Raw genomic sequence first — 110,135 nt, 5'->3', positions numbered from 1 at the left:
AGTACGACTTCGCCGACAAGGACGTCGCGTGGGCGTTGCGTCTGTCACCGCACTACTACAACACCGAGGAGGAGGTGGACCAGGTCGCCGCCGTCGTCGCCGACCTCGTGACTCACCCGCCGTCGCGCAGGTAGGCGAGCAGCGAGGGGCGGGTGGGGCTCCAGCCGAGGACGTGCCGGGTCCGGTCGGAGGAGACGTCCTGGTCCCGGGTGACCACGGCGTGCGTCACGCCGGCGGCCGAGGCCAGCTCCGCCAGCTCGGCCGCCTCGGCGGGGTCCACGGTGAGCGGCCACTCGGACAGCACGTGCTTGCCCGCCTCCAGGGCGGCTCTGATCACCTTCGCGTGCTCGGGCGCCTTCACCGACACCACGACGAGGTCCACCTCGTCGTGGGCGACGAGCGGCCCCGCGCCGGCGAACGCCAGCGGCACGCCGTGGTCCGCCGCGACCCGGTCCGCGCTCTCCTGGCGCGTCGTCGCGACCGCGGTCACCTCGTAGCCGGCCAGCCCGGCCAGCGCGGGCAGATGCGAGCCGGCGGCCCAGCCGCCGGCTCCGACCACTCCGGTCCTGATCACCTCATCGACCCCCCTTAGTTATGTATCGATTGGTATGAAATTAAGGCTGCCGGAATCGGGGCGCAAGAGGTAACGTACCGATAGGTAAGAAATTCTGAGGAGGTACGGCATGCCGGGAGGCCGCCCCCGAGCCTTCGACCCCGACGTCGCACTCGACCGCGCCCTGGAGGTGTTCTGGCGGCAGGGGTACGAGGGCACCTCGCTGTCGGACCTGACCGCGGCGATGGGCATCAACCGGCCGAGCCTGTACGCGGCCTTCGGCAACAAGGAGGAGCTGTTCGCCAAGGTCGTGGACCGCTACGTCAGCGGCCCCGGGGCGTTCGCCGACGAGGCCCTGGCGGCCCCGACCGTCCGCGAGGTCGTGGAGCGGCTGGTCCGCGGCGCCGTCGAGCTGACCGCCGGCGCGGACACGCCGCACGGCTGCCTGAACGTGAACACCGTCCACGCCTGCGGCCCCGACGCCGCCCCGGCCCGCCGGACGTCCCTGGCCTGCCGCATGGCCGGCGAGACGGCCCTGCGCCGGCGCTTCGAACAGGCCCCCGATCTCCCGGCCGGCCACGACCCGGCCACCCTGGCCCGCCTCGTCCACACCATCACGGACGGCATCGCCGTCCAGGCGGCCGGCGGCCGCACCCGCGAGGACCTCCACCAGATCGCCGACCTCGCCCTACGCGCCCTCCTGCCGGGCTGACAGACAGGAGCACGCGGCCGAAGCAGGCACGCCGCCCTCCGCGCACGCCGTCAGGAAGCTCGCGGACATCTCCGCCAGGCGGCGAGACACGAGCCGACGTGTACCGCGACCGTAGGAGTTGACGAGTCCACCCCGGCCGTGACATGCTGAAGGCGGCAGCGAGGTTGACACTCATAGTAAGTGTGGACATTCGTTTGCAGTTTGCGTTATGCTGCCCTCCTCGCGCTGCCTTGCGACGCCCCGGATTCCGCCGGGGCGTTTGGCGTGCGCGCAGTTCGATTCCATCCGTGCCCTTCCGGAAGGACATCTGTTGGCAGCCTCGCGCAACGCCTCCGCCGTACCCGCCGGTCCCCGTCGCGTCTCGTTCGCGCGCGTCCAGGAGCCCCTCGAAGTTCCTGACCTTCTCGCCCTGCAGACCGAGTCCTTCGACTGGCTGCTCGGCAACGAGAAGTGGAAGGCCCGGGTCGAGGCGGCTCGTCAGGCCGGGCGCAAGGACGTCCCGACCCAGTCGGGCCTCGAAGAGATCTTCGAAGAGATCAGTCCGATCGAGGACTTCTCGGGGACCATGTCCTTGTCGTTCCGCGACCACCGGTTCGAGCCGCCCAAGTACTCAGTAGACGAGTGCAAGGACAAGGACATGACCTTCTCCGCCCCGATGTTCGTCACGGCGGAGTTCATCAACAACACCACCGGTGAGATCAAGAGCCAGACGGTGTTCATGGGCGACTTCCCGCTCATGACGCCGAAGGGCACCTTCGTCGTCAACGGCACCGAGCGTGTCGTGGTCTCGCAACTGGCACGGTCCCCGGGCGTGTACTTCGAGCGCAGCGTCGACAAGACGTCCGACAAGGACCTCTACGGCTGCAGGGTCATCCCGTCGCGGGGTGCCTGGCTCGAGTTCGAGATCGACAAGCGCGACAGCGTCGGTGTGCGCATCGACCGCAAGCGCAAGCAGGCCGTCACCGTGCTTCTCAAGGCGCTGGGATGGACCACCGAGCAGATCCTCGAGCGTTTCGGCCAGTACGAGTCGATGCGGGCCACCCTGGAGAAGGACCACACGGCCGGCCAGGACGACGCGCTGCTCGACATCTACCGCAAGCTGCGGCCGGGTGAGCCGCCGACCAAGGAGTCGGCGCAGACCCTGCTGGAGAACCTGTACTTCAACCCCAAGCGCTACGACCTCGCCAAGGTGGGCCGCTACAAGATCAACAAGAAGCTCGGTGTCGCTTCGGAGATCACGCAGGGCACGCTGACCGAGGACGACATCGTCGCCACGATCGAGTACATCGTCCGGCTGCACGCCGGCGAGGAGTCGATGCCGGGTGCCAACGCTGAGGTGATCGTCGAGGTGGACGACATCGACCACTTCGGCAACCGCCGCGTGCGCAGTGTCGGCGAGCTGATCCAGAACCAGGTCCGCCTGGGCCTGGCCCGCATGGAGCGCGTCGTGCGCGAGCGGATGACCACGCAGGACGTCGAGGCGATCACGCCGCAGACCCTGATCAACATCCGTCCGGTCGTGGCGTCGATGAAGGAGTTCTTCGGCACCTCGCAGCTTTCGCAGTTCATGGACCACATCAATCCGCTGACCGGGCTGACGCACAAGCGGCGTCTGAACGCGCTGGGCCCCGGTGGTCTGTCCCGCGAGCGCGCCGGCTTCGAGGTCCGTGACGTGCACCCGTCCCACTACGGCCGGATGTGCCCGATCGAGACCCCCGAGGGTCCGAACATCGGCCTGATCGGCTCGCTGGCCTCCTACGGCCGGCTCAACGCCTTCGGCTTCGTCGAGACCCCTTACCGCAAGGTCGTCGACGGCAAGGTGACCGAGCAGATCGACTACCTGACCGCCGACGAGGAAGACCGTTTCGTCAAAGCGCAGGCCAACACGGTACTGAACCCTGACGGCTCGTTCGCCGAGTCCCGGGTTCTGGTCCGCACCAAGGGGGGCGAGACCGAGCTGGCGCGCGCCGAGGAGGTCGACTACATCGACGTGTCGCCCCGGCAGATGGTGTCGGTGGCGACGTCGATGATCCCCTTCCTGGAGCACGACGACGCCAACCGGGCGTTGATGGGCGCGAACATGATGCGCCAGTCTGTGCCGTTGCTCAAGAGCGAGGCGCCGCTGGTCGGCACCGGCATGGAATACCGGGCCGCGACCGACACGGGTGACATGGTCAGCGCCGAGAAGGCCGGCGTGGTCGAGGAGGTCTCCGCCGACTACGTCACCGTCATGAACGACGACGGCAGCCGGACGACCTACCGGGTGGCGAAGTTCAGGCGCTCCAACCAGGGCACGAGCTTCAACCAGAAGCCCATCGTGGCCGAGGGTGACCGCATCGAGGTCAACCAGGTCATCGCCGACGGTCCCTGCACCGACAACGGCGAGATGGCGCTGGGCAAGAACCTGCTCGTGGCGTTCATGCCGTGGGAGGGCCACAACTACGAAGACGCGATCATCATCTCGCAACGGCTGGTGCAGGACGACGTCCTGTCCTCGATCCACATCGAGGAGCACGAGGTCGACGCCCGTGACACCAAGCTGGGCCCGGAGGAGATCACCCGCGACATCCCCAACGTCTCCGAAGAGGTCCTGGCAGACCTCGACGAGCGCGGCATCATCCGCATCGGCGCCGAGGTCGTCCCCGGTGACATCCTCGTCGGCAAGGTCACCCCGAAGGGTGAGACCGAGCTGACGCCGGAGGAGCGGCTGCTGCGTGCGATCTTCGGTGAGAAGGCCCGCGAGGTCCGTGACACCTCGCTGAAGGTGCCGCACGGCGAGCAGGGCAAGGTCATCGGCGTCCGCGTGTTCAGCCGCGAGGAGGGCGACGAGCTCCCGCCGGGTGTCAACGAGCTGGTCCGCGTCTACGTGGCCCAGAAGCGTAAGATCACCGACGGTGACAAGCTCGCCGGCCGCCACGGCAACAAGGGTGTCATCTCCAAGATCCTGCCCATCGAGGACATGCCGTTCCTGGAGGACGGCACCCCGGTCGACATCATCCTCAACCCCCTCGGCGTGCCCGGCCGGATGAACGTCGGCCAGGTGCTGGAAATGCACCTGGGATGGATCGCCGCCAACGGCTGGGACATCTTCGGCATCGAGGAGGCCTGGGCCGAGCGGCTGCGCGACAAGGGCCTGGACAGGGTCGAGCCGCGCACCAACATGGCCACGCCGGTCTTCGACGGCGCCCACGAAGAGGAGATCGTCGGGCTGCTGGACAGCACCCTCCCCAACCATGACGGGGATCGGCTGGTGCGGCGCAGCGGTAAGGCCCGGCTGTTCGACGGCCGCAGTGGTGAGCCGTTCCCGTATCCGATCGCGGTCGGCTACGTCTACATCCTCAAGCTGCTCCACCTGGTCGACGACAAGATCCACGCCCGTTCGACGGGCCCGTACTCCATGATCACCCAGCAGCCGCTCGGCGGTAAGGCCCAGTTCGGCGGCCAGCGCTTCGGTGAGATGGAGGTGTGGGCCCTGGAGGCCTACGGCGCCGCCTACGCCCTCCAGGAGCTCCTGACCATCAAGTCCGACGACGTCCTCGGCCGCGTGAAGGTCTACGAGGCCATCGTCAAGGGCGAGAACATTCCCGAGCCGGGCATCCCGGAGTCCTTCAAGGTCCTCATCAAGGAGATGCAGTCGCTCTGCCTCAACGTCGAGGTGCTCTCCAGCGACGGCATGTCCATCGAGATGCGCGACACCGACGAGGACGTCTTCCGCGCCGCGGAGGAGCTCGGCATCGACCTGTCCCGGCGTGAGCCGAGCAGCGTCGAAGAAGTCTGACGGTCGCCCTGCGCGACCTGCGGGTGCCGGCCCGCGGCGGAGGGAAGGTGGTCCTCCTCCGGCGCGGGTCGACACGCCGCGGTGGAGTGCGGGCGACCCGCGCCGGCAGGCTCGTGGGCAGCGGGCACGGCGCCGAGGTGCGGGCCCTGCCCGGGGGGGCTGAGCCGTACCGGTCAGGCGGCCGCGAAAGAGGCGGCCACGGCCGCGCGGACCTCGTCCATCGTCGTCTCGCCCACCTCTCGCCGCAGCGACGTCATGTCGACGTCGGGCATCCCGCAGGCGACCGCCCACTGCCACGGGGAGAGGTCGCCGTCGACGTTGAGGGCGAAGCCGTGGCTGGTGACGCCGCGGCTCTGGCGCATGCCGATCGAGACGATCTTGCGCCCGGTCTCCTTCGTCCAGACGCCGGTCAGCAGCTCCGAGCCGGGGGGCGTGTCGCGCCGCTCGGCGGGCAGGCCCATCCGGTCGAGCGCGTCGACCAGCCGGAGCTCCACCTCGCGGACGTAGTCGACGATGCCCTCGTCCTCGGCGAGCTTGACGATGAGGTAGCCGACGAGCTGGCCGGGGCCGTGGTAGGTCAGCTGCCCCCCGCGGCCGGTCTCGACCACGGGGATGCCCCGCGAGGGGTCGGGCAGGTGGGCCGCCGGGGTGCGACGGCCGACGGTGTAGACCGAGGGATGGCTGAGCAGCCAGAGGGTGTCCGGCCGCTCGTCTCGCTGGCGCTCGCCGACGAGGTCGGTCATGCGCTCCATCGCCTTGTCGTAGTCGACCAGGTCATCCTGGATGAGTGTCAGCGGCCTCGCCTTCATGCTCACAGGATAGGACGCCCCGGCACGTCCCTGTCCTCGGGGCGGCTCAGTACTTCTTCGGCTCCTCGGGGATGAGGACCCACATGAGGACGTAGGCGACCCACATCGGGCCCGGGAGGAGCGACAGCAGCAGCCAGACGATGCGGACGAGCGTCGGGGGCAGGCCCCACTTGTCGGCCAGGCCGCCGCAGACGCCGGCCAGGATCCTGTGCTCTCGTGAGCGGTACATCAGTTCCTCCGTGTGGTTGTGCCTACTAGGAGAACGGACAACCAGACGGTCCAGATCCCCTCACGGACCCTGAGAAAACCCCGACAGGGTCAGCCATCTGCGGGCCATGGCCAGATGTTGCCTGGTCAGGCCGCCCACCGGGTCCACGCAGACGAGCAGGAAGCGGTCGAGACCCTGACGCTCCCTGAGGTAGCGCTCGTCCTCGTCGCGCACCTGGTCGTCGAACCAGACGAACGGCCTGTCCTCAACGTACGCGGCCACATGGGGCGTCTTGAACATCTCGCCCAGCTCGCTGTCGCGAGCCGGTCCCATGGGCACGACCGGCAGCTCGGGCAGGCCGATGCGGGGCGCGATCCAGTGGTTGGCGTGGTGCTCCCACGTGGTGGCCCAGGCCAGCTCGGCGCCCGTGGCCAGGGCCAGTTCGAGGAGCCGGGTGCCGTGCCTGGCGTCCAGGTGCACGGTGTAGGCCTCGGGACCGATCGTGCAGTGGTAGCGCCGGAAGCCGGGCTCCGGCCGGCCGAACGGGTTGAGCACCCCGTCGACGTCGACCAGCAGCAGCGGTCTCACCGGCCGGCTCCCACCCGGTGCTCCTGCGGGCTGATGCCGCGTACGCGCTTGAAGGCGGCGCTGAGCGCGAACGAGCTGCCGTAGCCGACCTTCCTGGCGACCGAGCCGATCGTGGCGTCGGGCTCGCGCAGCAGGTCGGCCGCCAGCGCCAGCCGCCAGTCGGTGAGGAACGCCATCGGCGGCTCCCCCACCAGCTCGGTGAAGCGCCTGGCCAGCGACGCCCGAGAGACGCCGACCTGCGCGGCCAGCGTGGCGACCGTCCACGGGTGGGCGGGATTGTTGTGCAGCATCCGCATCGCCTTTCCCACCACCGGATCGCTCTGCGCGCGGTACCAGGCCGGAGCCTCGTGGGTGGCGAGATACGACCGTAGCGTGGCGATCAGCAGCAGGTCGAGCAGCCGGTCCAGCACGGCGTCCTGACCTGGTTCGTCCTTGACCACCTCGGCACCGAGCAGGGAGATCATCGGGCCGCCCGGCCGGACCAGCATCCCGGGCAGCGCCTCCAGCAGCCGCCGGCTGACCTCGCCCTCCATCTGGTAGGTGCCGGTGATCATCACGGTGCCGCCGTCGGGGTCGTTCCCCCAGCTCCGGACGCCGAGGTCCATCTCCTGGTAGAGGTCCTCGCCGTCCAGCGTGGTGCAGCGCTGGCCGGGGTGGATCACGATCTGCGGCGGCGTGGCCGGGTCGTCGGCCACCACGTACGGCTCGGGCCCGCGCATGACCGCCACGTCGCCGGGCGCGACGCGCACCGGCGCACCGCGGTCCGGCGTCACCCACGCCTCGCCCCGGACCATCGCCACCAGGGTCAGCGGCGCCTCGTCCTGGATGCGCAGCGACCACGGCGGGTTGAGCAGCGAGCGGAGCAGGAACGCGCCACGAGCGCGAGGTCCGTCGAGGAGGGCGGCGAGCTGATCCATGATTTAGACGATCGCATATGGAAGTGCGCTTCTCAACCATGGAGAGTCCAACGATCTTCGGGCTTACTTGAGGCATGACAACTTTGGTGCTGGGCGGAACCGGCAAGACCGGCCGCCGTGTGATCGACAGGCTCACCGCTCTCGGCCGTCCCGTCAGGTCCGGCTCACGCTCCGCCGTACCGTCCTTCGACTGGGCGGACCGCGGCGGCTGGGCCGACGTCCTGGAGGGCGTCGAGTCGGTGTACGTGACCTACTACCCCGACCTGGCCGTCCCCGGCTCGGTCGACGACATCGAGGCGTTCACCGCGCTCGCCGTCCAGAGCGGCGTCCGGCGGATCGTCCTCCTCTCCGGCCGCAACGAGCCGCAGGCCGAGGCGAGCGAGCGGGTCGTGCAGGGTTCCGGGCTGGAGTGGACGGTCGTCCGCTGCGCCTGGTTCATGCAGAACTTCAGCGAGGGCTACCTGCGCGACGCGGTGCTCGACGGGGTGATCGCGCTGCCCGCCGGCGACGTGGCCGAACCGTTCGTGGACGTGGACGACATCGCCGACGTGGTGGTGGCCGCGCTCACCCAGGACGGCCACGCGGGCCGGCTGTACGAGCTGTCCGGGCCGCGGCTGCTCACCTTCGCCGACGCGGCCGCCGACCTGGCGGCGGCGCTCGGCCGGCCGGTGACCTACCTGCCGGTCACGGCGGCGGAGTTCGCCGCGGGGGCCATCGAGCAGGGTGTGCCCGAGGACGAGGTGGCGATGCTGAACGGCCTGTTCGCCGAGGTCCTCGACGGGCGCAACGCGTACGTGAGCGACGGGGTTCGCGAGGCTCTGGGCCGGCAGGCCCGGGACTTCACCCCCTTCGCCATGGAATGGGGCAAAACCCTGCCCTCCGCGTGACCCCCGCCGCGTGCGATGCCCCCGGCAGCCGGCCCCCGGCCCCCGGCTGCCGGCGCACGACGCAACGCGGCGGTCTTCTCCCGAAGGTGTCCCCGGCCGTGGCTCGCCGGTGGGTCACGGTCGCAGCTTCTGATCTTTCATCTTCGCCGCGGCGTCGCGCAGCAGCCCAGGTGCCAGCCGGCGATGGACGGCGGACAACGGATGCCACACGCTGCGGCCCAGGCGCCGGTCATAGCGCACGAAGGTCCCCAGCGACACCCGCCCATCGGTCGCCTCTACGAGAAGGTTGCCGGTCAGGAACCAGGAAGCGGCCTCCAGCCGGATCCACCCTTCGCCACGTTCGGCGATCCGCCATCCGGCCACGGTGCCCGGCGATCGTCCTCGGCTGAGTCGGATACCGAGGAGGCCGCGCCAGATGAACCGCTCCGCGACGCTGGGGACGTCGCCGAACATCGCCCGGGCCCACTGCTCCGGTGTCGCGTTCGCGTCCGTGGCGAGGGTGAAGCGGTCGGCGTAGTCGATACGGGACAACGAGCTGTGAGCGAGGACGGACTCGGGGATGTTGTCCGTTCCCACGGCGTCGTCCACGGTGGCCGCACTGCTGCCGCGCGGACCTGGGCGGCCACGCTCCCGCCAGGCGCTTTCCAGTTGCCGGGTGAACGCCGGGAAGACGATGAGGCGTCGGAACGGCCTGATGGCGGCCATGTACAGCCGTCCGGGCAGGCCGTTGGGGTTCGCGAGGACCGCCATCCGTAGCTCGTACCCGCCGCTCGGGGCAGGCGCCCACGACAGGTGCATGACCGAGTGGACGGTCTTGCTCGCCAGTTCGAGGGCGCACTCGTCATCCCACTCGTACACCGCGGTGAACGGCGCGAATCCGGCGTGCGAGCCCTGTGCGGCCTCGCGAAGGTCGCTCGGCAGGCGGTCGCGGAGTGACTGGACCCGCGCCCCGATGCCCGCCTTGGGCTCGTCCCAGCCGAAGAGGGCCCCGAGCTTCCAGCGCACCGCGAACAGGAACCGGAGTGGCAGGGCCTCCCTCGCGGGATCGCCGGGTGCCTGTATCGCAGCGAGCATCGCGGGGAAGTCGTCCGGCCCGGCGCCAGGCATGCTGAACGCCCACACGTCCTCGACCCGGAAGTCACCGGCGATTTCATGGATCCGCCAGGGGCGGCTGGTGTACGCAGTGCGCGGGAGTCTCATGGCAACACCACCTTCTTTACCGCGACGGGAGGGGGAGATCCGGCGTGGCTTTCGCCGGCGCTCGGCGCTCGGGCCGCGGGCGGAAGGCGACAGAACCGCCGGTCATCTCACTTTCCCCGTTCATGTATACGCAACCGTATAAACTTGAGGTTAGCTCTTTTATACGATGGCGTATACAAGTGGAGAGGTGAGGTGAGACACATCGTGGGCGCAACTCGCACGCCGCGTGAGAGGTGGATCGAAGAGGGGTTGCGGGCGCTGGCCGTCGGCGGGCCGGACGCCGTCCGCGTCGAGGCACTGGCGAAGAAGCTCGGCGTCACGAAAGGCGGGTTCTACGGCCACTTCGCCGACCGCGACGCGCTGCTGAAGGCGATGCTGGACGTCTGGGAGCGGGAGAGCACCGACGAGGTGATCGACCGCATCGAGCGCGAGGGCGGCGATCCGAAGGCCAAGATCCAGCTCGCGGGCGTGCTCACCTTCTCCAGCGACCGCCTGCTGCCCATCGACCTCGCGATCCGGAACTGGGCCCGGCGCGACGAGGCGGTCGCCGAGCGCCTGCGACGGGTGGACAACCGGCGCATGGCGCTGCTGCGCGAGATGATCGGCACGTTCTGTTCCGATGCCGAGGAGGTCGAGGCCCGCAGCCTGCTCGCCTTCTGCTTGGCGATCGGCGAGCACTTCCTCGCCGCCGACCACGGCGGCCACACCCGGGACGAGGTCCTGGCCCACGCCGCAGACCTGCTGCTCAACCGCCCCCACAACGACCACAGCCACTGACCACCCCGGCCGGCCGCCGCCGCGCGGCTCGCGAGAAACCAGGTCGGGCAGGCGTCGCCGTACCGCCGGAAGGCGTCGCGTCACGACCCCACAGCCCTCACCGCCTCGCCCCGTCCCAGCGGGTGACGTGGGCCGGGTCCCAGCCGGGATGGGGGACGGAGTCCAGCAGGGACCTCGTGTACGGGTGACGGGGGTCGGCGAGGACCTGCTCGACCGGCCCGTGCTCCACCACCACGCCCCGGTGCAGCACCAGCGCCTCGTCGCACAGGTGCCGCACCACCGCGAGGTCGTGGCTGACGAACAGCAACGCCACGCCCGACTCCCGCCGCACGCGGGCGAGCAGCTCCAGGATCTGCGCCTGGATCGACACGTCGAGCGCCGCCACGGCCTCGTCGAGGATGAGCACGGCCGGCTCGACCGCGAGCGCCCTGGCGATCGCCAGGCGCTGGCGCTGGCCGCCGCTGAGCTGATGGGGGCGGGCGGCCGCCTCACGGCTGCCCAGGCCGACCTGGTCGAGCAACTCGGCGGCACGCGAACGCTCCCTGCCGTGCAGGGCGAGCGCGGTGTGCAGGCACTGGGTGGCGGTCAGGCGCGGGTCGAGCGAGACGTAGGGGTCCTGGAAGACGATCTGGATCTCGCGGGCCCGGCGCAGCCTGGCCTCCCGGCCGCGCTCCTTGGCGCCGCGGGCCCGGCCGCCGATCGTGATCGTGCCGGAGTCGGGGGTGACGAGCCCGACGAGCATGCGGGCGATCGTGGTCTTGCCCGATCCGGACTCGCCCACCAGGCCGAGCGAGCCGCCGGCGGCCAGCGGGAACGACACGTCGTCGGCGGCGACCGTGCCGCCGAACGACTTGCGCAGCTTGTCGACGGCGAGCATCAGACCTCCAGCAGGTGGCAGGCGGCGGTGCCGCCGTCGACGGGCAGCGGCTCGGGCCGCCGGTCGGCGCACGGGTCGGTGGCGTGCGGGCAGCGTGGCGTGAACGGGCAGCCGGTGAAGGCGTCGTCGAGCGAGGGCGGCCGCCCGGGGATCGGCCGGATGGGGCGCGGGTCGCCGAGCTGGGGTGTGCAGGCGAGCAGCCCGGCGGTGTAGGGGTGGCGCGGGTCGGCGAACAGCTCCTTGGCCGGGCGCGACTCCACCACCGTGCCCGCGTAGAGGACGTGCACGCGGTCGCAGAAGGCGGCGGCCAGATGCAGGTCGTGGGTGATGAACAGCATGCCGAGGCCACGTTCGGCCTGCACCCTGCGCAGCAGCGCGAGCGTCTCGGCCTGCGTGGTCACGTCGAGCGCGCTGGTGGCCTCGTCGGCCAGCAGCAGCGACGGCCCGGCGGCGAGTGCCGCCGCGATGACCACGCGCTGGAGCATGCCGCCGGACAGCTCGTGGGGATACTGGCGCAGGCGCAGCTCCGGGTCGCGCAGGCCGACCGCGGTCAGCAGCTCCAGGGCGGTGGCCCTGGCCGCGCCCTTCGGGCGGCCCAGCGTGTGGACCAGGCGTTCGGTGAGGAAGTCGCCGATCCGGCGGACCGGGTTGAGGGACGAGCGCGGATCCTGGTAGATCATCGCCACTCTGGAGGCCCGCAGGCCGCGAAGTTGTCTCGCGCTCATCGTGAGCACGTCGTCGCCCTCGACCAGCACCCGGCCCGACGCCCGCGCCCGCTGCGGCAGCAGACGCAGCACCGAGCGGGCGATCGTGGACTTGCCCGAGCCGGACTCGCCCACCAGGCCGACGATCTCACCGGCGCCGACGGCCAGTGACACGTCGTGCAGGATCGGCCGCCGCCCACCGGCGTCGATCGTGAGCCCTTCGACGGACAGCAGCATCATGCCCCCCTCACGCCCATGCGGTCGGCGAGCCGGACGCCGATCACGTTGAACGACACGACCACGAGCGCGATGGCGGCCCCCGGCACCAGCACCGGCAGGAAGGCGCCCTGGACGATGGCCGGCTGCCCCTCCTTGACCATGAGCCCCCAGTCGGAGGACGGCGACTGCGCGCCGAACCCCAGGAAACTCAGCGTGGCCAGGCTCATCAACCCCTCGCCGAACAGCACGACGAGGTAGCCGACGACGGGGCGCGCCATGTTGGGGACCAGGTGGCGCGTGCAGATGGCCAAGCCGCCCATGCCCTGCACCTTGTAGGCGTCGATGTACGGCTTCGCGCACTCGGTGATCGCGATGCTCCGGGTGAACTTGGCGATCGTCGGCGCGTAGGCCAGGCCCAGCGCGAGGACGGCCGTGGTCATGCCGTTGCCGAAAACGGCCACGATCAGCACCACGAACAGCAGCCCGGGGAAGGCGTACATCACGTCGGTCAGCCGCCCGACGACGGCGTCGACCCACCCTCGGTGCCAGGCGGCGAGGGTGCCGAGGGCCACGCCCAGCACGGAGGCGATGGCCAGCAGCGCGAGCGGTCCGACGAGTGAGGTGCGCGCGCCGTGCAGGACCCGCGACAGCAGGTCGCGGCCCGACTGGTCGGCGCCGAGCAGGTGGTCGGGCGACATCGGCGCGAGCGTGGCGGCGAAGTCGACGGCGTCCGGCTCGTACGGCGCGACCAGCGGCGCCAGGAGCGCGCCGAGCACGACCACGGCGAGGAAGGCGACGGCGAGCCGGTAGCCGACCGGCCTGGCCGGACGCGGCACGCCCGGAATCGGGATCACGGCCATCAGGCGGCCCTCCTCGTGCGGGGGTCGATCAGGGGTTGGAGGAGCTCGACGAGCGTGGTCACCGTGATGTAGGCGGCGACCATGAGCAGCAGCACCGCCTGCGTCACCGGGAAGTCGTGGGTGTTGATGGCGTGGACCAGCAACGAGCCGACGCCGCTGATGCCGAACGCGGTCTCCACGACCACGGTGCCGGCGAGCATGCCCGCGGTGACCAGCCCGCACATGGTGACGATGGGCCCGAGGGCGCCGCGCAGCACGTGCCTGACCACGATCAGCCGCTCGGACAGCCCCGAGGCGCGGGCCACGGTCACGTGGTCGAGCTCCCGCTGCTCGATCATCGCCTGCCGCGTCACCCGGCTGATGATGGCCAGCGCGCCGGTCGCGAGCGTCACGGCGGGCAGCGTCAGGTGCCACAGCGACCCGCCGCCCAGAACGGGGAACCACCCGAGCTGCACCCCGAACAGCGAGATCAGCGCGGTCGCCACCACGAACGGCGGCACGGACGTGGCGAACGTCGTGCCCGCCACCACCGCGGCGTCGACGCGCCCGCCCCGCACCGCGGCCAGCACGCCCAGCCCCACGCCGAACACCACGAACAGCACGGTGCTGTAGGCGACCAGGCCGAGCGTGCTGGGCAGCCGCGCCGCCAGCAGGTCGCCGACCTGGTCGTTGTACTGCAGCGAGCGGCCGAGGTCGCCGGTCACCGCGTCGCCCAGCCACCGTCCGTACTGGACGACGAACGGGTCGTCCAGGTGGTACTGGGCGCGGACGGCGGCGATGTGCTCGGGTGACAGATTGTCCTTGCCGCCCGCCAGGAACGTCACCGGGTCGCCGGGCGCCGCGTAGGCGGCCCCGAAGATGACGAACGAGGTGGCCAGCAGCGTCGCCGGCAGGCCCGCCAGCTTACGGATCACAGGCTCAGCCCTTGCGCCCGAGGTCGGCCGCCCACGGGTAGCCCAGGTGGACCTGGGACGCCGGCGGCCCGGTGACCTTGCCGCCGAGCACGACGGCGTTGGGCACCTCGGCCAGCGAGATCCACACCATGTCGGCGGTGAAGAGCCGCTGCAGCTCGATGACGTCCTTGGCCCGCCTGGCCGGGTCGGTGGCGGCCAGCGCGGACGCCACGAGCTTGTCGTAGGCGGGCGAGCTGTAGCCGACCCAGTTGTTGGACGAGCCGGTCAGGCCGTTGTCGTAGAAGCCGATGGGGTCGGCCTTGGTGATGTACCAGTCGTCGGGGACGAGGTCGACCTGGGCGCGCAGCGCCTTGTCGGTGTAGAAGGAGCCGTATTCGGCGGCCGGCACCGTCTTGATCTGCGCGGTCAGCCCGATCTTCTTCGCGGCGTCGACGACGGCGTTGGCGATGACGTTGCGGGTCTGCTCGCCGTTGGTGGCCACGACGATCGGCGTGGCCGGCGCGCCTGCCTCCTGGACGAGTTTCCTGGCCTCCTCGACCTGCGGCGTGTCGGGGGCGCCGGCCAGGCCGTCGTAGGCCGCCTGGAACGCCTGCTTCTCGTAGGACCAGGCACCCGCGCCCACCGGCACCTTCCACGGCCGGGCCAGGCCCGCGAACCCGGATCTGACGATGCCCGCCCGGTCGACGGCCAGCGACAGGGCCCGGCGGATCCGCGGGTCCTTGAGCGCGCCGCGGTCGGTCGGCAGCAGCACGAACACCCGCGTGGTCGGCCCGAAGGCCACGGTGACCGCCTGGTTGCCCTGCAGGGCCACGGCGGGGCCGGTGTCGGACAGGTAGGCGCCGTCGGCCGCGCCGGTGGCCAGGCTGTTGACCATGGCGGTCTCGTCGGCCCACGTGAACGTCACGGTCTTGGTGAGCGGCTTGACGTCTTTGTTCCAGTAGGCGTCGTGGCGCTCGATCGTGAGGTGGCTGCCGGACTTCCACTCCTTGAGCCGGTAGGGCCCGCTGCAGGCGTCGGGGCTCTCGGGGCTGCCGAACTCCTTGCCGTGCTTCTCGACCACCTCCCGGTCGAACACGATGCCCGCCCCGCCCGCGATGGCCTGCTCGAACAACGCGTTGGGCTTCTTGAACGCGATGGTCACCCGCCGCTCGCCGGACTTGGCGACGGACTCGACGTCCTCGAACTCGTCGGACTCGTCCATGCCGTCGCCCGCGTGACGCTTGAGGCTCCACACCACGTCGTCGGCGGTGACGGGCGAGCCGTCGTGGAAGGTGGCGTCGGCGCGCAGATGAAGCACCATGGTGCGCGGGTCGGGCCGCTCGACCTTCTCGGCCAGCCACGGTTTGACGGTCATGTCGGGCTGGGTCTGCAGGAGCCGCTCGCACACGTTGGCGAGGACCGTGCGGTTGGGGGTGCCGCCGTCGACGTCGAGGTCGAGGGTGCCCGGCTCCTCGTCGAGCAGCCAGGTGGCCGAGTCGAGCGGGCCGGCCGCCGTGGCCGTGCGGTCGACGAGCGTGAGCTTGGCGGGGTCGGGTGCCCTGCCGCTCGCGGCGGGCCCGCCGCAGGCGGCGACCAGCCCCATCAGCCCCGCGAGGGCGAGTGTCTTCTTCACGATGTTTCTCCGTGCGGTCCGTCGTAGAGGTTGTGGGGTACGCGCTCGTACTCGTGGTCGCAGGGCGTACCGGCAGCGATCAAGTAGTCGCCCGTGGTGAGGTCGACGCAGCTCGACAGCAGGGTGGCCCACCGGCGCACGGCCGGCTGGGTCTCGTCGGGATGGGTGCACAGCGACTCGGGATGACCGAGATGGTCGGACATGGCCTGTCTGATCCGCTTGCGTGCCTCGTCGGTGCCGGACGACTGCCGGACGGCGCGCAGCCCGCTCTCGGCACGCGGCACCCGGAACAGCGAGTCGGCGGCGCCGGGCCGGTAGGTCGCGGCGAGCTGGGGCGGCACGAACGCCTGGTAGTGGTTGCCGTGCACGAGCAGGCCGTCGGTGGGATACATCCAGCCGACGGCGCCCGGCGTGGTCTCCAGGTCGATGGCGAAGCCCGCCCGATGGGTGATCAGGGCGTTGCTGGCGATGTGGGCGCGGGACTTGGTCAGCGCCTCCAGCGCGGCGTTGAGGTTGGGGCTGTCGAGGACGCGACGGCGGATCAGCGTCTGGGGCACGCCGATCCGCTCGTCGAAGCGCCCGCCGAGGCCGTTGGCGTTGAGCGCGATGCCCGCCGAGTTGGCCCCCTGCCGCCCGACCTGCCCCGCCTCGACATGCATGATCACCGTGGGCGCGCCGGGCTGGACCACTCTCAGCACCATGACGGTGTCGGCCACGCCGCTGCGCCAGTCCCAGTTTTGGCCGGCGTAGACGTGGCCGTCGCCGGACGCCTCCTCCAGCAGCGCGAAGGAGGTGCAGCCGTCGGGCTCGATCGAGGCGAACGTCGTGTCGTAGAGGATCTCGCCCCGCGCGTTGAGCGCGACGACGTCGAGGAACCCGACGCCCGCGCCCTCGGCGACGCCCTCCATCTCCGCCACCAGCTCGGGCGCGAACGCCCGGCTCGGCTCCACCCAGCGCGTGGCCCGCCGGGTGACCTGCTCCCACGTCAGGCCGCTGGAGTGGCCGAACGCCTCGCCGTAGTAGGCCAGCGCTCGGTGGACCAGCTCGCGCGCCTGCTCTCCGTACTGGCGGCCACGCTCGCGGGGCGCGCCGGAGATCTCGACGAGGGGCAGAGATGTGAGGCTCAAAGCTGCTCCTTGGATCACCCGGATCCTGTAACGTTCACTACGGAGGCGGGCGTTTTTGTAGCGGTCGTTTCCCAGAGACTGTAACGCTCGCTACGGACAAGTCAAGGGGTGTAATGGAGAATTCGCAGAGTCCGATCGAGCAGCTCAGAGCCTCGGTCCGGCAGCTGTGGGAGGAGTTGTCCCCCGCGGAGCGCGCGGTGTGCCAGTTCCTGATCTCGGCCTCGCCCGACCAGATCCTGTTCTCCAGCGCGCAGGAGCTGGGCACCGCGACGGGCACGAGCAACGCCACGGTCGTGCGCACCATGCAGCGCCTCGGCTTCGGCGGCCTGCCGGGGCTCAAGCGGGCGCTCGCGGCCGAGTTCAGCTCCACGGTGGCCCCCGACGTACGACTCCAGCAGCGCATCAGCCACGTCGGGCACGACCTGTCGGAGATCTGGGCCAGGGTGTTCGACGAGGCGCGCGAGCGCATCGACCACTGTCAGCGGCTGTGGGACCCGCAGGCGTTCCAGCGCGCCGTCGAGGTGCTGGCCGGCGCGAGCGCGGTGCTGACCTACGGCATCGGCGCCTCCGAGCCCGCCGCCCGGCACCTGGCGCTCAAGCTGGGCCGGCGCGGCCACCGGGCCCGCACCGGATCCGCCACCGGCTTCTCGCTGGCCGACGACCTGCTCGCGCTGGGCCACGGCGAGGCGGTCGTCGTCTTCCAGCCGGGGCGCAAGCTGCCCGAGATCGACATCCTGGTCGACCGGGCCCACGCGGTCGGCGCCCGTGTCGTGCTGGTCTCCGACGAGCTCGGCGGCACGTTCGCCGACCGGGTGGACGCCGTGCTGGCCGCCCCCCACACCCCGACGGGCATCACCGCCGAGCCGCTCTGCGGCATCGTCGTCGCCGACGCGCTGCTGCTGGCGCTCGACTCGCTCGACGAGACCCGTGCGGTCGAGCACTCCCACCAGCTCACAGCCCTCCGCGAGCAGTTGCTCGGTTCCCGGATCCGCTAGCCTCGGCAGGTCACGGCGTTCGGGAAAGGTACGGTAGTGATCGGCTGGTTCGAAGCGGTGGTGCTGGGGCTCCTCCAGGGGCTCACGGAGTTTCTGCCCATCTCCTCCAGCGCCCACATCCGGGTGGTCTCGGCCTTCTTCGGCTGGCCGGACCCGGGGGCGGCGTTCACCGCGGTCATCCAGCTCGGCACGGAGACCGCGGTGCTGATCTACTTCAGACGCGAGATCTGGGAGATCGTCTCCATCTGGACGCGCTCCCTGTGGACGCCCGCCCTGCGCTCCCACCACGCGGCCCGCATGGGCTGGTACGTCATCGTCGGCACCATCCCCATCGCCGTCCTCGGCCTGGTGCTCAAGACCCAGATCGAGACGGTCTTCCGTGACCTGCGCCTGGTGGGCACCACGCTGATCGTCTTCGCGCTGATCCTGTGGTTCGCCGACCACACGGCGCGCAACAAGCTCACGCTGCAGAAGCACCTCAGCTTCCCGCACGCCATCGTGTACGGGTTCGCGCAGGCGCTGGCCCTCATCCCCGGTGTGTCACGCTCCGGCGGCACCATCACGGCCGGTCTGCTGCTCGACTACCGGCGCGAGGACGCGGCCCGCTACTCGTTCCTGCTGGCGATCCCCGCCGTCCTGGCGTCGGGGTTCCTGGAGCTGGCCGAGATCGGCGAAGGGCAGGCTCCGGAGTGGGGGCCGACGATCCTGGCCACGGTCATCTCGTTCTTCGTCGGCTACGCGGCCGTGGCGTGGTTCCTGCGCTACATCAGCAGCCACCGGTTCACCGGCTTCGTGATCTACCGGATAGCGCTGGGACTCTTCGTCATCCTGGCGGTCACGCTGGGCTGGATCCCGGCCCAGGGCTGAGGCCGAAGGCGGTGCGCGGCCACCGGCTGGCGACCGCGAAGATCACCGCGAAGAGGGCCCAGCCGGTCACGTACGCCACCGGATGGGCCCAGGCGTCGCCGATCACGTCGGCCAGCGCCTGGCGCCCCTCCACGTACATCGTCAGCCCGGCAACCGCCCCGGGCACGGCGCCCCACCACCTGCGCCACCAGACCTCGTGCGTGACCACCTCCCACACCACCAGCGTGATCGGCCCCAGCAGGAGCAGCTTCAGGTTGGCCGGCCAGGACAGCAGGCTCACGGCGGCCATGATCGCCACGGCGGAGCCGGTGGTCAGCAGCACCACGGCGCCGAACGGCGCGGGCTCGTCGCGGGGGTCCGCGGCCGGCACGGCCTCCCCACCGGGGTGGCCGTCGTCACGGGGGGCGTCGTCGTGGAGATCGGGCACCACGCCAGTCTGGCCCATCGCCGGGCGCACGCAGAACGAACTTTCGTCTACACCTGCGCGACCTCCGCGCGAACCTCGGGGCGGTAGGTCGCCAGCGTGAACAGCAGCGTCACCAGGCCGAGCCCGGCGGAGAGCACCACCACGCCCGTCCGGCCGTACCAGTCGAGGGCGACGCCACCGGCGATGCCCGCCGCGAACAGGCCGACGTACTGCGCCGACGACAGCAGCCCGAGCCCGATCGGCACGTTGTCGGGCACCGCCGCCACCGTCCGGTACTGCTGGGCGGGGCCGATCAGCCAGCCGAGCGCCCCCCACAGGAACGCCCAGACCAGGGCCACGGGCAGCGCGAGGTTCGCGACGGGGATGAGCGCCATGAAGCCGGTGGAGGCGGCCAGCGCGATCAGCACCATGCGGCGCGGGCCGTACTGGTCGGTGAGCCGCCCGCCGATCTGGTTGCCGACCACGCCGCCCAGGCCCCACGCCCACAGGACCGCCGTCAGCGGCAGGTCGAACAGCGAGCCGATGTAGGTGTAGGCGGTGAACGCGGCGGCGAACATGAGCAACTGCGTGGCCAGGACCACCAGCACCCGACGGTCACGCAGCGGGGCGAACCGCCCCCTGAGCCCGGCCGTCGTGGCGAGCCTGACGTCGGGCACCACCGCCGCCACCGCGGCGAACCCGACCACGCCCAGCCCCACCACCATCCAGAGCGTGGCGCGCCAGCTCGACGCCCCGCCCAGCCAGGTGCCGAGTGGCACGCCGATCGCGGACGAGACGGTCATCCCGCCCATCACCAGCGCCAGCGCGCGGCCCCGGCGCGCGGGGTCGGTCAGCGCGCTGGCCACGCCCGACGCCGTCGGCGTGAACATCGCGGCTCCGGCCGCCGCGACCACCCGCGTCGCCAGCACCAGCGGGTACGTGGGCGCGAGAGCGGTCAGCGTGTTGCCCAGCACGAAGACGGCCAGCGCGATCAGCAGCACCCTCTTGCGCGACAGGCGCGCGGTCAGCGCCGCCAGGAGCGGCGACAGCACGGCGTAGGCCAGCGCGAACACGGTCATCACCTGACCGGCCGCCGACCGCGAGACATCGAGGTCGGCGGCGATCGGCGGCAGCAGCCCGGCGGTCACGAACATGCCGGTGCCGATCGCGAAGTTCCCGAGCGCGAGGGGAGAGAGGGGGCGTTTCACTGGACCTCCGAGCCTAAAAGTTGGACAGGCATCAAACTGACGGAAAGTTAGATTGTTGTCAAACAATCGGACCGGGTATCGTCGGGCCATGCGCGTGCTCCCCCATCCGGCCACGGAGGACATCCAGCTCACCGAGGTCCTGCGGGCGCTGTCCGATCCCGTCCGCCTGGCGATCGTGCACAAGCTGGCCGAGCAGGCGGAGATGACCTGCAGCGCCGCCGGGTGGGACCTGGGCGTGCACAAGTCGACCGTCTCGCACCACTACCGCACGCTGCGCGAGGCCGGCGTGATCCTGTCCAAGCAGGACGGCCGCAAGATCTACCTGAGCCTGCGGTGGGACGACCTCGAAACGCGCTTCCCCGGAGTGCTCGGCTCGGTGCTGTCCGCCGCCCGCGCCTCGGTGCCGTCCGTCTCCGCCGAAGCGCCGGACCCGCGTCATCACAGCCACCCGACCAGCCGCCCATGACCCTGCCCGAGCTGCCCATCCACGCCGTCCTGCCCGAGCTGCTCGACGTGCTGACCCGGCGCCACGCGGCCGTGCTGACCGCGCCGCCGGGCACCGGCAAGACGACGGTCGTGCCGCTCGCGCTGGCCGAGGCGGGCATGCGCGTGCTCGTCGCGGAGCCGAGACGGCTGGCCGTACGGGCCGCGGCCAGGCGGATGGGCGTCAGCTACACGATCAGGGGCGAGCGGCACGTCGGCGCGAACCCCCGGGTCGAGGTCGTCACCACCGGCGTGCTGCTCCAGCGCCTGCAGCGCGACCAGGAGCTGGCCGGCGTGGACGCCGTCATGCTGGACGAGTGCCACGAACGCCACCTGGACGCCGACACCGCGCTCGCGTTCCTGCTGGACGTGCGCGACACGCTCCGGCCCGACCTGCGCCTGCTCGCCACCTCGGCGACAGCGGACGCCGCCCCGTGGGCGCGGCTGCTCGGCGGTGGGCAGCCGGCGCCGATCGTGGCCGCCGCGGGCACGACACACCCGGTCGAGACCGTGTGGGCGCCGCCGCCCCGCCCGGTCGCGCCGCCGCACGGCCTGCGCGTCGATCCGGCCCTGCTGTCGCACGTGGCCCACGTCGTACGGCAGGCGCTCGCCGAACGCGACGGCGACGTCCTGTGCTTCCTGCCCGGGGTCGGGGAGATCTCGCGGGTGGCCGGGATGCTGGCCGGCGCCGGGCTCCCCGGCGACGGCGTCGAGGTGCTCAGGGTGCACGGTCAGGCCCCGGCCCGCGTGCAGGACGCGGTGCTGTCGCCGGGCACGACCCGCCGGGTGGTGCTGGCCACGTCGGTCGCCGAGTCGAGCCTGACCGTGCCGGGGGTGCGGGTGGTGGTCGACGCGGGACTGGCGCGCGAGCCGCGCACCGACCACGCGCGCGGCCTGGGCTCGCTGACCACGGTCCGGGTGTCCAGGGCGTCGGCCGACCAGCGCGCGGGCCGGGCCGGTCGGGAGGCGCCCGGGGCGGTGTACCGCTGCTGGTCCGCGGCGGAGCACGAACGGCTCGCCGACCACGCCCGACCGGAGATCGCGGTGGCCGACCTGACGGGGTTCGCGCTGCAGGCGGCCTGCTGGGGCGTCCCGGACGCGCGGGGGCTCGCCCTGCTCGACCCGCCCCCACCGGCCGCCCTGTCCGCTGCCGTCCGCACCCTGCACGCCCTCGGCGCCCTGGAACCCGCCGCCGGTTCGGGGCCCGGCCCCGTGGCGGCGGCGGGTACCACCGAAGAGGCGCCGGCGCTCGGGCGAGTGACCGGGCGGGGGCGGCGGATGGCGCTGGCCGGGGTGCATCCGCGGCTGGCCCGGGCGCTGATCGACGTCGGGCCGCGCGCCGCCGAGGTCGTGGCGTTGCTGTCCGAGCAGCTCCCGAGCCAGGGCTCGGACGACCTGGTCGAGGTGTGGCGCTCGGCCCGCCGGGGCGACGACGGCTTCGCCGCGCGCTGGCGGCAGGAGGTCAGGCGGCTGAGCCGGACCGCGACCGCACCCGCCGGCGCGGCGCCGCCGGCGCACACGACTGCCGGGCGGCCGGACGAGGCGGTGGCCGGGCTGGTGGTGGCACTGGCGTTCCCCGAGCGGGTGGCGCGCAGGCGGGGCGGCGGCTTCCTCATGGCCTCCGGCACGGAGGCGCGCCTCGCGGAGGGCTCCAGGCTCGCCTCGGCGGCGTGGCTGGCCGTGGCGGTCGCCGACCGGCCCACGGGTTCGGCGGCGGCCCGGGTCCGGGAGGCCGTCGAGATCGACGAGGACATCGCCTGGCTGGCCGTACCCGTCACCACCGAGGAGGAGGTCGGCTGGCGGGTGCCGCCCGGCACGCGGCGCGGCGACGTCTCCTCGCGCCTGGTGGAGCGGCTGGGCGCGATCGAGGTGTCGTCCACCCCGCTGGAGGACGCCGACGTGCGCCCGGCGCTGCTGGACGGCCTGCGCGCCGAGGGCGTGCTGACCTGGACGATGGCGGCGCTGGCCGTGCGGGACCGGCTGGCGTTCTGCCACCGCGCCGCCGGCGACCCGTGGCCGCGGGTCGCCGAGTGGCGCGACCTGCTGGACCTGGCCGACCAGTGGCTGGAGCCGGAGCTGTCGAGGGCCCGGCGCCGCGCCGACCTGGAGCGCATCGACGTCGCCGGAGCCCTGCGCCGGCTCGTCCCGTGGAGCGAACGCCTGGACAGCGTGGCGCCCGAGCGGGTGGAGGTGCCGAGCGGCTCGCGGGTGCGCGTCGACTACTCGGGCGAGCAGCCGGTGCTCGCGGTGAAGCTGCAGGAGCTGTTCGGCTGGGAGGAGACGCCCCGGATCGCCGGGGTGCCGCTGCTGGTCCACCTGCTGTCGCCGGCGGGCCGGCCGGTGGCGGTGACCGGCGACCTGGCGTCGTTCTGGCGTGACGGCTACCGGTCCGTACGCGCCGAGCTGCGCGGCCGCTACCCGAAACACCCCTGGCCGGAGGACCCACGCACGGCCGCCCCCACCCGGCACACCAACAGGAGAACCTGACCGTGCTCACCGAAGCGGCCCGCAACAACGCCGGCTGGTGCGACGCCGTGTGCCGCGCCCACGGGATCTCCGGCGTCTTCGCCGAGCACGCCTGGACGGCCCCCGCCAGGACCCCGCCGTTCTACCCGGACGCCGTCACCCTGACGCCGGCCGCGACGGCACGCGACGTGCTGGACTCCGTCGACCGGGGGCCGGGCGCGTCGGTGAAGGACTCCTTCGCCACCCTGGACCTGCGCCCGGCGGGGTTCGAGGTGCTGTTCGAGGCCCAGTGGATCAGCCGGCCCGCCCCCGAGGCCGGCGACGACGCCCGCACGCACGACCGCGCGGACGACGGCACGCCCGACGGCGCGGACGACGGCACGGACGACGGGGTGACGTGGGAGGTCGTCCGGGACGCCGCCACGCTCGCCGGTTGGGAGCGCGCCTGCCTCGGCGGGGAGGGGGCCGGCGTGTTCCGCCCCGGCCTGCTCCACACCCCCGGCATCGCCGTCCTGGGCGGGCGGCGCGGGGACGCGATCGGGTACGGGTTCGTGCTGAACGCCACCGGCCGGGTCGCCGGGGTGTCGAACGTGTTCGCCCGCGACGGCGACGAGGACACCGCCTGGGCGGCCACCCTGTCCTGGGCGGCCGTGCTGTTCCCCGGCCGCCCCCTGGTGGGCTACGAGGGGGACGTGGCACCGGCCCGGCGGCACGGGTTCGCGCCCATCGGCCGGCTGCGGGTGTGGCTCGGACCGGCCTGGAGACCCGGCGATGCCGCCCAGCGTGATCGAGGACGGGCACGCGCCTGACGAGGTCGGCGCGGTCCGCAGGTTCGTCAACCCGGACGGCTCGGTCGTGCGGGAGCGGCTGACGGCCTTCTCGACGACGACCGCCTCTACTCCTACGTCTCCATGGAGAGCGCGCTTCCCGTGACGGGTCGTCAGGCCGGCCGTCGCGGTCTTTCCGTCATGACGGCGGGTGGAGACCTGTTTCGGCGGCCAGCGCGGCCAGGCCGTCGAGCAGGGTGCGCAGGCCCAGCTCGAACAGCCGGTCGAGGTCGAGGTCGTAGCCGTCGCGCTCCAACCCGGCCATGACGCGGGCGAACGCCGGGTAGCGGCCGGTGGCGGCGATGGAGCCCAGGGCGGGCCCCTGTTGCTCCATCCACTGCTCCTCCGACAGGCCGGTGGCGGCCTCGGCGAGGACCTCCCGTTCGAGGTGGGCGGCCAGGCCCTGGATGTGGCTGTAGATGACCACCTGGAGGTCCATCATGGCCGTCACGTCGAAGCCGAGATCCTCCAGGGTGGCGAGCAGTTGCTCGCCGTGGGCCAGCAGGTTGGGCAGCGGCAGCGGCCTGAAGAGGGAGTTGAGCTGGGCGAGCCACGGGTGGCGGCGGTGCACGGCCCACAGGGTGCGCGCGGCGCGCTCGGCGCGGGCCCGCCAGCCCGCCGGCGGCTCCTCCGGGTAGCCCAGCTCGCCGAACGCGGCATCGGCCATGAGCAGGACCAGCTCGTCCTTGCTGGCGACGTAGCGGTAGGTCGTCATGGTGGCCACGCCGAGCCGGGCGGCGACCCCGCGCATGGACAGCGCGTCCAGCCCTTCGGCGTCGGCCAGCTCGATCGCGGCGCGCACGACACGGTCGCGGCTCATCTCCGCGTCGGGCTGCCCGGCGGGCCGCTGCGGCCCGCCGGCCGACGTGACAGACGGAGTGGCAGACGGGATGACAGCCGGGGTGGCAGACGTGGCAGACGGGGTGACAGGCGCGGCGGACGCCGGAGGGGCGACGACCGTGCCGACGCGGGGCCTCGCCTCCACCAGCCCTTCCTGGCGCAGCCGGGTGAGCACCTTGGTCGCGGTGGCGAGCGCCACGCCCCACTCCTGCGCGATCCGGCGGGTGGAGGGCACCCGGTCGCCCGGCTTGAGCCGGCCGTCGGCGATGCGCCGGCGGATCTCCGCGGCGATGCGCAGGTAGGGCGGCTCCCCGGTTCCGGCCATGACGTGCACCTTCTCTCTTCTGTACTAGTACAGAAACTAGCACACCACATCCTGTCCTAGTACATTATCCCAGGTCAGCGGCTTGCATGCTCTGTATGTACGCTGTACATTCAGATCCGCATACATCGTACGAACCAAGGAGCGGACATGACCACCGTCCTCATCTCCGGCGCCAGCGTCGCCGGCCCCGCCCTCGCCTACTGGCTGCGCCGCCACGGCCTGACCCCCACCGTCGTCGAGCGGGCGCCCGCGCCGCGCACCGGCGGCCAGGCGATCGACATCCGCGGCACGGCCCTCGACGTGGTCGACCGCATGGACCTGCTGGCCCCGCTGCGCGAGGTCCGCACCCGCATGCGCGGCATGTCCATGCTCGACGGCGACGGCAACGAGATCATGCGGTCCACCGAGCACGCCATGAGCAGCGGCCGCCTCGACAGCGACGACATCGAGGTGCTGCGCGAGGACCTGACCGCCCTGCTGTACGAGCGCACGAGGCAGGACGTCGAGTACGTCTTCGGCGACTCGATCACCACCGTCGAGCAGGACGAGCACGGCGTGCGCGTGACCTTCGAGCGGGCCGAGCCGCGGACGTTCGACCTGGTCGTGGGCGCCGACGGGCTGCACTCCACGGTGCGGCGGCTGGCGTTCGGGCCGGAGGCGGAGTTCGTCCACCACCTCGGCACCTACCTGTCCGTCTTCACCGCCGACAACTTCCTCGGCCTGGACGACTGGCAGGTCTGGGTGCACGAGGGCCGCGCCGGCGGCGGCATCTACCCGGTGCGCGGCAACACTGAGGTGCGGGTCAACCTCGGCTTCGAGGCCGAGCCGATCCCCTACGACTACCGCGACCTCGACCAGCAGCGCCGGCTGATCGCCGAGCACTGCGGCGGGCTGCGCTGGGAGGTGCCGCGGCTGCTCGACGCCATGTGGAAGGCGCCCGACTTCTACTTCGACGCCATGGCACAGGTGCGGATGGACTCCTGGTCGCGCGGTCGGGTGACGCTGCTCGGCGACGCCGGTTACTGCGCCTCGCCGCTGTCGGGCCAGGGCACGAGCCTCGCCCTCGTCGGCGCGTACGTGCTGGCGGCGGAGCTGGCCGCGGGTGACCTCGCGCCGGCGCTCGCCCGCTACGAGGCCCGCATGCGGCCGTTCGTGGCGCTCAACCAGGCCCTGGCCACCGAGAACCCCGGCGGGCCCGCGTCGGAGGAGTCGGTCGAGCGCGCCAAGAACGCCATCACCCTGTGAGCTCCGCCGCCGGCTCCAGGTCGGGCAGCGCGCGGCGGGCATACTCGATCAGCGCCCGTGCCGCCGGCCCGACCTGCCCCTCGACGCGCCAGACGAGCGCCATCCGCCCGATCAGCCGCGGCCGGGTGATCTCGATGACGTGCAGTCGGTCCCGCGCGATCGAGACGGCAGACTCGGGAAGCACGGCCACCCCGAGCCCCTTGGCCGCGAGCTGGGCGAGCACCTGCGGCTCACTCGCCTCGAACGCCACCCTGGGCACGAAGCCCGCCGCCGCGCAGCCCGCCTCCAGGCTGGAACGCACCCCGGTCTCCAGCGGCAGGCAGAGCATGACCAGCCCGTCGAGCTCGGCCAGGGTGATGCCGGTCCGGCCGGCGAGCGGGTGGTCGCGGCTGACGGCGGCGACCAGCGGCTGGCGCACCACGATCTGCCGGGCCAGCCCCGGCGGGACGGCCGGGCCGACACCGAGCAGCCCGAGGTCCATCCGCCCGGCCAGCACCTCGTCGACCACCGCGCGGGGCGCCGCCTCCTTCAGCGTGATCTCCACGGCCGGGTGCAGCTCGTGGAAGCCGGCGAGCAACCCCGGCAGGTTGAGCACGGACGGCGCCGAGACCCCGCCCATCACGACGTGCCCGCGCAGGAGCCCCGTCAGCTCGTCGACCACCTGCCTGGCCCCGGCCACCGCGCGCAGCGCCGCCCGCGCGTACGGCAGCACGGCCTCGCCCACGGCGGTCAGCCGGACCGTGCGCCCGGATCGGTCGAACAGCGGCTGGCCGAGCTCCCGCTCAAGCTGCCGGATCTGGGCGCTCACCCCCGGCTGGGCGACGTGCAGCGTCTCCGCCGCCCGGGTGAACCCGCCCTCCTCGGCCACGGCCACGAAATAGGCGAGCTGACGTAGCTCCATAACGAATCATGCTAGCAACCATCAGAACCATCTCTTGGACTTCTGGATAGCGGCTCAGCACGATGGAACCATGAGCATCGACGAGGTGAGGGGCCCGGTGCTGCGACCGGGCGACGACGGATACGACGAGGAACGCTCCGGGTTCCAGGCGCTCGCAGCCCACCGCCCCGACATCGTGGTCGGCGCGCTGGACGCCGCCGACGTCCGGGCGGCCGTCGCCCACGCCGTGGCCCACGGGTTGCCGGTCGCGGTGCAGGCCACCGGCCACGGCCTGCCGGTCGCGGCCGAGGGCGGGCTGCTCATCAGCACCCGCCGGATGAGCGGCGTGCGGATCGACCCCGCCGCCGGGACCGCGCGGATCGAGGCGGGCGTGCGCTGGTCGGCGGTCATCGAGGCGGCCGCGGCCCACGGCCTGGCCCCGCTGTCCGGCTCGGCGCCGTCGGTCGGCGCCGTCTCGTACACGCTGGGCGGCGGCATCGGGCTGCTGGCACGCCGCTACGGCTACGCGGCCGACCAGGTGCGGGCCGTCGAGGTCGTCACCGCCGACGCCCGGCTCAGGCACGTGACGGCCGACGGCGAGCCGGACCTGTTCTGGGCGCTCGTCGGCGGGCGCGGCAACTTCGGGGTCGTCACCGCCCTGGAGATCGGCCTGGTGCCGGTGGCCCGGCTGTACGGGGGCGCGCTCCACTTCGACGCCGGCGTGGTGGACGGCGTACCGGCCGCCTGGCGGGAGTGGGCGGCCTCGGTGCCGGAGGAGATGACGTCGTCGGTCGCGCTCATCCCGTTCCCCGACGCGCCGCAGGTGCCCGCCGAACTGCGCGGCCGCACGGTCACGCACGTGCGCATCGCGTACGCGGGCGACCCGGAGCGGGGCGAACGGCTGGTGGCGCCACTGCGCGCCCTGGGCCCGCGGCTGAAGGACACGGTGCGCGACCTGCCGTACACGGAGTCGTACACCGTCCACAACGACCCCCAGGGCCCGGTGGCGACCTACTCCACGCACACGCTGCTGCGCGAGCTGCCGCCGCGGGCGATGGCCACGCTGACGGACCTGTTCGCCGCCGAGCGCCCGGTCATCGAGGTACGGCACCTCGGCGGCGCGCTCGCCAAGCCGCAGGGCGCCCCGAACGCGGTGGGCGGCCGGGACGCGGAGTGGTTGGTGGGCGTGATGTCACGGCTGACGCCCGGCGCCGACCCTGCGCCCGTCCGCCCGCTGCACCGGCGCGTGCGGGACGCCCTCGCGCCCTGGTCGACCGGTGGCCACGCCCTCACCTTCCTCTACGGCGAGAACGCCACGGCCGACCAGGTCCGCACGGCCTACGACGCGGACGACCACCGCCGACTCAGCGAGCTGAAGGCGGTGTGGGACCCGGCCAACGTGTTCAGGCTGAACCACAACATCCCGCCGGCCGGGGTCTGACCTCACACGCCCAGCGGATGCCAGACGGTCTTGGTCTCCAGGAAGGCGGTCATCCGGCGGGTGCCCGGATCGGCGGTCCAGTCCTCGGGCGCGGGCCGCAGGACCCGCTTGAGGTTGGCAGCCGCCGCCCGCTCGCACTCCAGGGCCAGCTCGGCGTCGTCCACGCCCGTCAGGTCGAGGGCGTTGACGTCCATGTGCGCGGCCAGCCAGGGGGCCAGCTCCGGCTGGTGGCCGGTGAGCACGTTGACGACGCCGCCGGGCAGGTCGGAGGTGGCCAGCACCTCCGCCAGCGTGATCGCCGCCAGGGGGGAGCGCTGCGAGGCGATCACGACGCACGTGTTGCCCGTGACGACGGCGGGCGCCACGACCGACACGAGGCCGAGCAGCGGGTCGGCGGGGGCCGCGATGGCGACCACGCCGGTGGGCTCCGGTGACGACAGGTTGAAGTAGGGGCCCGCCACGGGGTTGGCCGTGCCCCGGACCGCCGTGATCTTGTCGGACCAGCCCGCGTACCAGACGAGCCGGTCGACGGTCGCGTCCACCGCCTCCAGCGCGGCCTTCTTGCCGGTGCCGAGCTCCTCGGCGAACTGGGCGCGGCGGCCCTCCAGCATCTCGGCGATCCGGTAGAGGATCTGGCCCCGGTTGTAGGCGGTGGCGCCGGACCAGCCGGGGAACGCCTTGCGCGCCGCCACGACGGCGTCGCGGGCGTCCTTGCGGGAGGCGCGGGCGGCGTTGGCCACGAACGCGCCCTTGGCGTCGGTCACGACGTAGGACCTCCCACTCTCCGAGCGGGGGAAGGCTCCGCCGATGAACAGCTTGTAGGTCTTGCGAACGGCCAGCCTACTCATCGCCGCGCCCCCTCCACGTGATCTCCTGCGACATCTCGACCGGCACGAACACCTGGCCGCACCGGCTCACCCCGCACCGGTGGGCGTACCAGCCGGTGCGTACGGGCCGGCCGGCGCGGGCGAAGGCGTGGCCGCGGGTGGCCTGGGCGCGGCGCGCCCGGCGGCGCCCGCGGCGATGGTCACACGTCAAGGTAGGCCTCCAGTCCGGCGATGCCGCCCTCGCGGCCGTAGCCGGATTCCTTGTAGCCGCCGAAGGGCGCGGTGGGGTCGAACCGGTTGAAGGTGTTGGCCCAGACCACACCGGCGCGGAGCCGGTCGGCCATCATGAGGATGCGCGAGCCCTTCTCGGTCCAGATCCCGGCCGACAGCCCGTACGGGGTGTTGTTGGCCTTCTCGATCGCCTCGGCCTCGGTGCGGAAGGTCAGCACCGACAGCACCGGCCCGAAGATCTCCTCCCGGGCGATCCGGTGCGACTGGGCCACCCGCGTGAACACCGTCGGCGGGAACCAGTAGCCCTGCTCGGGCAGCTCGCAGGCCGGCGACCACCGCTCGGCGCCCTCCTGCTCGCCCGCCTCGGTCAGCGACCGGATCCTGGCCAGTTGCTCGGCCGAGTTGATCGCCCCGATGTCGGTGTTCTTGTCCAGGGGATCGCCCAGCCGGAGCGTGCCGAGCCGCCGCTTGAGCGCGGCCAGCAGCTCCTCCTCGACCGACTCCTGCACGAGCAGCCGCGACCCGGCGCAGCAGACGTGTCCCTGGTTGAAGAAGATCCCGTTGACGATCCCCTCCACCGCCTGGTCCAGCGCCGCGTCGTCGAAGACGATGTTGGCCGCCTTGCCGCCCAGCTCCAGGGTGAGCTTCTTGCCGGTGCCCGCGACGGTGCGGGCGATCTGGCGGCCCACCTCGGTGGAGCCGGTGAAGGCCACCTTGCCCACCTCGGGGTGGGCGACCACGGCCGCGCCGGTCGCTCCGGCGCCGGTGACGATGTTGACCACTCCGGCGGGCAGGCCCGCCTGCACGCAGATCTCCGCGAAGGCCAGCGCGGTCAGCGGCGTGGTCTCGGCCGGCTTGAGCACCACGGTGTTGCCGCACGCCAGCGCCGGGGCGATCTTCCAGGCCAGCATCAGCAGCGGGAAGTTCCACGGGATCACCTGGCCGGCCACGCCGACCGGCCGCGGGTCGGCGCCGAACCCGGCGTGGCCGAGCTTGTCGGCCCAGCCCGCGTAGTAGAAGAAGTGCGCCGCCACCAGCGGCAGGTCCACGTCACGCGACTCGCGGATCGGCTTGCCGTTGTCCAGCGTCTCCAGCACCGCCAGCTCGCGCGAGCGCTCCTGGATCAGCCGCGCGATCCGGAACAGGTACTTGGCCCGTTCGGCCCCCGGCAGCGCGCTCCACGGGCCGAACGCCTTGCTCGCCGCGCGCACCGCCCGGTCCACGTCCTGGTCGGCCGCGCAGGCGACCTCCGCCAGCGTCTCCTCCGTCGCCGGGTTGACCGTCTTGAAGGACGGCCCCGCCCCGTCGACGAACTCCCCGTCGATGAACAGCCCGTAGGACGGCCGGATGTCGACCACATCGCGCGACTCGGGCGCGGGCGCGTACTCGAACACAGCCATCATCAGTCCAGGGTGAAGTAGTCGGGGCCCGCGTAACGGCCGGTGGCGAGCTTCTGGCGCTGCATCAGCAGGTCGTTCAGCAGGGAGGAGGCGCCCAGCCGGAACCACTCGGGCGACAGCCAGTCCTCCCCGCACGTCTCGTTGACCAGCACCAGGTGCTTGACGGCGTCCTTGGTGGTGCGGATCCCGCCCGCGGGCTTGACCCCCACCTGCCGGCCGGTGCGCTCCCGGAAGTCGCGCACCGCCTCCAGCATGATCAACGTCACCGGCAGCGTCGCCGCCGGCGAGACCTTGCCGGTCGAGGTCTTGATGAAGTCGGCCCCGGCCAGCATCGCCAGCCAGGAGGCCCGCCGTACGTTGTCGTAGGAGGCCAGCTCGCCGGTCTCCAGGATCACCTTGAGGTGGGCGTCGCCGCAGGCCGCCTTCACCGCGACGATCTCCTCATAGACCTTCATGAGGTCACCGGCCAGGAACGCCCCCCGGTCGATCACCATGTCGATCTCGTCGGCGCCCGCCGCCACCGCGAGCGCGGTGTCGGTCACCTTCACCTCCAGCGACGAGCGGCCGCTGGGGAACGCGGTGGCCACCGAGGCCACCTTCACCCCGGATCCGGCCACGGCCCGTGCGGCCACCGCCACCAGGTCGGGGTAGACGCACACCGCCGCCACCCGGGGCGCGTCCTCACCAGGACGCACTGCCTTGGCGCACATCGCCCGGATCTTGCCCGGGGTGTCCGCTCCTTCCAGCGTCGTCAGATCGACCATCGAAATGGCAAGATCGATCGCTTGTGCCTTGGCCGTCGTCTTGATCGAACGGGTGCTCAGCATCGCCGCCCGCTGGTCCGCGCCCACCCGATCGACTCCGGGGAGGCCGTGCAGGAATGCTCTCAGCGTCGCGTCGGAGGAGGCCACGTCCGCGAGCGAGGTAGTCATGGTTGACACCTCCACAGCATCGCCGACCAGGTGGGCTACTTCCAAACCGGATCTTCCGCCTGAGGCGCCTAAGACCCCCCTCCCCCGGTCCTAGGTATCCCTCGGCCCTCCGGCCGCCAGAGATAAGGCATCCGCCCGATGTGGCGGGGTGGGCCTTAGCCCGAAAGTTAAGGGTGTCAGCAAGAAGCACCACATGTCAGGAGACATCGTGAACGCCGAGATCGAGTACGAACTCATGAAGAGCAACGCGAACGAGCTTCGCGCGGCCGCCGCCCGCCACCGGCGCGTACGCGAGGCGGAGAAGGCCAACAAGTCCGAGCGCCGCTCGGTCTTCGGCAAGCGCCGCACTTCATGAACACGCCACGAGAGCCCGGCCGCACCCTCCCTCGCGGCCGGGCCTCTGTCCCTCCTTGACCCTTTTGGGCAGATTCGACCACTCCCTCAAAATCCGTCGATAGCTCTCATCAGGGCGTGCCATGCTGGAACACATGCTGGGCCGATCGGTGAGTCCCGTCTTCGTGGGACGTGAAGAGGAGCTCGCCACACTCTCCGAGGCGTTCACCCAGGCCCGCGAAGGCAACGTGACGGCCGTGCTCCTCGGCGGCGAGGCGGGCGTCGGCAAGACCAGGCTCGTCCAGGGCTTCGCCGAGCAGGTGACCCGCGACAGCGACGCGCTCGTCCTGTACGGCGGCTGCGTCGAGCTGTCCACGGAGGGCCTGGCCTACGCGCCGTTCACCGCGGCGCTGAGGCAGCTCGTCAGAGAGCAGGGCACCGCCAGGGTCGCGTCGCTGCTGCCCCAGGGCGCGGAGCGCGACCTGGCCCGCCTGCTGCCCGAGTTCGGCGAGCCCAGCGGCGACGGCGAGACCGAGTCCGGCCGGGCCAGGCTGTTCGAGCAGTTCCTCACCCTGATCGAGCGGCTGGCCGACAGCCGCCCGACGATCCTCCTCATCGAGGACATCCACTGGGCCGACCGGTCCAGCCGCGATCTCATCGCCTTCCTCAGCCGCAACCTGCGGGCGCCGCAGGTGCTGATCCTCATGACCTACCGCTCCGACGACCTGCACCGCCAGCATCCGCTCCGGCCGGTCCTGGCCGAGCTGAGCCGGGTCAACGGCGTCCTGCGGGTCGATCTGTCGCGCCTGACGCAGGACGAGGTCGCCGAGCAGATGGCCGGCATCCTCGGCAACGTGCCCGAGTTCCACAAGGTGCAGAAGGTCTACGACCGCAGCGAGGGCATCCCCCTGTTCGTCGAGGCCCTGCTCGACAGCGGCGAGGAGAGCGCGTTCCCCGAGTCGATGCAGGACCTGATCCTCGGCACCGTCGAGCGGCTGCCGGAGGAGACGCAGCGGGTGCTGCGCATCGCCGCCGCCGGCGGCACCCGCGTCGGCCACGCGCTGCTCGCCGCCGTGAGCGGCCTGTCCGACCTGGAGCTGGAGAGCGCGCTGCGCCCCGCCATCGCCGGCAACGTGCTGCAGATCGCCGACGGCCGCGCCTACGTCTTCCGCCACTCGCTGATCCGCGAAGCCGTCCACGAGGAGCTGCTGCCCGGCGAGCACCAGCGGCTGCACGCCCGCTACGCGGAGGAGATCTCCCGCGACCGCACGCTCGTCCCGCCCGGCCGTGCCACGGTCGAACTGGCCCACCACTGGTACGGCGCGCGTGACGACCTGTGGGCGCTGATCTCGGCCTGGGAGGCGGCGCGCACGTCGTTCCACGCGTTCGCCTACACCGAGGCGATCCCGCTGCTGGAGCGGGTGCTGATGCTGTGGGACCGGGTGCCCGACGCGGCGGAGCGCATCGGGGCCGACCACACCACGGTGCTGGAGCGGGCCGGCGAGGCCGCCCGTGCCAGCGGCGACATCGACCGGGGCGTGAAGTTCGTCAAGGCGGCCCTGTCCGAGCTGGACGAGGCGCGCGAACCCGAGCGGGTGGCGACGCTGATCGTCAACTGGGCCCAGCTCAAGGTCTACAAGGGCAAGATGGGCGTCGTCGAGGACCTGCGCCATGCCCTGCGCCTGGTGCCGGAGCCCAACCTGGCCCGCGTCGAGGTCATCAACCCGATGTCCGGGCACCTCATGCTCAGGGGTGACGTCGAGGAGGGCACGGCGCTGGCCGAGGAGGGCCTGAAGCTGGCCCGCGAGCTGGGCGACCGGTGCCTGGAGGCCGACCTGCTGCTCAACCTGGCGCTCGGCCACTCGATCGCGGCCGACACCGAAGGGGCGCTCGCCACCAACTTCCAGGCGCTGGAGCTGGGGCGGAGCGAGGGCTCCGGCCGGGTGATCGCCCGGGCGATCGGCAACAACGTCGACGCGCTCAACGACCTCGGCCGCTGGCAGGAGGCCCTCGACCTGGCCGAGGAGGGCTGGCGGCTGGCCAAGGAGTACGGCCGGATCCGGCTGAGCGGCCTGTTCATCCTCAACAACATGGCCGAGACGCTGGAGGCGATCGGCCGCTGGGACGAGGCCGTCGAGACCGTCGATCGGGCGCTCAACCTCGGCCCGGTGCTGCGCAACCGCCACCACCTGCTCCGCGTGCGCGCCGACGTGGCGCTCGGCCGGGGCGAGCTGGATCTCGTGGAGCACATCCTGAGCGAGACCGGCGTGCTCAAGGAACGGCCGGCCGACTTCGTCCAGGACATCACCAACAGCATGCGGCTGCACATCGGCTGGCACCTGCTCAAAGGCGAGCCCGACGCCGCGCTCGCCGTCGCCGGGCGCACGCTCGCCCGGCACTCCCAGTCGCCGAAGGCCATGCTCGGCTGGCGGCTGCTCGCCCAGCTCACCCGGGTCTGCGACGCCGCCGAGCCGGCCGAGCCCGCCCTCGCCCGCGCGCTGCGGGAGCAGGCCGCCGCGGTGGCGGCCGGTCTCACGGTGAGCGGGCCGGTCGCCGAGGCGTACCGGCTGTCGTACTCGCGCGACTTCGACGCCGCGGCGGCGGCCTGGGAGCGGCTCAACCGCCCGCACAACCAGGCGAAGGCCCTGCTGCGCGCCGCCTCCGTGGCGGCGCACGCGGGCGACCGGGAAGGCGCGGCGAGCCGGCTCGCGGTGGCCAGGCCGCTGGCCGAGGCGCTGCGGGCGACGCCGCTCGTGGACGAGATCGACACGCTGTCGCGCCGGGTCGGAGTCGCCCAGCCCCAGCAGCAGCCGGTGCCCGAGTTGCTCACCCCGCGCGAACTGGAGGTGCTGCGCCTGGTGGCGCTCGGGCGGACGAACCGCGACATCGCCCAGGAGCTGTTCATCTCGGCCAAGACGGTCAGCGTGCACGTCTCCAACATCCTGGCCAAGCTGGGGGTGACGACGCGCGGCGAGGCCGCGGCGGCGGCCCACCGGCTGTCACTGGTCTCGCTCTAGGAGCCCAGCGGCAGGAGCTCGGCGTCAGGACTGTGAGGGAGCGGCGGCCGTGCGCAGGCCGGCCTCGACGGGGTTGGCCGGCAGCCGCACCGCGTCCCGTTCCGCTCAGAACATTCCGTGGGGCACCCGCGCCGTTTCCGGCACCGGCTGGACGACATCCCAGTGCTCGACGATCTGTCCGTCGACCAGCCGCCAGATGTCCACGACGGCGACACCGCGCGGATCGTCGTCCGTGGCCATGTGGTAGTGCATCACCACGTGCTCGTCGTCTGCTACGACCCGTTTGAGATCGAGCCTGGCGCGGGCCACCGGGGCCTTGGCGACGAACGCGATGAACGCCTCCCGCCCGGAGGGGTTCCCCGGGCTGTGCTCGATGAAGTCCTCGTGCAGGACGGTACGGAGCACGTCGATGTTCCCCGCCGCGAACTCGGTGAAGCCATGGACGACAAGCTCTTTGTTGCGTGCGGCCTTGTTGCTTTCGCTCATGCGGGCCACCGTCCCAGCCGCCGCCCAGCCCTGTCGATTACACGCCAGGTAATCGCGGTGATGGATGAGGCGGGCCCATAATCACCGCATGGTGCGGGACCGGCCGGTGGGAGAGCTGCTGCGCGAGTGGCGGCACCGCAGAGGGATCAGCCAGCTCGATCTGGCAGTCCAGGCGGAGGTGTCCGCCCGGCACGTCAGCTTCGTGGAGACGGGACGGACCATTCCCAGCAGCGCCATGGTGCTACGGCTGGCCGAGCATCTGGGCGTCCCGTTGCGGGAACGTAACCGCCTGCTGGTCGCGGCCGGGCACGCGCCCATCGTCCGGGAGCGGCCGCTGGACGATCCGCACCTGGCCCCGGCCCGGGAGGTCCTGGAGCAGATCCTGCGCGGGCACGAGCCTTATCCGGCGCTCGTCGTGGACCGTCGCTGGAACCTGCTCCTGGCCAACGCCGCGATGGACGTCTTCCTGGAGGGCGTGGACGCGTCGCTGCTCGGTCCGCCGATCAACATGATGCGGCTGGGACTGCATCCGCGCGGGTTCGCGCCACGGCTGCGCAACCTCGCGCAGGTTCGCGCCTACCTGCTGCCCCGGCTCGCCCGGCAGGTGGCACAGACCGGTGACGCGGAGCTGAGCGCACTGTATGAGGAACTGTTGTCGTACGGTCCCGCTGGCGATCTGGGCTCGCCCGACCCGGCCGACATCGCGCTGCCCATCCGCATCCGCCATCGCGGAGCGGAGCTGTGTTTCATCAACACCGTCACGACGTTCGGTGCCGCCTTCGACGTCACGCTGGAAGAGATCGCCGTCGAAGCGTACTTTGCCGCCGATGACGACACTGCCCGCTTCTTTCGGGCAGGAGCCGACGTGGCCCCGGCCGCTCACAGCTGAGCTTCCAGCAGACCTTTCAGGAGATCAGCGCCTCGCCCAGCAGCACCACGCCGAAGACGGCGAACGCGGCGGCGGCGCCGTACCTGATGACCCGCTCCGGCAGGTGTGTGCCCAGCATGCGGCCCACCACGATGGCCAGCGCGTCGGCCGCGACCATGCCGACCGTGGAGCCGATCCAGGTGCCGACCCAGCCGTGCTGCGTGGCCAGGGTGATCGTGGCGAGCATGGTCTTGTCGCCCAGCTCGCTCAGGAAGAACGCGACGGTGACGGCGATGAGGGCGTGGCGGGTGGTGCGCTGCGCCTTGCGCGACTCCTCCTCGGTCAGCTCGTCGCCCCTGAGCGTCCACAGGGCGAAGCCCAGGAAGGCGATGCCCGCCACGATGGAGATGGCGGTGGTGGGCAGCGCGTCACCGATGAGACCGCCGACGGCCACGCTGACGAGGTGCACGATCGTCGTCGCGATCGTGATGCCGGCCAGCACGGGCCAGGGCTTGAAACGGGTCGCGAACGTCATCGCCATGAGCTGGCTCTTGTCGCCCAGTTCGGCGACGAAGATGACGACGAGACTGATCCAGAACGCTTCCACCGGTCCTCTTCCGCGCGGCCGGACCGGGAGCTGCACACCCGAGAGGGACTTTCGGGCACGACTCTTCGGCCCGGCAGCGTCTTGTCCGCGCGTGTCCGTCCACAGGTCCACGCGCATGTCCACGACTGCCAGGCCGAAGGTCTCGTCCGCCCGACGAACAGGCCCGCGTGACCGGGCGCCGGAGCGCCAGTGTGTCGATCACGCGATTGGGACTACTCCCCTTCGGTGTTTCCGAAGTACCTTAACAAGCCTGCGCGGGTGCGCTATTCCGGGGGTAGCGCACAGCCCACCAGCACCGGCTCGTTGACCAGGGTGACCCCGAACTTCTCGCGGACGCCGTCACGCACCTCTCCGGCCAGCGCCAGCAGGTCGGCGGTGGTGGCCTCGCCGGTGGGGTTGGTCAGGGCCAGGGTGTGCTTGGTCGAGATGCGGGCCGGGCCCCGGGTGTAGCCCTTGGGGAAGCCGGCCTGCTCGATCAGCCAGGCGGCGGGCACCTTGACGCCGCCGCCCGGCAGGTCCCAGCGCGGGTGCCGGGGAGCGCGGGCGGCCAGCTCGGCAGCCTCCACCGGGCCGAGGACCGGGTTGGTGAAGAACGAGCCCGCGCTGCGCGTGTCGGGGTCGGCCGGGTCGAGCACCATGCCCTTGCCCCGCCGCAGCGCCAGCACGCCCTCGCGGGCGCTCGCCAGCGGCACGCGTTCGCCCGGCTCGACACCGAGCCGGGTGGCCAGCTCCTGGTAGGCGATCGGGGCGCTCAACGCCGAGACGTCCAGCGCGTAGGTGACGGCGAGCACCACGTAGCGGGCCAGGTCGCGCTTGAACGCGCTGTCGCGGTAGGAGAACCCGCACTGGCGGGCCTCCAGGTCGACGACGTGCCGGGTCTTGCGGTCGTAGACGCGCACGCACCTGATGGTCTGCGCGACCTCCTGGCCGTAGGCGCCGACGTTCTGGATCGGGGTCGAGCCGACCAGGCCGGGGACGCCCGACAGGCACTCCAGTCCTGACCAGCCCTCGTGCACGGCGCGGGTGACGAGCGTGTCCCAGTCGGCGCCTGCCTCGGCCGTCAGCACGATCTGGTCGCCGTCGCGCGAGACCGTCACGCCCTCCGTGGCGACCTTGACGACCAGGCCGTCGAAGCCCTCGTCGCCGACCACGAGGTTGCTGCCGCCGCCGAGCACCAGCGTCGGCTCGCCCCGCCGGTCGGCGTCGGCCACCTCGGAGACGAGCTGCTCGGCCGTGCCGGCCTCGACGAAACGGCGGGCGGGCCCGCCCAGGCCCAAGGTCGTGTACGACGCGAGCATCTCCATGGCCCACAGCTTAGGAGACCTGGGGAGGCCGGGGGCCCGCCCCTGGGCCTCGGGCGGCCGTCGCGCACGCGGTCAGTCGGCGGCGGGCACCCGCCGTACCGGCAGCCGGGCCTGCGGCACCACCAGCTCGCCGCGCAGCGCCCGCGACAGCTCCACCGCGTCGCGTGCCTCCTCCACGGGCGTCCCGAGAGCCGCCGCCCGCCGCACCGCCATCAGCTCGCCGCCCAGCGCGGCCACCTTGCCGGGACCGGCCGGACTCCACTCCTCGCCGGCGCGCTCCGGTCCCGCCCACCCGGCGGCCACGGCGCCGTCATGCACCGCCGCGACGAGCGGTGTGATCGCGTCGCCGTCCAGCACGACGGAACCGTCCGTCACGACGTGCACCTCGGACGTGTCGAGCCGCAGCAGCTTGGCCCGGCACGCGCCCCACGTGGCCGTACCGCCCCGCCAGGCCGGCTTCTCCGCCACGTGCCAGGCGGTGACCCGCTCCGGGTCACGGCCGGCGAACTCCCGCACCACGGCGCCGGCACCGTCCACGTCGCCCAGGTCGAGAGCGAGGATGTGGGCGTCGGTGTGGTCGAGGAACGACTGCAGCACCTCCCGCACCCGCGTGGGACGGCCGTCGACGAGCAGGCCGACCGTGGTCGTGATGGGGGCCGTCTCGACGCGTCGGCGTTCGGCGGTGACGCCCAGGGCGTCCAGGCGGTTGGTGGCCAGCGAGGCGTCCCAGGTGCGCTGGGCGTGCAGCATGTCGTCGGATGGGACGCCGTGCTGGCCGGGGTCGCCGGAGAACCCGAACTCGGCGGCCGGGTTCGCCCGTGCCCCCGCACCGGCGTCCGTCGCGGCGGGCTTGGCCCGCGCCGTGCCGACTCCCGTGGCGGGCCCCGTGGTGGTTCCGCCGGGGGCCGGGCCGCCGGGGGCGCCGCCCATGGTGTCGCGGCCGGTGCCGGTGCCGCCCGCCACGTCCTGCGGCTTGGGCGGGCGCAGATGACCGGGCGGCCCGTCGTCGGTCACGGCCGACACGGGGATCGAGTGGACCGTCGGCCAGACGGTGACATGGTGTGCGGCTTCAGTCATAGGCTCTCGCTTACCCGAGAGCCGAGCCGCCTATCATGCCGAGCGCGGGTCAGGCCAGCCGCACCACCGCACGCGCCCTGGACAGCACCCGGGCGTCGCCCGACCGGGCCGTCAGCGCCACGACCACCCGGTTGTCCGCCAGCTTCTCCTCGACCACGCCGCTGACCGTGATGGTGGCGCCCTGGTCGTCGTCGGGCACGACCACCATGGACGAGAAGCGCACGCCGTAGTCGACCACGGCGGCCGGGTCGCCCGCCCAGTCGGTCACGAACCTGCCGCCCTGCGCCATCGTGTACATGCCGTGCGCGATGACGTCGGGCAGTCCGACGGCCTTGGCGAAGCGCTCGTTCCAGTGGATGGGGTTGAAGTCGCCGGACGCCCCCGCGTACATCACCAGGTGGTTGCGGCGCACGGTGTAGTCCACCGCGGGGATCTCCTGGCCCACCTCGACCTCGTCGTACTTCACCGTCGCGGTCATCAGGCCGCCCCTCCGCGCTCGACGATCGTGTTGTACGTGGTGCAGACCGGCTCGCCGGCCACGGTGGTGACGTCGCTGCGCACCGTCAGCAGCTCGTTGCGCCCGGCGCTGCGGATGTCGGTGATCGTCGCGCTGGTGACCAGCTCGTCTCCGGCGTAGACGGGCCGGGTGTACTCGAAGCGCTGCTCGCCGTGCACGACCATGGCGAGGTTGAGGCCGAGGCCGGGGTCCATCAGCGCCTCGCCGCCGCTCTGCAGGCTGAACACGATGGGGAAGGTCGGGGGCGCGACCACGTCGGGGTGTCCGGCCGCTCGGGCGGCCTCCCTGTCGCGGTAGATGGGGTTGGTGTCGCCGATCGCCGCGGCGAATTCCTTGATCTTCACCCGGCTGACCTCGTACGGGGCGCTGGCCGGGTAGGTCCGCCCCACGAAGTCACGGTTCAAGGCCATCTGTGCTCCCTCGCGTGTCCTGCGCCCGTTTCAGCCAGACGCTAACAGAACAACGTTCGGCTGTCTCCGGGCATGGTCGCGATTTTGCCCAGGGCCGGAGGGAGCGCAGACATGACAAACCGGCGCGCTCGATCGAGGGCGCCGGTTGTGCGATAGGAAACCAGGCAGTGCTGCCCGGCGAGATCGCGCTCGGGAAAGAGCTAGCGGGTCTCGCGGTGCGCGCGGTGCGTGCGGCAGTTGGGGCAGTACTTCTTCAGCTCAAGCCGATCCGGGTCGTTGCGCCGGTTCTTCCGCGTGATGTAGTTGCGGTGCTTGCACTCCTGGCAGGCCAGCGTGATCTTCGGCCTAACGTCGGTGGCAGCCACGTGGGAGTGCCTTTCTACGTTTGGGACTAGGACATGCCCATGCCCAGGCCGATCGACCTGGGATGGGGCAGTAGCGGAGGCCGGACTTGAACCGGCGACACAACGATTATGAGCCGTTTGCTCTGCCTGACTGAGCTACTCCGCCTGGAAGCCGGTGCGGGAAACGACCCGGCCCCGTAGAGGATACCCGAACCGGGAAGCACATCTGTACTTCGCCTGATCGGGCGAGGGTGCTCCCAGTATGCCTGAAGAACACCCGACTACCGAACACAACAACGGCGGACCCCGCGGGCATTCCTGGTGGGGCTCATCCGCCGGTGGAGCCCCGGCCGGCCCGCGAACCGGGGTCGGAGTGCGGGCCAGCGTACCAGCGTGTCACCACGGGTGCGAACCGGCGCGGTCCCGCGGGGACACCTCGCCCGCGTGGTCCGGCACCCGTTGCGCGGCGTCGTACACGGACCCGCGCACGCGCTGGAGCCACCCCGCCGGGCGCAGCCCCGGGACGGGATGACGGAGCGGGTTGAACCGGGTCGGCGCGGCGGCGTCCGGCCTGGCCGGCGGGAGGAGCCGGACCTGGCCGAAGAGCCGCCACGGCCCCGCCGGCGTCGCGACGAGGAGGTCGATCGGGACCGGCGCCCGCTCCACCTCCCGGGCGAGCGCGTCGAAGCGGGCGGGCAGGGGCCGATCCGCCTGCGGCAACGCCCCGATCAGGACCCGCCGACCGGCCGCCTCGTAGGGGAACAACGAGCCGTACATGCCGGGCGCCCACCGGGTGGCGGGCCGCAGCAGGCGGCGGCCGAGCACGGTGTGACCGGTGGTGGCCAGGAGCAGTTCGGGCCTGAGGCCGTCCTGCTCCCAGCGCAGGGCGATGCCGAGGATGTCGGGCAGCGGCGGCGGCAGCCCGGCGGAGCGAGACAGCCGGGCCGCCCCTCGCAGCGTCATCCGCTCGTCGAGGAACGGGGACCCCCAGGTGCGGCCGGTGCCGTGCAGGCGCAGCTCGGCGTCGAAGAGCAGCCCCGCGGGGTGCAGGGGCCGGCCCCGCCGCAGGTGCGCCACCAGGTTGAAGACGGCCCCCAGGGCCGCGCCGGCGGCGGTGGTCAGCGGCCGTGCCATGGCCCCTCCTTCGGTACGCCCGATGTCGCCGGGACCGCTACCCGGGGCGGGCGGGCGGAATCGTCGCCGCTCCTGGAACCCCAACGCAAGCGGCCTCCCCTGCCAACCGACGCCGCCACCCGCACGTCCTCTGTGCTGTCTTGCCCTGAGATCTCCCCCGCAGAAGGACACCCAGATGCGCTTGAATCGTCGCGCCATCCTCGCCGCCGGCACGGCGGCGGCGGCCCTGCTCGCCCTCACTCCCGCGGCCCGCGCGGCGGCTCCGGCCGTGCAGTTCACGAAGGTCCACTACGACAGCCCCGGGTCCGACCGCGGCGGCAACGCCAGCCTCAACGGGGAGTACGCCGTCCTGAAGAACACCACCCGGGCGCCGATCCAGCTGGAGAAGTGGATCCTGCGCGACAAGAACGGCTTCAAGTACCGCTTCCCCCGCTTCACCCTCCGGCCGGGCAGGAGCGTCACCGTCAGGTCCGGCAAGGGCACCGACACCTCGACCGTCCTGTACTGGGGGCGCGGCTGGTACGTGTGGAACAACACCGGCGACACCGCCGGCGTCTACCGGGCCGCCGACCTGAAGAAGATCGACACGTGCAGCTGGGGCCGGTCGAGCCGCGCCTACGTGACCTGCTGACCGGGGAGCCGGGGCGGGCGTCAGGGAGCGGGGATGAACCCGTAGACCCCCAGGCGGGGGAACACCCGTGACGGGACGTTCATCTTCAGCGAGCCCACCAACTGGCTCGCGACCAGGGCGGGCACGAGGTTCGCCGCCACGAGCGCCAGCGAGGTCAGCGTGCGGCCGAGCATCTCGGCCACGACCCGCGCCGCGGGGATGAACGACAGCATGGCATGGGCGGCGAGCAGGGCGACCGTGGAGGCGGAGATCCAGAACACCGCCTTGTGCAGGGTGTTGAGCTGCTCGATGAGGCCGCCGATGCGCTCGGAGACATGCTTGGCGTAGTCGGCGAGATCGTGCCCGCCGTAGATCAGGCCGAGGAGGCGCTGGTCGGCGGCGTTCATCGCCGGACCGTCCCAGACCGCCATCGCCGCTTCCTGGATGGCGGGCAGGTCGCTGCCGAACAGTTGGCGGCACATGCGGTGGATCTCGTCCCAGGCGTTGGCGACCCGGTTGAGCACCTCGTCCGACGGGATGACGAGCAGGTCCCAGACCACGGCCGCGGTGATCGCCGCCAGCGAGAAGCGCCTGGCCTGGGTCAGCACGCTGGTGGTCGACCGGCTCAGGACCGCCGACTGCGACTGGTAGGCCCGCCAGCCCTTGCCGTCGTGGTAGACGTTCCAGCTCTTGGGGTCGCCCGGGAGCCCGCGCCGGAGGGCCTCGCCGACTCCGTCGGTCGCGTGGCGGAGCGTGTGGATGGCGTTGACCTGCCTGCCGGCCCGCCGCTTCTCGCGTGTCAGAGCCCGCCATTCGGGGTTGGTCCGCAGCGCGTGGGCGTCGAATCCCACGCCAAGGAACCCCGCCCCCATCAGCACCTTCGGCAGCCACGCCGTCCCGGTCGTGGACGTGGCGTCGTAGTGGACCGCCGCCACCGCCGGCTGCTCGCGGAACCGGCCCGCGGCGTCGGGAGCCCATCCCATCGTGCGGAGCAGGTTGCGCACCTGGGCGGACTCCGCGCCGACGTACTTGCGATCCGTCACCGCCGCCCGCTCCCCGATGGCCTCGGCCTCCTTGACGCCGTAGTCGATCTCGTCCAGCCAGCTCTTGAGCTGCTGCCCGTACGACCTTCGCTGCATCTCGGCGGCCCAGCCGAGCGACCCGGTGGGCAGGGCGCAGTCTCTCTCGATGATCTGGCGGACCGCCCTCAGGCACCCGGCCACCTCGCCCATGTCGAACGCGGTGCGGGCCAGCGCCCCATGGGCGTAGGCGTATCCAGATGACTGGGACACGGCGATCCCCTGTCTCGAGGCGGTGACCGAGACACGATCGTATCGACAAGATGGCGACAAGATCGGATAAATCCTCTACTGAGGATGCGGGGCGCCGACGGTCCGATCGGCGGAGTCCCGTGCACCGCCAGGCGGAAATCAGTACACCGGCTGGGCTTACCGTCAACCGAAGCCGAGAACTCCGTCCACGTGACCGCATTCGTGCCGTTCCCACCGGAGCGGTGACACGGGGAGGGGTTCGACCATGCCCAAATACCTCATCCAGGCGAGCTACACCGTCGACGGCCTCAAGGGGCTGCTGCGAGACGGAGGCACCACGCGCCGCCAGGCGGTGGAACGCATGGCGGAAAGCGTCGGCGGCCGGGTCGAGCAGTTCTACTTCGCGTTCGGCGAGAACGACGTCTACGTCATCGTCGACCTGCCCGGCAACGTCGCCTCGGCCGCTGTGGGCCTCACGACGTCGGCAGCCGGCGGAGCGCGGACGAGGACGGTGGTCCTGCTGACGCCGGAGGAGATCGACGAGGCCGCGAGGCAGGAGGTGGAGTATCGAGCCCCGGGCGCGTGACAGCGCCGCCCACGGAGCTGAGCGATCGCCGGGAGATCGCACGGCAGCCGTGCTGAACGCGAAACGCCCGACCCTGCGACAAGCAGGTCGGGCGTTTTCTGTTCAGGCTGCGAGCCCCCAAACGGAATCGAACCGTTGACCTTCTCCTTACCATGGAGACGCTCTGCCGACTGAGCTATAGGGGCCTGTCCGGCGCTGCGGACAGGTGTAACCATACACGCCCCTCAGCGATGATGCGAACTCATCCGACGGCCTCGAACCCCCGCCGCGAGGGCAGCGCGATGACCTCGCAGAGGTCTGCCAGATCGACCAGGCGGGCCACCTGCGCGACGGACACGCAGTCGGTCACGAAACGTCCGTCGCGGCTCACCCTCAGCACCTGACGCCCCTCCCGGAAAGCGGGAACGATCTCAAGACCGTCGGGGCCGACCCATCGCCTGTCCATAGCGGCACAGATTAGCCCTCGGGTCTCTCATTTTTCGCAACACAACCCGCGTTACACCCATAACGCTGGTCAAGTACCCGCGCGGGGCCCGCTCAGAGGCGGTAGAAGCCCGCGAAGCCCTTGACCTGGTCGATCCGGTCCACCCGCACGACGGCCCCGGTCTCGGGGGCGTTGACCATCCTGCCGCCGCCCAGGTAGATCCCGACATGGTGGGTCCGGAGGCGCTTCTTCGTCACCTTGCCGAAGAACACCAGGTCGCCCGGCACCGGCGAGCCCACCCGCCGCATCCGGCGCACGTGGTCGTCGGTGGTGCCCGGCCCGAGCACGTCGCGCCCGTGTGCGAGCGCGTACACCCACCGAGTGAAGCCCGAGCAGTCCAGCCCCACGGTCCGGATGGCCGGGCAGGGCAGGATGCGGCCCGTGTAGCCGCGGCAGGTGCCCGTCGAGGGCCCCGGCTCGTCGGCGTGCCCGCCGCCCCACGAGTAGACGATGCCGCGCCCCTCGACGTCCAGCGCGACGGCGACGACGACCTGCGACGGCGCGTACGGCCGCAGCGGCACGGATGCCGTGGCGGCGAGCAGGAGCACGGCGCCCGCCAGGATCCGGCGCGTCAAGGCCGCCCGGCGCCGCACCGACACCCCGCCCGCTCCCCTCGCGCCGACAGCACCCCTCCGAGAGATCCTGCCCTATCGCGTCAAAGGACGCGCACGCGTCGGAATCGCCCCGGCGCTACGAGACGACACGCGCCGGGAAGCACCCGGCCGCTATGACGCGCGCAGGTCGAGTTCGACGGTGCCGACGGCGAATCGCATGCCCACGGCGCCCTTGGCCGACCTGGGCTTGGTGGTGAAGGTGAACGTGACCCGCTGGCCCCGCTTCAGCTCGCCGACCTCGCACCGCACCGCCGTACCGCTGAACCTGCATCCGGGAGCGCCCACCACGCGCTGCCCGCCGTACGCGCGGCCGGAGATCTTGATCTTCGTCACCGGGTGCGGGCCGGTGTTGGCCACCGTGACGCGGTAGTGCCTGCGGTCCCTGGCCTGCCCCGAGACGGTCACCTCGGCGGGCGGGTGGGCCAGGTCCTCCAGCTCGGCCTGGGTGCCGTTGAACGAGTTCTGCCCGCCGGCGAGAGTCCCCTTCTCGGCCGACTGCCAGAACGTGTGCTTCTTCCACGCCTTGGGCAGTTCGCCCGGGTCGGTGCCCCAGCGGGCCAGCCAGAGCGGGTTGGCCCTGAACGCCGTCGAGTCGCCCGTGCAGGTGCGCCACCAGCTCGTGGTGGTGTAGATGATCGCGTGCCGCCCGGTGGCCTTGCGGTAGCGCGTGGTGAACGCCTTGATCCAGGTGACCATGTCGGCCGGGGACAGGTCGTAGCAGGCGTTCTTGCCGTTGCGGTCGCGGTAGGGGTTGTCCTCCAGGTCGAGGACGCCGGGCAGCGTCGTGCCGTCGGACCGCCACGCGCCGCCGCCCGCGAGGAAGTGGTCGGCCTGGGCGGCGCCGTCCGACTCGTGCGGCTGGGCGAAGTGGTAGGCGCCGCGCAGCAGCCCGGCCGCCGCCGCGCCGCCGTGCTGTGCCTCGAACCTGGGGTTGCGGTAGTCGGTTCCCTCGGTCGCGTGCACGAACGCGAACTTCCCGCCGCCCGAGGTGACGGCGGCCCAGTCGACCTCGCCGGTCCAGTTGCTCACGTCCACCCCGGCGAGTCCGTCGGCGGCCCGTACGGCTCCGTGAGCCGCCTGCGCGCTCCCCGCCAGCCCCACCGCGACGGCCACGCCGGCCACTCCATACCACCACTGACGCTTCACGCCGGTGATCATCGCGGAACGCGACATATGCCCGCAAGCCGTTCCCGTCCACCGTTATCGAAAAAACTCCGAGACGGCGGAAAGCGCATTTCAGCGGCTCGGTAAAGGCCACCCGGACCTTCCGCTGACTACGTTGTTTTCGCAGGTCAGAGCGATATATGAATGTCATGTTCGCGTTTGCCAAGCCGCGTTCGGCGTGCGCAAGATGGCTGCGACCCACAAACCCCGGCACCCCTCCCCCAAGGGGTTATTCGCCATGCCCGGAGGAGAACGGCCATGATCCACGCCCGGGGCCTGACCCGAGTGTTCACGATGAAGAAGAACGAGACCGTCGAGGCCGTCCGCGGCATCGACCTCGATGTGGCGGCCGGGCAACTGGTCGCCTTCCTGGGCCCGAACGGCGCGGGCAAGTCCACCACGCTGCGCATGCTCACCACCCTGCTGCCCCCGAGCTCCGGCACCGCCGTCGTGGCCGGCCACGACGTGCGCCGCGACCCCGCCAAGGTGCGCGGGCGCATCGGCTACGTCGGCCAGCGGAGCAGCGCCGGCGAGAACTTCCTCGTCCGCGACGAGCTCGTCACGCAGGGCCGCTGCTACGGACTGACCACGCCGGAGGCGGGCCGGCGTGCCGACGAACTGCTCGACCTGCTGGAGCTGCGGCCCCTGGCGCGGCGCAAGCCCGGCACGCTGTCCGGCGGCCAGCGCCGCCGCCTCGACATCGCGCTCGGCCTGGTCCACCGCCCGAGCCTGCTCTTCCTGGACGAACCGTCCACCGGCCTCGACCCCAGGAGCCGCGCCGAGATCTGGACGCACATCCTGCGGCTGCGCGAGGCGTACGGCACGACGATCTTCCTGACCACCCACTACCTGGAGGAGGCCGACAGCATGGCCGAACGGGTGGTGATCATCAACGGCGGCCGCATCATCGCGGACGGCACGGCCGACCGGCTCAAGAACGACCTGGCCGGCGACCACATCACGATCACCACCCGCACCGAGCAGGAGGCGGCCGCCTGCGTGTCACTCGCCGACGGCGACGCCACGGCCGAGGCGACGACCGTGCGGGTGCGCGTCGCCAACGCCCCCGCCGCCCTGCCCGAGTACCTGCGCGCGCTGGAGGAGGCCGGCATCAAGGTCACCGGCGCGGAGACCACCCGACCGACGCTCGACGACGTGTTCCTCACTCTGACCGGGAGAAGCCTCACCGATGACGACATTCCTGCGTGACACCGCCACCGTCTTCACCCGCGAGGTCAGGCCCTCGCTGCGCGAACCGGTCGGGCTGCTGTTCGAGATGGGGCAGCCACTGCTGTTCCTGTTCCTGTTCGGGTCGCTGCTGGACGGGGCGATCGGCTCGTCCTGGCAGTGGTTCGTGCCGGGCATCCTCGTGATGATGTGCCTGTCAGGGCCGATGGCGGCGGGCTACACGCTGCTGGTCGAGTTGCTCGGCGGGTCGCTGGAGCGGCTGATGGTCACGCCGGTCAACCGCACGGCCATGCTGGTGGGCAGGACGATGAAGGAGATGGCGGTCCTGCTCTGCCAGTCGGTGCTGATCATCGCGCTGGCGGTGCCGCTGGGGTTCCGGCTGCACCTGGCGGGCGTGCTGGCGGGGCTGGCGCTGCTGGTGCTGTTCGGGATCGGGCTGGGCGCCCTGTCGTTCGTCCTGGCCTTCAAGTCGGCGCCCAGTGGCACGCTCTTCTACATCGTCACGCAGACGCTGCTCTTCCCGCTGCTCCTGCTGTCGGGCGTGCTGCTGCCGATGGACTCCGGACCTGACTGGCTGCGGGTGGTCGGGCAGCTCAACCCGATCTCGTACATCGTGGAGGCGCAGCGCGCCCTGTTCGCGGGCAACCTCACCGACCTGTCCGTCCTGTCCGGCACGGCCGCCGCGGCCCTGGTCGCCGCCGTCGGTCTCATCCTCGGCAACCGTGCCATGCGCAAGGGCGTGTAGCCGGGGCCTCAGGGGCTGATCGCGAGGAACAGGAACGCGGCGAACAGCACGAGGTGCACCCCGCTCTGCAGCAGAGTCGCCCGCCCCGGCACCACGGTGAGCGTCGTGACGACGAACGTCAGCCCGAGCAACACCATGTGCGTGCCGCCCAGCCCGAGCACCAGCGGCCCCTGCAACCAGATGGACGACACCGCGATGGTCGGGATCGTCAGCCCGATGCTGGCCATCGCGGAGCCCAGGGCGAGGTTGAGGCTCACCTGGATCTGGTCGCGCCGGGCGGCCCTGACGGCGGCCAGGGTCTCCGGCAGCAGCACGAGCAGGGCGATCACCACGCCCACCACGGACTGCGGCAGGCCGGCGGCGCGCACCGTGGTCTCGATGACCGGCGACTCGACCTTGGCCAGGCCGACGACCGAGACGAGCGCCACCAGCAGCATCCCGAGGCTGACCAGCGTGGTCCGCCCGCTCGGCGTGGGCGCGTGCTCCTCCTCGCTGACCGGCCTGCCGTCCCTGGGGACGGGCAGGAAGTAGTCGCGGTGCCGTACGGTCTGGGTGAGCACGAACAGGCCGTACAGGGCGAGCGATCCCACCGCCGCGAAAGCGAGCTGGGCGGGAGAGAAGGCGGGCCCTTTCGCGCTGGTGGTGAACGTCGGCAGGACGAGGCTCAGCGTGCTCAGCGTGGCGACGGCCGCGAGGGCGCCGCCGCTGCCCTCGGCGTTGAACAGCGCGGTCCGCCGCCGAAGCGTGCCGCTGAGCAGCGACAGCCCGATGATGCCGTTACAGGTGATCATCACGGCGGCGAACACGGTGTCGCGGGCCAGCGTCGCCGTCCGCTCGCCCCCGGAGATCATCAGGCTGACGATGAGCGCCACCTCGATCACGGTGACCGCCACCGCGAGCACCAGCGACCCGAACGGCTCGCCGACCCGGTGCGCGATCACCTCGGCATGGTGCACGGCGGCCAGTACCGCTCCGGCCAGGATGACGGCCAGCACGATCGCCCCCGAGGTCGACAGGTCGCGTCCCCATGACAGCACGAGGGCCAGGAGGGCCAGGCTGGGCACGGCGACGGTCCACCACTTCGCGAGGTAACGGGTCATGTGCAGCGTGATGCCCTTTTCTCTACCAGAAACAACGGCAGTCACACTGATCATGCACTGATATGACCTTCAGCGAGGAATGGGCGGTGTGACCCGTGCCCGGTCCACGTCGGTGCTGCGGTAGAGCCGCTCCGGAATCCGGGCCAGCGTGGACGGATGGACCTGCGGCCCCAGCCCGTACAGCTTCTGGAAGCTCATGATCAGCGGTCGCCAGGCGTCGGGGTCGATGTGGTCGTCCGTGCCGGCCAACCGGATCTCGTCGTGCACCCACACCCGCTGGACGCGTACCTCGAAGAGCACGACGCCGCCCCGGAGCTTCTCGTCGTCCTCGGCCAGCCCGTGCACGGCCTCGACGACGGCCTCCATGCTCACCGGGCACTCCGCCGCCCGTGGCGCGCCCACCGTCTCCGACGGCACGGGGGTCAGCCCGGCCCGCTCGAACTTGCCCGCCACGAAGCGGTAGCCGCGCTCGTGCTTGGCGGGCGGGACCGGGTCGGCGCCGGTGGTCAGCGCCAGCCGGTCGACCGCCGCGGCGAGCTCGTCGGAGGGCAGGTTGAGCACGCATGCGCGGGTCCTGAGCAGGTTGCGCGCCGTCTGGGAGCGCGCGCCGAGCCCGAGGACGGCCCGCCAGCCGAGCCAGAAGGCGGACGACATGGGGGCCAGGTTGGGCGTGCCGTCCTCGTTCGCCGTGGAGACCAGGACGACGGGGGTGCCGAAGTAGAGGATGTTCGGCTCGATGGGAGAGTGCTTCGATGTCACGCCGCCTACGGTGCCGGGCCCGGACGGCCGGGCACCGGCGGAAATCGGGCGGCGTTATGCCGGGACCGGCCGCCCGGGAGACCGGGCGCGGTCTCGCTGTGCCGGATCTCGCGGGAGGGACCCCGGTAGAACAACGTGCGCATGATCACCTCTCCGGCGCCTGCCTCCGCTCGACCAGCCCATCCAGGACGACCCGAAGCAGGCGTGCCCGGCGCGCGTCGGGATCGGCGGTCTGCTCGGCGGCCCAGCCGATGGCGCTCGCGAGCGCGAACAGGTCGGTGCCGTCGATGTCACCGCGGATGACGCCGTCGTCCTGGGCGCGGCGCAGCAGCGCGGCTCCCGCCTGGCGCATGTCCTGGCAGGCCCGGTTCAGCGGTGACGACTCGTCGGCGACGGTCGCCATCAGCGAGGCCGGCAGGCCCTGGTACATCGTCGTGGCGCGGGCGAAGTCCGCGAGCCAGGCGGCCAGCGCGTCCAGAGGCGGGGTCTGCGCGTCAAGCCCCCCGGACCGGGCGGCCAGGGCGTGGAAGCTCTCCCGGACCAGCTCCTTGATCAGCTCCTCCCGCGTCGGGAAGTGGCGGTAGAGGGTGCCGACGCCCACACCGGCGCGCCTGGCGATGGCCCTCAGCGACGCGTCGGTCCCCTCGGCGAGGACGGCCTCGCGAGCCGCGTCGAGAATCCGGGCTCGGTTGCGGCGGGCATCGGCGCGCGTGCCGGTCGGATCCGGAGCGTCGCTCCTCTTACCGTACGATATATCCGGAGCGTCGCTCCGTTTACTTTGCGGAGCCATGCTCCGCATCGTAGAGGCACGAGGACAGGCCTCCATCACACCGCTGCGAAAGGCCCCGAACCAGTGACCCTTCCCCTCTCCATCCTCGACCTGGCCATCATCGGCCCCGGCGAGACGGCCGCGCAGAGCCTGCAGGGAAGCGTGGCACTCGCCCAGCTCGCCGAGACCCACGGATACCGGCGGGTCTGGTACGCCGAGCACCACAACACCTCCCGGATCGCCTCCTCGGCCACCAGCGTGCTCATCGCCCACGTCGCGGCCCACACGAACACCATCCGCCTCGGCTCGGGCGGCATCATGCTCCCGAACCACGCCCCACTGACGATCGCCGAGCAGTTCGGCACTCTGGAGACGCTGCACCCGGGCCGGATCGACCTCGGCCTCGGCCGGGCGCCCGGCACCGACCAGAAGACGCTGCGCGCCCTGCGCCGCAACGCGCACTCCGCCGACGCCTTCCCCCAGGACGTGCAGGAACTGCGCGGCTACCTCGCCGGGCAGAGCCTGATCCCGGGCGTCGACGCCACACCCGGCAAGGGCACCGGCGTCCCGCTCTACATCCTCGGATCCTCGCTGTTCGGCGCCCAGCTCGCGGCGGCGCTCGGGCTGCCGTACGCGTTCGCCTCCCACTTCGCGCCGGACGCCCTGGAGGAGGCCGTCGCGGTCTACCGGCGCGAGTTCCAGCCCTCCGACCAGCTCGATCGGCCCTACGTCATCGCCGCCGTCAACGTCATCGCCGCGGACACCGACGCCAAGGCGCAGGAGCAGCACCAGACGCTCAAGCGGCAGTGGGTCCGGATGCTCCTCGGGCGCGACCACCCCTACACCGACGAGCAGGCCGACCAGATCCTCGCCTCACCCCAGGGCCGGCTCGTCCACCACAACCTCCGCTACACCGCCCTCGGCACACCCCCGGCCGTCAGGGACTATCTCGCCGGCTTCGCGGCGCGCGCCGACGCCGACGAGCTCATCGTGGCGCACCAGGCGACCACCGTGGCGGACCGCCTGCGTTCCGCCCAACTGACGGCCGAGGTCATGGAACTCCGCGCCGCCAGCCCGGCCGGCGCACCGGGCAACGGACCGTCCTGAACCCGCGCCCCGCGGGTCTCGTCACGCCGGGGTGGCGGCCCCCCGCCCGGCGGTCTCCTCGGGCAGGTCGAGGCTGTCGCGCAGCGTGTCGGGCTTGAGGAACGCCGCGGCGATGAGACCGACGACGGCGATCGCGGTCGAGACGAGGAAGATGTGGCCGGTGGCGTCGCCGTAGGCCTCCCTGACGATCAGCCGGACTGGCTCCGGCAGGGCCGCGAGGTTCAGGCTGCTGCCGGCCGCCGGGCCGGCGCCGCCCGTGGGGATGCCGGCCCTGGCCAGGCCGTCCACGATGTCGGCGGCGACGCGGTTGGCCAGGATGGCGCCGAGCACCGAGACGCCCACGGTGCCGCCGAGCGAGCGGAAGAAGGTGACCGCGCCACTGGCGGCGCCGATCTCGCGGAGCGGGACGGTGTTCTGGATGACCAGGACGAGGTTCTGCATGGACATGCCGACGCCGACGCCGACGGCGAGCATGTACGCCGAGACCAGCACCATCGAGGTCCGGTGGTCGATCGTGGCCAGTCCGGCGAAGCCCGCCAGCAGGACGACCAGGCCGACGATGATGTACGACTTGGTGCGGCCGCTCCTGGACACCATCCGGCCGCTGATGGTGGAGGAGAAGAGCACGCCGACCATCATGGGGATGGTCAGCAGGCCCGCGGCGGTGGGGCCGTAGCCGCGGCCGATCTGGAAGTACTGGCCGAGGAAGACCGAGCCGCCGAACATCGCCATGCCCACCGCGAGGCTGGCCAGGATGGCCAGGGCCGGGGTACGGCGGCGGATGACGTGCAGCGGCACGACCGGCTCCCGCACCTTGGACTCCACCCAGGTCGCCAGCGCGAGCAGCAGCACGCCGCCGCCGGCCATGGCCGCGGTCTGCCAGGACAGCCAGTCGAAGTCGTTGCCGACGAAGGTGACCCAGATGAGCAGGACGCTGACGCCCGCGGCGATGAGGGTGGCGCCCCAGTAGTCGATGCTCACGTTCTGGCGGCGCCCGGTCGGCAGGTGCAGCGTCTTGGCCAGCAGCGCGAAGGCGGCGATGGTGATCGGCACGGCGATGAAGAAGCACCAGCGCCAGCCGAGCCAGGAGGTGTCCGCGATGAGGCCGCCGAGAAGCGGGCCGCCGACCGTGGCGACGGCCATGACGGCGCCGAGGTAGCCGTTGTACCGTCCGCGCTCCTTGGGGCTGATCATCGCGGCGATGATGACCTGCGCGAGGATCTGCAGGGCTCCCATGCCGAGGCCCTGCACGGCGCGGAAGGCGATGAGCTGGCCGGTGTCCTGGGCGAAGCCGCAGGCCAGCGAGCTGACCATGAAGATCACGATGGCGATCTGGAGCAGCAGCTTCTTGTCGAACAGATCGGCGAGCTTGCCCCAGATGGGCGTCGAGGCGGTCGAGGCCAGCAGTGACGCGGTGACGACCCACGTGTACTGGGACTGGCTGCCGTCGAGCGCGCCGATGATCTGCGGGAGCGCGACCGAGACGACGGTGGCGCTGATCATCGCGACGAACAGGACGAGCAACAGACCGCTGAGTGCTTCGAGGATCTGCCGGTGGGGCATCGGCTCCGCCGCGGGTGGCGCTGCCGGCTGTGCGCTCACGCGCAACCTCCGATGGGTGAGGAACAACTACAACCCGGACACCCTACATGCCCATTGAGCAAGTTTGCGCATTGGGCATGTATTCCCGTTGGGTAAGCTGAGCCGCATCATGGACAGCACAGCAGGGTTGCGTGAGCGCAAGAAGGCCGAGACCCGCCAGGCGGTGCACGAGGCCGCGCTACGCCTCGTCATCGAGCACGGCCTGGACAACGTCACAGTCGAAGCCATCGCCGACGCCGCCAACATCTCCCGGCGGACGTTCTCCAACTACTTCGACGGCAAGGAAGACGCCCTCCTGTACGGCGACGAGCAACGGCTGCGCGGCCTGGTGCAGCGCGTGCGCGAACAGCCGGCGGGCCGGTCCGCCTGGCAGTCGCTGCACGGCGCGCTGCATGACCTCTACGCGGAGTTCGGCAGCACCGACCGCGCGCTGCTCATGCGCACCCGGCTGGCCATGCGCCACCCCTCCCTGATGGCCAGGCAGTTCGCCAGCAGGGTCAGGCTGGAGAGCGAGCTGAGCCAGGCGGTGGCCGAACGGCTCCGGGAGGGCGACCCCAGCCCCGAGATGATCACCGTCGCGTTCCTGACCGCCCTGCGCGTCGCCACGCAGTGGTGGTGCGCCGAGGATGAGACGCGCACGCTGCGCGAACTCGCCGACGAGGCTCTCGCCCAGATCGCCCAGCCGTTCGCCTGACCCCCGGCCCCCCCGGCGAGCGCCCGCTGGACCACGGCAGGACGGGGCCGAGGACCGGTTCGGCCGCCGGGAGAAGGGCGGTCAGGTCGTCCTTCAGTATGCGCGGGCAGGCACGCTTCAGGGATGCGCGGGCAGGCGCATGCCGAAGGCGGCGCCCCGGCCCGGCTCGGAGGTGACGGTCACGTCACCGCCGTGCGCGGCGGCCACCGCCGCCACGATGGCCAGGCCGAGGCCCGCCCCCGGCCTGCGCTCCCCGTCACCACGCCCCTGCCGGCCACGGTGGAAGCGCTCGAACACCAGGGCACGCTGGTCCGGCGGCAGGCCGGGCCCCTCGTCGGCCACCTCGACCACCGCGTGCCCGGCGCGGGCCTCGACCCGGACCCGGGCGGCGGTGCCGGGTGGGGTGTGGTCGAGCACGTTGACCAGCAGGTTGCCCACCGCCTGACGGAGTCTGGCCACGTCGCCCAGCACCACCACCGGCGCGTCGCAGTCCAGCGACAGCGGCCGGTCCGGCTCGATCGCGAGCGTGTCGGCGACCGCGTCGGTCACCAGCACCGTCAGGTCCACCGGCTCGCGGTCCAGCGGGCGGCCCTGGTCCAGGCGGGCCAGCAGGAGCATCTCGTCCACCAGCGAACCCATCCTGGTGGCCTCCGCCTCGATCCGGCGCATGGTCTTCGCCAGGTCGTCCTGCCGGATCGCGGCCCCCCGGCGGAACAACTCGGCGTAGCCCCGGATCGTGGCCATCGGGGTGCGCAGTTCGTGGGAGGCGTCGGCGATGAAGCGCCGCAGCCGGTCCTCCGACGCCTCGCGCTCGCGGAAGGCGCTCTCGATCTGGCCGAGCATCGCGTTGAGCGCGGCCCCGAGGCGGCCCACCTCGGTGTCGGGCGGCGCCGTCTCGACGCGGCGGCCCAGGTCACCGTCACCGATGGCCGCCGCCGTCTCCACGATCCGGTCCAGCGGCCGCAGCCCGCGGCGGATGAGATGCGCGGCGAGCAGTGTGAGCCCGGCCAGCGTGAATCCCGTCGTACCGATCATGACGAAGGCGATCCGCTCGGTCAGCTCGTCGGCGGCGGCCACCAGCTGCCGCTCGCCGGTCAGGGCCAGCAGCCGGGAGTCGCCGGGGCCGCGCCAGTCCTGGACGGCGCCGAACGTCGCCCCCGCGACCAGCGTCACGGCGACGGCCAGCAGGCCGACGACCGTCAGGACGAGGCGGATGCGCAGGGACATCATCGCTCCTTGGGCCTGCGCAGGACGTACCCGACGCGGGGCACGGTGTGGATGAGCGGCGGGTCCATGAAGTCCACCTTGCGGCGCAGGTAGCTGATGTACGTCTGGACGACCCCGTCGTTGCCGCCGAAGTCGTAGTTCCAGACGTGGTCGAGGATCTGCCCCTTGGACATGACCTTGCCCGCGTTGGCGAGCAGGAAGCGCAGCAGCTTGAACTCCGTCGGGGTGAGGTCCAGCAGGACGCCCGCCCGCCGCACCTCGTAGGCGTCCTCGTCGACGACGAGGCCGGCGAAGGCGAGCGTGCCGTCGCCCGGCTCGGCCCGCCTGGTCCTGCGCAGGACGGCGCGGACCCGGGCTATCAGCTCCTCCAGGCTGAACGGCTTGGTCACGTAGTCGTCGCCGCCCACGGTCAGGCCGCTGATCTTGTCCTCGGTCGCGTCCAGCGCGGTCAGGAAGACGACCGGGACCTCCGAGCCTGACGCGCGGATCCGGCGGCAGGCCTCGATCCCCGGCAGGTCCGGCAGCATCACGTCCAGGACGATCAGGTCGGGGCCGAAGGTCTCGGTCGCCGAGATCGCCGCGGCCGCGGAGGCGGCGATCGCCGTCTCGAATCCCTCGTACCGCAGGGCGGTGGCGACGAGATCGGCCAGATAGGGTTCGTCGTCCACGACGAGGATCCTGGTCACCCGTCCAGTCTCGCCCACCCGATCTTCCGGAGTTCTTGGAGAACTCTGTGAATCGCGATTCACACCCCGCTCCCAGACCGGGCACAGCGCGGCTGAAGATCGTCTTGCTCCACTGGTCCGCCATGGAGAGACTGTCCGCCTTCGTGCTGCGGCGCAAGGGCATGATCACACTGCTGGCCCTGGTGGCCTTCCTCGCCGGCATGGGCGCGACCCCCCTCGCGATCCAGCGCCTGGCGGAGGAGTACGCCCATCCGGGAATGCCGGCGTTCGACGCCAACCAGGAGATCGTCAAGGTCTACGGCAACGGCGGGTACCAGCGGCCGTTCGTCCCCGTCGTCGTGCTGCCGGTGGGACAGGGCGCCCAGGGCGCCGAGGACGCGATCGGCCGGGCGTTCGCCGCCGTCTCGGCCGCACTGCCCCAGGCCCGCGTGGTCTCCTACGCCGACACCGGTGACCCGCGCCTGGTCGGCTCGGACGGGCGCACCACGTTCGGGCTGGTGTTCCCCGGCACCTACAGCGACGGCAGCCCGCCCGGCGGCGGGCTGGGCGAGACGCCGGACGAGAGCCCCGTCATCGTGGCGGCGATGCGCCCGCACCTGCCGCCCGGCAGCACGGTGCACGTGACGGGCCTCGACACGCTGGCGCCCAGTGTGGACGCGGGCGGGGTGGACGTGCCCGCCAAGATCGGCGTCGGGGTGCTGGCCGCGGTGGTCGTGCTGGTGCTGGTGTTCCGCTCGCTGCTGGCCTTCGTCCCGATCCTGATCTCCGCACTGGCCGTCTTCGTGTCGTTCGTCGCCATCCTGCTGCTCACGCTGGTGACGACGGTCCACGACGTGGCGCTGACCACCATGCCGCTGCTGGGACTGGGCATCGCCGTGGACTACTCGCTGCTGCTGGTGGCCCGATGGCGGGAGGAACAGGCCAACGGCCACCGCGGCGACGAGGCTGTGCACCGCGCCATGGCGGGCGCCGGGCGGGCGGTGCTGTTCAGCGGCGTCGCGGTGGCCGTCGGGCTGGTGACCATGGTCGTGCTGCCGGTGCCGTTCCTGCGCAGCCTGGGCCTCGCCGGGATGATCATCGCGGGCGTGAGCGTGGCCGTGACGCTGACGGTCCTGCCGGTCCTGCTCGCGCTGTCCGGGCAGCGGCTGGACCGCCGCCGCCCGGACAGCGCGAGCAGTCCGCGCTTCCGCCGCGAGGCCAGGGCCGGGCGGGCCTGGTCGGCCTGGGCCCGTGGAGTGGTACGGCTGCGCCGGCCGGCCGCGCTGGCGTCCGGCGGCCTGCTGGTGGCGTTGACCCTGATCGGCCTGGACGTCAACCTGGGGCTGCCGGAGAGCCGTCACCTGCTGAGCACCGGCGCCGGCCACCAGGGTCTGACGGCGCTGCGGAGCGCCGGCGTCCCGGCGGGCGCCATCACGCCCATCGACGTCCTGGTCACCGGCGACCCCGCCGCCACGGTCCGGCGGATCAGGGCGGTCGAGGGCGTCGCCACCGTCCTCGCGCCCGACAGCGCGGCCTGGCGGCGGCAGGGGACGGCGGTCGTGTCGGTGCTGCCCGTGGCCGAGAACGGCACCCCCGAAGGGGAGGCGACGATCACGCGGCTGCGCGAGGCCGTGCCGGACACCGTGCGGGTCGGCGGCAACGCCGCGCAGAGCATGGACTTCCAGGCCCACGCCTACGGCGCCTTCCCCTGGATGCTCGCTCTGATCGCGCTGGTCACGTTCATCATGCTGGCGCGGGCCTTCCGGTCGGTGCTGCTGCCACTGAAGGCGATCGCGCTCAACCTGCTCTCCCTGGGCGCGGTGCTGGGCGCGATGGTGCTGCTGTGGCAGTGGGGCTGGGGCACCCGCGAGCTGCTGGACATCCAGCCCACCGGCTCGATCGGCGAGTTCGTACCCTTGACGATCTTCGCGTTCCTGTACGGCCTCAGCATGGACTACGAGGTGTTCACCCTGGCCCGCATGCGCGAGGAGTACGACCGGTGCGGCAGCACGGACGAGGCGGTGATCGAGGGCATCGGCCGCACCGGGCGGCTGGTCACCTCGGCGGCGCTGATCCTGTTCGTCTCCTTCGCCGCCCTGGCCATGACCCCCGAACTGGACGTCAAGGTGTTCGCCAGCGGCCTGGCGCTGGGCATCCTGCTGGACGCCACGCTCATCCGCGGCGTGCTGGTCCCGGCCGTGGTGGCGATGATGGGCCGCTGGAACTGGTGGCTGCCCGGCTGGGCGGCGGCGCTGCTCCGGGTGCGGCCCTCCCCGGCCGGCCGGTCACGGTGAGGTCGGCGGTTCGGCCTCGTACGCCTGGTGCAGCACCGCCAGGAAGGACGGCGCCTCGGGCAGGGACACCGAGCCGACCCGGTGCACCGCCACTCCCGGTGTCCACGAGTTCATGACCACGGCCCCCGCCAGCGCCGGCAGGTCGGCGAGCGTGACCTCCTCGACGCGCTGGGGGACGCCGAGGCGGTCGAGCTGCCGGCGGACGATCCCCATCGTGGTCCCGCCCAGCAGCTCGCCCTCGGGCCAGACCACCGCGTCGCCGTCCCAGAAGGCCAGGTTCCAGATCGACCCCTCCGTGAGCCGGCCCCGCCGGTCGACGAAGGCGGCGTCGTCGAAGCCCTGCTCCACGGCCTGGCGGAGGAAGTACGTCTTGGCCACCTCGCCCACGTGCTTCACGGCCGGCAGGACTCGTTCGTACGCGACCGCGGCCAGCGCCAGCGGTCCCCGCGGGCCGGACGCGGCCGGTCCGGTGCGGACCAGCACCTCGACCTCCGCGTCAGGCCCGGCCACGGTGAACTCGCCCGCGGTGGAGTACACCGTGGCCGTCAGCGACAGGTCGGCCGGACCGGCCTCCAGCGCCGCCCGGAGCAGGGCCCGTACCCGGTCGTCGGGCACCGCCTCACCGAACAGCTCCGTCGAGGCGTACCGCAGCCGTTCCAGATGCAGGTCGAGGCCCCGGATCCGGCCGCCGCGGACCTGCATGGCGGTGAAGTGGGCGTAGCCCGCGAAGGCGAGCGGCGCCAGTTCGTCGGCGGTCGTCGGCCGGCCACTGCGTTGCACGGCGAAAGAGGTCACGTGTCACTCCAGGCGGGACAGGTCGGATGTGCGAAGGAGCGGATCCCGGCCGCGACGTCCGGGACCGCACCGCTGGACCTGACGCTAGGGCTTCACATCAGTGACAAGGTCAACCTCGTCCGCCGGCTCCTCGCCGTCAGCCGATCCTGGCGCCGTACACGTGGTCGACCGTCATCGTCATCAGCACCCTGCGGTCGGACACCATCACCGACCGGTACTCGTCCCAGTCCGGGTGCTCCCCCGCGGCGAGGCGGTAGTACTCCACCAGCGCCTCGACCTCGGGGCCGTGCGGGTCGGTTCCCGGCCCGGTGAGCGTCGCCGTGCCCTCGGCGGTGGCCCACGCCCAGCCGTCGGGGCTGGTGACCTCCAGCGCGGCTCGCGGGTCCCGGCGCAGATTCGCCGTCTTGGCCGCCCCCTCGTTCATCGACACGTAGACGACATCGGCCTCCTGGTCGTAGCAGGGCATGACGGGGGAAAGCTGGGGGCGGCCGTCCGACTTGATCGTGGCGAGGACGCCGAGCCGGCTTTCCGCGAGCAGCGCGCGTGGGTTGAACGGTGTGGCGGTCATATCTGGGGCCAAGTCCTGCCGGGATGCCGGTTATTCCTGGTGGGTCGGAGCGTGGAAGGGCTCGGGCGATCCGCGATCCGCTACCCGCGCGCCCGGCTCGGCCCGCCTCCCGGGGCTCGGCCGAGATGAGGGCCGGCGCCGAACGAGCGGCGGTAGGCGGCGGGCGTGGTGCGCACCATGGCGTGGAAGCGTCTGCGCAGGTTGGCGGCCGACGACAGCCCGACCCTGGCCGCGATCGTCTCCACGGGGAGGTCCGTCTCCTCCAGCAGGGCTCGGGCCGCCATGACGCGCTGCTGGAGCAGCCAGCGGCCGGGGGCGACGCCGAACTGGTCGGCGAACCGGCGGGCGAGCGTTCGAGGAGAGATCCCGGCCTGTACGGCGAGGTCGCCGACGGTGAGCGGCTCGTGCAGCCGTTCGACGGCCCAGTCGAGGAGGGGCGCCAGCGACTCCGGCGGGTGGTCGGCGGGCGGCGGAGCGGCGTACTGCAGTTGCCCGCCCTCCCGGTGCGGCGGCATGACCATGTGCCGGGCGATCTGCGCGGCGTGGGCGGCGCCGTGGTCGGTGCGGGCCAGGTGCAGGCACAGGTCGATGCCGGCGGCGGTGCCGGCGCTGGTGGCGATGTCGCCCAGGTCGATGTACAGCGTGTCGGGCTCGACCTGGACGTCGGGGAAGCGGGCGGCGAGTTCGGCGACCATCCGCCAGTGGGTGGTCGCCCTGCGGTGGTCCAGCAGTCCAGCCTGCGCGAGGAGGAAGGCGCCGGAGCAGATCGCGACGATGCGGGCGCCGCGCCGGTGGGCCTGCCGCACCGCGTCGAGCACGGCGGGCGGGACGGGCCGCTCGGGGCGTTGCCAGCCGGGGATCACCACCGTGTCCGCGGCCTCCAGCGCGGACAGCCCCTGGCCGACCACCATGTCGTAGCCCGCCAGGGTCGCCACGGCGCCCGGCCGCTCCGCGCAGACGCCGAACGCGTACCGGGCGGGCAGGCCGGGCCGGCTCACGCCGAAGACCTCGGCGGCGCACGCCAGCTCGAACGTGGACTGCGGCGGCAGCACCAAGGCGACCACCCGATGAGCACCCATGGCACAAAAGTACCTGTAGACGTCAATCCAGACACTGGGCCGCTACGGCCGGCACCGCGACGATGGGGTCCATGACGCAAGAGTCCGCAGATGTTCAGATCCTGCACGTTGACGAGGTCGAGCCGGTGGAGGTCGTCCCCGGGATCGTCCGCCGGCGCCTGCCGGCCACGGAGTGGGCGCGCGGGTGGATGTACGACTTCGCCCCGGGGACCGAGTGGCCCGAGGTGGACGTGCACGACGGCGAGGAACGCTACTACGTGGTGTCGGGAGAGTTCATCGACCGTGGGCAGCGCCTCGGGCCGGGCAGCTACGTGGTGTTCGCGCCCGGAAGCACGCACCGCCCGCGCACCGAGACCGGCGCCCGCATGCTCGGCATCAGCATCCTCGCCCGGTAGCCGCCCCGTGGCCGTCCGTCATCGTCGGCTGGCGGCGTGATAGTGCCGGATCAGCCACCTGTCCGCCTCCTGCCCGGCCACGACGGACAGGCGCACCGGATGCGTGTCACCGGCCGGGGCGGTGAAGGTCAGGTCCGCGAACCCGTGCACGATCCCCCGCTCCAGCCAGCCGGCGGACAGCACCGTGGCCCGCGCCGTCACCCCCGCCGGCACCCGGGCGTAGTAGTCGGAGATCTGCTCCCGTCCACGGCGGAGTTCGGGTTCGATCCCCTGGAAGAGCGCGTCGCCGCTGAACAGTGCGATCATCTCGCTCGGGCGGTGCGCGTCGAAGGCCTGCCGCCAGCGGTGCAGCAGCTCGGCCAGAACGCCGGCGGCCGCGGAGCCGGTCACCGGGAGCCGCCGGCGTGCAGGGCCTCTCGCTCCCACCGGTGCCGCGGTTGCGTGTGCAGCCGCCAGTAGTGTTCGGCGATGTCGTCGGGGTCGAAGTCGGTCCCCGGGGCGACCGGCCCGGCCACGGTGATGCTCGCCACGTGGACGCCGGACGGCCCGTACTCCACGTCCAGCAGCGCGACCAGTGTCCTGACCCCTGCCTTGCCCAGCGAGAGGCTCACGTACCGGGGCTTGGGCTCGGGCATGCCGCCGGTGATGAGGAACGTTCCGCCGCCGCGGGCCGCCATGGCGGGCGCGAGGTGGGCGGCGGCGTTGAGCGCGCCGATCACGTTGACCGCCCACGCCTCCATGTGGCCGCGCACCGACAACTCCCCCGGCGCGTCGGCCTGGATGATCGCCGCGTTGTACACGACGACGTCGGGCACGCCGTGCTCCTGGACGGCCTTGTCGAGTGCGGCGCCCAACGCGTCCTGATCGGTGCTGTCCGCCGCCGCCGTGACGACCGGCACCTCGTGGGACCTGACCGCCTCGGCCGCGGCACGCAGGGTCCGGTCGCCGCGTGCGATCAGGGCGATCGGCAGCCCCTCCCGGGCGAACCGTCGCGCCACCGCCTGCCCGATCCCCGGACCGGCCCCGATGATCACTGCGCCTGCCATGTCGTCTCCCCTCACGTCTTCGTGCGATCACCGGTGACGCTAAGGGGTCACATCCATGTGAAGGTCAACACGTCACCCCGCAGGGCGTCGTCCGGGGCCACCTGCCGGGGCGCTACCGGTGCGTGGCGAGCACGGCGTGGTGATCGGCGCCGGCCGGGCCGTCGGGATCGGCGTGCACCGTCGCCGCACGCAGCCTCGGCAGCTCGTGGATCAGCCGGTGCTCGGCCTCCACCGCCACCGCGTGCGCCTCGATCAGCGACGCGTCGTGCCGTACCGAGATCTCCACCTCGGCCCGCAGCGCGTGCCCGATCCAGCGCAGCCGTACCGCCCCCACCCGCGCCACCCCCGGCACACCGGCCAGGATGCGCTCGGCCTCGGCCACGAGATCGGGGTCGACGGCGTCCATCAGCCGGTGGTAGATCTCACGGGCCGCGTCGCGCAGCACGAACAGGATCGCCACCGTGATCAGCAGACCGACGACGGGGTCGGCCGGCGCGAACCCGAGCGCCGTACCGCCCGCGCTCAGCAGCACCGCCAGCGAGGTGAAACCGTCGGTGCGCGCGTGCAGACCGTCGGCCACCAGCGCCGCCGAGCCGATCTCGCGGCCGACCCTGATCCGGTAACGGGCCACCCACTCGTTGCCCACGAAACCGACCACCCCGGCCACCGCCACCAGTCCCAGCGCCCGTACGTCCTGCGGATCGACCAGCCGCCTGACGGCCTCGTAGCCGGCCAGCCCCGCCGAAGCGGCGATCAGCATCACGATGACGATCCCGGCCAGATCCTCGGCCCGGCCGTAGCCGTAGGTGAACCGGCGCGTGGCCGCCCGCCGCCCCACCCAGAACGCGATCGCCAGCGGCACGGCCGTCAGCGCGTCGGCGACGTTGTGCAGCGTGTCGCCCAGCAGCGCCACCGAACCCGACCAGGCCACGATGACCGCCTGGAGCGCTGCGGTGACCATGAGCACGGCGAACGAGATGCCCAGCACCCGCATGCCCTTGCTGCTGGACTCCAGCGCACTGTCGGTCTTGCCGGCGCTGTCATGACTGTGCGGGGTGAAGGCGTGGCCGAGCCTGGCCGCCAGCGCCCGCACCCCGCTGCCGCGCCCCACGTGCCCCTGACCGTGACTGTGACTGTGACTGTGACCGTGACCATGTCCGTGACCGTGCTGCGGGGGATCGAGCTGCGCCATTGGCCTGCCTCACTTGCCATCGACCCGTTTGCCCGGATTATATGTATCCATGTATGCACGCGACAACGGATCAGGTGCGACCCCTGCGCAGGAACAACCGACAAGCGCGCAGGTGGAAGCCGCCGTCGCCGCCTTCCGCATGCTCAGCGACGCGACCCGGCTGCGGCTGATGTGGTTGCTCACGACCGGCGAGTACGACGTCGGCTCCCTGGCCACGGCCATCGGAGTGGCCCGGCCGTCGGTCTCCCAGCACCTGGCCAAGCTCCGCCTGGCCGGGCTGGTCCAGACCCGTCGCGAGGGCCGCCGCGTGCTGTACCGGGCCCGCGACGCGCACGTACGCGCTGTGATCAACGAGGCGCTCTTCCACGCCGACCACGAAGTCTCGGGAATCCCCCGGCACGACTGATGGCGGCTGCCTCACCCGCTCATGCGGGGTAGGCGTGCGTCTCGGTGGCCTTGACCGAGGCCCAGATCCGCTGGCCGGGGCTCAGGTCGAGGTCGGCCACGGCGGCCGGGGTGATGTCGGCGAACGCGGCGATCGGGCCGTCGAGGTGCACGCGGACGTTGTCGCCATGCCGTTCGATGCCCTCGATCCGGGCCTGCCAGAGGTTGCGCGGGCTGCCGTCCGGGCGGGAGCGGTAGAGAGCAACCGCGGACGGCGGGAACGCCACGAAGGCGGGCCCGTCGAGGTGCTCGGCCGCGCTGAGCAGCAACTCGCCCACCATGACGTGCCCGCCGTCGGCCTGCCCCCGATACAGGTTGAGCCCGACCAGCCGCGCCACGTAGTCGGTGCGCGGGTGGCCGGCGACCTCGGCCGAGGTGCCCTGCTGGACGACGGCGCCGTCCTCGATCACGATCAGCCGGTCGGCCAGCACCATGGCGTCGAGCGGGTCATGGGTGACCAGGACGGTGGCCCCGTCGAAGTCCGTCAGATGGCGGCGCAGGTGGGAGCGGATCTCCAGCCGGGTGTGGGCGTCCAGCGCCGCCAGCGGCTCGTCCAGCAGGAGCAGGCGGGGCCGTACGGCCAGCGCCCGGGCGAGGGCGACCCGCTGCGCCTGCCCGCCCGAGAGCTGGGAGGGCCTGGCCGCCGCCCGGTCGGCCAGGCCGACGCGCTCCAGCAGGGCCGCGGCTGTGCGGCGGGCCTCGGCCTTGGACACGCCGTGACAGCGCGGGCCGAAGGCGACGTTGTCGAGCGCGGACAGGTGCGGGAAGAGCAGGTAGTTCTGGAAGACCATGCCGATCGGACGGCGCTCGGCGGCCAAGGTGTGCAGCGGCCGGCCATCCAGGCTGATCTGCCCGCCGGACGTGGCGGTGAGCCCGGCCAGGGCGCGCAGCGCGGTGGTCTTGCCGGCGCCGTTGGGCCCGAGCAGCGCGACGACCTCGCCCGGTGCGACATCGAGCGTGATGTCGAGGGTGAAGGCGGGCCGGTGGACGACCAGCCGCGACCGCAGACCGTCGGACGTCATGGACTGTTCACCCACCGATCGCGCAGGCCGGCCAAGATGACCACCGAGACGAGCAGCAGGACCAGGCTGAGCACGATGGCGGCCTCCGGCTCGGTCTCCAGGGCCAGGTAGACCGCCAGCGGCATCGTCCGGGTGGTGCCGGGGAAGTTGCCCGCGAAGGTGATCGTGGCGCCGAACTCGCCCAGCGCCCGCGCCCAGCACAGCACCGCGCCCGCCACCACACCCGGCATGATCAACGGCAGCGTCACCCGGCGGAACACCGTCCAACGCGACGCCCCCAGCGTCGCGGCGGCCTCCTCGAAACGCCGGTCGGCCGCGCGCAGCGCACCCTCGACGCTGATCACCAGGAACGGCATCGCCACGAACGCCTCGGCGACGATCACGCCGGCCGTGGTGAAGGGCAGCGTGATCCCGAAGGCGGACTCCAGCCACTGCCCGAGCAGGCCCCGCCGGCCGAGCACCAGCAGCAACGCCACGCCGCCGACCACCGGCGGCAGCACCAGCGGCACGGTGACCAGAGCCCGCACCAGCCGCCGCCCGGGAAACTCCACCCGGGCCAGCAGCCACGCCAGCGGCACCCCGAGCACCAGGCACCCGGCCGTGGCGACGGTGGCCGTCACCAGCGACAGTCGCAGCGCCTCCATCACCTGGGGCTCGGCCAGCCGCTGGAACAGCGTGGGCCAGGGCGCCCGGATCAGCAGCCCGGCCAGCGGCGACACCAGGAAGACGAGCCCTGCCACGGCGGGCGCCATCAGCATCCAGGGCAGCCGGCCGGAGACCTCACGACGGCCGGCCGGACCGTCCGGCGGGTCCGAGCGGCTGTGGCGCCGTGCCTGCGAAGAGGTCATCCGCGTCAGGGGGCCCCGAAGCCGGCCCTGGTCAGCACGTCTCTGCCCTGCCGCGACGTCACCAGGTCGACGAACCGCCGGGCGAGGTCACCGGCGGGAGCCTTCGACAAGGTCGCGATCGGATAGTCGTTGATCGCCTGGTCCGCCTCGGGAAAGGCGATGCCGGTCACCTTGCCCGCCGAGGCGATCACGTCGGTCCGGTAGACCAGCGCGGCGTCCACCTCACCCAGCTCGACCTTGGTCAGCGTGGCCTTGACGTCCTGCTCCAACGTGACCGGCGTGACCTTCAGCCCGGCCGCGTGCAGCGCCTTGACCGCCGCCGCCCCGCAGGGCACCTGCTCGGCGCACAACGCGACCTTCACCGTGCTGCCGGTCAGATCTCTCAGCTCGTCCACCCTGGCCGGGTTGTCCTCGGGCACCGCGATCTCCAGCTTGTTACGTGCGAACGTCACCGGCGAACTCGCCTGCGACGCGTCGGTGACCGTCTTCATCGTCGCCGGGCTGGCGGCGGCGAACACATCGGCGGGCGCCCCCTGGATGATCTGCTGGGCCAGCGTGGCGCTGGAGCCGAAGTTGAACGTCACGGTCGTACCGGGATGGGCCGCCTCGAAGGATCTGCCGAGCTGGGTGAACGTGGCGGTCAGCGACGCGGCGGCGAACACCGTCACCTCCTTGGCCCCACCGGCGGACGTGGACGCGGCCGGTCGGCCCGAGCCGCAGCCGGACAACCCGGCGATCGCGAGCGCGACGATCGCCCACCGGGAAAGACGCCTGAACACCAAGGGGACTCCCTACAAGCTACTGGTCGACGCGCTCGTGGCCGGGGATCTCGACGACGACGTTGGTGGACTTGATCACGGCCACCGCCACCACGCCGGGCTCCAGCCCCAGCTCGTCCGCGGCCTGACGGCTCATCAGCGACACCACCCTGAACGGGCCCGCGGCGATCTCCACCTGCGCCATCACCGCGTCCCTGACCACCTCGGTGACGATGCCGCGGAAGCGGTTGCGCGCCGAGGAACGGCCGCCGTCGCCGACCTCCTCGATCTGCGACCGGGCGAAGGCCGCCAGGTCGGCGCCGTCGACCTGGCGATGGCCGTGCTCGTCCCGCACGGCCGCCAGCCGGCCCGCGTCCACCCAGCGGCGGACGGTGTCGGCGCTGACCCCGAGCAACGCGGCGGCCTCGCTGATCCGGAACGTCGTCACAAGACTCCACCATACCCTTCGCACATTCCAGCCCGAAGACCCCTCTGTGAGTGCAACAGCAACACGATCTCGGTCTTCGCCATCGCATCCACGAGATCAGAGTCACGTGCGCGCACGGCTGGGGACCGATGCGCCTCACCCTGCGGTGGCGTACGCCGAGACTATGTGCGTACAATGTTCGCATCGAGAGAACAGTGTTCTCATGACCGAGGGAGGACCCATGACGACGACCACCACCAGCCCGACGGCCGAGCGTCCCCGCAGGGCCCGGAAGAAGAGCCCGTGGCGGCGACTCCTCCGGGGAGCGGCCTGGACGCTGTGCGTTCCGGTCATCGTCCTGGGGATCGCGTTCTTCGCCCCACGCCTGCCGGTGGGCCCGGTCCAGGACGCGCTCGGCATGACGGCACTGTTCGTCCCCTGGCTGACGGGCTTCCTGACGATCTGCGCGATCGCCGCGGCCGTGACCGCGGCGGCGGCGTGGCGCTCCGGCCGCCGCGCCCTCTTCGGCACCGGCGCCCTGGCCTGCCTGCTGGGCGTCCTCATGGTCGCCGTGCCGTGGGCCGCGGCCGCACGGACGGCCGAAGTCTCCTGGCCGGAGTACTTCGCCTCGCCGGCCACGGCGCGACCCACCGCGACGGAGACGTACGCCGGCATCGAGGGACAGGACCTCAAGGCCGATGTGTACCTGCCGGACACGCCCGCCCCGGGCAAGCCCGCGCTGCTCTACGTCCACGGCGGCTCGTGGAACTCGGGCACCCGCGCGGACAGCGCCCCGTGGCTGCGCTGGATGGCCGACCAGGGCGTCGCCGTCTTCTCCGTCGACTACCGGCTGGCGCCGCCGCCGCGCTGGCAGGACGCGGTGGGCGACGTCAAGTGCGCGCTCGGGTGGGTCCGCGGCAAGGCCGCCGAGTACGGCATCGCGCCGTCGAACGTGTCGATCGCAGGCGACTCCGCCGGTGGACAGCTCGCTCTGATCGCCGCCTACACCGTCGACGACCAGCGGTTCCGCCCGTCCTGCGACGTGCCCGAGGCGCCAGTGAAGTCCGCCATGGGCTGGTACGCCCCGACCGACCTCCCCGCCCTCCTCGACCGGACCGGCCTTCCCGGCGTGGCGGCCGGCGCCCTCGGCGACTATCTGGGCGGCGGCGTCGACACCCGCCGCGCCGCCTACGAGGCGTCCTCCCCGGTGAGCCACGTGCGGCCCGGCCTCCCGCCGACCCTGCTCGTCCAGGGCGACCGCGACCACATGATCCCCGCCACCCAGGCCGCCGACCTGGCCGGCAAGCTCCGGGGAGCGGGCGTGCCGGCCACCGCCGTGACCATCCCCTGGGCCGAGCACAACTTCACCGGCCAGTGGGGAAGCTGGGGCTCCCAGATCATGCGGCCGCACGTGCGCGCCTTCCTCCAGCAGCACGTGCTCAACGGCTGACCTGTCCCCCACCCGCTCAGTCCGGCCGGGTGACGGCCGGCGGGGCGCGTAGAGATCGCGTCAACATCCGGGTGGACGGCGTATGGAACTCGTCAAGATGCGGCGAAATGCCCAGATCGTACGGTTGACTCTCCCAAGCCGTCTCCCCGAGCGGCCCCGGCACGTCCTTGCTCAGCGCACCACCGGAGACCTCATGGCCCGCATCCTCCCCACGATGCCGAACCCGCCGCGGTCCGCATCGGCGACCACGTGACCGGCCTGGCCGGCGAGACGGAGTCGGGCCTGCGGGCATGGCTGCTCAAGGGACTGCAACGCTCGGACCCGGCGACCAGCGGCCCCCACCACGAGGAGCCCGCCGACCACCAGCACCGCTGGTGGCAGGTGATGTGTCTGACCGGGGTCGACTACTTCTCCACCCTGGGCTACCAACCCGGCATCGCCGCGCTGGCCGCCGGCTCGCTCAGCCCGATCGCCACCTTGCTGCTGGTGGCGCTGACCCTGTTCGGCGCGCTGCCGACCTACCGGGCCGTCGCCGGGGAGAGCCCGCACGGCCTCGGGTCGCTGTCGATGCTGGAGCGGCTGCTGCCGGGCTGGCGAGGCAAGCTGCTGGTGCTGTTCCTGCTGGGGTTCGTGGCCACTGCGTTCATCGTGACCATCACCCTGTCGGCGGCCGACGCCACCGCGCACATCCTCCACAACCCGTTCGTGCCGGACGTGTTCGCCGGCTGGCAGGTGCCGGTCACCCTGGCGCTGATCGCGGCGCTGGGCGGAGTGTTCCTGGCCGGGTTCAGCGAGGCCATCTCGATCGCGGTCGTCCTGGTGGGTGTCTATCTCGTGTTGAACGTGGTGGTGCTGGTCACCGCCGTCCGGCACGTTCTCGCCGAACCCGCCCTGGTCGCCGATTGGCAGACGGCGCTGACCAGCCAGCACTCCAGCCCGATCGCCATGATCGCCGTCTCGCTGTACGTCATGCCGAAACTCGCACTCGGCCTGTCCGGCTTCGAGACCGGCGTGGCCGTGATGCCGCTGGTCAAGGGGGACCTCACCCAGCGGATCAGGGGCGCCCGGAGGCTGCTGACCACCGCTGCCCTCATCATGAGCGCCTTCCTGGTCGTCTCCAGCTTCGCCACCACCGTCCTCATCCCCGCAGCGGAGTTCGCCGAAGGCGGCTCGGCCAACGGGCGCGCCCTCGCCTACCTGGCCCACGAACACCTCGGCGCCTGGTTCGGCACCGCCTACGACCTGTCCACCATCGCCATCCTGTGGTTCGCCGGGGCCTCCGCCCTGGCGGGGCTGCTCAACATCGTGCCGCGCTACCTGCCCCGCTACGGCATGGCCCCGGACTGGTCACGCGCGGTCAGGCCGATGGTGCTGGTCTTCACCGCCATCTCGTTCCTCATCACCGTGGTCTTCGGCGCCGACGTCGAATCCCAGGGCGGCGCCTACGCCACCGGCGTGCTCGCGCTGATCCTCTCAGCCGCCGTCGCGGTCACCCTGTCCGCCTGGACCAGCGGCCGCGTCCGCGTCGCCCTGCCGTTCGCGATCATCACTCTGATCTTCGCCTACGCCACCGTCGCGAACATCACCGAGCGGCCCGACGGTCTGGTGATCGCCCTGCTGTTCGTCGTGGCCATCGTCATCACCTCGCTCGTCTCCCGCGCCACCCGCTCCACCGAACTGCGCGTCACCCGCATCACCCTGGACGACCTGGCCCGCCGGTACGTCAACGAGGCCAGCGAACTGCGCCTCATCGCCAACGAACCCCACGCGCGCGACTGCAAGGAGTACGTCGACAAGGCCCGGGAGGCATGGGAACTGCACCGCCTGCGCACCAGCGAGGGCCTGCTGTTCCTGGAAGTGAGCGTCCCGGACGCGTCGGAGTTCGCCGGCGAGCTGCGCGTCGTCGGCGAAGAACGCCACGGCTTCCGCATCCTGCGGATGGAAAGCCCCACCATCGCCAACGCCATCGCCGCGCTCCTGCTCTACCTGCGCGACGAGACCACCAAAACGCCCCACGTGTACTTCCACTGGGCCGCCGAGGGCAACCCCATCGGCGCCCTCCTGCGCTACCTCGTCTTCGGCGGCGGCGACATCCCGCCTCTCACCCGCGAGGTGCTGCGCCAAGCCGAACCCGAAACCGCCCGCCGCCCCGTCGTCCACGTCGGCTGACAGGCCCGGCTCTAGCGATCTTCCGTTCTTCTCGCCGCGAGATGCCGGCGCCACTGCTCGGCGGCCCGGACCATGTTCTGCCCGACGTGCTCGAAGAACTGGCTCATGTCCTGCAGCCGGGCGCCGGCCGGGGTGGCGGGGTCGAGGATGTCGGCTCCGTTACGGGCGAGATCGGCCAGCGTGGCATTCTGCCGGGCGCTGGCCAGCCAGGCTCGATACCAGACGTCGGCGTCGATGACGTAGCGGTCGCGCCGCCGGCGGGGGTCGCGTTCGCGCCGGATCAGTTCCTGCTGTTCGAGTTCGCCGATGGCCTTGGAGATGGACGCGGGGCTGACCTGGAGACGCTGGACGAGCTCGGCGGCGGTGACGCTGCCGCTGTCGGTGGTGTACAGGCAGGTGAGCACCCGGGCGGTCATCCGCGACAGCCCCGTCCCGATCACCAGCTCGGTGAACCGTTCCTCCAGGTCGTGGACCGCCTGGGGGTCTCGTCCGGGTGCGCCGGTGGCGGTCGGCGGGGTCGGGGCCGTGGCCGGCCTGCTCCGGCGAGCACGGCCTTCGGTCGCCTGATGCGCCCGGTCGGCCTGGTAGCTCTCGGCTCCACCGTTGCGGGCCACCTCCCGGGTGATGGTCGAGATCGGCCGTTCCAGGCGCCTGGCGATCTCGGTGTAGGTGAGCCCTTCGGCCAGTCCTTCGGCGATGTGCCGGCGGTCCTGGTAAGTCAGCCTGCCTCCCGGCATCGGACGTTCGCCTCCTGTTGCTCTGCCGTCCCCAGATGGACAGTATTGCGTTCGCGAACACTTCATTGCAAGAAGCGTTGACAGGTACTTGCATTCAGTCACAGGCCCATTGCAAGTGTCATCGTATCTACCTGCAGTTATGCAGAATGCCTAAGGTTTGTGTTGATAATTTCGTGAACGCAAGATAGCTTTTCCTCAACGCCGAATGAGTACTATCGCGAGCGAGGCAGTCGCGGTCGCGCTGATGTCCCTCGCACGAAAGGAATCGACATGACCAGATCCCTCCCCGCCACGGCAGGACTGCTCATCGCCGCCGCGACGATGGCGGGGGCCGCGATGGTGGCCCCCGCGGCGTCCGCGGCGTCCGCGCCCGGCCATGCCGAGGTGCAGCGCGCCCTGGACCAGGCCGTGGCCAGGAGCGGCGCTCCGGGCATCGTCACCGAGATCCGCGACGGCCGCGCGACGTGGTTCGGCTCGGCGGGTGTGGCCGACACCAGGACCGGCCGCAAGCGTCAGCACCACGAGCGGTTCCGCATCGGGAGCGCCACCAAGGCATTCACGGCGACCGTGGTCCTGCAACTGGCGGCCGAACGCGAGCTGAGCCTCGACGACACGGTGGACAGGTGGCTGCCCGGCCTGGTCAAGGGCAACGGCTACGACGGCGGCGAGATCACCGTGCGGCAGCTGCTCAACCACACCAGCGGGATCTTCAACTACGGCAACGACAAGGAGTTCTTCGCCACGGGGCAGGGAGAGGCGTGGTTCGAGCACCGCTACGACACCTACACCCCCGAGCAACTGGTGAAGATCGGCCTGGCCAACCCGCCCTACTTCGAGCCGGGCAGGGGCTTCGGTTACTCCAACACCAACTACGTCCTGGCCGCGATGATCGTCGAAAAGGCGACCGGCAGGACGTACGGCGAGGAGCTCACGCGGCGGATCTTCCGTCCGCTGGGATTGACCGGGACGTACCTTCCCGGCGGGGAGGCGAAGATCCGCGGCTCGCACCCCCGGCACTACTCCACGCTGTTCTCCCCCGACGCCGACCCCAAGATCCACGATGCGACCGAGATGAACCAGTCCTTCGCCTGGGCGGCCGGCGGCATCGTCTCGACCACCGGGGATCTCCAGCGGTTCTTCGGCGCGCTGCTGGGTGGTCGCCTGCTGCCGCCCGCCCAGCAGCGGGAGATGTTCACCATGGTCAAGACCCAGAACTGGATCCCCGGCACCACATACGGCCTCGGCGTCTTCTCCCAGAAGCTGTCGTGCGGCGTCACGGTCTGGGGCAACGCCGGCGCGACCTACGGCTCGTGGACCTACGCCATGGGGTCCCGTGACGGCAAGCGCATGGTCACCAGCCACGTCAACGGCGACTGGAGCGGCCTCGGCGTCTTCGACGACGTGCTCGCGGCCGAGTTCTGCCCGGCCACGTCCCGGTAGCCGCGACGACGCCGTGGGACCTGAGGGCGGCCCGGACAGGCGCCGCCCCCAGTCCGCGCCTGACCGGGCCGCCGGTCCGCGCGCCTTTCCCCTGCTGTTACGGTAGGGCGCGGTGTGCCGGGAAGTCTGGTCGGCGATGTCCCTGTTGGCGTTGGCTCAGACGGAGGCTTCGATGCCCGCTCGCCCTGCTCCCAGGTCCTGCTGATGGACCCTCTGCTGATCGTTTTCGCCGGTGTCCTGCTGCTGGCCGTGCTGCTGTCGAGTCTGGCCCATCGCACCATTCTCTCCACGGCGGCGCTCTTCCTGGTGGCCGGATTCGTGCTGGGCGACGGCGCGCTGGGTGTGGTGTCGCTGGCCCCCGATGACGAGCTTGTCGGGACGCTGGCCGAGCTGGCGCTGTTCGCGGTGCTGTTCACCGACGGCATGCGAGTCGGCTGGCAGGATCTTCGCACCGCGTGGCGCCTGCCGGGCCGGGCGCTGGGCTGGGGGTTGCCGCTCACGCTGGTGATCACCGCGTTGGGCGCCCACTACGTGGTGGGCCTGGGCTGGGTCGAGTCGCTGCTGATCGGCGCGATCCTGGCACCCACCGACCCGGTGTTCGCCGCCGCCCTGGTCGGCAACGAGAAGGTGCCGCCCCGGCTGCGGCAGCTCCTGAACGTCGAGTCGGGCGTCAACGACGGCCTGGCGCTGCCGTTCGTGATGGTGTTCCTGGCCGTCGCCGCCGGGTCGGACAACCTGCACCTGGGCGACCTCGGCCTCGAACTCGGGCTCGGCGTCCTCATCGGGGTCGTGGTGCCCTGGCTGGCGATCAAGGTGGAACAGACCCGGTGGTTCTCCGCCTCCACCCAGTACGAGCCGCTCAACGCCCTGGCGATCGGCCTGCTGGTCCTCGCCCTGGGCAAGGCCACGCACGGCAACCTGTTCCTGGCCGCCTTCGCGGCAGGCATCACGGTCGCCACCTTCGGGCAGCGGCAACGTGAGTCGTTCGAGCACTTCGGCGAGCTCATCGCGGAGTTGCTGAAGCTGGCCGCCCTCCTGGTGTTCGGAGCGCTCATCAGCCTGCCGCTGCTGGGCTCGGTGGGCTGGCAGGGGTGGGTGTTCGCCGTCCTGGCCCTGATAGCGGCCAGACCGATCGCCATCTGGATCTCCTTCCTGGGAGCCGGGCTCACCGTGCGCGAGCAGGCGGCGGTGGCGTGGTTCGGGCCGAAGGGATTCGCCTCCGTCGTCTACGGCCTGATCGTGCTGGCCTCGGGCATCTCGACCGCGCAGGGGGTGTTCCAGCTCGTCGCGGTCACCATCGTGCTGTCGATCCTGCTCCACTCCTCCACCGACATCGTCGTGGCCCGCTGGTTCGACGACGAACGCGAGGTGCCCGCCTGGTACGGGGCCGCCCGCCGGCTGCGCGACCGGACCCGCGGGCAATCCGGACAGAACCCCACCGCCCCTGCCCCACGCCCCGCCGAGCCTGATCGCTGATCCTCGGCCGCGGTGTTCACCACGCCCAGGACGGGTCGCCCGCGGCCTGCTCGGACAGGTTCCAGAGCCGCTCACGCGCCGCCGGGTCGTAGGCGTGGGCGGGCGCCCTGACCGGGCGGAGCTTCTCGTCCAGGTAGCCGGCGGCAGGCCCTTCCCCGCGGGCCAGGCGTGCGTAGGTCTCGCCGAGCCGCTCAGCGGGCAGCGCCAGCCGGTTCTTGGGCGCGTACAGGGCTCGTAGCAGTGGAGGCAGCGCCCGCACCCGCCCGGGGTCGAGGCGGACGGACGGGACGCGCACGCAGACGGCGTCGAGCCGGCCGCCGCCGCGCTCGGCCAGGGTGAAGGTGAACATGATCTGCGCCAGCTTGGCGTGGTAGTACGCCCGCGTCGGGGTGTACCAGTCCGGCCGGTCCAGTTCGCCGAAGCGGATCCTGATGCGCGGCATGGTGAGCAGGCCCTTGCTCGCCACGTTGATCACCCTGGGGTGCGGCGCGGCGGCCAGCAGGGGGCTGAGCAGCGCGGTGAGCCGGAAGGGCCCGAGATGGTTGGTCGCCCAGAACAGCTCGTGCCCAGCCGGGGTGATGACCGCCTCACGCACGGTCTGGTCGAAGACGGCCGCGTTGTTGATCAGCACGTCGACCCGGTCCGTCCGGGCTGCGACGGCCGCTGCCGCCGCCTCGACCGAGGCGGGGTCGGCGAGATCGACGACGACCAGCTCGCCCCGCTCCATCGTGGCGACGGCATCCGCGCCCCGGCGGGGGTCCCGGCACAGAGCGAGCACGCGGTGCCCGCCGGCGGCCAGCAGCTGCGCGGCGCGCAGCCCGATGCCGGAGTTGGCTCCCGTGACGGCGATGGTGAGCTTCTCCATGATGCTCCTTCGCTTTGTTCGGTTCAATCCGAACAAAACGTACTATAGTCTGAGGCTCGTGAGTGAAGTGGAGGAGTTCGTCGAGGACGCCGGGCTGTACTTCGAGCGGCTGGGCCTGAGCCGCACGGCGGGCCGGGCCGTCGGGTGGCTGCTGGCCAGCCCGGACGGCACGGCGGACGCGCCGGAGTTGTGCGAGAGGCTGGGCGTGGCCAAAAGCAGCCTGAGCGTCGCGCTGCGACAGTTGGAGAGTGGTGGGCTGGTCACCCGCTACCGCCCGCCGCAGCAACGCCGCGATCGTTACCGGCTGGAGGAGGACGTGTTCGGCCGGGCGTTCCGCGCGAAGATGACCGAGTTCGCGGCGTTCACCGCGCTGGCCGAACACGGGTTGCGGGCCGTCGGCGACGCACCGGGGCCCAGGCGCCGGCTGGAATCGATGCGCGACATGTACGCGTTCATGGCGCGCGAGTTCCCCAGGCTCCTGGACCGCTGGGACCAGGAACGCTCCGGTTCCTGATCCCAGGTCCGGGCCGTCTCACACGAGGTAGCGCAGCCACAGGTACGGGGCCGTCAGGACGACGGTCACCGTGGCCACCATCAGGCCGTACTTGGTGAACTGCCAGAAGCTGATCGGCGTCCCGTTGCGGGCGGCGATACCGAGCACCACGACGTTGGCCGCCGCCCCCACGGCTGTGGCATTGCCGCCGAGGTCGGCGCCGAAGGCGAGCGCCCACCACAGCACCTGCGCCTGCTCACCGCCGCTCGCCTGCACCAGCTCCGCCACGATCGGGCTCATGGTCGCGACGTACGGGATGTTGTCCACGATGGCCGACAGCACCGCGGAGGCGCCCAGGAGGACCATCGAGGCCAGCTCCAGCCGCCCCGCCGTCGCCTCCACCGCCGCCTGCGAGAGCTGCTCGATGACGCCGGTCTCCACCAGAGCGCCGACCATGACGAACAGCCCGGCGAAGAACACCAGCGTGGGCCACTCCACCTCGGCGATGGCGTCCTCGGTCGTCACCTTGGTGGCCGCCACCAGCATGCCCGCCCCGAGCAACGCCACCACGGACGGCTCGTAGTGCAGCACCGGGTGCAACACGAACGCGACCATCACCAGGCCCAGCACGGCCAGCGACTGCCACAGCAGCCGCCGGTCGGAGATGGCCTCCTTCTCGTCCAACGCCATCACGGCCGCCGCCCGCTCGTGGTCGTGGTGGAAACCCCGCCCGAACATCAGCCAGCACAGCCCGACGAACACCACCATGAGCACGATCACCATCGGCGCCATGTGCACGAGGAAGTCGTTGAACGTCAGACCGCCCCGGCTGGCGATGATGATGTTCGGCGGGTCACCCACCAGCGTGGCGGCACCACCGATGTTCGATGCCATCGCCTCGGCGATGAGGAACGGCACCGGCGAGACCGCCAGCCGCTCGCACACCAGGAACGTCACCGGCGCGATCAGCAGCACCGTGGTGACGTTGTCGAGCAGCGCGGAGGCGACCGCCGTGATGACCACCAGCAGCACCATGAGCCGGAACGGCCGCCCCCGCGCCCGCTTGGCCGCCCAGATCGCGAGGTACTCGAAAACGCCGGTCTGCTTGAGCACCCCCACGATGATCATCATGCCGAGCAGCAGGAAGATGACGTTCCAGTCGATCCCGGAGTGCTCGGAGAAGAACGCCGCACCGGCGTCGGTGGCGTGGATCAGCAGCATGAGCCCGGCGCCGCCGAGCGCGGCCGCGACCCGATGGATCTTCTCCGAAGCGATCAGGGCGTAGGCGATCAGGAAGACCGCCACGCTCACCCAGGCAAGCGCGCTCACGCCGCGAGCACCCGGTCCAGCAGGGCTTGCAGCGTCACCGCTCCGGCCAGGCGCCCGCCGTCGACGACGGCGACCAGCGGGCTGCGGGTCCGGGCCATCAACGCGGCCAGTTCGAGCACCGTGGCACCAGGGTCGGTGACCGGCAGCTCGCGCTTCTGCCGTGGCAGCGCCTCACGCACCGTGCGGTCGCTCAGCCCGTCCAGGAACGCATCGGCGTGCGCCTCGTCCACCACCCGCGCCAGCGCGGGATCGTCCTGGCAGTAGCGGGGGACGGCCAGCCGCAATACCTCGGTACCGGGCAGGATCGTGAACGGAGCTCCGTCATCGCCGATCACGATGAGACCGGGCAGATCGTGGTCGGCCAGCATCCTGGCCGCCTCGATCACGGGTGAGTCCAACCCGACCGTGGGAAAGTCGGCAAGCAGGTCTCGGGCGCGCAAGAGCACATCCTTCGCTCTGTAGAGGATGGGACATGCCGACCAGACTTCCCGGCTCACCTGTGAACACCTTATAGGCGTACGGATTCACCGGACAGCCGCCCCCTTCCCGACGCCGCCGTCCGGGCCCGCAGGACGGCGCGTTTCGACGACGGCGGTGCCGGCCCCGCAGGTCGAGACGCAGAACCTCCTATTCGTCCAGCCACCAGGAGGCCAGCGCCCTGAGGTCGGGGGCCGACACACGCGGAGCTGTCATCACGCTCGGGTACGGCACGCCGCGCCGGTCCAGCCACGCCCCGACCAGACCGGCCCGCTGGGCGCCGTCGATGTCCCACGGGTGCACCGCGACCAGGGCCGCCCGATCCGCCCCCACTCCCGCGCGCTCGACCACGTAGTCGTAGGCGGCGCGGCCCGGCTTCCAGACGCGAGGACCGCTCACATCCAGCCTCGCCTCCACCAGATCGAGCAGCCCTTCGCGAGCGAGGACCCGCTCGGTCATCGCCGCGGCGCCGTTGGTCATGGTGAACAGGCGAATGCCGCCCGCGTGCAGCATGCGCATCCCGTCGGGAACGTCAGGGTGCACGCGCAGTTCGGTGAAGGCGCGCAGCACATGGTTGATCGCCTCGTCAGCGTCCGTTCTCCCGCCATCGAGCAATCCCCGGAGCACATCGGCGGCGACCGCGGAGAACTCGGCGTAGCCGCCGGCGGCGGTGATCGCGAACCCGTCGCGCAGCACGCCGGCGAACCAGGTGGCCACCAGGTGCCCCGGAAGTCCGACTTCTTCGAAGCGGGCCCGCAGCGGCTCCATGTCGGTGAGCGTCTCGTTCACATCGAAGATCACTACGTGGGATCGCGGCTTCGCAAGGCCGGTCATGGTTTCTCCTCAAGGTCGCTCCGGCACCGCCTCGGAATCGACATGCTGCACATCCGGCATCGGAATCCTGAACCTGGAATGACCATTCCAAGTTATCAGGCGAGGTCACACCCGGCAACGCGAAAACTGGAGACAGGGCACCGGTCCGCCCTGCAGCCGAGCGAGGCCGCAGCGCTGGACAGTCGGCAACGGGCAGGCTGGTGCGGCGGATCCGGCGCTGCTACCGTTCAGCGTGGAGCGCCGGGAAGCCTGGTCGGCAGCGTTATCGGAACGTCCTATCGGTACGTCCTATCGGACCGGCCAGGGAGGCCCCCATGACGGGCAAACCCGCAGTGCTCATCAGCGGACTCACCAAGACCTTCGGCCCCGTGCACGCCCTGGACGGGCTCGACCTCACCGTCCGCACCGGCGAGGTCCACGGCTTCCTCGGCCCCAACGGCGCCGGCAAGACCACCACGTTGCGCATCCTGCTGGGGCTGCTGCGCGCCGACGGCGGCCATGCCGAGCTGCTGGGCGCCGACCCCTGGCGCGACGCGGTGGAGCTGCACCGGCGCCTGGCCTACGTGCCGGGCGACGTGGTGCTGTGGCCGACGCTGTCGGGAGGTGAGGCCATCGACCTGCTCGGACGGCTGCGCGGCGGCCTCGACGCGCGCCGCAGGAAGACACTGCTGGAACGCTTCGACCTCGACCCCACCAAGAAGGGGCGAGCCTACTCCAAGGGCAACCGCCAGAAGGTCGCGCTGATCGCGGCGCTGTCGTCGAACGTGGAGCTGCTGCTGCTCGACGAGCCGACCTCCGGTCTGGACCCGCTGATGGAGGCCATCTTCCGCGAGTGCGTCAACGAGGAGCGGGACAACGGCAGAACCGTCCTGCTGTCCAGTCACATCCTGTCCGAGGTCGAGGCGCTGTGCGACCAGGTCACCATCATCCGCGACGGTCGCGCCGTGGAGAGCGGCACGCTGACCCAGCTACGTCACCTGACCCGCACCTCCATCACCGCCGACCTCGAGCAGGTCCCCGACCTGCCGGGCGTGCACGGGCTGAGCGTCGACGGCACCCGGGTGCGCTTCGAGGTCGACGCCGAGCGGCTGGGCGAGACCTTACGCCTGCTCACCCAAGCGGGTGTGCGCGGGCTCACCTGCCGGCCGCCCACCCTCGAAGAGCTGTTCCTGCGCCACTACCAGGGCACGTCGTGACCGGGACCCTGCAACTGGTGCGGCTGGCGCTCCGGCGCGACCGGGTGCTGTTGCCAGTGTGGATCATCGTCATCACGGGAGCCGTGGCAGGCACGGCCTCGGCCATCGCCGAGCTGTACCCCGGGATGGAGCAGCGGGTGGCGCTGGGCGTCACGATCGGCTCCACGCCCGCGCTGCAGGCGCTCACCGGCCCGGTGTTCGACCCCGGCTCGATCGGCGGGCTGACGGCCTGGCGGGCCACCACTCTGGCCACCGTCCTGGCCGCGATGGTGAGCGTCCTGGTGGTCACCCGGCACACCCGCGCGGAGGAGGAGACCGGACGGGCCGAGCTGGTCGGGGCCTGCGCGGTCGGCCGCCACGCCATCGGCTCGGCCGCCGTCCTCGTGGCAGGCGGGGCGAACCTTGTCATCGCCCTGTTGCTCACTCTCGCTCTGGCCGGCCAGGGGTTGCCTGTTGCCGGATCGCTGGCCTTCGGGCTTGCCGTGGCCGGCGTGGGGTGGGCATTCACCGGGGTGGCCGTGGTGGCGGCGCAGCTGACCGAGCACGCCCGTACCGCCAACGGGCTGAGCTTCGCGGCGCTGGGGCTGGCCTTCCTGCTGCGGGCGGCGGGTGACGCGGCGGGAGTCGAGGCGCTGTCGTGGTTGTCGCCGCTGGGCTGGGCACAGCGCGTGCGGGCCTTCGCCGGCGAGCGCTGGTGGGTCGTCTGCCTGTTCGCGCTGGCCGGAGTGGCGCTCGTCGGGCTGGCGGCGCTGCTGGCCGGACGGCGCGATCTGGGCGCCGGGCTGCTGCCGCCAAGGACCGGGCCGGGCGGTGCCGGACGGCGTCTGTCCAGTCCGTCGGCGCTGGCCTGGCGTCTCCATCGGGGTGCGCTGGCCGGCTGGGCGGCCGGGTTCGCCGTCGTCGGGACGATGCTCGGCGCCCTGGCCGACAGCGTGGGTGACGTGGTCGGCGACAACCCGCAGCTTGCCGCGATCCTGGCCAGGATGGGCGGCGCGGGCGCGCTCGTCGACACCTTCCTCGCCGCGGAGACAGGACTGCTCGGGCTCGTCGCCGGCGGCTACGCCGTTCAGGCGACGCTGCGGTTGCAGGGCGAGGAGTCGGCTCTGCGCGCCGAGGCGGTGCTGGCCACAGCCGTCTCGCGGGTGCGGTGGACGCTCAGCCACCTGGTCCTGGCCCTGGGCGGCACCGTGGCGGTCATGACCGCGGGCGGACTGGCGGCGGGGATCGCCCATGGCATCCGCTCCGGCGATCCCGGCGGGCAACTCGTGCGGCTGGTGGCGGCCGCCTGGGTCCAGGTTCCCGCGGCCTGGGTGCTCGCCGGGATCGCGATGCTGCTGATCGGCTCGGCACCGAGGCTGACCGCACTGGCCTGGGCCGCCCTCGTGGGCTTCGCACTGCTCGGCCAACTCGGCGAGGTGCTGCAACTGGAGGATTGGCTGCAGGGCCTGTCCCCCTATGCCCACCTGCCACAGGCGCCCGGCGGCGATGTGAGTGCGTCGCCGCTCGTCTGGCTCACTGCCGTGGCCGCGCTGCTCGTCCTGACCGGCATCGGCTCCTTCCGGCTGCGGGATCTGACCGCCGGCTGACCCGGCGGCGGTCGCGGGCTGCGCGATCAGCAGGGCCGTCGGTGCCGGTGCCGGCGGTCACCGTCTTGCCGTGACTGGTGTATCCGGACAGAGCCTTCTCGCCCTCCGCGTCGACGGGGTCTTCGTCGAGGGCGGTGGCTCAGAGCTTGATCCCCTTGATGATCTTGCCAAGCTGAGGGACGAGGGGCTTGGAGGCCATCACGGTGACGACGACGCCCTCGCGCTCGACCCAGCCGGCGTACCTGCCAGGTCCCAGCGCGCCGTCGCCCGCCTGGGTGATCACCCTACGGCTGCCGATCTTCACGGTCTTCGTGTCCCCGGAGAAGGTACCCAGCTGAAGGGGGGCGTTCCTGAGGTGCGCGAGCTTGCTCGCCTTCGGCCAGCACACCACCCGCACCCACAGCATCTTGCGCTTGCGGTCCATGTCGTTGCGATCGTCCAACCACTGGTAGCCGTACTCGGTGATGCCGTTGAACTTGTTGACCACGACCTGGCCATGCCGGAAGCCCTCCGGGAGGTGGTTGACGCGGACACCCTTGATGGCGGTCGCACCCCTCGGCGGCTTGTCGGTCATGGCGTTGTGCGAGCGCTTCTGCTCCGCCTTGGAGGGGGTCGGGCAGGACGGGCGCTCGGCAGCGTGGACGGCGGGGCCGGCGATCATGGTGGCGGCCGTGGCCACCACGGCCGTGGCGGACAGGGCCGCAAGCCGCTGAAGTCTGTTCACGATCGAGTTGGATGCGACGAATGTGGCAAAGGTTCAGTAGTTCTTGAGGTCGATGTCGGTTTTGTGAATGGACCGAAGGCTCATCACTGTTGGGTTCATCTGCCGAACCCCCTTCCTCGGACGAGGTGGGACGTTCAGCCGGCCGCGGATCGGACGAGCGCGTCGGCGATGGCCGAGGCGTTCGGGATGACGGCCTGCGCCAGTGCCGGCGCGGCAGGAATGCGTACCGGGGGCGCACCCACGCGAAGAGGGGCAGAGCGCAGATGAACGCCGGCCTCGGCGACGGCGGCGAGCACCTCGCCCCCGACCCCGCCCGTGGTGTGCGCCTCGTGGGCCACGACCAGACGTCCGGTGCGTTCCACACTGGCGAGCACGGCGCCGAGGTCGAGCGGGCGTATCCAGCGGGCGTCGATCACCTCGGCGTCGATTCCCCGGCCCGCCGCGAGTTCGGCCGCCTCAAGAGCCCGATGCAGCATCGCACCCCAGGTCAGCAGCGTCACATCGGTGCCGGACCGGCGGATAGCCGCGCCCTCGGCAGGCTGGATTGCGCCGTTGACGCCAACGGGCGACCTGCCGGTGTGATACAGGGTGCGGTTCTCGATGACGATCACCGGATCGTCGCACCAGACACCTGCCAGCAGCAGGTCATACGCGTCCTGGTGAGTGGCCGGCATGGCGACCCGCAGCCCGGGAACGTGCGCGAACATGGCCTCCAGGCTCTGGGAGTGCTGCGCGCACGCACCAGGGGCGCTGCCCTGCTGGGTGCGGATGGTGATCGGTGCGGTGACTGCGCCGCGGGAGACATACCGCACGTTGGCCGCCTGGTTGACGACCTGGTCCAAGGCGACGAGGAAGAAGTCGGCCCACATGATCTCGACGATGGGGCGCCTTCCGAACATGGCGGCGCCGACCGCCCCACCGATGATGGCCGACTCGGAGATGGGCGTGTCGAAGACCCGCTCGCCGAACCTCTCGCGCAGCCCCTTGGTGACGCCGAACACGCCACCGGGGAGCGCGACGTCCTCGCCGAACAGCAGGACCTCCGCACGCTCGTCGAGGGCGCGGACGAGCGCCGCGTTCACGGCCTCGGCGTACGACAGGTTCTTGATCTCAGGCATACAGGTGCTCCAGAACGGTGGAGGGGTCGGCCGGCGGGTCCGCCCTGGCCAGTGCCGACGCGTCGGCGATCTCGTCCCGCACGCGTTCCGTCAGGGCGTCGAGCTCCGCGTACGGAATCGTCTCGCGCAGCGTGGCGAGCAGGCGGCTGATCGGCTCGTCGGCCAGAGCGGTCTCCAGCTCACCGGGAGGCCTGTAGTGCTGCGCATCACCGATGTAGTGGCCCACGATGCGCTGGGTCACGGCCTCGATCAGGGCCGGTCCCTGACCCCTCCGTGCTCGTTCCACCGCCCGGGCGACCGCGTCGCGCACCGCCGTGGGATCGTTGCCGTCGACCTGCCCACCCGGCATCCCGTACGCCGACGCACGCTTGAAGAGCCTGTCGCCACGCACCATCGACGCGATCGGCGTCAGCTCGGAGTAGTGGTTGTTCTCCACCAGGAAGATCACCGGAAGGTCGCGTACGGCGGCGAAGTTCATCGCCTCGTGCACCGCGCCCTGATTCAAGGCGCCGTCGCCGAACGCGGCCAGCGCGATCCGCCCGGACCCGTCGAACGTGGCGGCGAGCGCGGCGCCGGCCGCGATGGGCGCGCCCGCTCCGACGATCGAGTTCTCGCCGTACATGCCGTACTCGGGAGCGGTCAGGTACGCCGACCCGCCTCTGCCGCCATTGACGCCCGTCTGCCTGCCCAGCAACTCGGCGAACAGTGCGTACGGCGGAACCCCGCAGGCCAGCGTCCAGCCGTGCCCTCTGTAGGTGGGGAACACAGCGTCCCTGCTCAGATCGAGAGCGGCGCTCGCCCCGGCGTAGATGGCCTCCTGACCGTTGCACAGGTGGACCGAGCCGACGATCGAGCCTTCGGCGCGTAGGCGGCTGACCTCTTCCTCGAAGAATCTGATACGCAGCATCGATTCGAGGAAATCGAGCTGCGCGGCGGTTCCAGGCATGGGTGTACCCACGCTCCTTTCCTGAGATCTCCGGCGGAACCGGTGAGGGGCGACGGGGTTCGGGGTCAGCCGGCGGACGGGATGACGATGCGGCCGGTACGCAGCAGGGTGGTGGCCATGGACCCGGCCTCCCGCACCTGGGCGGCGAGCCTGGCCTGGCGTTCGGTGAACCGGGTGACGGGGACCGATGCGGTGAAGGAGCCCACGGGGAGGCCGCTTCCGTCGAAGAACGCCGCCGACAGGCAGACCACACCGGGGCTGAATTCCTCAAGGTCGAGCGCGTAACCGCGGCTGCGGACCCTGGCCAGTTCCACCGTGAACTCGTCGAAGTCGGTGATGGTGTTCGGTGTCAGCGCCTCCAGCGGCACGCCTTTGAGCATTACCGCCACCTGCTCCTCCGGCAGGTAGGCCAGGATTGCCTTGCACGAGGCGCGAGCGTGCATGTTCCCGACATAACCGACGTCCAGCGCGCCAACTCTGAGAGCGTGCTCTCCCGTCAGATAGTGCTGCAGCGTAGGCGTGCCGTGCTGCCAACCCGACAGGTAGACGGTCTCCTGGGTCTTGTTGTGCAGCCGGGTCAGGATGACGGACAGCTCCGGGGAGGGGCCGGAGCGGCGTTGCAGGTGCCGGCTCAGCGACGCCGCGCGAGGTCCCACGTCGTAGACACCGCCGGTCAGCCGTACGACGTACCCGGCGGCGACCAGGGTACGCAGCAGGTGGTAGCAGGTTCCGATCTTGATTCCGAGCTGCCTGCTCAACACCTTGGCCGTGGCTTCGCCCTCCGACGCGGCAATGGCCTCCAAGACCTGCAGGCCACGGTCCAGGGTGTGCAGAAGGGTTCCGCGGTCGGTCTCCCGCTCATCGTTCACGTCGTTCACGCCCGTTCACCTCCATCCACACAGTGCACCTAGCGGACGCGGGCGTGTTAGCAGAATGAAGCTACTTTTCGATTATCTGAAACTTGTCCTCCTATGGGCGCTTGAGTGCTCGGGTGCCCGTCTAGCATGCGCGAAGGTCGTGACGCATCGGAGAAGGAGTGCAGGATGATTCACCGCTGGAGCCCTGCCGGGGTCGGGGCGCCGCTCGCGCAGTACAGCCACCTGGCGTCCGTCCCGGACTCGTACACGTTGCTCTTCATCTCCGGCCAGGTGGGGGCGCGTGAGGACGGCGTGCTCGCCGGCACCGACGCCGAATCGCAGACGCGGCAAGTGTTCGCCAACATCGGCACCCTGCTCGCGGCCGCCGGGGCGGAGCCGCGCCATCTGGTCAGGCTGTTCACCATGGTGGCCGGCGCGGAGCACCTGCCTGGATGCCGGGCGGCGCGAACAGAGGTGTTCAGGAACTGGTTCCCCGAAGGGGACTGGCCGACGCACTCCCTGATCGTCGTCAGCGCCCTGGCCGCGCCGGAGATCGTGGTCGAGGTCGAGGCGGTCGCCGCGGTCCCTGCCGCAGGAAAGCCGCGGCCATGAGACCGGAGGAGTTCCGCACCCTGTTTCCCGCGTTGCGATCTACCGTCTGGCTGGACACCCCGGGTGCGCCGCCTGGATCCCAGCCCGTCGTGGACACCCTGCGAGATGCTCTCGACGACTGGTCCAGCGGTGGCTTCGGCTGGCTCGAATGGGACGGCGCCGTCGCCGAGGCCCGCACGTTGTTCGCCCGCTTCATCGGCGTGAACCCCACCACGGTGTCGGCGGTCGGCTCACTCGGGGAGGCCGCGGCCACTGTCGCCGCGTCGATTCCCCGCGGCCGCGTGGTGGTTCCCGCCCAGGAGTTCCGCAGCAACCTGTTCCCGTGGACCGCCGGACATGAGGTGGTCGCCGTACCGCCCAGACACGGCAGCACCAGGTTGGAGGATCTGATCGACGCGCTGGACGAGAACACCGCGCTGCTCGCGGTGAGCGAGGTCACCAGCCGGGAAGGGCAGCGCCTCGATCTGTCGGCGCTGCGCACCGCGACCGATCGTGTGGGCGCGCGGCTGTTCGTGAACCTCACCCAGTCGCTGGGAGCACTCTCCTTCGACCTGGCCGCCGTACGCCCCGACTACCTCGCGGTCCACGGGTACAAATGGCTGCTGTGCCCGCGCGGCGCGGCCTGGCTCGTCACGAGGCCGGACCTGGTGGGAGAGCTGCGCCCGCTCGCCCCTGGATGGAAATCGACCGGCCCTCCGTACGGCTACTTCGCCGGCCCCATGCGACTGGCCACGGACGCGAGTCGGTGCGACGCCTCTCCCGCCTGGCTGTCATGGATGGGCGCCTGCGCCGCGCTGCGGCTCATGCTCTCCTTGGACGCCCGCATCGTGGAGAGGCACTGCCTGGCACTCGCGACACGGCTCATCGAACGGGCGCGGGAAATCGGGCTGCGGCCTCTGAACGACGGCGGCCTGTCGCAGATCGTCGTCCTGCGGGTGGAAGAGGCCGACACGATCGCCGCACGGCTGCGGCACGGTGGGATCCGGGCCACCGCTCTCGGCGATCGCGTACGTTTCGGCTTCCACTACTTCAACAACCGAGAAGACGTCGACGCCGTGGTGCGGGTGCTCTCAAAGTGACCGTCCGAGCCGCTTGCTCCTGATGCCCGCCCCGCCCTATCTTGGAATGGTCGTTTCAAGATAGGAGCTGGCAGATGCCGGACGTGAAGCACTTCGACCCCGAGGTGGCGCTGGATCAGGTCGTGCACCTGTTCTGGGAGCGCGGGGCCGACACCACAGGCATCGCCGACGTGGTCGAGGCGACGGGGTTGAGCCGTTCCAGCCTGTACGCGACCTTCGGCGGCAAGGGGCAGCTGTACGCAGCCGCGCTGCGCCGCTACCTGGAGCGGCAGTCGCGGCCGGTGTTCGCCGACCTCGCCGTGGACGGGCGCGGCCTGGAGGCGATCACCGCCTTCTTCGAGCGGCTGGTGGCCGTGCGCTGCACGGGGGAGCACGCACGCTGGGGCTGCCTGGTCACCAACGCGCACGCCGCGGCCGGCCGCGACCTTCCCGAAGTACGGCGGGTCCTGCAGGCCCACCACGACGCGCTGCGGACGGCGATGCGCGCCTCGCTGGCCGCCGCCCACGAGCAAGGAGATCTCCGTCCCGGCCTCGACCTCGATGCCACCGCGGAGACGCTGGTGCTGCTGGCCTTCGGGGTCAACCTGCGCTCGCGGGCCGGAGCCGAGGCCGGCGAGCTGCTGTCCGGCGTGCGTGCCGCACTCGACGCTTTGACCACTGCCGAGGAGAGATGACGACCGATTTCCGCGTGTACGACGAGAGCGACGCCCCCGAGGCGGCGCGGCCGATGTTGGAGGCGGCCCGCCGCCTCACCCAGGCGATGGTGGCGCGGCGCGGCTGGGTGGACGACGACGAGATCGAGGCGTTCCTGGCCGCCGGTTACACCCGGCGCAACGTGCTCGACATCGTGCTCGGCGTGGGGATGAAGACGCTGTCGAACTACACCAACCACATCGCGCACACCCCGCTCGACCCGGCCTGGCAGGAGCAGGAGTGGACCCGCGAGCGGACCGCGTGATGACCTGACCGCCGCACCCCTCGGCGCGATCAGCCGGGCTGTCGGTGCCGGTGCCAGCGGTCCAGCATGGCCGGGATCTCGCCCAGCATGAACTCGTAGAAGTCGCGCATCTGCGTCAGCCGCCGGTGTGCCGGGTCGTGTTCGGCGGTGGTCTCGATTCCGGTCCGCGCGGCCTGCAGCATGGCCTGGAAGGCTGTGTTCTGGCTGGTGAACAGCCTGGCCCAGGCGTCGTCGCGCAGTCGGTAGTGTTCGCGGCGGCTGCCGGGGGCGGGCAGGCGTTCGATGAGGCCGACCGACAGCAGCGACTTGACCGCGCCCGAGACGGCGCCCGCGCTGGCTTCGAGCCGTGCGGCGATCTCGCCCGCGGTGACGCTGTCCTGGTCGGTGAAGAGGAAGACCGCCAGGGTGCGCGCGGCCATGCGCTGCAGCCCGCCTTCGACCAAGGTCAGGGCCAGCCGTTCAGCCGCCTCCCACTGTTCCTGCCTGTCACCCATGGCCCACAGAATAGCGAACGCCATAGCTCTTCAGAAATTTCTGAAAGTTCGGTATAGTCATGGCCATCGGCTCCGCCTGCGAGAGCCGATGGTGTGCCGGGAAGCCTGGTCGGCGAGCGAGATCACAGAAGCGTCGACGAGGAGATGGCCCCGATGAGTGTGCTCAGCAGCCTGTTCGGCGTGCGTCCCGCCATCCGGCACCCTGTGCGGGTACGGCGGAACGTCGAGGTCCCGGCCGCCGACGGCGTGCGGCTGCTGGCTACCCACTACTACCCGGCCGAGCTCGCACGGCCGCCGCTGGTGCTCCTGCGCAGCCCGTACGGCAGAGGCAGCGCGCTCGACCGGCTGCCGAAACTGCTGGCCGAGCGCGGCTACCAGGTGCTGTACCAGAGCCTGCGCGGCACGGCCGGTTCCGGCGGCCGCTTCGACGGCTTCGTCATCGATCCGGCCGACGCCGACGGCACGATGAGCTGGCTGCGCGCCCAGCCGTGGTTCGGTGGCGTGCTGGCGACCTGGGGAGCCAGCTACCTGGGCTTCGCCCAATGGGAGCTGGCCTCCCGGGACATCCCCGAGTGGAAGATCGCGGTGATCCAGGACGCGCCATCGTCCTTCGCCGAGGGGTTCATGTACCCCGGCGGCGCCTTCGCGTCGGGCAACGCGCTGGGCTGGGTCCAGCTCGTGGACACCATGTTCGGCAGCGGGTTCTCCCTCACCCGGCAACTGCTGGCCACCTTCGCCGCCCGCCGCAGGCTGCGTCGTGCCACCCTCACCCTTCCGCTGGCCGAAGCCGACCGGGCGCTGACCGGACACCGGGTGAGCTGGTTCCAGGAGTGGATCACGCATGGGCCCGAGCACGAGTACTGGGCGCGCATGGACCACCGCGCCAACGTCGAGCGGATGCCGCCCCGGGTGTACCTGCAGGGCGGCTGGTACGACTTCTTCCTGCCGGGCGTGCTGGACGACCACGCGAGCCTGCTGGCCGCCGGGCGCGAGGTCCGGCTGCTGGTGGGCCCGTGGGGCCACGGCAAGGGCCTGTACACCCGCGAAGGCATGCAGGACGCGATGGCCGCCCTGGACGCGGCCATGAAGGGGGATGCCGCCCCCACCGGGGCGCGGGTGTTCGTCACCGGCGCGAACCGGTGGCTCGACCTGCCCCGCTGGCCGCCCGCTCACCAGCCCACCGCCTGGTACCTGCGGGCCGGCGGGCGGCTGGGCCGCGAGGAGCCCTCACCTGGCACGGCCCCCGGCCGGTACCGCTACGACCCCGGTGATCCGACACCGACGGTGGGCGGGACGGCGGTGAGCATGTCCTCGGGCCCGAAGGACAACCGGGCCATCGAGGCCAGGCAGGACGTGCTCACCTACACCACCGCCCCCCTGGAGGCGGAGGTGGAGGTGATGGGCCCCGTCCGGGTCCGGCTGCACGCCCGTTCGTCCATCCCGCACGTCGACTACGTGGCCCGGCTGTGCGACGTGGACCCCCGCGGGCGATCGTTCAACCTCTGCGACGGGATCATCCGCCTGGGCCAAGGTGGCGACATCCTGACGGACGTGCGCACGGTGGACATCGCGTTGTGGCCGCTGGCCCACCGCTTCGCGCGCGGCCACCGGATCCGGCTGCAGGTCTCCAGCGGCGCACACCCCCGCTACGGCCGCAATCCCGGCACCGGCGAGCCGCTGGCCACAGCGCGCGGCCTGCGCGCATCAGACCACGAGATCTTCCACGACCCCGATCACCCGTCAGCCCTCTGGCTGCCCCTCACCCCTGGAACACGATGAAACTGCTCGTTCTCGGCGGCACTCACCATGTGGGCCGCGCCGTCGTCGAAACCGCGCTGGAGCGGGGCGACGAGGTCACCACGCTCAACCGCGGCCTCAGCCGCCCACCGGCTCCCGGCGTCCGGGCGCTGACCGCCGACCGCACCGACACCCGTGCCGTCGCCGCCGCACTCGGCGACCAGGAATGGGACGCCGTCATCGACACCTGGGCCTGGGCACCCCGCGTCGTGCGGGACAGTGCCCGCCTGCTGGCCGGCCGTACCGGACACTACGGCTACGTCTCCAGCCGCGGCGTGCACCGCTGGCCCTGGCCGGCGGGCGCCGACGAGAGCGCCCCGCTCGTCGACGGCGACCCGGCCGGCGAGGACGGCACCGACTACGCCGCCGCCAAACGCGGCGGCGAGCTGGCCGTGACCGAGGTCCACGGTGAGCAGGCCCTCCTGGCCAGAGCCGGGATGATCCTCGGCCCGTACGAGGACGTCGGCCGCATCCCCTGGTGGCTGCGCCGCCTGGAGAAGGGCGGCCGGGTGCTCGCCCCCGGCCCGGCCGATGCGCCCCTGCAGTACATCGACGCCCGCGACATGGCCGCCTGGATGCTGCGCTGCGCCGAGCGCGGCGTCGGCGGCGCCTACACGGTGACCGGCCGCCCCGGCGAGGTCACGATCGGGCAGTTGCTGGAGACGGCGCTGGAGGTCACCGGCTTCGACGCCGAGCTGGTGTGGGCGCCTGCCGAGCTGCTGCGCCGGGAAGGCGTGTGGCTGGGCATGGAGTTCGGCCTGCGCTTCCCGCACGACCCGGCCCCGACCGGCATGAACGACGCCGACGTCAGCGCCGCGTTCGCCGCCGGGCTGACCACTCGCCCGCTCCGGGACACGCTCGCCGACACCTGGGCCTGGCTGCGGGCCGAAGGCGACCCCACCCCGCGCCCCGACGCACCCTCACCCGACACCTGGCTCGACCGCGCCGCCGAGCGGCGCGTCCTCGACCAGCTCTGAACCTCCACCTGCCTCAGCAAGGAACCTTCATGCGCGCCGTCATCATCGGAGCCGGCATCGCCGGCCTGGCCGCCGCCCTCCGGCTGTCCCAGATCGGCTGGGACAGCCTCATCATCGAACGCGCCCCGCAGCGCCGCAGCGGCGGCTACGCCGTCACCTTCGGCGGCATCGGCTACGACGCCGCCGAGCGGATGGGCATCCTGCCCGACCTGGTGAAGAGGTCCTTCGTCACCGAGGAGCTCGTCTACCACCGGCCCGACGGCCGGCGTCGCTTCTCCCTGACCCGCGAGACCATCGTCGCCACCACGGGCCCCCGATCCATGACCATCCTGCGCGGCGACATCGAAACCGTCCTGTACGAGCGCGTCCACGACCGCGCCGAGATCCGCTTCGGCACCACCATCACCGCCGTCGACCAGGACGCCCACGCCGTCCGCGTGACCTTGAGCGACGGCACCGTGGAGCAGGCGGACCTGCTCATCGGCGCCGACGGCCTGCACTCGGCCACCCGCGCCCTGCTCTTCGGCCCCGAGCGCGACTTCCTGCTCGACATGGAGCACAAGGTCGCCGTCTACATGCTCGACAAGCGCCCGGCCGCCATCGCCCCCGGCACCACCGGCACCCTGTCGTCCGGCGGTCGCACCGCTGCGGTGATCAGCGTCGGCGACGGCCGCAACGTCGCCTTCTTCGGCTACCGCACCGCTCACACCGCCCCGGGCGAGGACGCGGCCACGCAACTGCGACGCGTCTACGGCGACCTCGGCTGGGTGATCCCGGAGGCTCTGGACGGTTTGGGCAGGGCCGACTCGGTCTACTTCGACACCATCAGCCAGGTCGTGGCCCCCACCTGGAGCCGCGGCCGCGTGGTCCTGCTCGGCGACGCCGCCTGGTGCGTCACCTTGTTCGCCGGATACGGCTCCGCCCTGGCGGTCGGCGGCGCCGACCGGCTCGGCACCGAACTGGAGCGCCACCAGGGCGACGTCGGCGCCGCCCTGGCCGCGTGGGAGTCGGCGCTGCGGCCCGAGGTGGACAAGAAGCAGAAGCTCGGCCGCCGGGTCAAGGGCGTCTACGCGCCCGCCAACCCGCTGCTGCTGTGGCTGACCCAGCTCCCGCTGCGCCTGGCCGCCCTGCCGCCGGTGCGCCGGTACATGACCCGGCGCTTCATCAAGGGCTGAACCCACCGGCGGCAGCCGCCCCGCCGGGGCCGGCACAGGGCGGCCCCGGCTCAGTGGCGCGGGGTCGGCGACGGCAGGTGCGGCGGCCGCCATCGCCAGGTGGGGTTGCCGTCGGCGGCGATGCCCCTGCGCCACAACGACGCGGGCATCATCCGGATCATGCTCGTCAGCGCCCGGTGGGCGGCCGTGGAGGTGGTGCGGTGCCCGTCTGCACGGGCACCCCGGGCGGTGGCCTGGGTGCGCGGGCGGCGTTCGGCGTCGTAGCGGCGCAACGCGGCCTCGATCGAAGGCTCGGCGGCGACGGCGGCGGCGAGGACGACCGCGTCCTCCAGAGACTGCCCGGCGCCCTGGCCGCGATCGGGGCTCATGGCGTGAGCGGCGTCTCCGAGCAGCGCCACCCGGCCACGGACGTAGGTCGGCAGCGGGTCCAGGTCGCAGATGTCGATATGGATCACCGCCTCGGCCGGGGTGGCCTCGACCAGCTGCGGGATCGGCTCGTGCCAGGTCGCGACCCGGCGGGCCACCTCGGCCTTCTCGTCCTCGTAGCGGACGTCCGGCTGGTCGGCGGTGATGACGTAGGCCCAGTACGCGCGGCCGCGGCCGACGGGATGGATGAGGAAGTAGCCGCCGCGGCCGAGCGTGATGCTGCCCGGCACGCCGGCCACCTCGGCGATGCCCAGCCAGGCCGTCCGGCCCAGGAAGCGGGGCGGCGGCGCGTCCGGCCACAGCAGCCGGCGCACCGTGCTGCGGATGCCGTCGGCGGCGACGACGAGTTCGCCGCTCGCCTCGACGCCGTCGCAGGCGACCGTGACGCCGTCGTCGTCCTGCCGCACGGCGGTGACCTCCGCGCCGGTGCGCACCCAGCCGTCCGGCACCGCCTCCAGCAGCACCCGCTGCAGATCGGCGCGGTGGAAGGCGAGCAGCGCGGACGCGTCGCCGGGCCTTGCGCGCTGCAGGTAGCGGCCGTCGGACAGACGGAGGTTGCCGGATGCGTGGGTGGGCACGCCGGCCGCGCGGGCCTGCTCGCCGACGCCGAGCGCCTCCAGCGCGCGCAGGGCGTTCGGGGCCTGGGACATGCCGGCGCCGATCTCGCGCAACTCGGCCGCGCGCTCCAGGACGATGGCCTGCCAGCCGATCCGCCGCAGGGCGGCGGCGGCGGCCAGTCCGCCGATGCCGCCGCCGACCACGATTGCCTGCCTGGTCATGACTTCCTCTCTTCTTCGCCGCCGTGGGGGCCGGGGCGCAGGGGTGGCGCGTTGTCGAACACCTTGGCCATCCATTCGAAGGTGGCGTGCGCCTGACGGACGCGTGCGGCCCGCTCGTCGTCCGGGCCGACCAGGGCCAGGCCGTCGTGGGTGATGTCGAGGAACGAGGTGATGCCCTCGATCTGCTTGCGTGCCACCACCGCCCAGGCGTCCTCGGCCATCCGGTAGTAGACGGTCCGCTCGCCCGGCCGGGTTCGCCACGTCAGGAAGCCCATGCCGGACAGCAGCCGCAGGTTCGACGTCAGCGAGGCGCGGCTGGCGCCGATCGCGGTGCTGATCTGCCCGGCCGACTGCTCCGGCGGGTCGCAGACCATCAGCCAGCCGAGCACCCGCCCGGCGATCGGCGGCACCCCATCGCGTGCCAGGTACATGGCGACCCGCTCCACCCACTCCAGCAACGGCTCCTGCTCCGGCATCTGACCTACCTCCTCTTACAGTTATTTCAGTATGAGCTAAAATCACTGTATCAATCAAGGACGCGCCTCCCGGTGTCGGGCCGTTGGTCCTCCCCGAAGAGGCCCTATGACCGTGTCGGCGACCTCGCCCCAGACCTAGCGTGGGCAGCAGTGAAGAAGGAGACAGCCATGGCCAACACCGGAGCGCTCGACCGCTTCCTTGCCCAGCAAGCGGCTCACGTGTCCCTGCACGAACTCGACGAGGTGGAGTGCATGCGACTCATCTCGCCGGGCGGGGTCGGCCGCATCGCCTTCGCCGGCTTCGGTGGTCCCGTCGTGCTGCCGGTCAACTACAAGGTTCATGACGGCGCCGTCATCTTCCGCACCAGGAGCGGCGGCGCGATGGATCAGGATCTGCGTACCGGGCTGGAGGGCGTCGACTTCAAGATCGCATTTGAGGTGGACCACGTCGACGAGGCCAGCCGGCAGGGATGGAGCGTGCTCGTCCAGGGCTCGATTCACCATCTTCCGGAGGACGAGCGGCCCACGGACGTGGAGCCCTGGGCCGGCGGCGAGCGCGACCTGTTCGTCAGGATCCGGCCCCAGCAGATCACCGGTCGCCGAGTCGCCGCACTCTGAGCTCCCGACCGCACCCGGCCGGCTCGCCGCTGCTCTCACCGGTTCGCCGGCCGCAGCCGTACCGCGGTGACCTTGTACTCAGGGCATGAGGTGACGGTGTCGGCGAAGTCGGAGGTCAGCGTGTTGACGCCGCTGGCGGGGAAGTGGAACGCGCAGAAGACCTGCCCGGGCACCACCTCCCGGCTGGTGCGGGCGGTGAGCCGAGCCTCGCCGTGACGGCTCTCGACGGTGACCGGGTCGCCGTCGCGCAGGCCGTGGCGGGCGGCATCGTCGGGGTGGAGGTCGAGCCGGTCGTCGGCGTCGAGCCGCAGGTTGTGCGTGCGCCGGGTCATGCTGCCGGAGTTGTAGTGCGCCCACCGCCGCCCGGTCACCATGATCAGCGGATAGTGGTCGTCCGGCTCCTCGCCCGGCGGAAGGTAGGGGCAGGCGGCCAGGTGGGCGAGCCCGTCCGGGGTGGCGAACCGCTCCCGGTAGAGCCGGGCCTCGCCGGGCCGGTCGGGATACGGCGCGGGCCAGCAGACCGCGCCCTCCCGGTCGAGCCGTTCATGGGAGATCCCGGCGAAGACGGGGACGAGAGCGGCGCATTCTGCCAGCGCCGCGGCCGGGGTCGGGCAGCCGAGGCCGGCGCCGAGAGCCTCCGCCACGGCATGGACGATCGTGAAGTCGGCACGGGCCAGGCCCGGAGGCGCGAGCGCGGGCCGTACCCGCTGGAAGCGGCGGTCGAAGTTGACGAACGTGCCGTCCTTCTCCAGCCAGGACGCGGCGGGCAGGACGACGTCGGCCCGGCGGGCGGTCTCCGACAGGAACAACTCGTTGCAGACGACCAGCGGGCACGCCTCCAGCGCCTCGGCGACCCGGGTGGTGTCGGGGTCGGTGGCGCACACGTCCTCGCCGATGATCCACAAGGCCCCCAGGTCACCGGCGCGCGCCGCGGCGAACATCTGAGGAATGCGCAGCCCCGGCTCCGCGGGGATCTCGGCCCCCCACGATCGGGCGGCCCGCTCCCGCGCGGCCGGGTCGGTGACCCTCTGGTAGCCGGGGAGCAGGTCGGGGAGGGCACCCATGTCGGAGGCCCCCTGCACGTTGTTCTGCCCGCGCAGCGGGATGACGCCGAAGCCGCGGCCGGTGCCGACCGCGCCACGCAGAATCGCGAGGTTGGCCAGGGCTCGTACGCCGTCGGTGCCGTGCAGGTGCTCGGTGACGCCCAGCCCGTAGACGATCGCCGGCTGTCCGGCCTGCCCGTACAGCCGGGCGGCGGCCACCACGTCGGCGGCCGGCACCCCGGTGATGGCGGCCACCCGGTCCGGCGGGTAGCCGGTCAGGAGCCCGGCCAGCTCGGGCAGGCCGGTGGCGCGCCGGCCCAGAAACGCCTCGTCGGCCAGCCCCTCCGCGAGCAGCACGTGGGCCAGGCCGTGGAAGAGGGCGACGTTGGTGCCGGGGCGGGGCCTCAGGTGCACGTCGGCGTGGTGGGCCAGCCCGACCGCCCGAGGGTCGGCGACGACCAGCCGTGCTCCGCGCAGCACGCGCTGGAGCAGGCGGGCGCCGACCACCGGGTGGGCCTCGACGGGGTTGGCGCCGACCACCAGCAGGCAGTCGGCCTGCTCGACGTCGTCGAGGGAGTCGGTGCCGCCCGACAGTCCGAACGCGGCCGTCAGCCCTGCCGCGGAGGGCGCATGGCAGAGCCTGGAGCAGTTGTCGACGTTGTTCGTGCCGACCACGGTCCGCATGAACTTCTGGATCAGGTAGTTCTCCTCGTTGGTGGCTCGGGACGAGGAGATCGCCGCCACCGCGTCGGGTCCTCCGGCGGCCACGGCCGAGCGGAAGCCGCGCGCGATGTGGTCGAGGGCTTCGGCCCAGCTCACCGGCTCCAGGACACCGTCGCGGCGCAGCAGCGGCTGGGTGAGCCGCTCGGGCGAGGTGAGGAAGCCGTGCGCGAAGCGGCCCTTGACGCAGGCGTGCCCTCGGTTGACCGGTCCGTCGCGGGCGGGCGTGACCGCCACGACCTCCTCATCCCGGGTGAGGACCTCCAGAGCGCAGCCGACCCCGCAGTAGCCGCAGGTGGTGCGGGTACGGGTGAGCGCGGCCGGGCGGGCGCCACCGGGCAGGCCCGGCTCGCTGAGCGCCCCCGTGGGGCACGTGTCGACACAGCCGCCGCACGCCACGCAGTCGGACTCGGCCCACACCCCGCCGGTGCCGGGGGCCACCACGGTGTCCCCTCCCCGTCCCGTCAGGGTGAGGGCGAAGGTGCCCTGGACGTCCGCGCACATGCGGACGCACCTGCCGCAGGCGATGCAGAGGTCCCGGTCCAGGTGGACGTAGGGGTGGCTGTCGTCGCGGCCCCGGCCGCCCGGGCCGTGGGCGGCCTCCGGCGTGACGCCCAGCTCGTGGCAGACCTGGGCCAGCTCGCTGCCGTCCGCGCCGCCGTCCAGAGCGCGCGGCGGCAGCGCCGAGACGATCACTTCGACGGCGTCGCGGCGCAGCGCCCGAAGCTCGCCGGTGTCGACCTCGATCCGGGCGCCATGGGCGGCCGGGGTGACGCACGCAGCCATGACGTGCCCGTCGGCCTTGACCAGGCAGGTACGGCAGGAGCCCGCAGGCGCGAAACGGTCGTCGTGGCAGAGCGCGGGCACGGCGACGCCGGCCGCGCGGACCACGTCCAGCAGCGCCGCCCCCTGCGGCACCCGGACGGCGACACCGTCCACGTCAACCGACACCTCGGGCTCCTGGTGACGAGCCCCACAACGCGGATCAGTCACCTCGGGCTCCTGGTGACGAGCCCCACTACGCGGATCAGTCACAGCGCTCCCCTCACGGGCATCCGGACCGCGCCCCTCACGGGTCCCACCCCGCGAGCCGGTCGCCGCAGGCGCGGGCCAGGCTGCGCACCGCCGCGGGCACGCGCCGCCCGAACGCGCACAGGCTCGCCTCGCTCATCACCCGGAGCAGCCGGGCGCACTCCTCGCCGGGCGGCACGTCCGCGGCCTCGCGCACGAGTTCGAGGCCGCGCTTGGAGCCCACCCGGCACGGTGAACAGGCTCCGCAGCTCTCCGCGGCGGCGAACTCCCACACGTGCCGCAGGATCTCCTCGGGCCGTACCCGCTGGTCGAACGCGACGAGACCGGCGTGGCCCAAGGCGGCGCCGTGGCTCGCCAACGCCGCCTCGGCCAGCGGCACGTCCAGCCGCTCCGGGGCCAGGAAGCCGCCGAGCGGCCCGCCCACCTGAAGGACCTGAAGCTGCGCGCCCTCCTTCAGCCCGCCGCCCAGTTCGGTGACGATCCGCGATATCGGCGTGCCGAGCTCCACCTCGTAGCATCCAGGCCGGGCGAAACGCTCCGACAGGCAGACGAGCTTCGTCCCCGTCTCGGTGCCCGTCCCCCGGCGGGAGTAGGCCTGCCCGCCGCGCCGTACGATCCACGGCACCGCGGCCAGCGTCTCGACATTGTTGACCACGGTCGGGGCGTCCCACAGACCTTGCCGCGTCGGGTACGGCGGGCGGGGCCTCGCGCACCCACGCCCACCCTCCAACGAGGCGATGAGAGCCGTCTCCTCCCCCGCGACGTAGGAACCGGCGCCCTCGACGACGTGGATGTCGAGGTCCACGCCGCTGCCGTGCACCGCGCGGCCGAGGTGCCCGTCGGCGTACGCCTGCCCGAGAGCCGCGCGCATCCTCGCCAGTGCCCGCGGGTACTCCGAACGCACCAGGACCACGGCCCGGCGGGCCCCGCAGGCGAAGCAGGCCAGGGCCAGCCCCTCCAGCACCTGGGCCGGAGCGGCCTCCATCAGCAGCCGGTCGGCGAAGGAGCCGGGGTCGCCCTCATCGCCGTTGGCGATCATCACGGTGTCCGGCGAGCGGCCCGCGGCGGCCCATTTGGCGGCCACCGGGAACCCCGCTCCCCCGCGCCCGCGCAGACCCGAGGCCGCCACCTCGGCGTGGACCTGCTCAGGCGTGCGCGCGCTCACGGTCTCGGGCCATACGCGCCACGGACGCTGCCCGCCGGCGATCCCGGCCAGTACGACCGGATCCCCGGTGGTGTCGGCCACGGGAATCGGCGGATCCTGCGGCCCGGGGCGGCCGGTCAGCAGGCCGGCGATGTCCGGGCCGGCGCGGGGCGTGTCGCCGTCGAGACAGGCGGGACCGGCGTAGCAGTAGCCGAGGCAGCGGACGGCCTGCAGGGACACCTCTCCATCCGGGCTCGTGGCTCCGGCGACGACTCCCAGCGCCTGCTCGACTTCGGGAAGGTGCTGTCCCAGGCGCGCGGCGTAGCATGCCGCGGCGGCGCAGACCCGCACGTGGCGCCGGCCACGTGCGGCGGCCAGGTCGGCGTAGAAGGTGGCAGGCCCCAGACCGGCCGCCGCGGGCAGGCCCAGCCCGACGGCGACGCCGGGCGCCCACACCTCCGGCCCACCGGCGGAGTCGTCCGCCGCCTCGGCCAAGGACTCGATCAGCCCGGCCCCGGTCCGCTCCCGTCGAGCGGCCAGCGCACGGAACGCATCGAAGCGGTCGGCTGGATCCACGGTCGCATACCTTCCCGCTGCCTGCCCCGTGGCGCGGTCCCTCCTGCAACGGAGTGGAAGGATCCGGTCAAATACCCTTTTGTGGCGGCGGCGCGCCTCGGAAGGGACCGCGGGCGCGCACGGCCTTGTACGCGGCGTCCACGCCGATGACCGCGGGGATCGCCGAAGCGGCCAGAGCCCAGCCCACCGGCGGAGGAAAGGCCCCTCCCAGGAGGGTGGCCAGCGGCGGAAAGCCCAGAAAGACCAGGAGCATGCCCGCTTCGGTCGCCACCGCCCACAGCAGGAGCGGGTTGCCCCGCCACGGCAGCCGCCCGGCCCAGCGGGTTTCGCTGCGGCAGGCGAAGGCGTTGGCGAACTGCCCGAGGACCACGGCCGCGAAGGCGGTCCCCGAGGCGGCGGCGAGCAGCGCCGGAGCCGGCGTGACGCCAAGCGTCCAGCCACCCAGCAGCAGCACGGTGGCGAAGGCGGCCATCTCCACGGCGGCCTCAGCGGGGCCGAGCACCCCGAACACGCGGAAGAGCAGCCGCCGATCGAGCAACGCTCCGGTGCGCGCGGGGCCCCGCATGGTGCGCGGGTTGGCGGGCTCGGCACCCAGGGCGAGGGCGGGGAGCAGGTCGGTACCGATGTCGAGGGCGAGCACCTGGAGCACGGTCAGGGCCAGTGGGATGGTGCCGCCGCTGAGCGCCCAGACCAGGAACGGGGTGAGCTCGGCCACGTTGTCGGTCAGGTGGTAGGTGAGGAAGCGGCGGATGTTGGCGTAGGTGGCCCGGCCCAGCTCGACGGCGGTGACGATGGTGGCGAAATGGTCGTCGAGCAGCACCAGGTCGGCCGCCTCCCGCGCGACGTCGGTGCCGGAAGCGCCCATGGCGATGCCGATGTCGGCCTCGCGCAGTGCCGGGCCGTCGTTGACCCCGTCCCCGGTCATCGCGACCACGTGACCGCGCGAGCGCAGCGCGCGGGCGATGCGGAGCTTGTCCTCGGGGGTCACCCGGGCGATCACCGCCCCGTCGCGGTCGAGCAGCGCGCCCAGGGATTCGTCGTCGCCGGGGAGTTCGCGCCCGGTGAGCACGAGCGGGTCGGGGCCCAGCAGCCCGACCTGCTCCGCTATCGCGCGGGCGGTGCCGGGGTGGTCACCGGTGATCATGGCGAGCTTGATCCCCGCGTGCCGGCAGGTGGCGATCGCCTCGGCGACACCCTCGCGAGGCGGATCTTCCAGGCCGACCAGCCCGAGCAGGGTGAGGCCACGTTCGATCTCCTCCGCGGCGCCCTCGGAGGGATCGTCACGGCAGGCGACGGCCAGCACGCGCAGGCCGCGCGCGCTCATCTCCGCCAACGCCCGGCTCGCGCCCGGGGCCTGTTCGCACAGCGGCAGGACCGCGTCCGGAGCGCCCTTGAGGTGCAGCCGGCCGCCGGCCACCGCCGAGGAGCGGCGGCGGACGGGGTCGAACGGGTAGCGCCGGGTGACCGCCGCGTCCTCGCGGGCTCCGGCACTCAGGGCCAGCGCGTGCAGCGCCACCTCCATCGGATCGCCGACCCCCCGGTGCCCGCCGTCGGCGGGGACGAGCCGCCCGGTCGAGCACAGAACCGCCGATCGCATGATCTCCGCGGCGCGGGCGGGAGAGCCGAGATCGAGGGGGCCCGCCGGGGTCCAGATCTCCACGACCGTCATCTCGTTGCGCGTGAGGGTGCCGGTCTTGTCGGTGCAGATGAACGTGGCCGACCCCAGGGTCTCCACCGCTTCGAGGTGGCGCACCAGCGCCTTGCGGCTCGCCATCAGCCGGGCGGCGCGGGCCAGCGACAGGGTGACCGTGGGCAGCAGCCCCTCCGGCACCAAGGCGACGGTGACACCGAGCGCGAGCAGGAAGCCGTCGGCGGGCGCCATGCCGAGCAGCTGGGTCAGGACGAAGAACACCCCGCCCACGCCGAGCGCCATGCCCGCGACAACCTTGATCACTTTGCTCAGCCGGCGGGCGAGCGGGCTGGGCGGGCGCGTCGCGGCCCGGGTGAGGGTGGCGATGGCGGCCAGCCGGGTCCCGGCGCCCGTGGCCACCACGACGGCCTCCGCCTGCCCCTCGACGACGAAGGTGCCGGCGAAGACCGTGGCCTGCTCGCGGTGCCGGACCGGGACGCTCTCCCCGGTCAACGTCGACTCGTTGACCGCCAGAGCGTGGACCTCGGCCAACTCCAGGTCCGCGCTGATGCGGTCGCCGGCCTCCAGCAGGACCACGTCTCCCCTGACCAGGTCCGCGGCCCTCACCACCATGCGGTGGCCGTCGCGGCGAACCGTGACGTCGGCGGGGATCAGCTCTCTCAGCCGCCTGCTCGCCTGGTCCGCCCGGTACTCCTGCACGAAGGCGAAAGCACCGTTGAACAGCACCACCACGACGATCGCGACGGACAACTGCGGCATCCCGGCCAGCAGCGCCAGCCCGGCCGCGGCCCACAGCAGCAGTGCGAAGAAGTGCACCATCTCCCGCAGCAACAGCAGCAGCACCGGGCTGCGCTCGCCGGCAGGCAGCCGGTTGGGGCCATCCGCAGCCAGGCGGCGGGCCGCCTCCCCTGAGCTGAGGCCGGCTCCCGTCGGCAGGACCTCGCTGCGAGGGCGGTCGCTCGCCATGTCAGGACTTCCGCGCCCGGGCGACCTCCTGTGGCCCGTTCGGCCGGGCGGGCACGGTGGCGCGGGACTCGGCGCGCACGTTGGTGTATGTGCCCCGCCACCCGGAACCGTCGTAGCCGACAACGATCCCTCGCGAACCGGCCATGCTCCTCACCTCGCGCCCATCGTCGAAGGTCGCGCCTTCCGCCGCCAGAGCAGAAGGTCCTCGACCCGGTCCTTCGGATCCAGGAGTCCGACCCCCGCTCATGCACCCGATACCCGGTCCACGGTGATATCCCCGCCTCGGGAAGCGAGCTGACCCGCGTGATGGGCCATGTGCCTCTGACAGGCGGGACCTTGGTCCCTGGTGCCGCCGGGGCCGTCGACGGAGCGTGAAGGTATGCCACGCAAAACCCGCGCGCGATCGTCCCGCGATCGTGAGCTGCTGCGCCAGATGCTGCGGATCCGCCGCTTCGAGGAGCGCTGCGTCGAGCTGTACAGCGGCGAGAAGATCTGTGGTTTCATGCATCTCTACATCGGCGAGGAGGCCGTGGCGGCGGGCGTCTGCCACGCGCTCACCTCCGAGGACGCGGTCGTGTCCACCTACCGCGAGCACGGCCACGCCCTGGCGCGCGGCGTCCCGATCCGTTCGGTGATGGCCGAGATGTACGGCAAGGCCGCGGGCTGTAGCCGGGGCCGCGGCGGCTCCATGCACATCTTCGACGCGGAGCGGCGCTTCTACGGCGGTAACGCGATCGTCGGCGGTGGCCTGCCCGTAGCGGTCGGTCTGGCCCTGGCCGACAAGCTGCTGAGCCGCGGGCGGGTGACGGCGTGCTTCTTCGGCGAGGGCGCGATGGCCGAGGGGGAGTTCCACGAGTGCCTCAACCTCGCCTCGCTGTGGGGGCTCCCCGTGCTGTTCGCGTGCGAGAACAACCTCTACGCGATGGGCACCGCGCTGGCCCGTTCGCAGGCCGAGACGGATCTGGCGCTGCGCGCCGCCGCCTACGACGTGGCGGCCTGGCCGGTCGACGGAATGGACGTACGCGCTGTCGCCGACGCCGCCGAACGGGCGTGCGAGTCCATCCGCGCCGGAGCCGGCCCGCACTTCCTGGAGCTGCGAACCTACCGATTCCGCGCGCACTCGATGTACGACCCCGACAGGTACCGGGACAAGGCCGAGATCGAGCAGTGGAAGCTCCGTGACCCCCTCGGGCAGATCAGGCTGCCGGAGGACGAGCTGGCCGCCCTGGAGAAGGAGATCGCTCAGGAGCTGGAGGATGCCGTCACCTTCGCCGAGGAAGCCCCGATCGAACCGATCGAGGAGCTCACCCGCTTCGTCTACAGCGAGGTGCGGCCATGACCACCTATCGGGAGGCGATCCGCGAGGCCATCGCCGAGGCTCTGACCGCCGACGAGCGGGTGTTCCTCATGGGCGAGGACGTCGGCGCCTACGGGGGCTGCTTCGCGGTCAGCCTCGGCCTGCTGGAGAGGTTCGGCCCCGAGCGGATCCGCGACACGCCCCTGTCGGAGTCGGCGTTCGTCGGCGCCGGCATCGGCGCGGCGCTGGGCGGGCTGCGCCCCATCGTCGAGATCATGACGGTCAACTTCAGCCTGCTCGCGCTGGACCAGATCCTCAACAACGCCGCGACGATCCTGCACATGTCCGGTGGCCAGTTCAACGTCCCCCTGGTCATCCGGATGACCACCGGAGCCGGACGGCAGCTCGCCGCCCAGCACTCGCACAGCCTCGAAGGCTGGTACGCCCACATTCCGGGTCTGCGCATCCTGGCCCCCGCCACGGTGGAGGACGCGGGTGGCATGCTGGCCCCCGCCCTGGCCGATCCCGACCCGGTGTTGATCTTCGAGCACGGCTCCCTCTACAACTCCACGGGCGAGCCCGGGACCGGCCCCGTCGACATCACCACGGCGGCGGTGCGCAGGCCGGGCCGCGACGTCACGCTCATCGCCTACGGCGGCACGCTGCACAAGGCCCTGACCGCCGCCGACGAGCTGGCGGCCGGTGGCATCGAGGCGGAGGTCGTGGACCTGCGTGTCCTGCGTCCCCTCGACGAGGCGACCGTGATCAAGTCGATCATCCATACCCATCGCGCCGTCATCGTCGACGAGGGCTGGCGTTCCGGCAGCCTGTCCGCCGAGGTCACCGCCCGCATCGTGGAGCGCGCCTTCTACGAGCTGGACGCGCCCGTGGAACGGGTGTGCTCCGCCGAGGTGCCCATCCCGTACGCCCACCACCTGGAAGAGGCCGCGCTGCCCCAGGTGCCCGCGATCGTGACGGCCGCCCGGGACGTGGTGAGCTCGTGATGGCCGACTTCCGCATGCCCTCGCTCGGCGCCGACATGGAGACGGGCACCGTGAGCGAGTGGCTGGTCAAGCCGGGGGACTCGATCCGCAAGGGTGACCCCATCGCGGTCATCGACACGGACAAGGCTCTCATCGAGGTCGAGTCCTTCCACACCGGTGTCGTGGGCAGGCTGGTCGTGAACACCGGCGAACGCGTGCCCGTCGGCACGACCTTGGCCGTCGTCGACGAGCGGACGCCAGCCGAGAGGGCACCAGCCGAGCCCTCCCCGCCGCCTCCGGAGCCTTCGCCCGCGCACGTGCTGTCGCCGCTGGTCCGCCGCCTGGCCGCCGAGCGTGGCATGGACCTCACGTCACTGCGCGGCACCGGACCGGGCGACACGGTCACCCGTGCGGACGTGGAGCGCGCGGCCGGGCCGGAGGGCACAGTCCCGCCAGGCCGCACCGAACCGGCGGCCGGTCGGGCGACGACGGGGCCCGCGACCGTGCCGGCGCCACCGGCGCCACCGGAGCCGGCGCGGTCGAAGGCCTCGCCGCTCGCCCGGCGGCTGGCACGCGAGCTGGATCTGGACCTCGCCACCGTGCCGGGCACGGGCCGCACGGGCGCGGTCAGAGCGGATGATGTCCGTCGGGCCGCCGCGGTGCGGAGCGACGCCGCCCGGCACGCCCCGCCGGTGAACGCTCCCGGTCAGGCCGTCCGGCAGGACGAACGGCGAGAGCAGGCCATGCGTCAGGCCATCGCCCGCGCGATGACCCGGTCCAAACGGGAGATCCCGCACTACTACCTCACCAGCACGATCGACATGAGCACGGCGCTGGCATGGCTGCGCGAGCGCAACAGGGAACTCCCGGTCTCCGAGCGCGTCCTGCCCGCGGCCCTGCTGCTCAAGGCGGCGGCGACGGCAGCGGCCGAGGTGCCGCGGCTCAACGGCTTCTGGATCGACGACGGCTTCGTCCCCGGTGAAGCCGTACACCTGGGCATGGCGATCTCGTTGAAGGGCGGCGGGCTGATCGCGCCCGCCCTCCACGACGCGGCCGGCCGTGACCTCGCCGACCTCATGGCCGGCATGAAGGACCTCGTCTCCCGCGTCAGATCCGGACGGTTGCGCGCCGCCGAGATGACCGAGGCGACCATGACCGTCACCAACCTCGGCGACCAAGGTGTGGAGTCGGTCCACGGCGTGATCTACCCGCCTCAGGTGGCGCTGGTCGGCTTCGGCAGGATCCTCGAACGCCCCTGGGCGGTCCACGGCCTGCTCGGCGTGCGCCCGCTCGTCACGGTCACCCTCGCGGCCGACCACCGCGCCACCGACGGATACACCGGCGGACGGTTCCTCGCCGCCGTCGGCCGGCTGCTCGACCACCCGGCGGAGCTATGACTCCCGAGCAGGCACGGCAGTACGTCGAGGACGCGCTCGGGCGGGTGGCTCCCGATGCCCGCCTCCAGGACATCCCGCCCGACGCGGACTTCCGCGACCTGTTCGAACTCGACTCGCTGGACTTCCTCAGCTATGTCGAGAACCTGAGCGAGGCCAGTGGGCGCCGCATCGACGAGGACGACTATCCCGAGATCACCACCATGGCGGGCGCGGTGGGCTTCCTCGCTCGAAGCACTCCCTGAGCGGCGGTACGGAGGTCCCCTCAGACGAGGGACCAAGTTCCCTTGTGAGGCGCGGCCCGTGGACGAAGACTGAACCAAGGGGCGGGTCCACAGGCCCGATGACCTGAACCTGTCAAGGCGAGCAGCAGCTCACAACTGCAGGAGGAGCCATGAAGGCAGCAGTCGGTGACCGGTTGGTGGTGGAGGGCGCCCATCAGGGCGAAGCACGCCGGGTAGGCGTCATCGTCTCCCTGCGGCACGACGACGGCACACCGCCCTACGTCGTCCGCTGGCTTGAGGACGAGCACGAGACCCTCGTCTTCCCGGGGCCCGACGCCCACGTCGAGCACCATGAGCCGAGAACACCGCGGTGACAGCCCGGAACATGACGGCGACAGGGTCCGGTTGACTGTTCCATCCGGTCAGGCATGGACAACAGGTCATGGCCGGGCCAGCAACTCGTCCAGTGGTTCGTCTCGATGGAGGCGTCCGATGGCGTCGGCCAGCAGGGGAGCCACCGAGCACACGCCGAGCGGCAGCGACGGAGCGGCCGGCTGTGCGACGGTGTCGGTGACCAGCACCCGCTGGATCGTGCAGCGGCCGAGTCTCTCCGCCGCCGGGCCCACGAACAGGCCATGAGTGGCGACCACGACGATCCGCGGCGCGGCGCCGTGGCCGGTGACGACTTGTACCGCGGCCTCGATCGTGCTCCCTGTGCTGATCATGTCGTCGACGATGACCGTCGGGCAGTCGCGGACGTCTCCGACCAGTTCCTCGGCGACCACCCTCGTCCCGCTCAGCCGGGTTTTGCGGACGACCGCCACCGGCCGCGACAGCAGCGCCGCGTAGTGTTCGGCCAGCTTGACCGCCCCCAGATCGGGCGCGACCACCACGGCGTCGCGCACGTCCTCGCCGAGTGCGGCCGCCAGCGACGGCACGGCCGTCAGCGTCTCCACCGCGACGGAGCAGATGGCCTCCAGCGCGACCGTGTGCGGGTCCACCACGATCAGCCGTCGCGTCCCGGCCGCGGCGAGCGCGTCGGCGACGACGCGGACGCCGAGCGCCTGCCCCTCCCGTCCGCGACGGTCCTGCCGCGCGTACCCGAAATACGGCAGCACCGCGGTGATCCGGTCGGCGCCGGCTCGGCGACAGGCGTCGACCAGCAGGAGGAGCTCCATGATGTGGTCGTTGACCGGCGGGCTCGTGGGCTGGACCAGGTAGGCGTCCGCGCCCCGCAGACCGCTCACGACCGGCCGTAGCTCGCCGTCCGGGAATCGCTCCACCACGGCCGGAACCGGCTCGCCGCCCAGCGCCGCGGCGACGGCACCGGCGAGCGCGCTGTTGGCCCTGCCCGCCACGATGCACGGAGTCATCGCGGCCCACCTGCTTCGTGGCGGGTGCATCTCCTGATCGCGCGGGCTTGCGCGGTCACGGAGCGCAGATCATCTCCACGAAGTGGCCGACCTGCTCCTCGGGAAGGTGCCGAGCCAGGTCGGCCTCGCTGATCAGCCCGACCAGCCGATGCTTGTCGATGACCGGCAGGCGGCGGATCCGGTGCTCCTCCATGGCGTGGAGCACCTGCTGGACGTCCGCGTCCGCTTCGATGGTGATGGGCGTGCCCTGTGCCAGGTCACCCGCCGTCATGGTCTGGGGATCGCCTCCTGCGGCGACGCACTTGAGCACGATGTCCCGGTCGGTGATGATGCCGTGCAACCGGTCGTCGTCGCCGCAGATCGGCAACGCGCCCACGTCGAGTTCGCGCATGCGCTGGGCGGCGAAGGCGAGATTCTGATGCTCGCCGACGCACTCGACGCCCGGATGCATGACGTCCCGTGCTGTCGTCATGATGCCCCCTTGGGATTCATCCATTTTTAGGGCATTTGCCCCGTTTCGCCCTACCGATACCGCACGGGCCGGTAAGGGTAGGGCGAACCCTCAGCGCAGGCCGGGATCGGTTCCGTCCTCGTCCCGCGGGCCGCCAGGCGGAGAGCCCCGCCGCAGCAGCTCCATCACCTCCTGGTCGGTGGTCTGCGCGAAGTCGGCGTACCAGGCGCCGATCGCGTGGAAGCGCTCCGGCGTCTCCAGGCAGATCACCTCATCGGCCACCTTGCCCAGGCCGGCGACCGTCTCCGGCGCCCCCACAGGCACCGCCAGCACGACCCGCGAGGCACCACGAGCCCGCGCGACCTGGCAGGCCGCATGGGCCGTCCCGCCGGTGGCGATCCCGTCATCCACCACGATCACCGTCCGGCCCGCCAGCTCCGCCGGAGGGCGGTCACCGCGATAGCGGCGCGCGCGACGCTCCAGCTCGGCTCGCTCCTGCTCCTCCACCACGGCCATCTCCATCTGGTTGAGATCGGCGATGCGGATGATGTCGTGGTTCAGCACGCGCACGCCTCCCTCCCCGATCGCGCCGAACCCCAGCTCCGGCTGGAACGGCACCCCGAGCTTGCGGACGACGATCACGTCGAGTGGCGCATCCAGAGCCCGCGCCACCTCCGCCGCCACCGGCACACCGCCTCTGGGCAGCCCGAGGACGATCACCTCCGCATCCCCGATGGATCTGCGCAACCGCGCCCCGAGACGGATGCCCGCCTCCTGCCGGTTCACGAACATCTCGCCCACCTCCTCGTGTCGACGCTTCCGGACGCGCTCTCTCCAACATCCGCCACCACGGCGCGTGCTGTTAGGGCTGAAAGTCCCGATACGGGCTCTGCTGTTCGACAGGCGGCTGGAGTCGTTCCGCGCCGGCCTCCGTGGCGACCTTCGTGGCGGCCTTCGCGGCGGCCTTCGCGGCGGCCGCACTGACGAACGACGGCGCGAATGGGGACTTCCGTCCCTACCGGGGCCTGTCGGGCCGCGCATGGGATGGAGCTGCAACGTCCCACGGACGTGAGGAGCGGATCATGCGCGTCACGGTGAACAGCGTCATGACCAGGGAGGTCGCGTCGGTGAACGGGAGCACTCCGTTCAAGGACATCGCCGAGATCCTCATCGCCCACGCGGTGAGCGCCGTACCCGTGGTGGATGCGGAGGGCCACGTCATAGGCGTCGTCTCGGAGGCCGACCTGCTCCGCAAGGAGGAGTTCCGGGAGCAGTTCTACCGCGAGGGATATCAGCCGCCACTGCGCGCCCGGCTGCGTGACCGGGTGGGTCACAGGGGCAGGAACAAGGCGGCCGGCAGCACGGCGGTCGGAAACACGGCGGCCGAGTTGATGGCCGCCCCCGCGGTCACGACCACGCCCGACGCCACGACGGTCGAGGCGGCCAGGCTCATGGAGGAGCACGGAGTCAAGAGACTGCCGATCGTCGACGATGACGGCATCCTGCTGGGCATCGTCAGCCGCCGCGACCTGCTCAAGGTCTTCGTGCGGCAGGACGGCGACATCGCTCGTGAGGTGCGCGAGGAGGTCCTCGATCAGGGCCTGTGGGTGGACACCGACGATGTCCGCGTCAGGGTCGGCAACGGTGTCGTGACTCTGAGCGGGTCCGTCAACCGCCACAGCGACGCGGAGCTCGCTGTGCGGATGACCCAGCACGTCAACGGCGTGGTCGATGTGATCGACAAGCTGCAGTGGGAGGAAGACGACATGCCCGGGTGGCACGGGCGATAGCGCTTCGGCTCAGGGACCCGCATTCGGCAGGCGATCGAGCGCGGAATCCTGGTCGCGCGGGATCATCGACCGCTCGTCCCGGAGCACACCACCGACGACCTCTCCATCGACGGTCTCCTCCTCGGAGAGGATCGCGGCCAGCCGGTCGAGGGCGTCGCGGTGGGCGCGCAGCAGGTCGATGGCGCGCTTCTCGGCCTGGCCCAGCAGCCGGCCGACCTCTTCGTCGATGGTGCGCTGGGTCTGCTCGGAGTACGGCCTGCGCACCGCGTCCTCGGCCTCCTGGCCGAGGAACTGCGGAAGGGCCGAGGCGTAGCCGACAGGACCGAGCACCGGTGACAGGCCGAAGTCGCGCACCATGCGGGTGGCGACCTGCGTGGCGGCCGCCAGGTCGTTGGCGGCGCCGGTGGAGCCCTCGCCGAACACGACGAGCTCGGCCGCCCGGCCGCCGAGCCGCACCGTGAGCAGATCGGCCAGGTAGCTCTCGCTGTAGAGATGCCGTTCGGCCTCCGGCAACTGCTCGGTCACGCCGAGGGTCGGGCCGGAGGGCAGGATGGTCACCTTCGCGACCGGATCGGCGTGCTCGCACAACGTCGCGAGCAGCGCGTGCCCGGACTCGTGCACCGCCACCGCCTGGCGCTCCTCGGGAAGCAGGGCGTTGGACGTCTCCCGGCGGCCGAGCAGCACCCGGTCGCGTGCCGTGTCCAGGTCCGTGGCGGTGATGGTCGTCCGATCCGCCCT

Annotated in this window: 112 protein-coding genes and 2 tRNA genes (2 of these 114 running past the window's edge); 45 read left to right on the top strand and 69 right to left on the bottom strand. The window is 71.8% G+C overall.

Annotation, left to right across the window (positions count from 1 at the left end):
* Positions 1–134, top strand: partial view of an aminotransferase class V-fold PLP-dependent enzyme gene (locus tag FHU36_RS32635; protein WP_185087946.1) — the 3' portion only. The gene continues 1,111 nt to the left of window position 1, outside the view; only the last 134 of its 1,245 coding nucleotides appear in the window; its start codon lies beyond the left edge, outside the window; its stop codon occupies positions 132–134.
* On the opposite strand, the gene FHU36_RS32630 is transcribed toward FHU36_RS32635, so the two are convergent.
* Positions 113–574 carry a Gfo/Idh/MocA family protein gene (locus FHU36_RS32630; RefSeq protein WP_185087945.1) on the bottom strand — a complete coding sequence of 154 codons (462 nt, stop codon included), beginning with the start codon at positions 572–574 and terminating at the stop codon, positions 113–115. The genes FHU36_RS32635 and FHU36_RS32630 overlap by 22 nt on opposite strands.
* A 109-nt stretch (positions 575–683) precedes the next feature.
* On the opposite strand from FHU36_RS32630, the gene FHU36_RS32625 reads away from it, so the two are divergent.
* Both FHU36_RS32625 and rpoB read left to right on the top strand, forming a co-directional pair.
* Positions 684–1,265 (top strand): TetR/AcrR family transcriptional regulator, encoded by a 582-nt coding sequence (locus tag FHU36_RS32625; RefSeq protein WP_185087944.1) that lies wholly within the window; start codon positions 684–686, stop codon positions 1,263–1,265.
* Positions 1,266–1,575: 310 nt separating this feature from the next.
* Positions 1,576–5,043: a DNA-directed RNA polymerase subunit beta gene (gene rpoB / locus FHU36_RS32620; protein WP_221497059.1), complete on the top strand. Its 3,468-nt coding sequence runs from the start codon at positions 1,576–1,578 to the stop codon at positions 5,041–5,043.
* Between the two features lie 173 nt (positions 5,044–5,216).
* Here rpoB and lipB read toward each other — a convergent pair whose 3' ends face one another.
* Genes lipB through FHU36_RS32600 form a run of 4 tightly spaced genes read right to left on the bottom strand, consistent with a single transcriptional unit; the run spans position 5,217 to position 7,565 of the window.
* A complete protein-coding gene (gene lipB, locus FHU36_RS32615) occupies positions 5,217–5,852 on the bottom strand; it encodes a lipoyl(octanoyl) transferase LipB (protein ID WP_185087942.1) in 636 nt (211 codons plus the stop codon).
* A gap of 46 nt (positions 5,853–5,898) precedes the next feature.
* Positions 5,899–6,081: a PspC domain-containing protein gene (locus FHU36_RS32610; RefSeq protein WP_185087941.1), complete on the bottom strand. Its 183-nt coding sequence runs from the start codon at positions 6,079–6,081 to the stop codon at positions 5,899–5,901.
* A gap of 60 nt (positions 6,082–6,141) precedes the next feature.
* Positions 6,142–6,648 (bottom strand): HAD domain-containing protein, encoded by a 507-nt coding sequence (locus FHU36_RS32605; RefSeq protein ID WP_312892003.1) that lies wholly within the window; start codon positions 6,646–6,648, stop codon positions 6,142–6,144.
* Positions 6,645–7,565: an AraC family transcriptional regulator gene (locus FHU36_RS32600; RefSeq protein WP_185087940.1), complete on the bottom strand. Its 921-nt coding sequence runs from the start codon at positions 7,563–7,565 to the stop codon at positions 6,645–6,647. The genes FHU36_RS32605 and FHU36_RS32600 overlap by 4 nt, the downstream gene beginning before the upstream one ends.
* A 74-nt stretch (positions 7,566–7,639) precedes the next feature.
* On the opposite strand from FHU36_RS32600, the gene FHU36_RS32595 reads away from it, so the two are divergent.
* Entirely contained in the window at positions 7,640–8,452 is an 813-nt protein-coding gene (locus FHU36_RS32595; protein ID WP_185087939.1) for a Rossmann-fold NAD(P)-binding domain-containing protein, read from the top strand.
* Between the two features lie 114 nt (positions 8,453–8,566).
* Here the strand turns inward: FHU36_RS32595 and FHU36_RS32590 are convergent, their stop codons facing one another.
* Positions 8,567–9,652, bottom strand: coding sequence for a DUF2867 domain-containing protein (locus tag FHU36_RS32590; protein WP_185087938.1), 1,086 nt, complete (start codon positions 9,650–9,652; stop codon positions 8,567–8,569).
* A gap of 192 nt (positions 9,653–9,844) precedes the next feature.
* On the opposite strand from FHU36_RS32590, the gene FHU36_RS32585 reads away from it, so the two are divergent.
* Positions 9,845–10,429, top strand: a complete 585-nt coding sequence (locus FHU36_RS32585; RefSeq protein ID WP_312892002.1) for a TetR/AcrR family transcriptional regulator — start codon at positions 9,845–9,847, stop codon at positions 10,427–10,429.
* Between the two features lie 97 nt (positions 10,430–10,526).
* Here the strand turns inward: FHU36_RS32585 and FHU36_RS32580 are convergent, their stop codons facing one another.
* The 6 genes from FHU36_RS32580 to FHU36_RS32555 are packed head-to-tail and all read right to left on the bottom strand — an operon-like array spanning position 10,527 to position 16,742.
* Positions 10,527–11,306 carry an ABC transporter ATP-binding protein gene (locus FHU36_RS32580; RefSeq protein WP_185087937.1) on the bottom strand — a complete coding sequence of 260 codons (780 nt, stop codon included), beginning with the start codon at positions 11,304–11,306 and terminating at the stop codon, positions 10,527–10,529.
* Entirely contained in the window at positions 11,306–12,250 is a 945-nt protein-coding gene (locus FHU36_RS32575; protein WP_246503024.1) for an ABC transporter ATP-binding protein, read from the bottom strand. Before FHU36_RS32575 ends, FHU36_RS32580 begins: the two co-directional genes overlap by 1 nt.
* The gene (locus FHU36_RS32570) at positions 12,247–13,089 is read right to left on the bottom strand and encodes an ABC transporter permease (RefSeq protein WP_185087936.1); all 843 of its coding nucleotides are present in this window, start codon (positions 13,087–13,089) and stop codon (positions 12,247–12,249) included. The genes FHU36_RS32575 and FHU36_RS32570 overlap by 4 nt, the downstream gene beginning before the upstream one ends.
* The gene (locus tag FHU36_RS32565) at positions 13,089–14,003 is read right to left on the bottom strand and encodes an ABC transporter permease (RefSeq protein WP_312892000.1); all 915 of its coding nucleotides are present in this window, start codon (positions 14,001–14,003) and stop codon (positions 13,089–13,091) included. The genes FHU36_RS32570 and FHU36_RS32565 overlap by 1 nt, the downstream gene beginning before the upstream one ends.
* A 4-nt stretch (positions 14,004–14,007) precedes the next feature.
* Entirely contained in the window at positions 14,008–15,615 is a 1,608-nt protein-coding gene (locus FHU36_RS32560) for an ABC transporter substrate-binding protein (RefSeq protein WP_221497057.1), read from the bottom strand.
* Positions 15,612–16,742 carry a C45 family autoproteolytic acyltransferase/hydrolase gene (locus FHU36_RS32555; protein WP_185087935.1) on the bottom strand — a complete coding sequence of 377 codons (1,131 nt, stop codon included), beginning with the start codon at positions 16,740–16,742 and terminating at the stop codon, positions 15,612–15,614. Before FHU36_RS32555 ends, FHU36_RS32560 begins: the two co-directional genes overlap by 4 nt.
* 113 nt (positions 16,743–16,855) lie before the next feature.
* On the opposite strand from FHU36_RS32555, the gene FHU36_RS32550 reads away from it, so the two are divergent.
* Complete coding sequence (locus tag FHU36_RS32550; RefSeq protein WP_185087934.1) at positions 16,856–17,737, top strand: MurR/RpiR family transcriptional regulator; 882 nt, start codon at positions 16,856–16,858, stop codon at positions 17,735–17,737.
* 36 nt (positions 17,738–17,773) lie between these two features.
* A complete protein-coding gene (locus FHU36_RS32545) occupies positions 17,774–18,604 on the top strand; it encodes an undecaprenyl-diphosphate phosphatase (RefSeq protein WP_185087933.1) in 831 nt (276 codons plus the stop codon).
* Here the strand turns inward: FHU36_RS32545 and FHU36_RS32540 are convergent.
* Both FHU36_RS32540 and FHU36_RS32535 read right to left on the bottom strand, forming a co-directional pair.
* Complete coding sequence (locus FHU36_RS32540) at positions 18,573–19,031, bottom strand: hypothetical protein (RefSeq protein ID WP_185087932.1); 459 nt, start codon at positions 19,029–19,031, stop codon at positions 18,573–18,575. The two genes, FHU36_RS32545 and FHU36_RS32540, sit on opposite strands and share 32 nt — an antisense overlap.
* Positions 19,032–19,078: 47 nt before the next feature.
* Positions 19,079–20,218 (bottom strand): MFS transporter, encoded by a 1,140-nt coding sequence (locus FHU36_RS32535; protein WP_185087931.1) that lies wholly within the window; start codon positions 20,216–20,218, stop codon positions 19,079–19,081.
* An 88-nt stretch (positions 20,219–20,306) separates the two neighbouring features.
* On the opposite strand from FHU36_RS32535, the gene FHU36_RS32530 reads away from it, so the two are divergent.
* The 3 genes from FHU36_RS32530 to FHU36_RS32520 are packed head-to-tail and all read left to right on the top strand — an operon-like array spanning position 20,307 to position 23,976.
* Positions 20,307–20,684 carry an ArsR/SmtB family transcription factor gene (locus FHU36_RS32530; RefSeq protein WP_185087930.1) on the top strand — a complete coding sequence of 126 codons (378 nt, stop codon included), beginning with the start codon at positions 20,307–20,309 and terminating at the stop codon, positions 20,682–20,684.
* The gene (hrpB, locus tag FHU36_RS32525; RefSeq protein WP_185087929.1) at positions 20,681–23,188 is read left to right on the top strand and encodes an ATP-dependent helicase HrpB; all 2,508 of its coding nucleotides are present in this window, start codon (positions 20,681–20,683) and stop codon (positions 23,186–23,188) included. Before FHU36_RS32530 ends, hrpB begins: the two co-directional genes overlap by 4 nt.
* Positions 23,189–23,190: 2 nt before the next feature.
* Complete coding sequence (locus FHU36_RS32520; RefSeq protein WP_185087928.1) at positions 23,191–23,976, top strand: hypothetical protein; 786 nt, start codon at positions 23,191–23,193, stop codon at positions 23,974–23,976.
* 157 nt (positions 23,977–24,133) lie between these two features.
* Here the strand turns inward: FHU36_RS32520 and FHU36_RS32515 are convergent, their stop codons facing one another.
* Positions 24,134–25,159 (bottom strand): TetR/AcrR family transcriptional regulator C-terminal domain-containing protein, encoded by a 1,026-nt coding sequence (locus tag FHU36_RS32515; protein ID WP_185087927.1) that lies wholly within the window; start codon positions 25,157–25,159, stop codon positions 24,134–24,136.
* A gap of 147 nt (positions 25,160–25,306) precedes the next feature.
* Between FHU36_RS32515 and FHU36_RS32510 the strand changes: the two genes are divergently transcribed.
* Entirely contained in the window at positions 25,307–26,404 is a 1,098-nt protein-coding gene (locus FHU36_RS32510; RefSeq protein WP_185087926.1) for an FAD-dependent monooxygenase, read from the top strand.
* Here the strand turns inward: FHU36_RS32510 and FHU36_RS32505 are convergent.
* Positions 26,394–27,305, bottom strand: coding sequence for a LysR family transcriptional regulator (locus FHU36_RS32505; protein ID WP_185087925.1), 912 nt, complete (start codon positions 27,303–27,305; stop codon positions 26,394–26,396). The genes FHU36_RS32510 and FHU36_RS32505 overlap by 11 nt on opposite strands.
* 70 nt (positions 27,306–27,375) lie before the next feature.
* Between FHU36_RS32505 and FHU36_RS32500 the strand changes: the two genes are divergently transcribed.
* Positions 27,376–28,725 carry an FAD-binding oxidoreductase gene (locus tag FHU36_RS32500; RefSeq protein ID WP_185087924.1) on the top strand — a complete coding sequence of 450 codons (1,350 nt, stop codon included), beginning with the start codon at positions 27,376–27,378 and terminating at the stop codon, positions 28,723–28,725.
* Positions 28,726–28,727: 2 nt separating this feature from the next.
* Here FHU36_RS32500 and FHU36_RS32495 read toward each other — a convergent pair whose 3' ends face one another.
* From FHU36_RS32495 to deoC, 4 genes are read right to left on the bottom strand one after another with little or no spacing between them, the layout of a single operon-like run.
* Positions 28,728–29,573 carry an aldehyde dehydrogenase family protein gene (locus FHU36_RS32495; protein ID WP_185087923.1) on the bottom strand — a complete coding sequence of 282 codons (846 nt, stop codon included), beginning with the start codon at positions 29,571–29,573 and terminating at the stop codon, positions 28,728–28,730.
* A complete protein-coding gene (locus FHU36_RS32490) occupies positions 29,566–29,763 on the bottom strand; it encodes a hypothetical protein (protein WP_185087922.1) in 198 nt (65 codons plus the stop codon). Before FHU36_RS32490 ends, FHU36_RS32495 begins: the two co-directional genes overlap by 8 nt.
* A complete protein-coding gene (locus tag FHU36_RS32485; protein ID WP_185087921.1) occupies positions 29,753–31,186 on the bottom strand; it encodes an aldehyde dehydrogenase family protein in 1,434 nt (477 codons plus the stop codon). Before FHU36_RS32485 ends, FHU36_RS32490 begins: the two co-directional genes overlap by 11 nt.
* Positions 31,186–32,115, bottom strand: a complete 930-nt coding sequence (deoC, locus tag FHU36_RS32480; RefSeq protein ID WP_185087920.1) for a deoxyribose-phosphate aldolase — start codon at positions 32,113–32,115, stop codon at positions 31,186–31,188. Before deoC ends, FHU36_RS32485 begins: the two co-directional genes overlap by 1 nt.
* Positions 32,116–32,308: 193 nt before the next feature.
* Here deoC and FHU36_RS32475 point away from each other — a divergent pair, with 193 nt between their 5' ends.
* Positions 32,309–32,470 (top strand): hypothetical protein, encoded by a 162-nt coding sequence (locus FHU36_RS32475; RefSeq protein WP_185088962.1) that lies wholly within the window; start codon positions 32,309–32,311, stop codon positions 32,468–32,470.
* A gap of 133 nt (positions 32,471–32,603) precedes the next feature.
* Positions 32,604–35,465 carry a helix-turn-helix transcriptional regulator gene (locus FHU36_RS32470; protein ID WP_246503023.1) on the top strand — a complete coding sequence of 954 codons (2,862 nt, stop codon included), beginning with the start codon at positions 32,604–32,606 and terminating at the stop codon, positions 35,463–35,465.
* Positions 35,466–35,570: 105 nt separating this feature from the next.
* Here FHU36_RS32470 and FHU36_RS32465 read toward each other — a convergent pair whose 3' ends face one another.
* Entirely contained in the window at positions 35,571–35,951 is a 381-nt protein-coding gene (locus FHU36_RS32465) for a nuclear transport factor 2 family protein (protein WP_185087918.1), read from the bottom strand.
* Positions 35,952–36,039: 88 nt separating this feature from the next.
* Here FHU36_RS32465 and FHU36_RS32460 point away from each other — a divergent pair, with 88 nt between their 5' ends.
* Complete coding sequence (locus FHU36_RS32460; protein WP_185087917.1) at positions 36,040–36,840, top strand: helix-turn-helix domain-containing protein; 801 nt, start codon at positions 36,040–36,042, stop codon at positions 36,838–36,840.
* Positions 36,841–36,856: 16 nt separating this feature from the next.
* On the opposite strand, the gene FHU36_RS32455 is transcribed toward FHU36_RS32460, so the two are convergent.
* The 8 genes from FHU36_RS32455 to FHU36_RS32420 all read right to left on the bottom strand — a co-directional run bounded on the left by FHU36_RS32455 (position 36,857) and on the right by FHU36_RS32420 (position 42,212).
* On the bottom strand, positions 36,857–37,426 hold the full coding sequence (locus FHU36_RS32455; protein WP_185087916.1) for a TMEM165/GDT1 family protein: 570 nt from the start codon (positions 37,424–37,426) through the stop codon (positions 36,857–36,859).
* Positions 37,427–37,689: 263 nt separating this feature from the next.
* Positions 37,690–38,724, bottom strand: coding sequence for a UDP-N-acetylmuramate dehydrogenase (locus FHU36_RS32450; protein WP_185088854.1), 1,035 nt, complete (start codon positions 38,722–38,724; stop codon positions 37,690–37,692).
* 78 nt (positions 38,725–38,802) lie between these two features.
* On the bottom strand, positions 38,803–39,807 hold the full coding sequence (locus FHU36_RS32445; protein WP_185087915.1) for a glycosyltransferase family 2 protein: 1,005 nt from the start codon (positions 39,805–39,807) through the stop codon (positions 38,803–38,805).
* A gap of 49 nt (positions 39,808–39,856) precedes the next feature.
* Positions 39,857–40,285: a MaoC family dehydratase gene (locus FHU36_RS32440; RefSeq protein WP_185087914.1), complete on the bottom strand. Its 429-nt coding sequence runs from the start codon at positions 40,283–40,285 to the stop codon at positions 39,857–39,859.
* Positions 40,285–40,734 (bottom strand): MaoC family dehydratase N-terminal domain-containing protein, encoded by a 450-nt coding sequence (locus FHU36_RS32435; protein ID WP_185087913.1) that lies wholly within the window; start codon positions 40,732–40,734, stop codon positions 40,285–40,287. Before FHU36_RS32435 ends, FHU36_RS32440 begins: the two co-directional genes overlap by 1 nt.
* A 200-nt stretch (positions 40,735–40,934) precedes the next feature.
* The gene (gene rpmG, locus FHU36_RS32430) at positions 40,935–41,099 is read right to left on the bottom strand and encodes a 50S ribosomal protein L33 (protein ID WP_101786011.1); all 165 of its coding nucleotides are present in this window, start codon (positions 41,097–41,099) and stop codon (positions 40,935–40,937) included.
* A 71-nt stretch (positions 41,100–41,170) separates the two neighbouring features.
* A tRNA-Met gene (locus FHU36_RS32425) sits at positions 41,171–41,244 on the bottom strand.
* Positions 41,245–41,474: 230 nt separating this feature from the next.
* Complete coding sequence (locus tag FHU36_RS32420) at positions 41,475–42,212, bottom strand: hypothetical protein (RefSeq protein ID WP_185087912.1); 738 nt, start codon at positions 42,210–42,212, stop codon at positions 41,475–41,477.
* A gap of 175 nt (positions 42,213–42,387) precedes the next feature.
* Here FHU36_RS32420 and FHU36_RS32415 point away from each other — a divergent pair, with 175 nt between their 5' ends.
* Complete coding sequence (locus FHU36_RS32415; RefSeq protein ID WP_185087911.1) at positions 42,388–42,843, top strand: lamin tail domain-containing protein; 456 nt, start codon at positions 42,388–42,390, stop codon at positions 42,841–42,843.
* A gap of 20 nt (positions 42,844–42,863) precedes the next feature.
* Here FHU36_RS32415 and FHU36_RS32410 read toward each other — a convergent pair whose 3' ends face one another.
* Positions 42,864–44,114, bottom strand: a complete 1,251-nt coding sequence (locus FHU36_RS32410; RefSeq protein WP_185087910.1) for a hypothetical protein — start codon at positions 44,112–44,114, stop codon at positions 42,864–42,866.
* Positions 44,115–44,358: 244 nt separating this feature from the next.
* On the opposite strand from FHU36_RS32410, the gene FHU36_RS32405 reads away from it, so the two are divergent.
* Positions 44,359–44,679 carry a GYD domain-containing protein gene (locus tag FHU36_RS32405; RefSeq protein ID WP_185087909.1) on the top strand — a complete coding sequence of 107 codons (321 nt, stop codon included), beginning with the start codon at positions 44,359–44,361 and terminating at the stop codon, positions 44,677–44,679.
* A gap of 112 nt (positions 44,680–44,791) precedes the next feature.
* Here the strand turns inward: FHU36_RS32405 and FHU36_RS32400 are convergent.
* The 4 genes from FHU36_RS32400 to FHU36_RS32385 form a co-directional block, all read right to left on the bottom strand.
* A tRNA-Thr gene (locus FHU36_RS32400) sits at positions 44,792–44,864 on the bottom strand.
* Positions 44,865–44,920: 56 nt separating this feature from the next.
* Positions 44,921–45,124: a transposase gene (locus FHU36_RS32395; RefSeq protein WP_185087908.1), complete on the bottom strand. Its 204-nt coding sequence runs from the start codon at positions 45,122–45,124 to the stop codon at positions 44,921–44,923.
* A 92-nt stretch (positions 45,125–45,216) separates the two neighbouring features.
* Complete coding sequence (locus FHU36_RS32390; protein ID WP_185087907.1) at positions 45,217–45,762, bottom strand: C40 family peptidase; 546 nt, start codon at positions 45,760–45,762, stop codon at positions 45,217–45,219.
* Positions 45,763–45,888: 126 nt separating this feature from the next.
* On the bottom strand, positions 45,889–46,923 hold the full coding sequence (locus tag FHU36_RS32385; protein ID WP_221497056.1) for a GH25 family lysozyme: 1,035 nt from the start codon (positions 46,921–46,923) through the stop codon (positions 45,889–45,891).
* Positions 46,924–47,199: 276 nt separating this feature from the next.
* On the opposite strand from FHU36_RS32385, the gene FHU36_RS32380 reads away from it, so the two are divergent.
* Positions 47,200–48,150, top strand: a complete 951-nt coding sequence (locus FHU36_RS32380; RefSeq protein WP_185087905.1) for an ATP-binding cassette domain-containing protein — start codon at positions 47,200–47,202, stop codon at positions 48,148–48,150.
* Positions 48,131–48,874 (top strand): ABC transporter permease, encoded by a 744-nt coding sequence (locus tag FHU36_RS32375; RefSeq protein WP_185087904.1) that lies wholly within the window; start codon positions 48,131–48,133, stop codon positions 48,872–48,874. Before FHU36_RS32380 ends, FHU36_RS32375 begins: the two co-directional genes overlap by 20 nt.
* An 8-nt stretch (positions 48,875–48,882) precedes the next feature.
* Here the strand turns inward: FHU36_RS32375 and FHU36_RS32370 are convergent, their stop codons facing one another.
* The 3 genes from FHU36_RS32370 to FHU36_RS32360 all read right to left on the bottom strand — a co-directional run bounded on the left by FHU36_RS32370 (position 48,883) and on the right by FHU36_RS32360 (position 51,523).
* Positions 48,883–49,974, bottom strand: coding sequence for a calcium:cation antiporter (locus FHU36_RS32370; protein WP_185087903.1), 1,092 nt, complete (start codon positions 49,972–49,974; stop codon positions 48,883–48,885).
* A 69-nt stretch (positions 49,975–50,043) separates the two neighbouring features.
* Positions 50,044–50,733, bottom strand: a complete 690-nt coding sequence (locus FHU36_RS32365; protein ID WP_185087902.1) for a flavin reductase family protein — start codon at positions 50,731–50,733, stop codon at positions 50,044–50,046.
* Between the two features lie 145 nt (positions 50,734–50,878).
* The gene (locus FHU36_RS32360; RefSeq protein WP_185087901.1) at positions 50,879–51,523 is read right to left on the bottom strand and encodes a TetR/AcrR family transcriptional regulator; all 645 of its coding nucleotides are present in this window, start codon (positions 51,521–51,523) and stop codon (positions 50,879–50,881) included.
* A 63-nt stretch (positions 51,524–51,586) separates the two neighbouring features.
* On the opposite strand from FHU36_RS32360, the gene FHU36_RS32355 reads away from it, so the two are divergent.
* Positions 51,587–52,609 (top strand): LLM class flavin-dependent oxidoreductase, encoded by a 1,023-nt coding sequence (locus FHU36_RS32355; protein ID WP_185087900.1) that lies wholly within the window; start codon positions 51,587–51,589, stop codon positions 52,607–52,609.
* A 21-nt stretch (positions 52,610–52,630) separates the two neighbouring features.
* On the opposite strand, the gene FHU36_RS32350 is transcribed toward FHU36_RS32355, so the two are convergent.
* Entirely contained in the window at positions 52,631–54,172 is a 1,542-nt protein-coding gene (locus tag FHU36_RS32350; protein WP_185088853.1) for an MDR family MFS transporter, read from the bottom strand.
* 148 nt (positions 54,173–54,320) lie between these two features.
* On the opposite strand from FHU36_RS32350, the gene FHU36_RS32345 reads away from it, so the two are divergent.
* Positions 54,321–54,905 (top strand): TetR/AcrR family transcriptional regulator, encoded by a 585-nt coding sequence (locus tag FHU36_RS32345; protein ID WP_185087899.1) that lies wholly within the window; start codon positions 54,321–54,323, stop codon positions 54,903–54,905.
* A 117-nt stretch (positions 54,906–55,022) separates the two neighbouring features.
* Here FHU36_RS32345 and FHU36_RS32340 read toward each other — a convergent pair whose 3' ends face one another.
* Positions 55,023–56,135: a sensor histidine kinase gene (locus FHU36_RS32340; RefSeq protein ID WP_221497054.1), complete on the bottom strand. Its 1,113-nt coding sequence runs from the start codon at positions 56,133–56,135 to the stop codon at positions 55,023–55,025.
* Positions 56,132–56,818 carry a response regulator transcription factor gene (locus FHU36_RS32335; protein WP_185087898.1) on the bottom strand — a complete coding sequence of 229 codons (687 nt, stop codon included), beginning with the start codon at positions 56,816–56,818 and terminating at the stop codon, positions 56,132–56,134. Before FHU36_RS32335 ends, FHU36_RS32340 begins: the two co-directional genes overlap by 4 nt.
* 122 nt (positions 56,819–56,940) lie before the next feature.
* On the opposite strand from FHU36_RS32335, the gene FHU36_RS32330 reads away from it, so the two are divergent.
* Positions 56,941–59,091 (top strand): MMPL family transporter, encoded by a 2,151-nt coding sequence (locus FHU36_RS32330; protein ID WP_185087897.1) that lies wholly within the window; start codon positions 56,941–56,943, stop codon positions 59,089–59,091.
* On the opposite strand, the gene FHU36_RS32325 is transcribed toward FHU36_RS32330, so the two are convergent.
* From FHU36_RS32325 to FHU36_RS32315, 3 genes are all read right to left on the bottom strand, one after another.
* Positions 59,083–59,886 (bottom strand): aminotransferase class IV family protein, encoded by an 804-nt coding sequence (locus FHU36_RS32325; RefSeq protein WP_185087896.1) that lies wholly within the window; start codon positions 59,884–59,886, stop codon positions 59,083–59,085. The genes FHU36_RS32330 and FHU36_RS32325 overlap by 9 nt on opposite strands.
* Before the next feature lie 136 nt (positions 59,887–60,022).
* Positions 60,023–60,454 (bottom strand): PPOX class F420-dependent oxidoreductase, encoded by a 432-nt coding sequence (locus tag FHU36_RS32320; protein WP_185087895.1) that lies wholly within the window; start codon positions 60,452–60,454, stop codon positions 60,023–60,025.
* 80 nt (positions 60,455–60,534) lie between these two features.
* Positions 60,535–61,533 (bottom strand): helix-turn-helix domain-containing protein, encoded by a 999-nt coding sequence (locus FHU36_RS32315; RefSeq protein ID WP_185087894.1) that lies wholly within the window; start codon positions 61,531–61,533, stop codon positions 60,535–60,537.
* A 71-nt stretch (positions 61,534–61,604) separates the two neighbouring features.
* On the opposite strand from FHU36_RS32315, the gene FHU36_RS32310 reads away from it, so the two are divergent.
* Positions 61,605–61,928: a cupin domain-containing protein gene (locus FHU36_RS32310; protein ID WP_185087893.1), complete on the top strand. Its 324-nt coding sequence runs from the start codon at positions 61,605–61,607 to the stop codon at positions 61,926–61,928.
* Between the two features lie 18 nt (positions 61,929–61,946).
* Here FHU36_RS32310 and FHU36_RS32305 read toward each other — a convergent pair whose 3' ends face one another.
* The 3 genes from FHU36_RS32305 to FHU36_RS32295 form a co-directional block, all read right to left on the bottom strand.
* Entirely contained in the window at positions 61,947–62,318 is a 372-nt protein-coding gene (locus tag FHU36_RS32305) for a YybH family protein (protein WP_185087892.1), read from the bottom strand.
* On the bottom strand, positions 62,315–62,974 hold the full coding sequence (locus FHU36_RS32300) for an SDR family NAD(P)-dependent oxidoreductase (protein ID WP_185087891.1): 660 nt from the start codon (positions 62,972–62,974) through the stop codon (positions 62,315–62,317). The genes FHU36_RS32305 and FHU36_RS32300 overlap by 4 nt, the downstream gene beginning before the upstream one ends.
* A 112-nt stretch (positions 62,975–63,086) precedes the next feature.
* Positions 63,087–64,085: a cation diffusion facilitator family transporter gene (locus FHU36_RS32295; protein WP_312891997.1), complete on the bottom strand. Its 999-nt coding sequence runs from the start codon at positions 64,083–64,085 to the stop codon at positions 63,087–63,089.
* A 193-nt stretch (positions 64,086–64,278) separates the two neighbouring features.
* Here FHU36_RS32295 and FHU36_RS32290 point away from each other — a divergent pair, with 193 nt between their 5' ends.
* Entirely contained in the window at positions 64,279–64,572 is a 294-nt protein-coding gene (locus tag FHU36_RS32290; protein WP_312891996.1) for an ArsR/SmtB family transcription factor, read from the top strand.
* 19 nt (positions 64,573–64,591) lie between these two features.
* Here the strand turns inward: FHU36_RS32290 and FHU36_RS32285 are convergent, their stop codons facing one another.
* From FHU36_RS32285 to FHU36_RS32270, 4 genes are read right to left on the bottom strand one after another with little or no spacing between them, the layout of a single operon-like run.
* Positions 64,592–65,632, bottom strand: coding sequence for an ABC transporter ATP-binding protein (locus FHU36_RS32285; protein ID WP_185087888.1), 1,041 nt, complete (start codon positions 65,630–65,632; stop codon positions 64,592–64,594).
* Positions 65,629–66,480: an ABC transporter permease gene (locus FHU36_RS32280; RefSeq protein WP_185087887.1), complete on the bottom strand. Its 852-nt coding sequence runs from the start codon at positions 66,478–66,480 to the stop codon at positions 65,629–65,631. The genes FHU36_RS32285 and FHU36_RS32280 overlap by 4 nt, the downstream gene beginning before the upstream one ends.
* Before the next feature lie 5 nt (positions 66,481–66,485).
* Positions 66,486–67,259 (bottom strand): molybdate ABC transporter substrate-binding protein, encoded by a 774-nt coding sequence (modA, locus tag FHU36_RS32275; protein ID WP_376774181.1) that lies wholly within the window; start codon positions 67,257–67,259, stop codon positions 66,486–66,488.
* A gap of 19 nt (positions 67,260–67,278) precedes the next feature.
* Complete coding sequence (locus FHU36_RS32270; protein ID WP_185087885.1) at positions 67,279–67,686, bottom strand: TOBE domain-containing protein; 408 nt, start codon at positions 67,684–67,686, stop codon at positions 67,279–67,281.
* Between the two features lie 220 nt (positions 67,687–67,906).
* On the opposite strand from FHU36_RS32270, the gene FHU36_RS32265 reads away from it, so the two are divergent.
* Together FHU36_RS32265 and FHU36_RS32260 are read left to right on the top strand one after the other, a co-directional pair.
* Complete coding sequence (locus tag FHU36_RS32265; RefSeq protein WP_185087884.1) at positions 67,907–69,115, top strand: alpha/beta hydrolase; 1,209 nt, start codon at positions 67,907–67,909, stop codon at positions 69,113–69,115.
* 249 nt (positions 69,116–69,364) lie between these two features.
* A complete protein-coding gene (locus FHU36_RS32260) occupies positions 69,365–71,284 on the top strand; it encodes an APC family permease (RefSeq protein WP_312891994.1) in 1,920 nt (639 codons plus the stop codon).
* 11 nt (positions 71,285–71,295) lie between these two features.
* On the opposite strand, the gene FHU36_RS32255 is transcribed toward FHU36_RS32260, so the two are convergent.
* Positions 71,296–72,021 (bottom strand): GbsR/MarR family transcriptional regulator, encoded by a 726-nt coding sequence (locus FHU36_RS32255; RefSeq protein WP_185087883.1) that lies wholly within the window; start codon positions 72,019–72,021, stop codon positions 71,296–71,298.
* A gap of 270 nt (positions 72,022–72,291) precedes the next feature.
* On the opposite strand from FHU36_RS32255, the gene FHU36_RS32250 reads away from it, so the two are divergent.
* Both FHU36_RS32250 and FHU36_RS32245 read left to right on the top strand, forming a co-directional pair.
* Entirely contained in the window at positions 72,292–73,461 is a 1,170-nt protein-coding gene (locus tag FHU36_RS32250) for a serine hydrolase domain-containing protein (RefSeq protein ID WP_185087882.1), read from the top strand.
* 204 nt (positions 73,462–73,665) lie between these two features.
* On the top strand, positions 73,666–74,937 hold the full coding sequence (locus tag FHU36_RS32245; protein ID WP_185087881.1) for a cation:proton antiporter: 1,272 nt from the start codon (positions 73,666–73,668) through the stop codon (positions 74,935–74,937).
* 16 nt (positions 74,938–74,953) lie between these two features.
* Here FHU36_RS32245 and FHU36_RS32240 read toward each other — a convergent pair whose 3' ends face one another.
* The gene (locus FHU36_RS32240) at positions 74,954–75,802 is read right to left on the bottom strand and encodes an SDR family NAD(P)-dependent oxidoreductase (protein WP_185087880.1); all 849 of its coding nucleotides are present in this window, start codon (positions 75,800–75,802) and stop codon (positions 74,954–74,956) included.
* 58 nt (positions 75,803–75,860) lie between these two features.
* Between FHU36_RS32240 and FHU36_RS32235 the strand changes: the two genes are divergently transcribed.
* The gene (locus FHU36_RS32235) at positions 75,861–76,316 is read left to right on the top strand and encodes a GbsR/MarR family transcriptional regulator (protein ID WP_185087879.1); all 456 of its coding nucleotides are present in this window, start codon (positions 75,861–75,863) and stop codon (positions 76,314–76,316) included.
* Between the two features lie 18 nt (positions 76,317–76,334).
* Here FHU36_RS32235 and FHU36_RS32230 read toward each other — a convergent pair whose 3' ends face one another.
* From FHU36_RS32230 to FHU36_RS32220, 3 genes are all read right to left on the bottom strand, one after another.
* The gene (locus FHU36_RS32230; RefSeq protein ID WP_185087878.1) at positions 76,335–77,624 is read right to left on the bottom strand and encodes an ArsB/NhaD family transporter; all 1,290 of its coding nucleotides are present in this window, start codon (positions 77,622–77,624) and stop codon (positions 76,335–76,337) included.
* The gene (locus FHU36_RS32225) at positions 77,621–78,070 is read right to left on the bottom strand and encodes a CBS domain-containing protein (protein ID WP_312891993.1); all 450 of its coding nucleotides are present in this window, start codon (positions 78,068–78,070) and stop codon (positions 77,621–77,623) included. The genes FHU36_RS32230 and FHU36_RS32225 overlap by 4 nt, the downstream gene beginning before the upstream one ends.
* Before the next feature lie 181 nt (positions 78,071–78,251).
* On the bottom strand, positions 78,252–78,935 hold the full coding sequence (locus FHU36_RS32220) for a haloacid dehalogenase type II (RefSeq protein ID WP_185087876.1): 684 nt from the start codon (positions 78,933–78,935) through the stop codon (positions 78,252–78,254).
* Positions 78,936–79,249: 314 nt separating this feature from the next.
* On the opposite strand from FHU36_RS32220, the gene FHU36_RS32215 reads away from it, so the two are divergent.
* A complete protein-coding gene (locus tag FHU36_RS32215; RefSeq protein WP_185087875.1) occupies positions 79,250–80,131 on the top strand; it encodes an ABC transporter ATP-binding protein in 882 nt (293 codons plus the stop codon).
* A complete protein-coding gene (locus FHU36_RS32210; RefSeq protein WP_185087874.1) occupies positions 80,128–81,717 on the top strand; it encodes an ABC transporter permease in 1,590 nt (529 codons plus the stop codon). Before FHU36_RS32215 ends, FHU36_RS32210 begins: the two co-directional genes overlap by 4 nt.
* Before the next feature lie 139 nt (positions 81,718–81,856).
* On the opposite strand, the gene FHU36_RS32205 is transcribed toward FHU36_RS32210, so the two are convergent.
* From FHU36_RS32205 to FHU36_RS32190, 4 genes are all read right to left on the bottom strand, one after another.
* Complete coding sequence (locus FHU36_RS32205; protein ID WP_185087873.1) at positions 81,857–82,441, bottom strand: hypothetical protein; 585 nt, start codon at positions 82,439–82,441, stop codon at positions 81,857–81,859.
* 134 nt (positions 82,442–82,575) lie between these two features.
* Positions 82,576–83,559 (bottom strand): alpha-ketoacid dehydrogenase subunit beta, encoded by a 984-nt coding sequence (locus FHU36_RS32200; protein ID WP_185087872.1) that lies wholly within the window; start codon positions 83,557–83,559, stop codon positions 82,576–82,578.
* Positions 83,552–84,466, bottom strand: a complete 915-nt coding sequence (locus FHU36_RS32195; RefSeq protein ID WP_221497053.1) for a thiamine pyrophosphate-dependent dehydrogenase E1 component subunit alpha — start codon at positions 84,464–84,466, stop codon at positions 83,552–83,554. The genes FHU36_RS32200 and FHU36_RS32195 overlap by 8 nt, the downstream gene beginning before the upstream one ends.
* Positions 84,467–84,570: 104 nt before the next feature.
* Entirely contained in the window at positions 84,571–85,383 is an 813-nt protein-coding gene (locus FHU36_RS32190; RefSeq protein ID WP_221497052.1) for an IclR family transcriptional regulator, read from the bottom strand.
* A 165-nt stretch (positions 85,384–85,548) separates the two neighbouring features.
* On the opposite strand from FHU36_RS32190, the gene FHU36_RS32185 reads away from it, so the two are divergent.
* The 4 genes from FHU36_RS32185 (at position 85,549) to FHU36_RS32170 (ending at position 88,011) form a co-directional block, all read left to right on the top strand.
* A complete protein-coding gene (locus FHU36_RS32185) occupies positions 85,549–85,974 on the top strand; it encodes a RidA family protein (protein ID WP_185087870.1) in 426 nt (141 codons plus the stop codon).
* Positions 85,971–87,053, top strand: a complete 1,083-nt coding sequence (locus FHU36_RS32180; RefSeq protein WP_185087869.1) for an aminotransferase class V-fold PLP-dependent enzyme — start codon at positions 85,971–85,973, stop codon at positions 87,051–87,053. Before FHU36_RS32185 ends, FHU36_RS32180 begins: the two co-directional genes overlap by 4 nt.
* 74 nt (positions 87,054–87,127) lie before the next feature.
* Positions 87,128–87,727: a TetR/AcrR family transcriptional regulator gene (locus FHU36_RS32175; RefSeq protein ID WP_185087868.1), complete on the top strand. Its 600-nt coding sequence runs from the start codon at positions 87,128–87,130 to the stop codon at positions 87,725–87,727.
* The gene (locus FHU36_RS32170; protein ID WP_221497050.1) at positions 87,724–88,011 is read left to right on the top strand and encodes a carboxymuconolactone decarboxylase family protein; all 288 of its coding nucleotides are present in this window, start codon (positions 87,724–87,726) and stop codon (positions 88,009–88,011) included. Before FHU36_RS32175 ends, FHU36_RS32170 begins: the two co-directional genes overlap by 4 nt.
* Before the next feature lie 29 nt (positions 88,012–88,040).
* On the opposite strand, the gene FHU36_RS32165 is transcribed toward FHU36_RS32170, so the two are convergent.
* Positions 88,041–88,505 carry a GbsR/MarR family transcriptional regulator gene (locus tag FHU36_RS32165; protein WP_185087867.1) on the bottom strand — a complete coding sequence of 155 codons (465 nt, stop codon included), beginning with the start codon at positions 88,503–88,505 and terminating at the stop codon, positions 88,041–88,043.
* 153 nt (positions 88,506–88,658) lie between these two features.
* Here FHU36_RS32165 and FHU36_RS32160 point away from each other — a divergent pair, with 153 nt between their 5' ends.
* From FHU36_RS32160 to FHU36_RS32150, 3 genes are read left to right on the top strand one after another with little or no spacing between them, the layout of a single operon-like run.
* Entirely contained in the window at positions 88,659–90,284 is a 1,626-nt protein-coding gene (locus tag FHU36_RS32160) for a CocE/NonD family hydrolase (protein WP_185087866.1), read from the top strand.
* Positions 90,281–91,279 (top strand): NAD-dependent epimerase/dehydratase family protein, encoded by a 999-nt coding sequence (locus FHU36_RS32155; RefSeq protein ID WP_185087865.1) that lies wholly within the window; start codon positions 90,281–90,283, stop codon positions 91,277–91,279. Before FHU36_RS32160 ends, FHU36_RS32155 begins: the two co-directional genes overlap by 4 nt.
* Positions 91,280–91,308: 29 nt before the next feature.
* Positions 91,309–92,454 carry an FAD-dependent monooxygenase gene (locus FHU36_RS32150; RefSeq protein WP_185087864.1) on the top strand — a complete coding sequence of 382 codons (1,146 nt, stop codon included), beginning with the start codon at positions 91,309–91,311 and terminating at the stop codon, positions 92,452–92,454.
* Between the two features lie 50 nt (positions 92,455–92,504).
* Here the strand turns inward: FHU36_RS32150 and FHU36_RS32145 are convergent, their stop codons facing one another.
* Both FHU36_RS32145 and FHU36_RS32140 read right to left on the bottom strand, forming a co-directional pair.
* On the bottom strand, positions 92,505–93,659 hold the full coding sequence (locus FHU36_RS32145; protein WP_185087863.1) for an FAD-dependent monooxygenase: 1,155 nt from the start codon (positions 93,657–93,659) through the stop codon (positions 92,505–92,507).
* Positions 93,656–94,135, bottom strand: a complete 480-nt coding sequence (locus tag FHU36_RS32140; protein WP_185087862.1) for a GbsR/MarR family transcriptional regulator — start codon at positions 94,133–94,135, stop codon at positions 93,656–93,658. The genes FHU36_RS32145 and FHU36_RS32140 overlap by 4 nt, the downstream gene beginning before the upstream one ends.
* Positions 94,136–94,303: 168 nt before the next feature.
* Here FHU36_RS32140 and FHU36_RS32135 point away from each other — a divergent pair, with 168 nt between their 5' ends.
* Positions 94,304–94,753: a pyridoxamine 5'-phosphate oxidase family protein gene (locus FHU36_RS32135; RefSeq protein ID WP_185087861.1), complete on the top strand. Its 450-nt coding sequence runs from the start codon at positions 94,304–94,306 to the stop codon at positions 94,751–94,753.
* A 35-nt stretch (positions 94,754–94,788) separates the two neighbouring features.
* On the opposite strand, the gene fdhF is transcribed toward FHU36_RS32135, so the two are convergent.
* The 3 genes from fdhF to FHU36_RS32120 all read right to left on the bottom strand — a co-directional run bounded on the left by fdhF (position 94,789) and on the right by FHU36_RS32120 (position 101,885).
* Positions 94,789–97,467: a formate dehydrogenase subunit alpha gene (gene fdhF, locus FHU36_RS32130; RefSeq protein ID WP_185087860.1), complete on the bottom strand. Its 2,679-nt coding sequence runs from the start codon at positions 97,465–97,467 to the stop codon at positions 94,789–94,791.
* A 118-nt stretch (positions 97,468–97,585) separates the two neighbouring features.
* Entirely contained in the window at positions 97,586–99,268 is a 1,683-nt protein-coding gene (locus FHU36_RS32125; RefSeq protein WP_185087859.1) for an NAD(P)H-dependent oxidoreductase subunit E, read from the bottom strand.
* A 67-nt stretch (positions 99,269–99,335) separates the two neighbouring features.
* On the bottom strand, positions 99,336–101,885 hold the full coding sequence (locus tag FHU36_RS32120) for a cation-translocating P-type ATPase (RefSeq protein WP_185087858.1): 2,550 nt from the start codon (positions 101,883–101,885) through the stop codon (positions 99,336–99,338).
* 379 nt (positions 101,886–102,264) lie between these two features.
* Here FHU36_RS32120 and pdhA point away from each other — a divergent pair, with 379 nt between their 5' ends.
* The 5 genes from pdhA (at position 102,265) to FHU36_RS32095 (ending at position 106,157) form a co-directional block, all read left to right on the top strand.
* The gene (gene pdhA / locus FHU36_RS32115) at positions 102,265–103,224 is read left to right on the top strand and encodes a pyruvate dehydrogenase (acetyl-transferring) E1 component subunit alpha (RefSeq protein WP_185087857.1); all 960 of its coding nucleotides are present in this window, start codon (positions 102,265–102,267) and stop codon (positions 103,222–103,224) included.
* Entirely contained in the window at positions 103,221–104,186 is a 966-nt protein-coding gene (locus tag FHU36_RS32110; RefSeq protein WP_185087856.1) for an alpha-ketoacid dehydrogenase subunit beta, read from the top strand. Before pdhA ends, FHU36_RS32110 begins: the two co-directional genes overlap by 4 nt.
* Positions 104,186–105,562, top strand: coding sequence for a dihydrolipoamide acetyltransferase family protein (locus tag FHU36_RS32105; RefSeq protein WP_185087855.1), 1,377 nt, complete (start codon positions 104,186–104,188; stop codon positions 105,560–105,562). The genes FHU36_RS32110 and FHU36_RS32105 overlap by 1 nt, the downstream gene beginning before the upstream one ends.
* Positions 105,559–105,804 carry an acyl carrier protein gene (locus FHU36_RS32100; protein ID WP_185087854.1) on the top strand — a complete coding sequence of 82 codons (246 nt, stop codon included), beginning with the start codon at positions 105,559–105,561 and terminating at the stop codon, positions 105,802–105,804. The genes FHU36_RS32105 and FHU36_RS32100 overlap by 4 nt, the downstream gene beginning before the upstream one ends.
* A 149-nt stretch (positions 105,805–105,953) precedes the next feature.
* Complete coding sequence (locus tag FHU36_RS32095; protein WP_185087853.1) at positions 105,954–106,157, top strand: DUF1918 domain-containing protein; 204 nt, start codon at positions 105,954–105,956, stop codon at positions 106,155–106,157.
* A gap of 66 nt (positions 106,158–106,223) precedes the next feature.
* Here the strand turns inward: FHU36_RS32095 and FHU36_RS32090 are convergent, their stop codons facing one another.
* From FHU36_RS32090 to FHU36_RS32080, 3 genes are all read right to left on the bottom strand, one after another.
* On the bottom strand, positions 106,224–107,156 hold the full coding sequence (locus FHU36_RS32090; RefSeq protein ID WP_185087852.1) for a ribose-phosphate diphosphokinase: 933 nt from the start codon (positions 107,154–107,156) through the stop codon (positions 106,224–106,226).
* Positions 107,157–107,211: 55 nt separating this feature from the next.
* Positions 107,212–107,628 carry a CBS domain-containing protein gene (locus FHU36_RS32085; protein ID WP_185087851.1) on the bottom strand — a complete coding sequence of 139 codons (417 nt, stop codon included), beginning with the start codon at positions 107,626–107,628 and terminating at the stop codon, positions 107,212–107,214.
* Positions 107,629–107,718: 90 nt separating this feature from the next.
* The gene (locus FHU36_RS32080; RefSeq protein ID WP_185087850.1) at positions 107,719–108,399 is read right to left on the bottom strand and encodes a phosphoribosyltransferase; all 681 of its coding nucleotides are present in this window, start codon (positions 108,397–108,399) and stop codon (positions 107,719–107,721) included.
* Between the two features lie 290 nt (positions 108,400–108,689).
* Here FHU36_RS32080 and FHU36_RS32075 point away from each other — a divergent pair, with 290 nt between their 5' ends.
* The gene (locus FHU36_RS32075) at positions 108,690–109,397 is read left to right on the top strand and encodes a CBS domain-containing protein (protein WP_185087849.1); all 708 of its coding nucleotides are present in this window, start codon (positions 108,690–108,692) and stop codon (positions 109,395–109,397) included.
* A gap of 9 nt (positions 109,398–109,406) precedes the next feature.
* On the opposite strand, the gene ftsH is transcribed toward FHU36_RS32075, so the two are convergent.
* Positions 109,407–110,135 carry the end of an ATP-dependent zinc metalloprotease FtsH gene (gene ftsH / locus FHU36_RS32070; protein WP_185087848.1) on the bottom strand. Its footprint extends 1,239 nt past the window's final position, so the window shows 729 of its 1,968 coding nt (coding positions 1,240–1,968); its start codon lies off the right edge, out of view; it ends in the stop codon at positions 109,407–109,409.

This window comes from Nonomuraea muscovyensis (assembly GCF_014207745.1).
In the GTDB taxonomy this organism is placed as follows: Bacteria; Actinomycetota; Actinomycetes; order Streptosporangiales; family Streptosporangiaceae; genus Nonomuraea; species Nonomuraea muscovyensis.
The sequence above is the reverse complement of the archived record's forward strand: the minus strand, read 5'-3'. Positions and strand labels throughout refer to the sequence as shown.

Bases quoted from the DNA above. Each gene is read 5' to 3' on its own strand.
- FHU36_RS32505 (WP_185087925.1), bottom strand. From the start codon at position 27,305: ATGGAGCTACGTCAGCTCGCCTATTTCGTGGCCGTGGCCGAGGAGGGC.
- FHU36_RS32330 (WP_185087897.1), top strand. From the start codon at position 56,941: ATGGAGAGACTGTCCGCCTTCGTGCTGCGGCGCAAGGGCATGATCACA.
- FHU36_RS32165 (WP_185087867.1), bottom strand. From the start codon at position 88,505: ATGGGTGACAGGCAGGAACAGTGGGAGGCGGCTGAACGGCTGGCCCTG.
- FHU36_RS32215 (WP_185087875.1), top strand. From the start codon at position 79,250: ATGACGGGCAAACCCGCAGTGCTCATCAGCGGACTCACCAAGACCTTC.
- FHU36_RS32590 (WP_185087938.1), bottom strand. From the start codon at position 9,652: ATGAGACTCCCGCGCACTGCGTACACCAGCCGCCCCTGGCGGATCCAT.
- FHU36_RS32315 (WP_185087894.1), bottom strand. From the start codon at position 61,533: ATGGGTGCTCATCGGGTGGTCGCCTTGGTGCTGCCGCCGCAGTCCACG.
- FHU36_RS32515 (WP_185087927.1), bottom strand. From the start codon at position 25,159: ATGGCCGGAACCGGGGAGCCGCCCTACCTGCGCATCGCCGCGGAGATC.
- FHU36_RS32610 (WP_185087941.1), bottom strand. From the start codon at position 6,081: ATGTACCGCTCACGAGAGCACAGGATCCTGGCCGGCGTCTGCGGCGGC.
- FHU36_RS32080 (WP_185087850.1), bottom strand. From the start codon at position 108,399: ATGTTCGTGAACCGGCAGGAGGCGGGCATCCGTCTCGGGGCGCGGTTG.
- FHU36_RS32170 (WP_221497050.1), top strand. From the start codon at position 87,724: ATGACGACCGATTTCCGCGTGTACGACGAGAGCGACGCCCCCGAGGCG.
- FHU36_RS32450 (WP_185088854.1), bottom strand. From the start codon at position 38,724: ATGCTCGCGTCGTACACGACCTTGGGCCTGGGCGGGCCCGCCCGCCGT.
- FHU36_RS32175 (WP_185087868.1), top strand. From the start codon at position 87,128: ATGCCGGACGTGAAGCACTTCGACCCCGAGGTGGCGCTGGATCAGGTC.
- FHU36_RS32550 (WP_185087934.1), top strand. From the start codon at position 16,856: ATGGAGAATTCGCAGAGTCCGATCGAGCAGCTCAGAGCCTCGGTCCGG.
- FHU36_RS32350 (WP_185088853.1), bottom strand. From the start codon at position 54,172: ATGCCCCACCGGCAGATCCTCGAAGCACTCAGCGGTCTGTTGCTCGTC.
- FHU36_RS32265 (WP_185087884.1), top strand. From the start codon at position 67,907: ATGACGACGACCACCACCAGCCCGACGGCCGAGCGTCCCCGCAGGGCC.
- FHU36_RS32460 (WP_185087917.1), top strand. From the start codon at position 36,040: ATGGTGCGGGACCGGCCGGTGGGAGAGCTGCTGCGCGAGTGGCGGCAC.
- FHU36_RS32570 (WP_185087936.1), bottom strand. From the start codon at position 13,089: ATGGCCGTGATCCCGATTCCGGGCGTGCCGCGTCCGGCCAGGCCGGTC.
- FHU36_RS32160 (WP_185087866.1), top strand. From the start codon at position 88,659: ATGAGTGTGCTCAGCAGCCTGTTCGGCGTGCGTCCCGCCATCCGGCAC.
- FHU36_RS32280 (WP_185087887.1), bottom strand. From the start codon at position 66,480: ATGACCTCTTCGCAGGCACGGCGCCACAGCCGCTCGGACCCGCCGGAC.
- FHU36_RS32105 (WP_185087855.1), top strand. From the start codon at position 104,186: ATGGCCGACTTCCGCATGCCCTCGCTCGGCGCCGACATGGAGACGGGC.
- FHU36_RS32415 (WP_185087911.1), top strand. From the start codon at position 42,388: ATGCGCTTGAATCGTCGCGCCATCCTCGCCGCCGGCACGGCGGCGGCG.
- FHU36_RS32360 (WP_185087901.1), bottom strand. From the start codon at position 51,523: ATGGCTCCGCAAAGTAAACGGAGCGACGCTCCGGATATATCGTACGGT.
- FHU36_RS32470 (WP_246503023.1), top strand. From the start codon at position 32,604: ATGCTGGGCCGATCGGTGAGTCCCGTCTTCGTGGGACGTGAAGAGGAG.
- FHU36_RS32320 (WP_185087895.1), bottom strand. From the start codon at position 60,454: ATGACCGCCACACCGTTCAACCCACGCGCGCTGCTCGCGGAAAGCCGG.
- FHU36_RS32595 (WP_185087939.1), top strand. From the start codon at position 7,640: ATGACAACTTTGGTGCTGGGCGGAACCGGCAAGACCGGCCGCCGTGTG.
- FHU36_RS32075 (WP_185087849.1), top strand. From the start codon at position 108,690: ATGCGCGTCACGGTGAACAGCGTCATGACCAGGGAGGTCGCGTCGGTG.
- FHU36_RS32095 (WP_185087853.1), top strand. From the start codon at position 105,954: ATGAAGGCAGCAGTCGGTGACCGGTTGGTGGTGGAGGGCGCCCATCAG.
- FHU36_RS32340 (WP_221497054.1), bottom strand. From the start codon at position 56,135: ATGATGTCCCTGCGCATCCGCCTCGTCCTGACGGTCGTCGGCCTGCTG.
- FHU36_RS32575 (WP_246503024.1), bottom strand. From the start codon at position 12,250: ATGATGCTGCTGTCCGTCGAAGGGCTCACGATCGACGCCGGTGGGCGG.
- lipB (WP_185087942.1), bottom strand. From the start codon at position 5,852: ATGAAGGCGAGGCCGCTGACACTCATCCAGGATGACCTGGTCGACTAC.
- FHU36_RS32625 (WP_185087944.1), top strand. From the start codon at position 684: ATGCCGGGAGGCCGCCCCCGAGCCTTCGACCCCGACGTCGCACTCGAC.
- FHU36_RS32345 (WP_185087899.1), top strand. From the start codon at position 54,321: ATGGACAGCACAGCAGGGTTGCGTGAGCGCAAGAAGGCCGAGACCCGC.
- FHU36_RS32200 (WP_185087872.1), bottom strand. From the start codon at position 83,559: ATGCCTGAGATCAAGAACCTGTCGTACGCCGAGGCCGTGAACGCGGCG.
- hrpB (WP_185087929.1), top strand. From the start codon at position 20,681: ATGACCCTGCCCGAGCTGCCCATCCACGCCGTCCTGCCCGAGCTGCTC.
- FHU36_RS32440 (WP_185087914.1), bottom strand. From the start codon at position 40,285: ATGACCGCGACGGTGAAGTACGACGAGGTCGAGGTGGGCCAGGAGATC.
- FHU36_RS32090 (WP_185087852.1), bottom strand. From the start codon at position 107,156: ATGACTCCGTGCATCGTGGCGGGCAGGGCCAACAGCGCGCTCGCCGGT.
- pdhA (WP_185087857.1), top strand. From the start codon at position 102,265: ATGCCACGCAAAACCCGCGCGCGATCGTCCCGCGATCGTGAGCTGCTG.
- FHU36_RS32310 (WP_185087893.1), top strand. From the start codon at position 61,605: ATGACGCAAGAGTCCGCAGATGTTCAGATCCTGCACGTTGACGAGGTC.
- FHU36_RS32435 (WP_185087913.1), bottom strand. From the start codon at position 40,734: ATGGCCTTGAACCGTGACTTCGTGGGGCGGACCTACCCGGCCAGCGCC.
- FHU36_RS32600 (WP_185087940.1), bottom strand. From the start codon at position 7,565: ATGGATCAGCTCGCCGCCCTCCTCGACGGACCTCGCGCTCGTGGCGCG.
- FHU36_RS32580 (WP_185087937.1), bottom strand. From the start codon at position 11,306: ATGCTCGCCGTCGACAAGCTGCGCAAGTCGTTCGGCGGCACGGTCGCC.
- FHU36_RS32155 (WP_185087865.1), top strand. From the start codon at position 90,281: ATGAAACTGCTCGTTCTCGGCGGCACTCACCATGTGGGCCGCGCCGTC.
- FHU36_RS32150 (WP_185087864.1), top strand. From the start codon at position 91,309: ATGCGCGCCGTCATCATCGGAGCCGGCATCGCCGGCCTGGCCGCCGCC.
- FHU36_RS32110 (WP_185087856.1), top strand. From the start codon at position 103,221: ATGACCACCTATCGGGAGGCGATCCGCGAGGCCATCGCCGAGGCTCTG.
- FHU36_RS32120 (WP_185087858.1), bottom strand. From the start codon at position 101,885: ATGGCGAGCGACCGCCCTCGCAGCGAGGTCCTGCCGACGGGAGCCGGC.
- FHU36_RS32145 (WP_185087863.1), bottom strand. From the start codon at position 93,659: ATGACCAGGCAGGCAATCGTGGTCGGCGGCGGCATCGGCGGACTGGCC.
- FHU36_RS32100 (WP_185087854.1), top strand. From the start codon at position 105,559: ATGACTCCCGAGCAGGCACGGCAGTACGTCGAGGACGCGCTCGGGCGG.
- FHU36_RS32285 (WP_185087888.1), bottom strand. From the start codon at position 65,632: ATGACGTCCGACGGTCTGCGGTCGCGGCTGGTCGTCCACCGGCCCGCC.
- FHU36_RS32195 (WP_221497053.1), bottom strand. From the start codon at position 84,466: ATGCTGCGTATCAGATTCTTCGAGGAAGAGGTCAGCCGCCTACGCGCC.
- FHU36_RS32185 (WP_185087870.1), top strand. From the start codon at position 85,549: ATGATTCACCGCTGGAGCCCTGCCGGGGTCGGGGCGCCGCTCGCGCAG.
- FHU36_RS32380 (WP_185087905.1), top strand. From the start codon at position 47,200: ATGATCCACGCCCGGGGCCTGACCCGAGTGTTCACGATGAAGAAGAAC.
- FHU36_RS32395 (WP_185087908.1), bottom strand. From the start codon at position 45,124: ATGGACAGGCGATGGGTCGGCCCCGACGGTCTTGAGATCGTTCCCGCT.
- FHU36_RS32180 (WP_185087869.1), top strand. From the start codon at position 85,971: ATGAGACCGGAGGAGTTCCGCACCCTGTTTCCCGCGTTGCGATCTACC.
- FHU36_RS32485 (WP_185087921.1), bottom strand. From the start codon at position 31,186: ATGATGGCTGTGTTCGAGTACGCGCCCGCGCCCGAGTCGCGCGATGTG.
- FHU36_RS32245 (WP_185087881.1), top strand. From the start codon at position 73,666: ATGGACCCTCTGCTGATCGTTTTCGCCGGTGTCCTGCTGCTGGCCGTG.
- FHU36_RS32220 (WP_185087876.1), bottom strand. From the start codon at position 78,935: ATGACCGGCCTTGCGAAGCCGCGATCCCACGTAGTGATCTTCGATGTG.
- FHU36_RS32510 (WP_185087926.1), top strand. From the start codon at position 25,307: ATGACCACCGTCCTCATCTCCGGCGCCAGCGTCGCCGGCCCCGCCCTC.
- FHU36_RS32255 (WP_185087883.1), bottom strand. From the start codon at position 72,021: ATGCCGGGAGGCAGGCTGACTTACCAGGACCGCCGGCACATCGCCGAA.
- FHU36_RS32530 (WP_185087930.1), top strand. From the start codon at position 20,307: ATGCGCGTGCTCCCCCATCCGGCCACGGAGGACATCCAGCTCACCGAG.
- FHU36_RS32085 (WP_185087851.1), bottom strand. From the start codon at position 107,628: ATGACGACAGCACGGGACGTCATGCATCCGGGCGTCGAGTGCGTCGGC.
- deoC (WP_185087920.1), bottom strand. From the start codon at position 32,115: ATGACTACCTCGCTCGCGGACGTGGCCTCCTCCGACGCGACGCTGAGA.
- FHU36_RS32500 (WP_185087924.1), top strand. From the start codon at position 27,376: ATGAGCATCGACGAGGTGAGGGGCCCGGTGCTGCGACCGGGCGACGAC.
- FHU36_RS32300 (WP_185087891.1), bottom strand. From the start codon at position 62,974: ATGGCAGGCGCAGTGATCATCGGGGCCGGTCCGGGGATCGGGCAGGCG.
- FHU36_RS32250 (WP_185087882.1), top strand. From the start codon at position 72,292: ATGACCAGATCCCTCCCCGCCACGGCAGGACTGCTCATCGCCGCCGCG.
- FHU36_RS32405 (WP_185087909.1), top strand. From the start codon at position 44,359: ATGCCCAAATACCTCATCCAGGCGAGCTACACCGTCGACGGCCTCAAG.
- FHU36_RS32445 (WP_185087915.1), bottom strand. From the start codon at position 39,807: ATGACTGAAGCCGCACACCATGTCACCGTCTGGCCGACGGTCCACTCG.
- FHU36_RS32370 (WP_185087903.1), bottom strand. From the start codon at position 49,974: ATGACCCGTTACCTCGCGAAGTGGTGGACCGTCGCCGTGCCCAGCCTG.
- FHU36_RS32475 (WP_185088962.1), top strand. From the start codon at position 32,309: ATGTCAGGAGACATCGTGAACGCCGAGATCGAGTACGAACTCATGAAG.
- FHU36_RS32495 (WP_185087923.1), bottom strand. From the start codon at position 29,573: ATGAGTAGGCTGGCCGTTCGCAAGACCTACAAGCTGTTCATCGGCGGA.
- FHU36_RS32465 (WP_185087918.1), bottom strand. From the start codon at position 35,951: ATGAGCGAAAGCAACAAGGCCGCACGCAACAAAGAGCTTGTCGTCCAT.
- FHU36_RS32375 (WP_185087904.1), top strand. From the start codon at position 48,131: ATGACGACATTCCTGCGTGACACCGCCACCGTCTTCACCCGCGAGGTC.
- FHU36_RS32420 (WP_185087912.1), bottom strand. From the start codon at position 42,212: ATGGCACGGCCGCTGACCACCGCCGCCGGCGCGGCCCTGGGGGCCGTC.
- FHU36_RS32135 (WP_185087861.1), top strand. From the start codon at position 94,304: ATGGCCAACACCGGAGCGCTCGACCGCTTCCTTGCCCAGCAAGCGGCT.
- FHU36_RS32140 (WP_185087862.1), bottom strand. From the start codon at position 94,135: ATGCCGGAGCAGGAGCCGTTGCTGGAGTGGGTGGAGCGGGTCGCCATG.
- FHU36_RS32240 (WP_185087880.1), bottom strand. From the start codon at position 75,802: ATGGAGAAGCTCACCATCGCCGTCACGGGAGCCAACTCCGGCATCGGG.